Source organism: Blattabacterium cuenoti, assembly GCF_014252095.1.
Taxonomy (GTDB): Bacteria; Bacteroidota; Bacteroidia; order Flavobacteriales; family Blattabacteriaceae; genus Blattabacterium; species Blattabacterium cuenoti_F.
Genome location: NZ_CP059210.1, coordinates 141,115 through 224,268, shown reverse-complemented (window position 1 = coordinate 224,268; position 83,154 = coordinate 141,115). Strand labels below are relative to the sequence as shown.

The window sequence follows — 83,154 nt, the reverse complement described above, 5'->3', positions numbered from 1 at the left end:
GGAAAAAAAAAATCTCCTTTTCTCCATGTTCTTAATTGTAAAGGAAATTGAATTTTATCTAAATCTATGAAGGATGTTTCTTTTATATTTTCATTTAAAATTTTTTTTGGATCCAAAAAAAATTTTAAATGAATGGGAAAAGATGTTTTTTTATGATCTTTTAGATTCGATATCATATATATTTCTTTTGAAGGATTTTGATTTTTTACCAAAATCCAATGATTTCTATTTTTGATAATTCTATATTTTTTTGAAAATAATTGTTTTCCAGATTGTGCATAAAGAAGGTTTTTTAAATCATCTATATTAGAAAATCCATATGGAAAAAATAATTTGAATAAATAAAAAGACAATGCTTGTAATTCCTTAATTTTTTTGCATTCAATTTTCCAAAAAAAAGGATTTTCTTTTTTTTCTAGAGTAATCTCTTTATTAATTTTTTTCACCTCACTCTCTATAACTGAATTTTCTTGATGAAGATATTTTATACTTTTTTTAAATCCTTTGTAGAAGGAATCTGAAAAAGTAGATGTTATTAGACGTATTTTATTTCTTAAATATTTTTTTTCTTGATTACTGTGATCTAATCTCCAATTAACTTTTCTCATTTTCGCATAGTGTAAAATTTCTCCTTTAGTAAAACTAGAAAGAGGACGAATAAATTTTCTATTTTCTCTAGGAATCCCTAATAATCCTTTTAGTCCGGTTCCTCTCATTATATTGATAAAAAAAGTTTCTACTGAATCATTTAAATGATGTCCTAATGCTATATGATCATAGGAATGTTTTTCTAATAAATCCTCAAACCAATCATATCTAAGTTTTCTAGCTGCCATTTGTATAGAAAACTTATTTTTTTTTGAAAAATTCAAAGTGTTAAATCTTTTTACGTGACATAAAATATGTTTTTTTACACAAAAATTCTTCACAAAATTTTCGTCTTCATTAGATTCTTTATCTCTAAGAGTAAAATTGCAATGAGCTACTCCTAATGTTAGGTTGGGGACAAGAAGTAATAAATTTAAAAGAACCATGCTATCTAATCCACCACTTACAGCTACACAAATTTTTTTCTTTTCTACTAAGGAAAAAGATTGCCTCATTTTATCTAAAAAAAAATGATCATATGAGAAATTATTCATAATTCTATTAAATGTTTTATAATTTCTTCAACTATTTTGTATTCAGATTTTTCATTGACCTCTATCTTTTTAGAAGATTTTTCGTAAAAAAAGATTCTTTTGGATAAATGCTGAATGATAAATTGAAATAATTCCTTCTTAGATAAATGAGCTATTAAAGGTCTAGTTTTTTTTTCTTGATATAATCTTTGATATAAAATATAACTCTGGGTTTTTAGATAAAAAGTTTTTGAAAATTTATTTAATAAATCCATATTATTATAATAACAAGGGGTCCCCCCACCAACAGAAAAAATATATTTTTGATGTGTTTTTAAAAATTTTTTAATCATTAAATGTTCTATTTCTCTAAAATGATTTTCTCCTTTTTTTTGAAAAATATTATAAATAGAATCTTTTTGTTCCTTTACAAGGAGAGCATCTAAATCATAGAAATCCAATTTTAATTCTCTAGATAAAATTTTTCCTATAGAAGTTTTTCCACTTCCCATATATCCGATTAGAGTAACTTTCATAAAAACATAAAATTTATTGTAGTATATTTGCTCACAAGAAATTATGAAGACCTGGTAGCTCAGCTGGTAGAGCATTACACTTTTAATGTAAGGGTCCTGGGTTCGAATCCCAGTCAGGTCATTTTTTCTATTTCTAATACAGTTGGGCAATGATCTGAATATGGAACTTCAGGTAATAGATAAGCTTTATTCATTTTATCTTTTAAAGATCTACTCACCATAGCATAATCAATTCTCCAACCTTTATTCTTCTTTTTTGCATGAGAATAATAACTCCACCAACTATAATGATTAGCCTCTTTAACATAGTTTCTAAAACTATCTATAAATCCTAAATTTAAAAAATCACTCATCCATTTTCTTTCTTCTGGTAAAAAACCGGAAATTTTTCTATTTCGTATAGGATCATGAATATCTATTTCATGATGACAAATATTATAATCTCCACAAATGACAAGATTTTTGAATTTTTTTTGAATTTTTTTTATATGAGAAAAAAAATTCTCCATAAAATAGAATTTAAAATTTAATCTGTTTCTTAGATGTTTTCCAGAAGGAATATAAAGACTTATCACTGATATTTTTTTTAAATCAATACGGAGAACTCTACCTTCTGTATCAATGGATTCTATTCCTATTCCATATTCTATGTGATAAGGTTTTTCTTTGCACAAAATCCCTACTCCACTATATCCTTTTTTTTTCGTTGAAGGAAACCAATAATGAAAATAACCAAGATGATCAAACAAACTTGTTTGAATTTGTTCTTTAGATGCCTTTATTTCTTGTAAACACAGAACATCTGGTTGAGAAGATTCAATCCAATGGAGTAATCCTTTATTGATACCAGATCTAATTCCATTAATATTATAACTAATAATTTTCATAGAAAAAAAAAGATTTTATTAATAATTAAAAGTAATCATCTAAATCATTTTCAAAATGATGAATCAATAGAGTTTCAAAAAGGTTAAAGAATATTCAAAATAGTTTTTTATATTTGCTGTAATGCATTAAATCTATAAAGATTACTAAAATAAAAAGCTTACAAGAAGTAAGCTTTTATTATTTTTTATATGGATAAACTTAAAATAGCTATTCAAAAATCAGGTCGTCTTTATGAAGACTCCATAAAGTTGCTTAAAGATTGCAGCATTGAAATTAATATTGGTATAGATAAATTAAAGACAACAGCTCTTAATTTCCCGTTGGAAATTCTTTTCCTACGAGATGATGATATTCCTCAATATTTAGAAGATGGAGTAGCGGATATAGGAATTGTAGGAAAAAATGTTCTTTTAGAGAAGAGAAAAAAAATAAAAATCAAAGAAACTTTGGGATTTGGAAAATGTAGACTTTCCATAGCAGTTCCTAAATCTATAATTTATAGTGATATAAATGATTTAAACGGAAAAAAAATTGCAACTAGTTATCCTTTTTTAGTTAAAGAATTTTTCGAAAAAAAATATATAAAAGCGGAAATTCACGAAATATCTGGAGCAGTAGAAATTGCTCCTGGAATAGGATTAGCAGATTGTATTTGTGATTTAGTGAGTAGTGGTTCTACACTTTTTATGAATGGATTAAAAGAAGTAGAAACAATCCTTCAATCTGAAGCTGTTTTAGCCTCTCATCTTCATTTGGGATCCCCACAAAACATTATCATGGATAAACTTCTATTTAGAATACGAGCTGTAAAAAAAGCTAAAAATAATAAATATATTCTTTTAAATGTCCCTAATGAACGATTAGAAAAAATAATATCTTATCTTCCAGGAATCAAAAGTCCAGCTATTCTTCCATTAGCAAATTCAGAATGTAGTTCTGTACATTCTGTAGTAAATGAAAATGATTTTTGGGGAATTGTAGAAAATTTAAAAGCGCTTGGAGCGCAAGATATATTAGTACTTCCCATAGAAAAAATTATACTTTAACAGATATTATTTATGGACATTCAAGTGTATATACATCCCCCATTTAAAACATGGAATTCTATTATAAAAAGATCTATACGAAATGTTTCTAGATTGAATGATCTTGTTTTTCCTATTATAAATAATGTGAAAATATACGGAGATATAGCCTTAAAAAGCTATACAAGAAAATATGATCATGTGAATTTAAAACATATTCAAATTTCGGAAGAAGAAATAACTGAATCCAGTAAAAAAATTTCAGATGGTTTGAAAAAATCTATTAAAGTAGCATATGAAAACATCCAATCTTTTCATAAAAAACAAATCCATAAGGAATCAAAAATAGAGGTCTCTCCAGGGGTTATTTGTTGGAGAAAATCTGTTCCTATAGAAAAAGTCGGTTTATATATCCCTGGAGGAACGGCCCCTTTAGTATCTACTGTGTTAATGCTAGGTGTTCCTAGTAATTTAGCTGGTTGCGAAGATATTATTTTGTGCTCTCCTCCAAATAAAAATGGAAAAATCCATCCAGCTATTTTATATACAGCTAAGTATATAGGAATAAAACGAATCTATAAAATAGGAGGAGCTCAAGCTATTGCAGCTATGGCATATGGAACTGAAAGTGTTTCTTCTGTTTATAAAATATTTGGTCCAGGAAATTCCTATGTTACACTAGCTAAACAAATTGTTGCAAAAACAGGAATAGTTTCTATAGATATGCCAGCTGGACCTTCAGAAGTTGTTATTTTAGCCGATGAAACAGCAAATCCAGAATATGTTGCTTCTGATTTGATTTCTCAATCAGAACATGATCCAGAAAGTTACATTCTTTTAATTACCATAAGTATATCCTGGATGGAAAAAATAAAAAAAGAATTAAAAAAACAATTAACTGGTTTTTCTACTAGACAAAATATTATGAAAAAATCTTTGGAAAGGTGCAAAATGGTTGTTCTTTCATCTTTAGATGAAAGCATTCATTTGATTAATCAAGTGGCTCCAGAACATTTAATCATTAATTGCCATAATGCTTCTTATTGGGGGGATAAAATAAAAAATGCTGGATCTGTATTTCTTGGAAATTATTCTCCAGTTAGTGTAGGAGATTATGCCTCTGGAACAAATCATGTGCTTCCTACTTATGGATATGCAAAATCTTATAGTGGAGTATCTGTAGATAGTTTTATCAAAAAAATAACTTTTCAAAAAATTACCAAAAAAGGATTACGTAGTTTATCAGAATGTATTGGAAGACTCTCTTTGACAGAAGGTTTAATAGCACATAAAAAATCTATTGATATTCGATTAAAAAATGAATGAAAAAACATCATGACTAGTAACCATTTTGATTTAAAATCTTTAATTAGAGAAAATATTCTGAATGTAGATCCTTACTTATCTGCTCGAGAAGAATACGATCAAGGAAAAAATTCCATTTTTTTAGATGCGAATGAAAACTCTTTTGGAGCTCCTTTATCTTTTTCTAATTCATATAATAGATATCCAGATCCATTACAGAAAGAATTAAAAAGAAAAATATCAGAGGTTAAAAATATTCCTTCATCTAAAATATTTTTGGGAAATGGAAGTGATGAAATTATTGATTTAATTTATCGTATTTTTTCTCGTCCAAAAGTAGATCATTCTATCATTTGTCCTCCTACTTATGGAATGTATGAAGTAAGTGGAAAAATTCATGGAGTAGATGTAGTGAAAGTTTTTTTAACTGAAGAAGAATATCAATTAAATTTGAAAAAAATAGAAAATAGAATTAATCGATATAGCAAAATAATTTTTATTTGTTCTCCGAATAATCCTACTGGAAATGATTTGAAAAAAAAAGATATTCAAAATATTATAAATAAATTTACAGGAATCGTCGTTTTGGATGAAGCTTATATAGATTTTTCAGATCAAAAATCTTTTTCTCTAGAAATAGAGAAATATCCGAATTTAATCGTTTTGCAAACGCTCTCTAAATCTTGGGGATTGGCTGGGTTAAGAATAGGAATAGCTATTACTTCTGAAAAGATTATTCAATGGATGAATAAAATTAAATCTCCCTATAATATTAGTAAAATTTCTCAAAAAATAGCTATTCAGGCACTTGATAATAAAGATCTATTTTTTTACTCTTTAAAAAATATTCTTTCAGAAAGAAAATATATGGAGAAGGCTCTAAATAAAATTTCCATTATACAAAAAGTTTATCCTAGTTCTTCCAATTTTTTACTAGTTAAAGTTCCTTTTTCATCAAAAAACCTTTATAAATATTTAATAGAAAAAAATATTGTAGTTAGAGATCGTTCAAAAATTATTTTTTGTAATGAATGTTTAAGAATCACAATAGGGACTCATGAAGAAAATGAGTATTTGATAAGTAAAATCAAAGAATACTCTGAAAATTTAAATATCTCAGGATAAAAAAAGGATAATGAAAAGAATATTATTTATTGATAGAGATGGAACCATCATCAAAGAATCCCCACCTACTTATCAAATTGATTCTCTGGAAAAGGTGAATTTTTACCCAAGGGTTATATTTTTTTTAACGAAAATAGCTTACGAATTAAATTATGATTTTGTGATGGTAACCAATCAAGATGGATTAGGAACGGATAAGTTTCCTGAAAAAAATTTTTGGCCTATACATAATCATATTCTAAAAATATTAAAGACGGAAGGGATTCATTTTTCTTCTGTTCATATAGATAGAACTGTTCCAGAAGAAAACTCTCCTACAAGAAAACCTGGAATAGGAATGCTTACTTCTTATTTTCATCCGGGTTACAATCTTGAAAAATCCTTTGTGATTGGAGATAGATTAACTGATGTTTTGCTAGCTAAAAATTTAGGATGTAAATCTATATGGATAAATCCTAATTTTTTTGTAGAAGAAAAAAACTTATCTATAGAAAAAAAATCCTTGAAAAAGATCATCGCATTAGAAACTGATAGTTGGGAAAGGATTTATGAATATTTAAAATATTCATCTTCTAAAAGAATTTTTCAACATAAACGAAAAACATTAGAAACAAACGTAAAAATAACTATTCAACTTTATGGAGAAGGAAAAGCGAAAATACAAACAGGATTAGGATTTTTAGATCATCTTTTGGAACAAATGGCTTTTCACAGTCTTATTGATCTAAATATTCATACAATAGGAGATCTTGAGGTGGACGAACATCATACCATTGAAGATACAGCAATTACTTTAGGAGAAATTTTTCATCAATCCATAGATAAAAGAGGAATAGAACGTTATGGTTTTTTTTCTCTTCCCATGGATGACAGTTTGGCTACAGTAGCATTAGATCTTGGAGGTAGAAGTCAATTAACTTGGAAGACGAAATTTATTCGAGAAAAAATAGGGGAAGTTCCTACGGAAATGTTTATTCATTTCTTTCAATCTTTTTCCTCTTCTGCAAGATGCAATCTTTATGTTCACGCTATTGGAAAAAATGATCATCATAAGATAGAATCCATTTTTAAAGCTTTTGCTAAAGCTCTTAAAATGGCGATAAAAAAAAATATTACCAATCAGCTGCCTAGTTCTAAAGGAATGTTGTAAAAATTTTTTAATGAAAAAATTATGAAAACAATTATTGTAAAATATCCTGCTGGAAATGTACAATCTGTTCTTTTTTCTTTGGAAAGAATAGGAGTAGAAGCTATTGTGACCGATTCTAAAAAATCTATTCAAAATGCGGAAAAAGTCATCCTACCTGGAGTAGGAGAAGCTAATTTTTCTATGAAATATTTGAGAGAAAAAAAATTAGATATTCTTCTATCTAAATTAGAACAACCTGTACTAGGAATATGTTTGGGAATGCAATTACTTTGCAAGTATTCAGAAGAAAGTAACACTACATGCATAGGGATTTTTGATTTATTTGTCAAAAAATTTCATTCAGAAAATAAAAATAATAAAATTCCTCAAATTGGTTGGAATACCATTCACAATCTCAAAGGACCTTTATTTGAAAAGATTCCAGATGGAAGTTATCAATATTTTGTTCATAGTTATTATGCTCCTTTAGGAAAGGATACTGTAGCTAAAACAGATTATATCATTCCATATAGTTCTGCAATACAAAAAAAAAACTTTTACGCCGTACAATTTCATCCAGAGAAATCTTCTTATATAGGACATAAAATATTGGAAAACTTTATTCGATTATAATAATATAAATTACTCATAGAATGCAGATTATAGCAGCTATAGATCTTATTGATGGACAATGTGTTCGTTTGATACAGGGAGACTATAAAAGAAAAAAAATTTATAATAAAGATCCGTTAGATGTGGCTTTTTTACTAGAAGATCATGGAATATCTAGATTACATCTAGTAGATTTAGATGGGGCAAAAAAAGGAAAAGTTATTCATTGGAAAATTTTGGAAAGGATAGCAAAATTTACACATTTAATTATTGATTTTGGAGGGGGGATTCATACAGATGAAGATGTACGCATTGTATTTGAAAATGGAGGTAGCATGGCTACAGTTGGGAGTATTGCGGTAAAAAATCCATTTCTTTTTAAAAAATGGATCCATATTTATGGAAGTGAAAAAATCCTTCTTGGAGTGGATGTTAGAGACAATAAGATAGCTGTTAATGGATGGACTAAATTGTATGAAATTCCTTTCTGGGATTTCTTAAAAGAAAAAAAAAGTCATGGGGCGAGAAAAATTTTTTGTACGGATATATATAAAGATGGAAACCTTTCAGGTCCTTCTTTTTCTTTATATGAGGAAATTCTTCAAAGATTTCCCGATATTGAATTTATTGCAAGTGGAGGAGTAAGGAATATAAAGGATCTAAAAAAATTAGACGATTTAGGCTGTTATGGAGTTATTATCGGAAAGGCTATATATGAAAATAAAATATCGTTATCAGAACTTGGAAATTGGAAGGAAGATAAATAAAATTATTTATGTTAGTTAAACGTATTATACCTTGTTTAGATATAAACAATGGGAGAACTGTAAAAGGAGTGAATTTTAAAAAACTAAAAGATGCTGGAGATCCCATAAAATTGGGTAGTTGGTACACGAAACAAGGTGCTGATGAATTAATTTTTTTGGATATCACAGCAACAAATGAAAAACGTAAGACTTTCTCCAGTTTAGTTAGAGAAATTTCTCGTCATATAAATATTCCTTTTACAGTAGGAGGAGGAATAAAGGAAGAAAAAGACGTTGAATTATTACTCAACGCAGGAGCGGATAAGATATCTATTAATACTGAAGCTTTTAAAAAACCAAAGATTTTAGAAATTCTTTCCAGAAGATTTGGAAGTCAATGTATAGTTTTAGCAATTGATGCAAAATATGAAGAAAATGAATGGAGGGTCTATTTAAATGGGGGAAGAGTTTCTACCAGGAAAAAAGCTTTAGATTGGGCTAAAGAAGGGGCTAATCTTGGAGCGGGAGAGATATTATTAACCTCTATGAATCATGACGGAACAAAAAACGGATTTGCTTTAGATATCACTAAAAAAATTTCTGAAAAACTTTCTATCCCTATTATAGCCTCAGGTGGTGCTGGGAAATTAGAAGATTTTTATCAAGTATTTAAAAGTGGAAAAGCGGATGCAGCTCTAGCGGCCAGTATTTTTCATTATAAAGAAATAGAAATTCCTGAGTTAAAATGTTATTTAAATTATCATAATATTCCCGTTAGAATTAACAAATAAATTAAAATTAAAAAATGAAGTATGTTCCAATCAAAAAAATAAATTTCAAAGACGATTTGATTCCTGTTATTATTCAAGATAACAAAACTAATAAAGTTTTAATGCTTGGTTACATGAATCAAGAGGCGTATAAAAAAAGTATTGAAGAAAAAAAAGTGACTTTTTATAGTAGGTCTAAAAAAAGACTGTGGACAAAAGGGGAAGTTAGTAAAAATTATCTTTTCATCAAAAATATATTGATTGATTGTGATAGAGATACATTATTGATTAAAGCAGAACCTACAGGTCCTATTTGCCATAAAGGAACGGATACCTGTTGGAAAGAAATGAATAAAACGAATTTTTTATTTCATTTGGAAAATATAATTTCTAATAGAGTCCATCAAAAAAATGAAAATTCTTATGTGGTTAAATTATTCAAAAAAGGTATTAATAAAATATCTCAAAAATTAGGAGAAGAAGCTGTTGAAATGATTATTGAATCTAAAGATGATAATCGAAGTCTTTTTTTGAATGAATCTGCGGATTTGTTATTTCATTATATTCTTCTTTTATATAATAAAGGGGTGACTATCCATAACGTGATAAATCTTTTAGAAAAAAGACATGAAAGTAAAAACTATTAACTATTAAGGAATATTTAATATTTTATGAATTTGAAGAGATATTTTCCATTTAGGATGATTTTTTATATAAGAAATTATTTTTGGAAGTATTTTAATGTTGTTTTTCCATTCAGGTTGTAAACATAATACACAATTGGATTTTTTAGCATAAAAAGCTTGTTCTTCGGCAAAAGAAAAATCGCTTTCGTTACAAATAATCATTTTTAATTCATTCATTTTTTTGTAATTTTCTTTCAAAGGACGTTTTTTCTTTTTAGGAGAAATGGTAATCCAATCTATATCTTTTTCATGAATAGGATAAGATCCAGAAGTTTCAACATGAATGCGATATCCTTTTTTTTTAAGAAGACTGGTTAAAGGAGTTAAATTCCACATCAGAGGTTCTCCACCAGTAATAACAATAGTTTTTACTTTCTCACTGATATTATTAATGATTTTAGGAACTGTTAAAAAATCCTTTTTTTCTATTTTCCAACTACTTTTTGTATCACACCAATCACATTGGATATTGCATCCTTCAAAACGAATAAAATAGGCGGCTATTCCAGAAAAAAAACCTTCTCCTTGTATAGAATAAAAGGTTTCTTTAACAGGAAAAGAAACGTGATTTATTTTTTTCATTATTTAATGCTGCTATTAAAGTGTTTTTGATAAGCATAATGCGTGTCATAGGGCCTACACCACCTGGAACAGGAGTTAGATAAGAAGCTTTTCCATAAACACTATTGAAATCAACATCTCCTTTTAAAAAAGATTTTTTTCCATTTCTTACTTTAGTTATCCCGACATCTATAACTATAGCTCCTTCTTTAATCATTTTACCTGTTAAAAAACCAGGACGCCCTACCGCCGTTATAATGATATCTGCTTGTTTTGTATAGTAATCTATATTTGGAGTATGACTATGAGTAAGTGTTACCGTGCTATTTCCAAGATATTTTTTTCTACTCATTAAAATACTTATAGGTCTTCCGACTATACGACTTCTTCCAATAACGACAGTATGTTTTCCAGATATTTCTATTTTATATCTCTCTAAAATAGTTAATATACCTAGTGCTGTTGCAGGAAAAAAAGCCTTCATATCCAAAGACATTTTTCCAAAGTTTTCTGGATGAAATCCATCTACATCTTTTATTGGATTAATAGACATGATTATTTTATCTGAATTGATATGTTTTTGAAGAGGTAATTGAACTATAAAACCATCTATTAACGGATTTTTATTCATTTTTTGAATTTCTTTTAATAATTCTTTTTCTGAACTATCATTTGGCAAATGGATTAATGAAGATTCTATTCCGATATTTTTGCATTCTTTTATTTTGCTGTTGACATAGGTTAAACTGGAAGGATTAGTTCCTAATAAAATGATTCCAAGATGAGGAAGTCTCTTTTTTTTATTTCGTATGCTTTTTTCTATTTCATCGGAAATTTCTTTTCTTATATCGAGAGCTAATTTATTTCCATTTAATAATTGAGTCATTTTCTATTTTCTATTTCTTTTGTTAATTGAAGAAAATCTTTTACAGATAATTGTTCTGCTCTTTTATTTAAGAATGGGAGGTTATAATAATTTGGTATTTCTTTAATAAAATATTGTAAAGCATTTTTTAATGTTTTCCTTCTTTGATTAAAAGCTATTTTTACACATTGAAATAAAAGATCCTTATTACAGAAAATTTTTCTTTCTTTTTTCTTTAAGGAAATTACGGCAGATTTTACATTTGGAATAGGAAAAAAAACATGTTTATTTACTGTAAACAGATATTTCACTTCATAAAATGTTTGTACGAGAACAGATAAAATTCCATAGGTTTTATTTCCTTCATGAGATGTGATACGTTCTGCTACTTCTTTTTGAAACATCCCAATACATTCTGGGATATATTGATTATATTTTAATATATGAAATAAAATTTGAGAAGAAATTCTATAAGGAAAATTTCCAATTATTGCGAAATTTGTTAGATTCATTTCTTCAGGATTCCATTGTAAAAAATCTTTATGTATGATTTGATTTTTAGAAACTGAAAAATTTTTTCTTAAAAACAGGATTAATTTTTTATCAATTTCTATTAAAAATAGTTTGTTCCATGGAGTTAATAAATAACGAGTCAATATTCCTAATCCTGGACCTATTTCAACTACAGTATTATAATTTTTATAAGAAAGATTCTTGACAATTTTCTTAGCTATATTTTTGTCTTTTAAAAAGTATTGATCAAATTTTTTATGAAAAAAAGATTCACGCATTATGCAAAGATAGAAAATATATTATTTGTATCTTGTGAAGACTTAGAAATACGATTTTAATTTTCTCTATGCTTCAAGTCTCTTTCATACGTAAAAACAGGGAAAAAATTTTATCAGGACTAGAAAAAAGAAAATTTGAAAAAAGAAACTTAATAGATGAGATCCTCATCTTAGATAATAGGAAGAAACAAATACAATATGAGATCAATAAAATCTCAGAGAATGAAAATAAAATTTCCAAAGAAATAAGCCATATTATAGGTGATAAAAATGGAAAAAAATTTCTAATAAAATCTTTAAAAGATGAATCTTCTTCTTTAAAAAAGAAAAAAAAAAATCTTCGTATTCAATTAAAAAATATTATTCAAAATTTAGAAAAAAAATTAGATCAAATTCCTAATATTCCTGATGAAATAGTAAAAAAGAATTTAGAAAAAGACGATTTTCTTTTTCAAGAAGCACCTCCTGATTCAATAAAAATTGAAAATGCTCTTCCTCATTGGGAGTTAGCAAAAAAATTTCAGTTATTTGATTTATATTTAGGAGCAAAAATATGTGGATCTGGATTTCCAGTATATATTGGAAGAGGCGCTAAACTGCAAAGAAGTTTAATTCAATATTTCTTAGATAAAAATATACAAGCTTCTTATAAGGAGTACAGTTTTCCTTATCTTATTAATGAAATATCAGGCTATTCTACAGGCCAAATTCCGGATAAAGAAGGTCAAATGTATTTTATAGAAAAAGATAATTTTTATCTTATTCCAACTGGAGAAATTCCTCTTATGAACTGTTATAGAAATAATCTATTAAATTATAGAGACTTACCTATAAAAGCCACTACGTATACATCTTGTTTTAGAAGAGAAGCTGGATCTTATGGATCTAAAGTACGAGGATTAAATAGACTGCATCAATTCGAAAAAGTAGAAGTTATTCAAATTACTACTTCTGATACTTCTTTTTATTATTTAGAGGAAATGATTTTACACGTTCAAAACATTTTGAAATCTTTAGAATTACCATTTCGTCTGATTCGTTTAATCGGAAAAGATTTAGGATTTGCTTCTGCAATAACTTATGATTTTGAAGTGTATTCTATGGCACAAAAAAAATGGTTAGAAGTTAGTTCAATTTCTAATTGTACTAATTTTCAATCTAATAGATTAAATCTTAGATACAAAAACATGACAGGAAAAATAGAATTATGTCATACTCTTAATGGAAGTGCTTTGGCTTTACCAAGGATTATGGCAGCTTTATTAGAAAATAATCAAACAGTCAATCAAATTAATATTCCTAAGGTCTTAGTTCCTTATACAGGATTTGATAATATTAAATAAAAAAATGAAAGTAACTGATCATATAGCTAAAGCTAAAAAGAGTTTATTTTCTTTTGAAATACTACCTCCTTTAAGAGGACATGACATCAAAGATATTTTTTCTACATTAGATCCTCTAATGGAATTTAATCCTCCTTTTATTGATGTCACATATCATCGTGAGGAATTTATTTATGTAGAAAAAGAAAATGGACTTTTACAAAGAAAAACTATTTCAAGACGTCCAGGAACTGTAGGAATTTGTGCGGCTATTATGAATAAATATGGAATAGATGCGGTTCCACACCTCATTTGTGGTGGATTCAATAGACAAATGACGGAAAATGCTTTAATAGATCTAAATTTTTTAGGAATAGACAATGTTTTAGTTCTTCGAGGAGATCCTTTAAAATCTGAAAAGAGTTTTTTTTCGAAAAAAAACGGTCATCAATATGCTGTAGAATTGGTTGAACAAGTTCAAAACTTGAACATGGGGAAGTACCTTGATAATACTTTCGAACAAAAAGATTCTCCATTATTTGATTTTTGTATTGGAATAGCTGGATATCCAGAAAAACATTTAGAAGCGCCAAATATGGAAAGTGATTTGTTTTTTTTAAAGAAAAAAGTGGAAGCAGGAGCTAATTATATTGTCACTCAAATGTTTTTTGATAATAAAAAATACTTTTCTTTTGTAAAAAAATGTAGATCAGAAGGAGTGGATGTACCTATCATACCTGGAATTAAACCAATTTCTTCTAAAAAACAGTTAAATAGTCTTCCTTCTCGTTTTTATTTAAATATTCCTCATGAATTAGTGAAAGAAATTGAAAAAGTAAAAGATAAAAAAATGGTTTCTCATATTGGAATTGAATGGGCGATCCAACAATCTAAAGAACTAAAAGATTCTGGAGTTGAAGTGATCCATTATTACACCATGGACAAACCAGAAAATATTTATCAGATAGTTCAAGCTGTGTATTAATTAGATAATGTAAAGGGTTTCTTTTATAGTCTTTATTATTTTTTCTTCATTTGGAAACCAAGCTTTAATTAAATTAGAAGAATAAGGTGCAGGAGTATCAAGTAGAGTAATTCTACTGATAGGCGCATCCAAGTAGTCAAACGCTTTTTTTTGTATAACATAAGAGACTTCAGAAGCTATTGAAGAAAAAGGCCAGGATTCCTCTAAAATCACTAAACGATTAGTTTTTTTCACAGAAAAAAGTATAGACTCATAATCTAACGGACGAATAGTCCGAATATCTATGACTTCTACACTGATGTTTTCTCGATCTAATTTATTGGCAATGTTTAAGGCCATTTTCATTATCTTTCCAAAAGAAACTAAACTAATATCTGTTCCTTCTTTTTTTACTTCAGCTTTTCCAATAGGAAGAATATATTCTTCTTCTGGAATCATCATTTTATCCCCATACATTTGTTCAGATTCCATAAAAATTACGGGATTGTTATCTCTTATAGCGGATTTTAAAAGTCCTTTAGCATCATATGGATTACATGGAATTACTACTTTTAATCCAGGACAACTAGCATACCAACTTTCAAAAGATTGAGAATGCGTAGCTCCTAATTGTCCAGCAGATCCAGTAGGACCTCTAAAAACAATAGGAATATTCCATTGCCCCCCACTCATATAACGGATTTTTGCCGCATTATTAATAATTTGGTCCATGGCGACTAAAGAGAAATTAAAAGTCATAAATTCAATAATAGGTCTGCATCCGTTCATGGCAGAACCTACTCCTATTCCAGAAAATCCTAATTCTGATATAGGTGTATCGATAACTCTTTTTGGGCCAAATTCTTCAAGCATTCCTTTGGAAGCTTTATAAGCTCCATTATATTGAGCCACTTCTTCTCCCATAAGGTAGACCGCCTTATCTCTTCTCATTTCTTCACTCATAGCTTCTGCTAGGACTTCACGAAAAGTTTTTTCTTTCATCATAATGTAAAAGTTCTCAACTGTTATAAAATAATAACGGAAAAGGAAGCCTAATCTAATATCTTCGCTTTTCCGTTTTTTAATTTGATATAATCAATCAATCAGTTCTTTTTTTCCTCTGTGTTAGTTAAATTATTTTTTTTTTGAAGGAAATCTTCTTGCATTTTTTGAAGAGCAAGTTGTTCATTTTTAGCCTCTGTTATAGATTTAGTTAGTTGACTCAAAAATAAATTTTTTTCTTTAAGTATTTTTAATCTTTCTTTTCCTAATTGTTTTTGATCTTCAAATTCTTTTCGAGCTTGTATGTGTTCTGCTGAACCATAAGGTTTAGATTTCATGACCGTTTTTTTTCTTTTCACTTCATTCAATAATCCTTTTTGTACCCCAACCATCTGATAGAAGTCATGATGATGAAACTCGCTTTCTTTTTCTAATCTTTCTATTTTTTCACCGATCTCTTTTATTCTTTTAGACAAATCTTCGGAATAAAAATGAGCAGTAGAAACCGAAGAAGAAGGTTTATCTCCATTAGAAGGAGGATCAGTAGGAATAAAATGAGGCTTCTGAGGAGTGGGTGCGGGGGGGGTCGGAGTTATTGGATTAGAGCTAGCAAAAGAAGGACCTGTAGGAGGAGGAATAAAAGGGGAATCTTCTGTTTTTTTTTTATTTACAGATTCATCAACAGAAGTGATCTCATCATTACAGGAGACGAGAAAAACTCCTAACGATAGAAAAATTGTTGGAATTAGAAATCTAATAGAAGTATTCATAATAAAAATTTTAAATAGTTGCATAGTTACAGTATACGATTAGGATTCTTGAATCTTAAATATATAAAAAAAATTATTACATCTAGCAACAATTTTTACAAAGAATTTTATATATTCCTATTTTTAAAATCCATAAAATTTACTTCCAAATTTAGTATATTTGGTGATATATATTTTTTCTATTCTATGGAACAACTTATCAGATTAGCTATACGTGGAATCTCCTTAAGTCAAATACAATCTGGAATATATGTTTTATTACTGGAAGAAGAATCTGGAAGAATAAAACTTCCTATTATCATAGAGAGTTTGCAGGCTCAATCTATTGCTTATGCTCTAGGAAAAAGAGATCCATCTAGATCTTTTACACATGATCTATTTATCACTTTTTCGAAAGCATTTCATATAAAGTTAAAAGCAGTTGTTATATATAAATTACTCAATGGAATATTTTTTTCTTATATCCTGTTTGAAGGAGAAAATAAAGAACATAAAATAGATTCCAAAACATCCGATGCGGTAGCTTTAGCTGTGCGATTTCAAGCTCCCATTTATACTACAAAAGAAATATTTGATAAGGCTGGAATTTATTTTGAAAATGGATTTCCTATCGAAAATAAAGAAAATGAGACCTCTTCAGAAGGAGGGATTGAAAATTCTGTTCAACTTTCTTTTAAAAAAGAAAACAGTCAAAAAGATTTAGAAAAAATGACAGAAAGAGATCTGAACGTTTTATTAAATCATGCAGTTGTAAATGAATGTTACGAACTGGCGGCCAGGATCAAAAAAGAACTAGATAGAAGAGAATAAATAATTAGTCTTTTCTTTCATATTGTATAAAACTGTAATTATATAAATGATGTTTATCTTTTTCATGAAAAAATTCATATTTTTTTTTCCACTTCCTAAGAGAAATTTTTGGAAATTTTGCATCTCCGTAAAATTTTTTGTGAATTACAGTTAATTCTATGATATGAGCTTTATCTATAGTAGAAGTATAGATTTCTTCTCCTCCTATCACAAATATTTTTTTATAATTTAAGTCATAAACTTGTTTCAAAGAAGAATAAACTTCAAAAGTTCCGCAAGGATTAGTCTTATTCGAGGAAAAAAAATGTATTTTATTTTTTTTTGTGAGTATAATATTTCTTCTTCCTGGAAGAATTTTCCCAATGGATTCAAAAGTTTTCCGACCCATCAGAATGGTTTCTCCAAAAGTCATATTTTTGAAACGTTTTAAATCATTTGGTAAATGCCACATTAATTGATTATTTTTTCCTATAAAGCCATTGCTAGAAATAGCAGAAATTAGTATAATTTTCATTTTTTTTTATATTTTTAAATTTATGGATATTCCAATTAAATATGATCCAAAATCTGTAGAAAAAAGAATCTATCATCATTGGATGAATGAAAATTACTTTTTTTCTTTACCGGGAAAGAAGGCCCCTTATACAATTTTGATGCCGCCTCCTAATATTACTGGAGTTCTTCATATTGGACATATTTTGAATAATACTATACAGGACATATTGATTAGATATGCAAGAATGAAAGGATACAATCCTTGTTGGATTCCTGGGATGGATCATGCTTCTATTGCCACAGAAGCAAAAGTAGTTCATCAATTAAAGGAAAAAGGATTGTCTAAAATTCTTATAGGAAGAGAGAAATTTTTATCACATGTTTCGGAATGGTCTGAAAAACATAAGAACATTATTTTAAATCAACTAAAAAAATTGGGGTGTTCTTGTGATTGGAACCGTGTTCAATTTACTATGAACAATAAATTATCCAAATCTGTTACAGAAGTTTTTATAGATTTATATAATCAGGGATATATATACAGGGGTTATCGTGTAGTAAATTGGGATCCAGAAGCTAAAACGACTATTTCGGATGAAGAAGTCTTCTATCGAGAACAAAAAGGAAAACTTTTTTATATAAAATATCCAATAGAAGGGGAAAAATATTTTGTGACTATTGCTACGACTCGTCCTGAAACCATGTTTGGGGATACAGCTATTTGTTTCCATCCAGATGACAATCGTTATTTTCATTTAAAGGGAAAATACGCAAGAATCCCAATAATCAATCGATTGATACCTATTATTCAAGATTCATACGTAGATCCATCTTTTGGATCAGGATGTTTAAAAATCACTCCAGCTCATGACATCAATGATAAAGCTATTGCTGATACATATCATTTAGAGATAATTGACATTTTCAATGAGGATGCAACTCTCAATGAAAAATGTCTTCATTATCAAGGAATGGATCGTTTTGAAGTGAGGAAAAATATAATCAAAGAGTTATCTAGCTTAGAAGTTTTGTCTAAGGTAGATAACTTTAATCAAAAAATTGGATTCTCAGAAAGAACAAAAACCGTAGTAGAACAAAAATTGTCTCTTCAATGGTTTCTAAAGATGAAAAAAATGTCTATTCCTGCTGTAGAAGCAGTTAAAAATGGAGAAATCCAATTTTATCCAAGTAAATTTAAAAAAATTTATTTTCAGTGGATGGATAAAATTCGTGATTGGAATATATCTAGACAATTGTGGTGGGGACATCGTATCCCAGTTTATTATTATGGAAATTCAAAAAATGATTTTGTAGTAGCAGAAAATTTGGAACAAGCCTTAATAAAAGCGAAAATTAAGAGTCATGATCCTCATTTAAAGGAAAATGAAATTAGACAAGAATCAGATGTTTTAGATACATGGTTTTCTTCCTGGATCTTACCTATGTCTGTTTTTGATGGAATTATTCATCCTCATAATCGAGAAATATCTTATTACTATCCTACTGAAGATTTAGTTACAGGTTCAGATATCTTGTTTTTTTGGGTTTCGCGTATGATTATGGCTGGTTTTTTTTTCAGAAAACAAAAACCATTTAAAAGGGTTTTTTTTACTGGAATAGTAAGAGATGATAAAAATCAGAAAATATCTAAATCTCTAAATAATTCTCCAAATCCTGTAGATTTAATTGAAAAATATGGAGCAGATGCTGTTCGTATGGGGATTATGCTAAGAGCTAGTGCAGGAAAAGATTTTCATTTTGAGGAAAATATCTGTTTACTAGGAAGAAATTTTTCTAATAAGATATGGAATGCTTTTCGTTTGATAAAAAGTTGGAAAATAGAAGAAAAAAATAAAGATTTTCCTGAAGCATCTAAAAAGGCTATTAGATGGTTTGAAAATCGTTTTTATCATGTTTTAGAAATTTTTGAAAAAAATTTTCATCAATATAAATTTGATGAATCATTGATGATTTTATATAAGTTAATTTGGAATGATTTTTGTTCTTGGTTTCTTGAAATTATTAAACCTGTTTTTGGAAAAGGGATATCGAAACCAGTCTATTCAAATACAATTAAGTGGTTTGAGAATGTGTTAAAACTATTACATCCATATATGCCTTTTCTTTCCGAAGAAATTTGGAGTCTTCTTCAAAAAAGAACAAGAGAAGAAGCTTTAATTATTTCTTCTTGGCCTAAAAAAAAATCCTATAATCAGAAAATTTTAGTTTCTTTTGAAAAGGCAGTTCAAATTATATCTCAAATACGTTCTATAAGAAATAAAATGAATATTCCTTATAAAAAAAGTTTAGTTTTCTTTTACATGAAAGAAGGAATAGAGAAAGAATACCATTCTATAATATTAAAATTAGCAAATTTATCTCAAATCATTCATGTTTTAAAAAAACCTAAAAAAGAACAATTTTTTTCCTTTTTTTTAGGAACGGATAAATATTTTCTTTATTTAGATAGAAAGTATTCTTCTAATAAAATAGATCTTATTCAAATTGAAAAAAAAATTCAATATTTTTATAATTTATTATCTATGATCCGGAAGAATTTATCCAACAATAAATATGTGAAATCTGTTCCAAAAGAAATCCTTTTAAAGGAAAAAAAGAAAGAAAGTGATACTTTGAAAAAAATAGTTCATCTTGAAGAATTCTTAAAAAGAAAAAATAAAAATTTAGATTAGATCACCAGTTTTCGCATGATCCACCACCTCCAAAATTTCCACCTTCTCCGAATCCGTCAAAACTATCTTCATTATCGGAAGATTTTTTTATAAGATTCGTAATATTCGTTAAAAATAATATATTTAATAATGATGTTGGGTCGATTACTTTTTTATATAAGAAAAAAAACATAATCAAAAAAACACTAATAGAAAAAGCCAAATTCCATTTGGAAAAATGATTTTTTTTGTTTTCCTTGTTTATATATTCATTTTTCATGGTTCTGAATATTTCTTTCAGACTGATATCTATAGCTTCATAGTATAGATTTTTTTTTAAAAGAGGTTTTATTTTTTGGATGAGTCGTCGAGTGGTAAAATCGGTCAAGTAGGGTTCTATTCCGTATCCATTTTGAATGGAGATTTTTTTATCGTTAATAGATAATAATATGATAATTCCATTGTTTTTATATTTTTTTCCAATATGCCATTTATTCCCCCATTTAGAAGCTAAAAAATTTGGATCTTCTCCATAAAGATCTGGAACAATAGAAATTAAAATTTCTGTAGAGGTTTTTTTTGAATATTGAATGAGTCTTTCATTTAATTTTTGTATTTGAGGGTGGGATAAAACTCCTGCATAGTCGTAAACGGGATATATTTTTTTTGGATTATCCGGAATATTTAATTGTCCTTGTACGAAATTTGTGAAAATTAGTAAAATGAGTAAAATTTTACTAATCTCTTTTAGAATTTTTTTCATCTAAAATTTTTTTTCCATTTTTTTTAATCCTGAAAATTTATAATAGGAGCTTTTTCTGATTCTATTTGAGATTTGAAATATCCTTTTTCTCTAAATTGAGGAAAAAAATTCGCGATGATAATTTTTGGAAATTTATTTCTATAAGTATTAAAATGATTGACTTGATCATTAAAACGGTTCCTTTCCACATTAATACGATTTTCTGTTCCTTCTAATTGATTTTGTAATTCTAAAAAATTTTGTGTTGATTTTAAATGAGGATAATTTTCTACAATTAATAATAATCTGCTAAGAGAACTTTGTAATCCTTCTTGCGCTCTTTGAAACTTGCTTATTTGATCTTGATTTAAATTATTGGGATTGATATTCATGGAAGTGGTTTTTGTTCTTGCTTCTATGACTTGATTCAGAGTGTTTTTTTCAAAATTAGCAGATCCTTTTACCGTTTTTACTAAGTTTGGAATTAAGTCTGCTCGTCTTTGATAAACGTTTTCCACTTGACTCCATTGTGTTTTTATCTTTTCATTCAATTTGACTAGTTGATTATATGTTTCAGTTATCCATAAACTGATTACAAATATTAAGATGAATATAGTGGAAATAATAATTAAAAAACTTTTTTTCATTTTATAATTTTAATTATACAAAATACAAATTTTTGAAATGAAGTTGAATTACCAGTAAATTTCTCGATGAGAGAAATAAAATAGACATTCTCTAACAGCATTTTGATTACTATCTGATCCATGAATCGCATTTTTTTCTAAAGAACTTGCATATAACTTTCGTATAGTCCCTTCAGCTGCATGAATGGGATTTGTATCTCCTATTAAAATTCTAAAATCTTCTACTGCATTTTCTTTTTCTAGAATAATAGAGACTATTGGTCCGGAAGACATAAAGTTCACTAAAGAATCGAAAAAAAGACTTTTTTTATGTTCTGCATAAAATTTTTTTGCAGATCTTTTAGAGAGATCCGTCATTTTAAGTGCCATAATATGAAATCCTGCATTGACTATATGAAACAAAATAGGCCCTATATATCCTTTTTCAACAGAATCAGGCTTTATGATAGCCAATGTGATTTTTCCCATCATGTGAGAGATCATTTTTTTTCTTTATTAAGCAATATATTAAAAATAAACTTTATTTTTTCTTTTATAAGAATCTGAAAACTGTATTTTCATAAAAAAAAAATTAGTATTTAATGAATACAAATAGTATAAAATATGGAATGGAGATAAATGATGGGAAAACCTCTTTCGATTTGTTTCGAAAAATGATTTTGACTGATTATAAATTAGCAAGAATCAGTCGTGAAACAAGTCTTTTAGGTCGTAAAGAAGTCTTAAATGGAAGAGCTAAATTCGGAATATTTGGAGATGGAAAAGAAATTCCTCAACTAGCTATGGCTAAAGTTTTTAAAAATGGTGACTTTAGATCTGGATATTATAGAGATCAAACTTTTATGATGGCTATTGGAGTTTTAAATGTAAGAAGTTTTTTTTCTCAATTATATGCGCATTCTGATTTAGAAGCAGAACCTGTTTCTTCTGGTAGAATGATGACTTCTCATTTTGGAACACGTCTTCTGAACAAAGATGGAAGTTGGAAAAACCTCATCACCCAAAAAAACTCTAGTGCAGATATTTCTTCTACAGCTGGACAAATGCCAAGACTATTAGGTCTGGCTCAAGCTTCTAAAATTTATAAGAAATTAAAAAATTTGAAGAAAACACATAAAATGTTTTCTCATAATGGAAATGAAGTCGCTTTTGGAACTATTGGAAATGCCAGCATTTCTGAAGGGTTGTTTTGGGAAACCGTGAATGCAGCTTCCGTATTACAAATACCTATTATCCTTTCTATTTGGGATGATGAGTATGGAATATCCGTTCCTAATAAGTATCAATTTTCAAAACGAAATATTAGCGATCTTTTATCAGGTTTTCAGAGAAATAAAGAAGAAAATGGGATAGAAATTCTTCGTGTAAATGGATCCAATTACATGGATCTTACAAAAACGTATGTTCAAGCAGATCAAATAGCTCGTCATGAACATATTCCAGTTATCATTCATGTGACGAATCTTACCCAACCACAAGGACATTCTACCTCTTCGTCACATGAACGATATAAATCTAAAGAGCGTTTAGAATGGGAAATGAAAAATGATGGAATCAAAAAATTTAGGGATTGGATTTTGAATTTTCAGTTTAAAACAGACACTGGCTTTTTTAAAAAGATTGCAAATGGAGATTCTATGAATAAAATAGATGTAGAAGCCAAAGAATATGTTCTTCAAGAACAAAGAAAAGCTTGGGAAGCGTTTCAAAAGCCTATTGAAAAAATAAAAAATGAAGCTATTCGGATTTTGCAAAAATTGCAATATGCATTTCCACGTAAGAAATGGATAAAAAATTCTGTCAAAGAATTGCTTACTATCAAACAGTTACATACGAAAAGATCCATTTTTAGTGTTGTCAGAAGATCTTTGTATCTTCTGTCGAAAGAAGAATCTTATCAGAAAGAATGTCTGATAAAATGGTTTAAAAAAAAATACCATGAAGAAAAAGAGAATTATTCTTCACATTTATATAGCATTTCTGAAAAAGCTTCCGTAAAAATTACCGAAGTTTTTCCTGTATATAATAAGAAAAATTGTTGTGAAGTAGACGGAAGAATCGTTTTAAGAGAGAATTTTGATAAGTTATTAGAATTATACCCAGATCTTTTAATCTTTGGAGAAGATGTCGGTAAAATTGGAGACGTAAATCAAGGATTAGAAGGTCTTCAAAAAAAATATGGAGAATCACGAGTTTTCGATACGGGAATACGTGAATCTACTATTCTTGGACAGGGAATTGGTCTTGCTTTGCGTGGACTTCGTCCTATAGTTGAAATTCAATATTTAGATTATATTCTGTATGCTTTGCAAATTATGAGTGATGATCTGGCTTGTTTGCAATACAGAACAAAAGGAGGGCAAAAATCTCCCGTTATTATTCGAACAAGAGGACATCGTTTAGAAGGAATATGGCATTCTGGTTCTCCTATGGGAGGTATCATCAATTATTTAAGAGGGATTTTTGTACTTGTTCCAAGAAATATGGTAAAAGCTGCAGGCTTTTATAATACTCTTCTAGCTGGAGATGATCCAGCTTTAGTGATTGAATGTCTAAATGGTTATAGAATAAAGGAAAAACTTCCGGAAAACTTAGGTTATTTTAGAACTCCTATTGGAATAGCAGAAGTGACTAAAATAGGAAAAGATATTACAATTGTTACTTATGGTTCTACATGGAGAATTGTCCATGAGGCCGCAGAAGAATTATCTAAAATAAATATTGATCCTGAAATCATTGATATTCAATCTCTATTGCCTTTTGATCTTCAAAAGAATATTGGAAAAAGCTTAAGAAAAACAAATAGATTATTAATTATAGATGAAGATGTTCCAGGAGGGGCTTCTGCTTATATACTCCAAAAAATATTAGAAGAACAAAACGGATACTATTATTTAGATAATCCTCCTATTACAATTACGGCTCAAGAGCATCGTCCTCCATATGGATCTGATGGAGATTATTTTTCAAAACCATCTGTTGAAAATATTGTAGAAAAAGTATTAAAAATTATGCAGGATAGTTAGAAAATTTATGATTATTAATATTTTTTTTAAAAAAAAATAAAATATTTATTATTCATTACCTTTGGTATCTTAATAAAGATAAAGTTTTTTTTACGTTATGAAAATAGAAAAAACCTTACATTCTAGGATAGATGAGATAGATTTTAACAATATTTCTTTTGGAAATCATTGTTCGGATCACATGTTTTGTTCAGAGTTTAGAAACGGAGAATGGAAGAATTCAATCATTAAACCATTCGAAAATATAAACCTTTCTCCAAAATCTCTTGTATTTCATTATGGACAGGCGGTTTTCGAAGGAATGAAAGCTTATAAAGATAAAAATGAAGAAATTTTTTTGTTTCGTCCAGAAGAAAATTTTAAAAGAATCAATAAATCTGCTACACGTTTAGAAATGCCACCTATTCCAGAATCCATATTTATGAATGGATTAAAAAGACTAATAAATATAGATCGAGATTGGGTCCCAAAACATTATGGACAATCTTTATATATTCGTCCTTTCTTAATTGCAATGGATGGAGTTTTATCTGCTAAACCATCTAAGGATTATTTATTTATGATTATATCTACCCCTGCAGATGCTTATTATGAATATCCATTAAAAATAAAAATAGAAGAAAAATATAGTCGTGCTGCATCAGGAGGAGTTGGATTTACTAAAGCTGCTGGAAACTATGCTTCTTCTTTTTATCCTACTAGATTAGCAAGAGAAGAAGGGTTCGATCAGATCTTATGGACGGATTCATCCACTCATACATGGATTGAAGAATTGGGAACAATGAATGTTTTTTTTTGGATAAAAGACAAACTCGTTACTCCACGAACTAATGAAAATATATTAAGTGGAATCACCTGTAAAAGTCTTCTTGTTTTAGCTAAGAAAGAAGGAATAGATATAGAAGAAAGAGATTTAAGTGTTTCAGAAATCATAGATGGATTAAAAAAAGGAGTCTTAAAAGAAGCTTTTGGTTGTGGAACAGCCGTAGTGGTGAATTATTTTCAAACTATTAGTTATCTAGGTGTAAATTTTTCTTTACCAGATCTTACAGATGAAAAAAGAATATCAATATTCTTGAAAAAGAAACTATTAGACATTCAGCATAACTTGTCGGAAGATCCTTTTGGATGGCGTTTAAAATTAAAAAGATTTCTGTAGTCTTATGAATGAGGTTTTTCCATCTATAGAGGAATCCATTCGAAAATCCATCTCTATTTTATACAGATTGGATCCTTGTCCCAGGTTGGATTTTCAATCTACTAAAAAAGAACATCTAGGAGATATTACTTTTGTTTTGTTTTCTTTGTCTAAAATATTAAAAAAACCTGTAGAAGAAATTGGAAAAAATATTGGAACTTACGTTAAGGATCAATTAAAAGGGTTGATTAGTTTTTCTATTGTTGGAGGTTTTTTAAATTTTATTTTCAAGGACAGGTATTATCTTTATCTTCTTATAAATATGTTAAATAAAAATTTTTATGATTTAAAATTGTCTGATAAAAATATCATGATTGAATATTCTTCTCCAAATGCAAATAAACCTCTTCATTTAGGTCATATTAGAAATAGTCTTATTGGTTATTCTTTATCAGAAATATTGAAAATGGTTGGAAATAAAATTACTAAGATACAGATAATTAATGATAGAGGAATACATATATGTAAATCTATGATGGCTTGGAAAGAATTAGGAAAAGGAGAAACCCCTGATGGGGTAGATATGAAAGGAGACCATTTCGTGGGAAAATATTATAATTTATTTGATAAAATTTATTGTGAAGAAGTTAAAAAATTTTCTAAAAAAAATAAAAATAATCAGAATGATATTCCAATTATAAAAAAAACTAGAAATCTATTAAAAAAATGGGAATCAGGAGATCATGAAACTAGAAATCTTTGGAAAAAAATGAATAAATGGGTTTATGATGGGTTCAAAGAAACTTATAAAAAATTAGGAATACTTTTTGACCAAGTAGAATATGAAAGTGATGTTTATGAAATTGGAAAAAATATCATAAAAGAGGGTTTTCAAAAAGGAATTTTTTTTCAAAAACAAGATGGGTCTATTTGGGTTGATTTAATTAAAGAAGGTTTTGATCAAAAACTTTTATTACGATCAGATGAAACTTCTGTATACATCACCCAAGACATAGGAACTGCTGTAGAGCGTTTTAGAAAGTATGATCATATAGATAAACTCATTTATATTGTAGGAAAAGAACAAGATTATCATTTTAAAGTACTTTTTACTATCCTGAAACGTTTAGGATACATATGGGTGAAAAAATTAACTCATCTTTCTTATGGAATGGTAGATTTACCAAGTGGTAGAATGAAATCAAGAAAAGGAAATATTATAGATGCTGATAGTCTGATCTCAGAAACGTCTTCTATTGTAAAAAAAAATTTTTTAAAAGATTTTTCCAAAGAAGAAAAGGAAAAATATGCAGAAATAATAGGATTAGGAGCTATAAAGTATCATTTTTTACAAGTCGATCCTAAGAAAAGGATTATTTTTTTTCCTGATAAATCTATAGATATCAAGGGAAAGACAGGTCCATATATCCAATATGCTTATTCGAGAATTCGTTCAATAGAACGAAAGTTTACTTTTTTTTATTCCTTAACTCATAAGGATTGGTCTAATGAAAAATTGGATATCCATGAAAAAAATATGATTAAAATTCTTCAAAAATATCCATTTATATTAAAAAAATCTGCAAGAGAATTGAATCCTTCTTTAGTTGCTAATTATATATATGAAGTAGCTAAAATATTTAACCATTTGTATCAAAATACAAGAGTAATAAACCCTTTAGATATAATTCATAGTAATATTTGTATGAATATCATTCATGTGACAGGGAACATTTTAAAATCTGGAATGAATTTATTAGGCATAAAAATGCTTGATCGTATGTAAAAAAAAAATAAACGTTTATGTTTGAACATTTACAAAAAAAATTGAATAAAGCTTTTCATATTTTAAAGGGAAATAGCAAAATAACTGAAATAAATATTGCAGAGACTATGAAAGAAATTCATAGAGCTCTTATTGATGCTGATGTTAATTACAAGATTGCTAAAATTTTTGTTCAAAAAGTTAAAGAAAAATCTTTAGGTAAAAAAGTATTAACTTCTTTAAATCCAAAACATTTAATTATCAAACTAGTATATGATGAGTTAGTCACCCTCATGGGAAAAAAGAATAGAAAAATAAATATTTCTAATAATCCTTCCATTATTTTAATTTGTGGGTTACAAGGAAGTGGAAAGACTTCTTTTTCTTCTAAGCTCGCTTTTTTTTTGTGTAGAAAAAAAAATAAAAATCCTTTATTAGTAGCTGCAGATACTTATCGTCCTGCAGCTATAGATCAACTGAAAATTATTGCAGATCAAGTTCATCTTCCTGTTTTCTTTTTAAAAGAAAATAAAAATGTCATCGAGATTATTGAGAAATCTCTTATTTATGCCTCTAAAAAAAAGTATAATGTAGTTATTATTGATACTGCAGGTCGATTAGCTATTGATAAAAAGATGATGGATGAAATTCAAAAAATTTATCAGTATTTTCACCCAGATGAAACTTTATTCGTGGTGGATTCCATGACTGGACAAGACGCTATAAATACGGCTCAAATTTTTTCTCGTATTCTAAATTTTGATGGGATCGTAATGACTAAATTAGATGGGGATAGTAGAGGAGGAGCAGCTATTACTATGTCTAGTGTCATTGGAAAGCCTATAAAATTTATTAGCAATGGAGAAAAAATAGAAGATATAGAAATTTTTTATCCAGAAAGAATAGCTAATAGGATTTTAGGAATGGGAGATATTGTTTCTTTAGTAGAAAAAGTTCAAGAACAATTTAATGAGGAAGAAACTCAAAAGATTTATAAAAAAATTTCAAAAAATCGTTTTAATTTTGAGGATCTTTTGAAGCAACTTCAACAAGTGAAAAAAATAGGAAGTATGAAGAATCTTATGTCCATGATTCCTGGCATGGATAAATTTTTTGAACATAAAAACGAAAAAAAAGATTCTTTCAAAGAAATAGAATCTATAATTCTATCTATGACTCCATATGAAAGAAATCATCCAAAAATACTTGATGATGTGAGAAGAAAAAAACGAATTTCGAAAGGTTCTGGAGTTTCCTTAAGAGAAATTGACCTTTTTTTAAAACAATTTTATAGCATAAGTAAAATGATGAAAACTATTCATCCTAATTCAGGATCCCAAATGATAAAAAATTTTATATCTAAAATGATGAATAAAGAAAATAGTATATAATCTTGGATTAATTTTAATAAAAATTTTCTTTTATTGAAAATATTTTTAATTTTGTTCGTTTGATATGAATAGTTTTTTCAAGACCCCAATGTGGATATACAGTTCTTGATGGAATTATATGTATATGTTTATGAATGAGTAAACTATGATGAAAGGTTTTTTAAATAGAGAAAGATTTTTAGGAATTTTAGAAAATATAAATATTTGGGATGTTATGGTGATTGGAGGGGGGGCTACAGGATTGGGAATCGCTTTGGATTCAGCTTCTAGAGGATATAAAACTCTTCTTTTAGAACAATCTGATTTTTCTAAAGGAACTTCTAGTCGTAGTACTAAATTAGTTCATGGAGGAATAAGATATTTGGCTCAAGGAAATATAAAATTAGTTTATGAAGCTTTACAGGAAAGAGGACATTTGTTGAAAAATGCTCCTCACTTGGTAAAAAAACAAAGATTTGTTATTCCTATTTTTAGTTGGAGGATGGGTTTTTTTTATTGGGCTGGTTTGAAATTTTATGAATGGTTAGCTGGTTCTCTTAGTTTTGGAAAATCTCAATTTTTATCTAGAAATGAAATACTGAAAATATTTCCTGAAATTCGACCGCATAGTTTGAAAGGGGGTATTTTATATTATGATGGACAGTTTGATGACGCACGTTTAGCTATTAATTTAGCCAAAACTTGTGTTCAGCAAGGAGGAGTCGTGTTGAATTATTTTCAAGTAAAAAATCTTATTAAAAAGATAGGAAAAATATCTGGAGTGATCGCTTATGATCTTGAAACTAAAAAAAAATATTCTATTTATTCAAAAACAGTTATTAATGCCACAGGGGTTTTTTCAGATTCTATTTCTAAAATGGATGAATCCACATGGCCTATTTTAATAAAACCTAGTCAAGGGACGCATATTGTTTTAAAAAAATCCTTCTTTAGCAGTTCAAATGCTATAGTCATTCCAAAAACTACGGATGGTAGAGTTCTTTTTAGTATTCCATGGTATGATCATGTTTTGATAGGAACTACAGATACTTTTTTGGATAAAAGTGATCTTGATCCTAAACCTTTAGAAGAAGAAATAGATTTTATTCTACAGACTTTTAAACAATATTTTGTAAATACACCAAAAAAAAAGGATATTTTAAGTGCTTTTTCAGGTTTACGTCCTCTTTTTTTTCCTCGTCGTTTTTCTTCTTCTACTCCCACTAAAGACATATCTAGATCTCATAAACTGATGATTAGTCCTTCTGGACTAGTAACTATCATAGGTGGAAAATGGACTACATATAGAAAAATGGCAGAAGAAACTGTCAATAAAGCCATTGAGATAGGAAAATTAAATAAAGTTCCTTCTATAACAAAAAATCTGAAAATTTATGGAGCTATTTCTTCATCTAAGAATTATAATTCTTATTGGAAAAAATATGGGGAGGATGAATTTTACATTCAAAAATTAATTGAGGAAAATCCTCTATGGGGAGAGCCATTAATATCTCAAGGTCCTTCTTATTTTTGTACTAAAGCAGAAGTTGTTTGGATGGTCCGTCATGAAATGGCTAGAACAATTGAAGATGTTTTAGCAAGAAGGTTTCGTTTATTATTTTTAAATGCTCAAAAAGCGATAGATATAGCACCAAGAGTAGCAGCATTAATGGCTAAAGAACTTCCTCGAGATAAAACATGGGAAAAATCACAGGTAGCTGCTTTCAAAGAGTTAGCTATGCAATATTATTATCCAGTTTAATTCAAAGAGAAGTTTAATACCATCATCATATGCTTATGAAAAAATATGTGCTATCATTAGATCAAGGAACTACCAGTTCTAGAGCTATTGTTTTTGATAGGGTTGGAAATATTATATCCGTAGCTCAAAGAGAATTTACACAAATTTATCCTTATCCTGGATGGGTAGAACATAATGCAGAAGAAATATGGTCTACACAAGCTTCAGTAGCTTTAGAGGCTATTTTAAAAGCAAATTTAGAAGGAAGCAATATTATTTCAATAGGAATTACTAACCAAAGAGAAACAACCGTGGTATGGGATAGAAAAACGGGAGAGCCGATTTATAATGCAATAGTTTGGCAAGACCGACGGACATCTAGTTATTGTGATCAGATGAAATGTGAAGGTTTGACTGAAATGATTCGAAAAAAAACCGGTCTTATTATAGATCCTTATTTTTCTGCTACTAAAATTAAATGGATATTAGAAAATGTTCCAGGAGCTAGGAAAAAAGCTAATTCTGGAAAATTAGCTTTTGGAACTATAGATTCATGGTTGATATGGAATTTAACCGGTAAAGAAATTCATGTAACGGATGTCACTAATGCATCTAGAACCATGCTTTTTAATATTCATACCCTTAGTTGGGATCAAGATTTAATCAAATTATTTGATATTCCAAAAACAATGCTTCCAGAAGTCAAGTCTTCTAGTGAAATTTTTGGTTATACAACGGGTCATGTTTTATCCCATCAAATTCCTATATCTGGAATTTCTGGAGATCAACAGGCCGCTCTATTTGGTCAAATGTGTACTAAAATTGGAATGGTTAAAAACACCTATGGAACAGGTTGTTTTATGTTAATGAATGTTGGAGAACATCCTGTTTTCTCTCGAAATAATTTAATAACTACTATTGCTTGGAAAATTAAAGATAAGGTTCAATATGCTTTAGAAGGAAGTGTATTTATTGCTGGAGCAGTTGTTCAATGGCTTAGAGATGGCTTAGGTTTACTTTTATCTTCAAGTGAAGCGGAAAAATTAGCCGCTTCAGTAGATAATACAGAAGGAATGTATATGGTTCCTGCATTTTCTGGTTTGGGAGCTCCTTACTGGGATCAAAAAGCTAGAGGAACTATTGTTGGAATTACTAGGGGGACTTCTTCTGCTCATTTTGTACGTGCGGCTTTGGAAAGTATTGCTTTTCAAAATATGGATGTTCTGAAAGCTATGGAAGCAGATTCTGGAATTTCTATAAAAGAACTTCGTGTAGATGGAGGAGCAACGGTTAATAAATTATTGATGCAATTTCAATCTGATATTTTAAATGTCAAAGTAGTGAAATCAAAAATATCTGAACTTACAGCAGCAGGTGCTGCTTATTTAGCTGGATTATCTGTTAATTACTGGACTAGTTTGGAGGATATTCAAGATAAATGGCAATTAGAACAGGTTTTTGAACCAAAAGGAATGTCAAGTCGTTGGGAACGAATTCAAGGTTGGAAAAAAGCAATAAAAACAACACGTTCTTGGTCTAGAAAATAAAGTTATTTAATTTAATTATAATGACAAAAATATCTGGAGAGATTATAGGAACTATGATTTTAGTTTTTTTAGGAAATGGAGTAGTGGCTAATGTTTTATTATCTAAAACAAAAGGACATGAAAATGGTGGATGGTTCACTATTACTATGGGATGGGCATTAGCTGTTTTTATGGGAATATTAGTTTCAGCTCCTTATAGTGGTGGTCATCTAAATCCTTCTGTTACAATAGGTCTTGCTATGATTGGAAGGTTTAAATGGAATCTTGTTCCTTTTTATATACTTTCTCAATTTATAGGAGCTATGTTAGGATCTTTATTGGTATGGATTTTATATAAAGATCATTTCTCAGAAACTAAAAATGAACAGGATAAATTATCTGTATTCACTACCAGTCCTGCTATAAAAAATTTATATTCTAATTTATTGAGTGAAGTATTAGCTACTTTTATTTTTATGTTTGTTACTTTCCACCTTATAGGATTAGGATATTTTGGAGCTTTTCCATCAGCTTTAATTATATTAGGAATTGGATTATCTTTAGGGGGAACCACGGGATATGCTATTAATCCTGCTCGTGATTTAGGTCCAAGAATTGTATATTCTATAATTTCTTTCTTTTCTGGTAGAAAAGAAAAGAATAACTGGGATTACGCTTTGATTCCTGTATTAGGACCTATTCTTGGTAGTGTAATGGCAGCTGCATTATATTTATCAATAAAATGAAAAAAACTCGTAACTTTTTTTTTTACAAAGTTATAGTTAACTTATTTGAGTTGTATAATGAATAAATATTCAGTTTCTAATCTGGATCACAGAAAAATAGGAAAAAAACTAAAGTTTTTTATATTTTCTGATAGAGTTGGAACGGGTTTGCCATTATGGTTACCTAGAGGAACAATTTTTAGAAGAAATTTAGAAGAATTTTTGACAGATATTCAGAAAAAATCAGGATATGAGATGATTATGACTCCACATATTGGACATAAAAAATTATATGTGAGAAGTGGACATTGGGACAAATATGGGAAAGACAGTTTTAAATCGATTCAAACTCCTCATTCAGAAGAAGAATTCCTATTAAAACCAATGAATTGTCCTCATCATTGTGAAGTTTATCGTTCTCAAGAATGGTCTTATCGTGATCTTCCTAAACGTTTTGCAGAATTTGGAACTGTTTATAGGTATGAACAAAGTGGAGAACTTCATGGTCTAACAAGAGTGAGATGTTTTACACAAGATGACGCTCATATTTTTTGTACGTATGATCAGCTATTGGAAGAATTTAAAAAAGTCATAAATTTAGTTTTCTACGTATTTCGTCGTTTAGGTTTTTTGGAATATACGATTAGAGTTTCATTGAGAGATCCAAAAAAAATTCATAATTATATTGGATCTGATGAAAATTGGAAAATGGCTGAAGAGGCTATACTACAAGCTGTTAAAGAAGAAAAAATAGATGCATCTCTTCATTATGGAGAAGCCGCTTTTTATGGTCCTAAATTAGATTTTCTTATCAAAGATTCTTTAAAAAGAAACTGGCAACTAGGAACTATTCAAATAGATTATAATTTGCCTGAAAGATTCGATTTATATTATAAGGGAAAAAATAACGAAAGACATCGTCCAGTTATGATCCACCGTGCCCCTTTTGGTTCTTTGGAACGTTTGATCGCTATTCTTATAGAACACACAAAAGGAAATCTTCCCTTTTGGTTGGTTCCTAATCAAGCCGTTATTCTTCCTATAAGTGATAAATATATAATTTATGCAAAAAAAATTTTAAATTTGATGTTAAATCATAAGATTCGTGTCTTTCTTGATGAAAGAAATGAGAAAATTGATAAGAAAATCAGGGATTCTGAAGAAAATAAAATTCCTTATATGATTATTTTGGGGGAAAAAGAAGAAGAAAATAAAATGATTTCATTACGACGTCATGGATTGGGTCATATAGGAAGATTTACTATTTCCAATGGAATAGATGCTATTTTTAAAGAAACTAATTAAATTTATAAAATTATCATAAAAAAGAAATTTTCTAGAGGGCATAAAAAAAAGAGGATATATCGTCCGTTACCACAAAAAAAAGAGAGACATCGCATTAATGCCCATATTTATTCTGATCAGGTTCGCTTAGTTGGTAATATAGTAGAAAACGGAATTTATTCTATTCAGGAAGCTCTTCAATTTGCTAGAGATAAGGAATTAGATTTAGTAGAAATTAATCCTAAAGTGGATCCTCCAGTATGCAAAATACTGGATTATAAAAAATTTCTTTATGAACAGAAGAAAAAAAAGAAGCAATTTAAAGCAAAACAAATTAAAGTAAATACTAAAGAAATTCGATTTGGTCCACAAATAGGGGATCATGATGGAAGAGTAAAAATAAAGAGTGCGGAAAAATTTTTAATGCGTGGGGATAAAGTAAAAGTTTTTGTTTTTTTTAAAGGTCGTTCCATAGTGTATAAAGATCAAGGAAAAATAAAATTGTTAAAATTTGCAGAAGAAATTGAAGAATATGGAAGAGTGGAAAAAATGCCTGTTATGGAAGGAAAAAGAATGTATATGATCTTAGCTCCAAAGAAGTTTTAGTATTATGCCTAAATTGAAAACAAAATCAGGATCAAAAAAAAGATTTAAAAAAACAGCTAATGGCAGTATAAAAAGAAAACAAGCATTTAAAAATCATCTTTTAACTAAAAAATCGAAAAAAAGAAAACGTCATCTTTCTAATTTTTCTTTATTGAAAAGTTCAGATAAAAAGAATATAAAAAAACAATTCTAACTTAGAAAAGTTATGCCAAGATCTACAAATGCGGTTTCTTCTAGACGAAAACGTAAAAAAATACTTAAATATGCAAAAGGATTTTATGGAGCAAGAAGTAAGGTTTATACCGTGGCTAAAAACGCTGTAGAGAAATCTTTTAGTTATGCTTTTTCAGGAAGAAAAAAAAAGAAAAGAGATTTAAAATCTCTTTGGATTCAACGTATAAACGCTGGAGCTCGTTTATATGGAATGTCTTATTCTGTATTTATGAAAAAACTATCTGATAAAAACATTAAACTTAACAGAAAATTTCTTTCCGATTTTTCTATGAATGATCCGGATACTTTTAAAAAAATAGTAGAAAATATCACTTCTTAGGGTTTTTATTTCTACCCAAAAGAGTCTTTAGTTTTTTTTCTATGAGTTTTTTCTTACTAGAAGAGAAATAATCTATAAAAAGTTTTCCTTCCATATGATCATACTCATGTTGAACCACTCGAGCACATATTCCTTTTAGAGTTTCTTTCTTTTTTTTCCAATTATGGTCATAGTATTCTATTGATACGTGAGACTTTCTTTTGACATATCCCATGATCCCAGGAATACTAAGACAGCCTTCATTAAATTCATATTCTTTTCCATGGATTTTTAATATTCTAGCGTTAATAAAAACTTCTTTATAATTCTCTATATCCTTTCCATTTTCTAATAAACAGGAAGTTTCTACTATAAAAATTCGTATATTCTTTCCTATTTGAGGAGCCGCCAATCCAATTCCTTTCACTTTGTGTATCGTGTCGAACATATTTTTGACTAATTCCTGTATTTTTTTTCTACAAGAGTAAATATCTATATCTATGCATTTTTTTCTTAGAATAGGATTTCCATAAACGACTATAGGTAATATCATAGATTAATTTTTTTTTCTTTTTTTGTAAGATAAGATTGTAAAATGATTGTTGCACTAATTTTGTTGATAAGTCCTTTTTGTCTTCTNCTATCATAGTATAAAAAGCCATTTTAGATGTAAAACGTTCATCTATTCGTTCTATTCTAATTTGAGGATTTTTTTTATGAAATTTAGAAATAAAATTCTGAATAGATTTTTCTATTAAAGCATTTTGGTTGTTTAAAGTTTTTGGTAATCCTATAACAATGTTTTTTATCGATTCTTCAGCTATAAGGATAGCTAAAAAACTCATTAAATTTTTAGTTGGAATAGCATTTAGTCCAAATGCAAATTTTTGTAAAGGGTCTGTTATAGATAAACCCGTTATTACTTTTCCATAATCTATTCCCAATATTCTTGTCATTCTTATTTTAAAAATATAACAAATATATACTTGTTATCTTATTTTATTTTTACTAATTTTGTTTTTGAAATATTTCTTGTAGGATTTTATGAAAATAGATCAGCTTAAATTAGAGATAGAAAGGGCTTGGAAAAATAAAACCGTATGGTCTACAGATAGTAATATAAATAAATTCGTGATTCATGTTATGGATCTTTTAGAAAAAGGATCTATAAGAGTTTCAGAGTTATTAAATGGAAAATGGAGGGTTCATGAATGGATAAAACAGGCTATAATCATGTATTTTTCCATTAAAAAGATGAATTTGATTGAATTAGGTCCATTAGAATTTTATGACAAAATTCCGATCAAGAATAAATTTAAAGAGAAAGGAATTCGGGTGGTCCCCCCTGCTGTAGCGCGTTATGGATCTTATATTTCTCATGGGGTAGTTCTTATGCCTTCTTACGTAAATATAGGAGCTTATATAGGAGAAAAAACGATGGTAGATACTTGGGCAACAGTAGGGAGTTGTGCTCAAGTCGGAAGTGGAGTGCATATCAGTGGTGGAGTTGGAATAGGAGGAGTTTTAGAACCTATACAAGCTTCTCCAGTGATTATTGAAGACGATGTTTTTATTGGATCTAGATGTATTTTAGTCGAAGGAGTTTGTATAGAGAGAGAAGCTGTGTTAGGAGCTAATGTAGTTTTAACCGCTACTACTAAAATATTTGATGTTACAAAAGAAAAACCTATGGAGAGGAGAGGTTACATTCCTAAATCTTCTGTAGTCATTCCTGGGGCTTTTCCAAAAAAATTTCCTTCAGGAATCTATCAGGTTCCATGTGCTCTTATTATAGGGAAAAGAAAAGATAGCACAAATAAAAAAACCTCTTTAAATGAAGCCTTGAGAACTCATAACATTGTTTTGTAATTTTTCATGTCTTTTTACGAAGAAATAGAAAAAAGTGTAAAAATATTAAAAAAAGGAAGAAGTTTATTATATCCTACAGATACTGTATGGGGTTTAGGTTGTGATGCATTTAATATAAAAGCTATAGAAAAAATATATAAAATAAAGAATAGAAGTTTTTCGAAATCTATGATTTTTTTAGTAGAAAGCATGGATCGTTTATGCGAATTAGTAGAAGATATCCCGTTTTTCGTAAAAAAAATACTTCAGGAAAATCATAGAAAAAAACCTATCACTATAGTATACGACAATCCTAGAAAAATAGTTTCTAAATTAAATCCAAAAGCTAAAGATAATACTTTAGCTATACGTTTAACGATGGATCCTTTTTGTTCTCGTTTAATTCAAAATCTAGATAGACCCATCATATCTACTTCTGCTAATTTATCAGGATTTCCTACTCCTAAATCATTTTGTGAAATCAGTCCTTCTATTTTAAATAAAATCGATTATGCGGTCAACTTCCGTAGAAAAGAGATATCTAGTTTTAGTAGTTCTTCTATACTAAAAATTGTTTCAAATAAAGTGAAAATATTACGTATGTAAACTTCCATGAAGTTATTTTCTGCTATTCATAGAAATATATTTCGTATTATTAGTCTTTCTGCTAAAAGAATACAACAAGATTGTTATGTAGTAGGAGGTTATGTTCGGGATTTTTTACTTGGTCAAAGAATCTATAAAGATTTGGATATTCTAACTATAGGAGAAGGGATTAGATTAGCCAAAGAAGTCTCTAAACACATTCACCCCACTCCTAGAATAAATATATTTAAACGTTTTGGGACCGCTATGTTAGAGTATAAAAATCAAAAAATAGAATTCGTAGGATCTAGAAAAGAATCATATTATTTATACAGTAGAAAACCGATCATAGAGATCGGGACCTTGCAAGATGATCAAAATAGGAGAGATTTTACAATTAATACTTTAGCCATTAGTTTGAACGAAAGAAATTACGGAGAATTAATCGATCCATTTGGAGGATTATCAGATTTAGAAAGAAAAACATTAAGAACTCCATTAAATTCAGATGTTACTTATTCTGATGATCCATTGCGAATGATGCGAGCTATTCGATTGGCTACTCAACTTCAATTTTTTATTGAAAAATCTTCATTTCAATCTATTCAAAGAAATAGAAAAAGAATAAATATTGTTTCTATGGAAAGAATTATAGAAGAATTCAATAAGATTCTTTTATCTAAAAAACCTTCTATCGGATTACTTTTATTGTATAAATCTGGATTATTATCAATTATATTACCGGAATTAACTTTATTGCAAGGAATAGAAGAAAAAAACGGATATAAGCATAAAGATAATTTTTATCATACTTTGCAAGTAGTAGATAATATTAGTCAAGAAGAAAGTAATTCTATTTGGTTAAAATGGGTAGCATTGCTTCATGATATAGGAAAGGCCTATACTAAAAAATTTTTACCAAAAATAGGTTGGTCTTTTCATGCACATGAATTAGTAGGATCTAAAATGGTTCCAAAAATATTTCAACGTTTGAAATTGCCAAAAGGAGAACCTATGAGATATGTAAAAAAAATGATACAAAATAGTTATAAACCTGTTGCGTTAATAGGAGATAACACTGGTGATTCCGCCATCCGTAGATTGTTATTTGACATGGGAAAAGATATTGAAGATTTAATCAAACTATGTATAGCGGATATTACTACGAAAAATTTAGAAAAAAAAAATCGATATATAAATAATTTATTTCTTCTCCTAGAAAGGATTAAAAAACTAGAAGAAAGAGATCGGATTCAAAACTGGAAATCTCCTATATCAGGAAACGATATCATGAATGCTTTTCATATCGCTCCCTGTAAAAAAATAGGAGTCATAAAAAATTTTATTAAGGAATCTATTTTTGAAGGAAGAATATCCAATGAATTTCATTCTGCTTATTTTCTTATGTTAAAAAAAGGAGAAGAATTAGGATTGAAAAAAAAATCATGAATTATATGTTATTTTCTTTCATTAACGAAAATGAGAAAAAAAAAATAGTATTAGTCCCACATACTAATCCAGATGGAGATGCTTTAGGTTCCTCTTTAGCACTTTTATTTTATTTGAGAAAACTTAAACATGATGTAGATTTAATATCTCCTACAGAATATTCTGAATTTTTTAAATGGCTTCCTGGAAGTGAGGAAATTCTTATTTTCTCTGAAAAGACTCAATTTTTGGTAAAAAAAAAGATTGTCGATTCAGATTACATTTTTTTTATAGATTTTAATAATTTATCAAGGATAAAGATCTTTCGGAAATTTTTTACAGATTCTCAAGCAAAAAAAATATTAATAGATCATCATCCATCCCCTTCTCCTTTTTATTTTGATTTTATGTTTTCAGATCCTACGGTTTCAGCTACTAGTATTTTAGTATTTAGATTGATATCTAATATGAAAAATTTGGATAAAATTGATAAAAATATAGCTACATGTTTATATGTTGGATTGATGACGGACACTGGTTTTTTTCGTTTTCCTTCTGTAACATCAGAAACTCATTTTATTGCAGGTCAATTAATAGAAAAGGGAATTGATATTGAAAAAATATATAATCATTTACAGGAAAGATATAGCGAAAATAAATTAAAACTTTTGTCTAAAGCTTTGGAAAAATTAAAAGTGATAAAAAAATATCGGACAGCTTATACAAGTATTAAGGCTTCTGATATAAATTATTATCCATATAATCATGGAGATACAGAGGGTATCATTAGCTATGGCTTATACATAAAAAACATAGTTTTTTCCGTTTTCTTTTTTGAGGAAAAAGAAAAATCTCCTATTAGAATTTCTTTTCGTTCCAGAGGAAATTTCGATGTTAATATTTTTGCTAGAAAACATTTTGGAGGAGGTGGACATAAAAATGCGGCAGGAGGACTTTTAGAAAAAAGTCTTTCAGACTCTATCGATTATTTTTTAAGTATTATTCCTAATTATCATAAACATCTTATATTTTCCATTTGATATTACATCCATAACTAGGTTTTGTAGTTAGAGATGTTTCTATTCCTTTTAAAAGTCCTTCTAATACTTTTCTTACATCGTATCCTGTAACGGGGATTCCATTTTCTGGTCTAGAATCATCTAATTGTCCATGATAACATAAATCTCCTACCCCGTTAAATATAAAAAATTCTGGAGTGCATTGAGCTCCATAATACTTAGCTACTTCTTGTTTTTCATCAAAAAAATAAGGAAAAGGATAACCTAATTGATGAGAGATTTTTTTCATATTTTCCGGAGAATCTTCTGGATATTTTTCTATATCATTAGAATTGATGGCTAAAAAGAAAACTCCTTTATGGAGATAATCATTAGCTAAACGGACCAATTCTGTATTAATATGTTTCACATATGGACAATGATTGCAAATAAACATAATTACAGTCGCCTTATCGGAAAAAAAATCTTGAAGAAATTTATTCTTTCCTGAAACCGTTTCTAATAATTCAAAATTTTTTATTTTTATTTTAATTTCATCAGAAGAATAAGTACGTACCATAATTATTTTCTATTATATAAGGTTATTTTTTCTTTTTTTTTGAACAAAAAACAAAAGATTTTTTCTTCTCTTCTTCAGCTAATTCCGCATCTATTAATATTCTTCCACTATGTTCATCTATTAAAAGTTTCTTACGTTGTATCAGTTCAGAATACTTCTGAGGAGTAATGGCAAGATAAGAACCTAATGGAGCTCCTCTTTGTACTGGAGCTACAGCTACTCCATTTTTCACTCCATTTCTTATTTTTTTGTAAGTTTTTAATAAATTATCATCTACTTTTTTAGAAAAAAAATTAGATTTTTCTAGTAGAATTTTTTCCTCTTTTTCATTCTCTAAAAGAATCTGATTTAATTCTTTTTTTTTATGAAAAAGATGTTCTTTTTTATGTTGAAAAATCTTTTCTTTTTTTTCTAATATTTCTTTATTTTTCTGAATGTTCAGATTGATTTCTTGAATTCTTTTTTTAGATAATTGAATTTCTAATTTTTGATAATCAATTTCTTGATCAAGAGAATATAATTCTTTGTTATTTTTTACATTATCCTTTTGTTTTTCGTATTTTTTTATCAAAATCTCTGAAGATTTAATCTCTTTATTCCTTTTATCCAGATTCTTTTTTAGAGAATGAATGTCTTCCTGAAGAAGCTCCAATTTTTTTTTCATTCTGTCTAGTTCTTCTTCAAAACTTATAAGTTCTATAGGGATATTTCTACGGAATTTTTGTATGTCATCTATACGAGAATCGATTAATTGAAGATTATATAATACCCGTAATTTATCTACTACGGTTCTTCCTAACACTTCTTGTTCTTGGATTTTATTTTCCATAATATTTTTCAATAAAAATATTGAACTGGATTTGTATGAATTTCTGATTCATAAATAGGTAGATGAATAAAATTTTTATCTAAAAAAGATTTTAATAAATTTTTCGTGTTTTTTTCCAATTCATAATGCCCTATATCTACAATCAAAATTTTTTTTTCTGATTTGAAAAAATCATGATATTTGAAATCTGAGGAGATGAAAACATCGGATTTTTCCTTTATAGCCTTTTCAATTCCAAAGCGACCTGAACCTGCTATCATCGTAACTTTTCGAATTTTTTTTCCTGTTAGTGGAGAATGTCTAATACAGGATAAATTCATCTTCTTTTTTAAAGAAGAAAGAAAATCATATTCATTCATCTCTTCTAATAAATATCCTATTCTTCCTATTCCTAGATAGGGATTGTGATTTTCAATATTATAAATCTCGTAAGCGACTTCTTCATAAGGATGATTTTGAAAAAGTGCATCTTTAATTAGATTCAATTTATGAGATGGAAAAACGACATTAATACAAGTTTCTTTTTCCATATGAAAACATCCTTTTTTTCCGAAAAAAGGTTTGGTTTTTTCATTTCCCATAAAACTCCCTAATCCATCAAAATTATAACTACAATGACTATAATTTGAAATGTTTCCAGCCCCAGCCTCAAATAAAGAATTTCTTACTTTTTCCGAATAATCAATTGGGACATAAGTGGTTAATTTTTTTATAAATCCTTTCTTTGGGAACAGGACTTTTTCTTTAGTTAATTGTAAAAGTTTAGAGATATAAGAATGAGTCCCCTTCCATATCGAATCTAAATTAGTGTGAATCACATAAATAGACACATTATTCTTTAATGCAGAAATCAAAACTCTTTCTGAATAAGAATCTCCAGTTAAGCTTTTAATGGGGTTAAAAATAATAGGATGAAAGGAGATTATAAGATTACATTTTTTCTTTAAAGACTCTGCAAAAACTTCTTCCGTGAGATCCAAGGTAATCAATATTTTTTTTACTTTTTGATCATATGAACCAACCATTAATCCTATATTGTCATAAGATTCTGCATATTCTACAGGAGCTATATCTTCCAATTTTTCAGCAATATCTCTTACTAAGACTTCCATAAAAAAAAACACAGAAAAAAACAAATTTATAAAAAAAATTGATTTTATTATCTTTGGAGGAAAGAATAGGAGAAAAATAGAATCCTTAAAAACTATCATGAGCTTAATTCAAAAAAAACCTAATTGGATAAGAGTGAGAATTCCAATAGGAAAAAATTATAAGAAGTTACAAAACTTAGTTTATTTACACAAATTAAATACGATATGTCAAAGTGGAAGTTGTCCTAATATAGGAGAATGTTGGGGGAAAGGAGTAGCTACTTTCATGATATTGGGAAATCTTTGTACAAGATCTTGTAAATTTTGTGGAGTAAAAACAGGACGTCCTGAAAAGGTAGATTGGGAAGAACCAGAAAAAGTAGCTAGATCTATTAAAATATTAGAAATTAAACATGCTGTTCTTACTTCTGTAAATAGAGATGATTTAAAGGATATGGGTTCTTCTATATGGGTAAAAACTATACAAATGACCAGATATCTGAATCCAGATATAACTATAGAAACTTTAATTCCTGATTTTCAAGGAAATAAAAAAATAATAAATAAAATTATAGATACCCATCCGGAAGTGATTTCTCATAACTTAGAAACCGTTTCTAGATTAACAAAAGAAATTCGTGTTCAAGCTAAATACGATAGAAGTCTTAAAGTTTTACAATATATCAAAGAAAAAAATAAAAATATTCGTACAAAAACGGGAATCATGTTGGGTCTTGGAGAAAAAGAAGAAGAAGTTTTAGAAACTCTGAAAGACATTAAAAATTCTCAAGTAGATATCCTAACTATAGGACAATATTTGCAACCTTCTTTAAAACACTTTCCAGTTCGTTTTTTTGTTGATCCAGATAAATTTCAAGAATTGAAAGAAATTGGATTAAAAATGGGATTTAAATATGTAGAAAGCGGACCATTAGTTCGTTCTTCTTATCATGCGGAAAAACATGTAAAATAAAAATTCCTTATTTAAGAATTCTTTCCAAAAGAATACTGAAATATGTTTTCATTCCATAATTTCTTTTCATGAAGAAAATTTTTAAGGTAAAATGAAACCGACTTATCATTTCCATGTCTAGAAAAAATGATAAGATGTTCCATCGGACGGGTAGTAGCTACATATAATAAATTAAGATTATCAAATCTTGTTTTGGAGAGATAATCCTCATAAATTTTTATGAGAGAAGAATCCTCTATATATTTTTTTAAACTCGGTTCTATATCTAAGTATAAAGTCTCCAATCCATGATATAAATGAGGACTGATATCTATCCAGGTTCCTTCCTTTCTTTTTGAAACTGCATTCCAATCTGCAAAAGGGAGAATCACCACAGGAAATTGCAAACCTTTAGACTTGTGAATAGTCATAATGCGAATAGCGTCTATTTTTTCAGAAAAAGTGATACTTTCTTTTTCTTTTTTGGATTCCCAATATTCTAAAAAATCTCCAATAGAATTTCCTACAATTCTCATAGATCTATGAATAAAATCTAAAAAAGAATAGATAGAAGCAGTATTGTATTGATTTAATAAACTCAATCCAGAAATTATATTTTCTGCTCTATTGTATAGAGATGGATTATCTAATAAATCATTGAAATTTAATTTTTTTAGAAAAAGATCTAATGGTAAAAAAACAGTTTCTATTAGGAAATCATGATCTTTTTTTTTAGTGAAAATTAATTTATTTTTCAATAGCAATAAAATTAAAGTAGCTTTCTTTTGGGAACAATAAGGTTTGAAAATCACATAAAAAAACTGGATAATAATTTCTATTTCTAAATGATTTTTTATGAGAAGAGAAACAGAAGTATTTACAAGAAATCCATCTTCCATAAGTTTTTCAGACAAAAAATTCCCTTCTTCGTTACTTCTAACCAAAATGGCTATATCTGATAATTTATACTTCTGTATAAATAATTTTTGAATTTTTTCTTTTATTTGATTATAAACATATTGTTGATAATTTTTTTTTTCTCTGCGAAAGAAATTCAATTCTACATATCCTCCAGGTTTTCTAAATATTTTTTGTTGAGATTTTTTATATATATCTTGGTAGATGGGGTCATGAAAAAATTTAGATGCTGATAGATAAAGGAAATTATTAAATTTTACAATTTCTTCAAAACTACGATAGTTGGTCTCTATGGAGACTACTTTTTTACGGTAATATTTAGAGGAATAATGAATAAGATGAAGAAAAGTCTTGGCATCTCCACCTCTCCAACCATATATAGATTGTTTAGGGTCTCCTACTATCATAGCTGAGCCATTTTCCGATAAAGCATTTTCAACTAGGATTCGAAGATTTTCCCATTGTAAAATGGAAATATCTTGAAATTCATCTATCAAATAATGTTTATATTGTATTCCCTTTTTTTCATAAATGTGTGGAAAAGGATCTTGAAAAATTCTTTCATAAAGAATTTGATTTAATTCAGCATTCAAAAGAATTTCTTTTTCTTCTTTTAAGGATTGATATTTTTTTTCTATTTCATGTATGATGGATAAAAGACTCAAGTTTTTTAAAAAAAATTTATCTAAGAGATAGGAGGAAATGTTTTTTTTATATAAAGAATTAGTTTTTTTATATAAAAAAAGTATTTCTTTTTTATTTTTTTCTATTAGATTTTTTTGATTGACATCTATGTTTTTTTTATAGAATGCCCCTAGTTGAATATTTTTTTCAAGACGTTTGTTATTAACAAATGGATTTAGAAAAATATCTCCCATACGGAATTTTTGAAAAAGTTTTGGTAAGTCTAAATAAAAGAAGGACTTTTTTTGAATAGAATTTTTTTTTAAAAATTCAAAAAATTTCTCTCCTTGTTTTTGACACATTTTTTCAAATTCTTGAGTTCTATTTAACAAAGTATTTTTTAATGTGATCCAATTATCTAAAGAATGCATTTTCATTTTTTTCATAGGAAAAAAACTATTCTCTTCTACTATAAGAAGGGCCAGTTTAAATATTTCTTTGCTGATGTCCCAATTTTTTCCTTCTTTTAATTTTTCCAAAGAAAATTGTACCAAAAGAGGCGACCACTTTCCTGAATCGGTTAATAGTTTATCTACAAGCTCCCACAAAAATTTTTTTGTATCCATTTCTAAATTTATCTTTTTCTTGTAAAGAATGGATCGAATGGTCCGGTAAGTGAATTTGTCTATAGTGCTTATGGAAAAAGAAGAAAAATCATCCAAAATTGCATATAAAATATTTTTAGAACGTTCGAAGAGTTGATCTTTTGTTAATTTCAAATTTTTTGTAAGATGATCGAATAAAAAATGATATTCCTTTCTAATTGTTTGATTAGAAAATTCTTTTATACATTGTAATATTCTTTTTTTTATTTCTTCAGAAGCTTTATTGGTAAAAGTTATAGCCAAAATACGTTTAAACTCTTCAGGATGAGGGCTTTTTAATAGAAGATAAAGGTAATTTTTTACTAAAAAAAAAGTCTTTCCAGAACCTGCTGAAGCGTTGTATATTTTTAATGTGGATGGAGCCAGCATAAAAAATTCATGAATGATCTTTCTAAAGATAAAATTAAAATCGTTAAATTTTGAAAAAAATATTTTTTTTTCCTTATGACAAAAAAGGTTCAAAAAGAAAAATATTTACTTACAAAAAATGTTTTCATAATCAACGGAAAAAAAGTTTATTTTTCTAATTTAGAAAACTATGTGAAACAAAAACCGAATAAAAAAATACTAAATCTTTTTCCTGTAAAATTGATTAGGAATAAAAAAGTGTTAAATCATTTATATTAAATGGGATTCCAAGAAATGAGTATTCTAAAATATGTCTAAATTTTCTTTACAAGGAAAATTAATTTTTCCATCCTCGTTTTATAGAAAAAAAACCAGACTTCCTATACGAACGAAAAAAATAAAAAAAACATTCGAAAAATATATAAAAATGGAAAGAGAAAATCTTCTTTTTGAAGATTATTTCATAAATTCTATTATTTATAATTAGGAAATGAATCAAACTCTTGATAAGAGAAAAAGAAACCCGTTTGTATTACGTAAAAATATAGAGATTTCTGGAAATATTTTATTCCCTTTAGAAAAAGATCACACCTTTGATGAATTTTTGAATTCACACCCCCTTTGCCTTTTTAGAAAAAAATTCTTTTTTTACATTTGTTTATCCTTAAATTAAATTAAAACAACACATGTCTAAAAAATTTCCTTATGGAGTAGCTACTGGTAGCCTAGTAGAAGAGATCTTCGAATATGCTAGAGAAAACATTTTTGCTATACCTGCTGTCAATGTTGTTGGATCTAATACCATGAATTCTGTAATGGAAACCGCTGGAGAAGTGAATTCTCCTGTAATCATTCAATTGTCCAATGGTGGCGCTATTTTTAATGCAGGAAAAGGATTAAGCAATGAAGGACAAAAAGCCGCTATCAAAGGAGCTATAGCTAGCGCTAAACATATTCATGAATTATCAGAATTTTATAAAGCTACGGTGATTCTTCATACAGATCATTGTTCTAAAAAAAACCTTCCATGGATAGACGGATTACTAAAAGCTAACGAAGAAAATTACAAACGTTTTGGAAAAACGTTATTCAGTTCACATATGTTAGATCTTTCTCAAGAATCTTTAGAAGAAAACATCGGAATTTGTGAAAAATACTTTGAGAGAATGAATAAAATTCAAATGACTATTGAAATAGAGCTTGGAGTAACAGGTGGAGAAGAAGATGGAGTAGATCATTCTAATTTAGAAAAGGATAAACTTTATACTCATCCTCAAGAAGTCGCTTATGCCTATGAAAGATTGATTAAAATAAGTAAAAAATTTATGATAGCTGCTTCCTTTGGAAATGTTCATGGAGTATACAAACCTGGGAATGTTGTTCTACGTCCGATCATATTAAAAGAAACTCAAGAATATATACAAAAAAAATTTCATACTAGAGAAAAACCAGTTTTTATGGTTTTTCATGGAGGTTCAGGATCTTCTATAAAAGAAATTCAAGAATCTATTAATTATGGAGTGATAAAAATGAATGTAGACACAGATTTACAATATGCCTTTACTTGTGGAGTCAGGGATTATATGAATAAAAATAAGAAATATTTAGAGAAACAAATAGGAAACCCACAAGGAACAAATATTCCAAATAAAAAATATTATGATCCTAGAGTATGGCTGAGGGAAGGAGAAAAATCTTTTAAGATGTCTCTAAAAAAATATTTTGAATTAATGAATAATATTAACACTTTATAAAACCATGGCGTGGTTTTTAAGAAAAAAAAAAAATATTATTACTCCTATAAAGGATAGAAAAGATTTTCCTAAAGGTCTTTGGTATAGGACTCCTAGTGGAAAAATCATAGATACAGACGAACTCAAAAAAAATGCCTATGTGAGTCTGGAAGATGGATATCATGTAAGAATTCACAGTCAAGAATATTTTGAAATTCTTTTTGATAAGGGAAATTTTTCAGAAATGAATGTTAAAATGATAAGTCAAGATCCTATAAAATGGATAGATTGCAAAAAATATACAGATAGAGTTAAAGAAGCAAGAAAAAAAACAAATTTGTATGATGCTATTAGAACAGGAGTAGGAAAAATGGAAGGGTTAGATATGGTAATCTCCTGTATGGATTTTTCCTTTATAGGAGGCTCGATGGGGTCCGTAGTGGGAGAAAAAATATCGAGAGCTATCAAATATTGTATTGAAAAAAAAATTCCATATGTATTGATATCCAAATCTGGAGGAGCAAGAATCATGGAATCTTCCTTTTCATTAATGCAAATGGCCAAGACCATAGCTAGATTAACCCAATTGCGAGATTCAAAGATTCCTTACATTTCTGTTCTGACAGATCCAACAACCGGAGGGGTTACCGCTTCTTATGCCTTACTTGGAGATATAAATATAGCGGAACCGGGAGCTTTAATTGGATTTGCTGGTCCTAGAGTTATTAAGGAAACTATAGGAAAAGATCTTCCAGAAGGATTTCAAACTGCAGAGTTTCTCTTAGAACATGGATTTATAGATATAATTTCTTCTAGGATTGAATTAAAAAAAAACATATATAATCTTGTTTCTATGATGATATAAAAAAACCGTTTATTCCCATTATTCCCATTCAATAGTCGCCGGAGGTTTAGAAGTAATGTCATATACTAAACGGTTAATTCCATCTACTTCATTAATAATTCTATTGGAAATTTTTTCTAAAAAATTGTAAGGTAAATGGGAAAAGGTAGCGGTCATAAAATCTTCCGTTTTTGTTACACGTAAAACAGCTACATATTCATAGGTTCTTTTATCTCCCATAACGCCTACAGATTTTACCGGTAATAATACCATAAAAGCTTGGCTTACGGATTCATAAAGATCTGAATTTTTTAATTCTTGTAAAAGAATACTTTCTGCTTTTTGAAGGATAGAGACTTTTTTCTTATTTACTTTTCCAAGAATACGAATACTTAATCCAGGGCCAGGAAATGGATGACGGTATAAAATTTCTTTTGGGATTCCTAATTTTTTTCCTAGATTTCTGACTTCATCTTTAAATAATTCTTTTAAAGGTTCAAGCAGCTTCAACTTCATGAAATCAGGTAAACCTCCTACATTGTGATGAGATTTAATAGAGAAATTTTTATGAAATGTAGAAGACTCTATCACATCTGAATAAATAGTTCCTTGTGCCAAAAATTCTACATTTTTAATTTTTTTTGATTCTTTTTGAAAGATAGAAATAAATTCTTTTCCTATAATTTTTCTTTTCATTTCAGGATCAATCACTCCATCTAAACTAGAGAAAAAACGTTCTTTTGCATTTATGATTTTAATAGAAAAATTCATTTTTTTACATATATGGGATATTTTTTCTTTTTCTTTTTCCAGAAGAAATCCCGTATCCACAAAAATACAATATAAAGAATCTCCAATAGCTTTTTGGATTATATAAGCGGCTACAAAAGAATCTACTCCACCTGAAAAACCTAGTATAACTTTTTTACTAGATACACGTTTTTTTATGTTTTCTACAGTTTTTTGGACAAAATTATTTATTTCCCAATTTGGATGACATTTGCATATATGAAGAATAAAATTTTTCAAGATTTGGATTCCAAATTCTGTATGATTCACTTCTGGATGAAATTGTAGAGCATAAATATCTTTATTTTTGTGAATTAAAGCTGCAATAGCACAAGAGTGAGTATGTCCGATTCCTTTTAATTCATTTGGAATATTTTTCACTTCATCAAAATGACTCATCCAAACACATGATTTTTTAGGAATTCCATGAAATAATTTATTTTTAGGACAATCTATAATAAAATTTGTTCTTCCATATTCTTTATACTTTGATTTTTCTATTTTTCCTCCAAAAAGAAAAGAAATAAGTTGCATCCCATAACAAATTCCAAGTATAGGAATATTTAATTGAAATAATTTTCTAGATATTAATGGAGGTTTTTCGTCATAAATAGAAAAAGGACTTCCTGATAAAAGAATTCCTTTTGGTTTTTTCAATACGATATTCGAAATAGGAATATTATAGGGATACAAAATAGCATAAACCCCTATTTCTCGAATTCTTCTAGCCATCATCTGGCTATATTGGGAACCAAAATCTAATATTAAAATAAAGTCTTTTTTCATAAGAATTTTTTTCTTATGACAAGGAAAGAAAATAAACTATAACCCGATGTCTTTTCTAAAATATAAGTTTTCAAAATGAACTTTTTTGACTTTATTATAAGCATTTTTTCTAGCTTCTTCCATAGAAAATCCTAGTCCTACCACATTTAAAACACGTCCTTTTGAAGTAATCCATTTTTCTTTTTCTTTTTTAGCTCCAGCGATATAAAAAGGTTCTTTTAAAGAGTTTAACCCCTCTATCACTCTTCCATCTTGGAATTTTCCAGGATAACCTTTTGAAGATAAAACAACACAACAAGAACATGATTTTTTCCAAGAAATAGATATATCTTTCTGAATAAGAATGGATTGGATAATGTGTATGAAATTACTATTCATTAATGGCAATAAAGTTTGAGTTTCAGGATCACCTAGACGAGTATTGTATTCTAATAAAAATACCCTATTTGAATGGATCATTAATCCAAAATAAATAAATCCAAAAAAAATTAATTTTTCTAAAAATAAACCTTCTAAAGTTGGTTTTAGTATATTTTCTTTGAAATCTATCCAAATATCCCTTGTCATATATGGATTAGGAGAAATTCCCCCCATTCCTCCTGTATTCTTTCCTGTTTCTTTCTCTCCAATCTTTTTGTAATCTTTTACGGATAAAAAAGGAATAATATCTTTTCCATTAAAGATAGACAATATAGAGGATTCTTTTCCTTGCAAAAGTTCTTCTATGATCACTTGATTTCCAGATTTTCCAAATTTTTTCTCTATCAGGATAGAATTCAAAGCTTTTTCCGCTTCTGTTTTATTATGTGTTAATAAGACTCCTTTTCCTTCGGCTAATCCTCTAGTTTTAATAGCTACGGAATAAGTTGTTTTATCTAAAAAATTCATAGCTTCTTGATAAGAAGAAAAAACTTTATATTTAGGAGTACGTACTCCATATTTTTTCATAAATGATTTAGAAAAAATTCTGTCTCCTTCTAATCTAGCGGAAAAATGAGGCGGTCCAATTATTTTTAATCCATCACTTTGAAATACGTCTACAATTCCATCCCATAGAAAAGTTTCAGAACCAACAATAGTGACATCGATAGCATTTTTTTTCGCAAAAGAACATAACTCTGATGTAGAATGAAAATTTTCTATATTTTTTCCTATTTGACTGGTTCCTCCATTTCCAGGATAAAAATAAATCTCCATGGGAGAAAAATCTTTTAAGATTTTTTTCCCAATAGCATGCTCACGACCTCCACTTCCAAGAATTAAAATTTTCATAATTTTTAATGTTTAAAATGTCTTTTCCCCGTAAAAGCCATAGCTATTCCATATTCATCACAGGCTTTGACAGATTCTTCATCACGTATAGAACCTCCTGGTTGAAGAATAGCCTTTATCACCCCAGAACGAGCTGCTTCATCTACTATATCACGAAAAGGAAAAAAAGCATCAGAAACAAGTACTAAATTTTCTTTTTCTTTGTTTTTTTCTAAAGCTCTTTCTATGGCTTGACGAGCTGCCCAAATTCGATTTGTTTGACCTCCAGAAATTCCTATAGTTTGTGTTCCTTTAGCAACAACAATTGCATTAGATTTTACATATTTTACTACTTTCTGAGCAAAAAATAAAGATTGTATTTCCTGATCGGAAAATTTATTTTTAGTGACAATTTTATAATCTGAATAAAAAAGATGATCTACTTCTTGCACTAAGATCCCTCCATCTATTTTTACATATTCTAGTCTATCAGAAATCGGTTCATCTATATTAATTATTCTCAGATTTTTTTTCATTTTTAGAAGATTTAATTCCTCTTTGTCATAGCTTGGAGACAAAATTACTTCTAAAAAAAGACTGTTTATTTTCTTTGCTAACTCTTTCGTGATGGGAACATTAATAGCCATAATTCCTCCAAAAGAAGAAATAGGATCAGAAGAATAAGTTTTTTGAAAAGCCTCCATAATATTTTTTCCTAATGCGACTCCACAAGGAGTGGAATGTTTCACTGTACAACAAGCTGGTTCAGAAAATTGAGATACCACTTTCCAAGCTATATCCATGTCTCTTAAATTATTAAAAGAAAGTTCTTTTCCGTGTAATTGATGAAAATTCCGCATGGATCCTCTATCAATCGTACTGACATAATAAGCCGCTTTTTGATGGGGGTTCTCTCCATAACGGAGATTCATTTTTTTTTCATAAGAGCAATGTAAATAAGTAGGGAAATTTTCTTCCGTAAGAAGATATTTAGAAATAGCAGAATCATAAGCAGAAGTGAGATTAAAAACTTTTCCAGCTAATTTTTTTCTCAAATTTAATGAAGGAAATCCATATTCTTCAATTTCCTTTTTTACTAGAAAAAAATCCTTTTTATCTGTAATAGGGGTTACATGAAAAAAATTTTTTGCTGCTGCGCGTAGCATAGATGGCCCTCCTATATCTATAAATTCCATTAGTGAATTATGATTATTTCCCTTGATGATGAGGGATTTTTGATACAATTTTTCAAAAAATGGATAAAAATTAACTAAGACAATATCAATGGGAAAAATTTTGTGAAAACGGATAGATTCCATATGTTTTTCCAGGGAACGATTTGCTAAAATTCCTGCATAAATATTAGGATGAATGGTTTTTATTCTTCCATCTAACATCTCAGAAAAAGAAATGATATCCGATATTTCTAAAAGATTAGATATTCCATGTTTTTTTAAATATTGAAAAGTCCCTCCCGTAGAAATAATTTGATATTCATTTTTATCTAAAAAACTGACAAAATCAAATAATTCTTCATTTTTTTCATAAACACTAATCAAAGCTCTTTTCATAATAATAATAAATCAATTTTGTATACTATCCAATAAATAAAAACAATAAGCTACAGATTCTTTAAAGATTGAATGAGAATCTCTTTTTCTATGAGAGATATTTTTGTGGATAAAGATATGGGAGTCTCTTGTGAAGAAATTTTACATGATTTTTTTAAAATTATGTTTCCTGAATCTATATCTTTTGTCACATAATGAACTGTAGCTCCTGATATCTTTTCTTGATTATTGAGAACTTTTTGATGGACTCTCATTCCGTACATTCCCTTTCCTCCATATTTAGGCAAAAGAGAAGGATGAATATTAATGATTTTTCCAGACCATTTTTCACAAAATTCTGCATCTAGAATAGAAAGAAAACCAGAAAGAATTATAAAATCTGGAAGATCTTTTATCAAAATATGGTCTATCTCTTTAGAGAGAGTTTTAGTCCTTTTTAAAGAAAAAGTTTGAATATTTTCTTTTTGTGCATATTGAATAGCTCTACAAGATCTATCAGAAATTACTAAACTTACTTTAAACTTGAAAAGTTCTCCATGAAAAATAGATTGTATAATCTGCCGCAGATTAGTTCCGTTTCCAGAAACTAAAACAGCTAGTTTTTTCATCATATATATAATTTTTTATTTCAAAAAAACTCTTTTATTTCCTTTAACTAGATGACCAAATACAAAAGGATTCTCTCCTAAAGCATATAATCTCTGCAAGAGGGAGTATTGATCTTGAACGGAGGCTATGATAATCATTCCTACTCCCATATTAAAAGTATCCCACATTTCCTGATCAGATAAAAACCCTTTTTCCTGAATATGATTGAAAACAGGTTGAACAGGTATTTTTTTCTTTTCTACTATAGCTGACAAATTATCCGGAAGTATACGAAATAAATTATCGGATATTCCTCCTCCTGTCACATGAGCTAATCCATGTATTAAAAACTCTTTTAGCAAAAGATGAATAGGATCATGATAAATTCTAGTTGGAATTAAAAGGATCTCATAAAATGGTTTTTCTTGAATCCTATGCATCAAAAAATCTTCTTTAGAAAAAATCTTTCTAATTAAAGAAAAACCATTGCTGTGAACCCCAGAAGAAGGAAGTCCAATTAAAATATCTCCTTCCTGGATAGTTTTTTTTCCATCTATAATATTTTCCTTATCTACTATTCCTACACAAAATCCAGCTATATCATAGTCTTGATCTTGATAAATTCCAGGCATCTCCGCAGTTTCTCCCCCAATAAGACATGTATTAGTTTTTTTACAAGAGACAGCTATTCCCTGTATTATTTTTTCTACAATATTAGAATCCAATTTTCCACAAGCTAAGTAATCTAAAAAAAACAAAGGTTTTGCCCCATGACATAATACATCATTAACGCACATAGCAAAACAATCTATCCCAATGAGATCATATTTTTTATAATCAATAGCTAAACGTAATTTAGTTCCTATTCCATCTGTCCCAGATACTAAAACAGGTTCTTTGTAAGTGCATAAAGATAGTTGATATAGTGCAGAAAAATAATCCAAGTTACTTAGAACCTTTTTGGTATAAGTTTTTTCTAAAATTAGACCAATTTTCCGTATGGTCCGATGACTTTCTTTCATGGTGAATTTATTACAAGAATTTATAATATACAATCATTTTTCTTTATGAATAGGATACTTTCCAGTAAAACACCCAAAACAGTAATTTTTACCTCCAAGAATATCAATTAAATTGCTCATGCTTAAAAATTCTAAACTATCTACATTTAAAATTTTAGCAATTTTCTCTTTATCAATATTATATGAAATGAGATCCTTTCTACTTGGAGTATCTACTCCTAAATAACATGGAGCTATAATAGGTGGAGAAGCACTTCTAAAATGAATTTTTTTAGCTCCTGCTTTTCTTAAAATATAAACTAATCTCCGACTAGTAGTTCCACGAACAATGGAATCATCAATAATGACAATCCGTTTCCCTCTGATTTCATTTAAGATAGAATTAAGTTTGAGATTGACCATTTTTTCACGCATCTCTTTTTTAGGGATAATAAAAGATCTACCTATATATTTATTTTTCACTAAAATTGGTTTAAAAGGGATTCCAGATGCTTTAGAGTATCCAATAGATGCTGGAACTCCAGAATCTGGAACTCCAATAACCACATCTGCTTCTACTGGATGTTGCTCATAAAGTTTTTCTCCGCTTTTTTCCCGTATTTCATAAACATTTATATTCTCAATTAAAGAATCAGGACGTGAAAAATAAATATATTCAAAGGAACAAATTCTGCGTTTGGGATATTTCTCTTTTTTCAAAAGAGAGAATCGAATGGATTTTGTATCTACAATAGCTATTTCTCCTGGAAACAGATCTCTTATGTAATAACCTTCTACAGAATCTATTCCGCAAGTTTCTGAACTAAATATATAAGTGTTTTCATTCAGCATTCCATAACATAAAGGACGGATTCCATTTGGATCTCTAAATGCCGCTATTTTATTATTCATAAGAACTATTACAGAATAAGCTCCTTGAATATCTATAGTAGTTTTTTGAATAGCTATTTCTAAGTTATTATCATATTCCGATAAATATTTTTGTATCAAACGTAAGATCACTTCTGAATCCGAATATTCGGATATAAAAGTAACCCCTTTTGATTCTAAATTTTTACGAATTTTTTGAGCATTTATTAAATTTCCATTATGAACTATGGAAATGGTACTTCTCCCGTAGGGATCTTCTCCAAAAAATGGTTGAATGTTTTTTTTGCTCTGTCCTCCTTCTGTAGAATAACGTGTATGTCCAATAGCCGCATTTCCATGATAATATTCAGAATTCGAAATTTTTCGAAAAGAATCTAAAACAAGACCTTCACTTTTATGGGATAAAATAAAACCATCTCGTAAAACGGAAAAACCACAAGCTTCTTGACCTCTGTGTTGCAAGGCAAATAAACCAAACTGAATCAAAGAAAATGTATCAATTTTTTGAGGAGAATAAATACCAAAAATCCCGCACTCCTCATGAAACTTATCAGAAGATTTTTTTTGATTGAAAATAGGGAATAATTTAGATATCATCTTTCTTCTTTAAAGAAGATCTTTGTCCAGTGAATGGATTAACCTACATTCAGCCTTTTTAAGATTTCTATATAGGCATCCAAGACCTTTTCAGAAAATCCACTTCTAAATATATCTTTATCAAACTTTTCCCTTGTTTTTTTATCCCAAAGACGACAAGTATCAGGACTGATTTCATCAGAAAGAAAAATTTGATTTTTTGAATCCTTTCCAAATTCTATTTTAAAATCTACCAAGATAATATTTTTATCTAAAAAAAATTTTTTGAGAATATTGTTAATATTTGAAGTTATACGATAAGTGATATTTAATTCTTCATAAGAAATTAAACCTAAAAGAACTGCATGGTGATCATTAATCAATGGATCTTTGAGATTATCATTTTTATAAAAAATTTCAAAAATAGTATTCAATGGAATAGTTCCTTCTTTGACTCCTAAACGTTTTGAAATACTTCCAGAAAGAATATTACGAACAACAAATTCTAATGGAATGATATCTACTTTATGGCACAATTGTTCCCTATTATTTATTCTCCGAATAAAATGAGTTTTTAGACCATAAGAATTAAGAAATTTAAAGATAAATGTGGTGATTTCATTATTCAAAATTCCTTTATCTTGTAAGAAATCTTTTTTTAATCCATCCAAAGCCGTTATGCTATCTTTATAATGAATAATGACTTCATGCGGGTTCTCTGTAGCATATATTTTTTTTGTTTTTCCTTCTAATAAAAGCTCTTTTTTAATTATTTTTCTCATAATCAGAAATATTTCTTCATTTCATTCACTAATCTTTCTCTCCTTTCCATTCTGAATTTTAGTAATAATTTTTTGATTTCGTTATATTTTATAGATAATATATGAATGGCTAATAAGGCAGCATTATAGGCATTATTGATTCCAACTGTAGCGACGGGAACATCCTTAGGCATTTGTATCATGGAAAAAAGAGCGTCTAGTCCTCCTAACAATCCATTATGAGAATGAATTGGAACTCCGATAACAGGTAAAATAGTTTTTGAAGAAATTATTCCTGGTAAATGAGCAGACAAACCAGCTCCAGCAATAATTAATTCCATTCCCTTTTTAGATTCAATTTTTTTTATTGTATTTGATAGTATATCGGGTAAACGATGTGCAGATATCACATAAGTTTGATTATTTATATTAAATTTATTTAATACTTCTTCCGCTATTTTCATAGTCGATTTATCGGATATACTTCCACAAAATATAGCCACTTTCATATTTATAATTTTTCTATTTTATAGAAAATATTGTACTGCATTTTTAAAAATGGAATGTTCATGAATATTCGGGATGTTTTTTAACAATCCATGATTATAACGCTCTGGATGAGTCATTCTTCCATAAATCTTTCCATTTTCACTTAATAGGCCTTCTACAGCTCCAATGGATCCATTAGGATTATAACCCCTTTCTAAGGTAGGAACCCCTTGTAAATCTACATATTGCGTAGCTATTTGATTTTTTTTGAATAAAATTTTAGTTATTTTTTCACTAGCATAAAATCTTCCTTCACTATGAGATATTGGAATAGTGTATATTTTATTTTTCATCCCATTTAACCATGGAGACTTGTCAGTAATGACTTTTATATGAACACATTGAGATACATGTTTTCCTATTTCATTATAGGTAAGTGTAGGAGAATTTGAATTCCGTAAGCCTATTTTTCCATCAGGTAACAATCCAGATTTTATGAGAGCTTGAAACCCGTTACAAATACCTAAAATCAATCCATCTTGATCAAGAAAGTATTGAACCGCGTCTTTGACGTATGGATTATGTAAAATAGACGTAATAAACTTCGCAGCACCATCAGGTTCATCTCCAGCGCTAAATCCCCCACAAAGCATAAATATTTGTACAGTTCTTATATATTTTTCCATTTTATCTATGGATTCTTCAATATCTTTATTTTTTAAGTTCTTAAATACAAAAGTTTTGATCATCGCACCTTCTTTTTTAAAAGCGTGAATAGATTCCCATTCACAATTTGTTCCAGGAAATATTGGAATAAATACACGTGGTGTTACTTTTTTTTTGGATTTCCATCTTAATGGAAAAATATCTTCTTTTCCATTTTCATAAAGATTGATTCTATGAGATGTTTTTCGATGATTGATCTGATTATTAGAAAAAATAGGAGTTAAAGTTTTTTCCCAATTTTCTACTGCCTCATTTATATCAATAAATATTCCATTAAAATTTAAGCTTTTAGAAGCTACAACTTCTCCTATTAAAATGAAATCTTCTGAAAGAGAAGAAGTGGATTCTATAATTAATGAACCTATGCTGATTTCAAATAAAGGATTTACAGAACGGATAACAACTCCTAAACGATTTCCAAAAGCCATTTTTGCTATAGATACAGAAATTCCTCCGTCTTTCACCGTTTTTACGGATACAATAGATCTGGAACAAATGCCTTCATAAACTTGATCATATGCCTTTTTCAAAGAATAAAAATCTGGCATTTCGTTTTTTAATGGTTTGTGATGATACAAATATATTTTATTCCCTATATTTTTCAATTCTGGAGATACAATATTTGAAAAGTCTTCTGTCGTCACTCCAAAAGCTATTAATGTTGGCGGAACGTGTAGGTTTTTATATGTTCCTGACATGCTATCTTTTCCTCCAATAGACGCTAAATTAAATGACCTTTGAGCATGATAAGCTCCTAATAAAGAAGAAAATGGCTTTCCCCAATCTTCTGGATTATTTCCTAATTTTTTGTAATATTCTTGAAAACTGAAATAGATATTTCTGTAAGAGCCTCCCATAGAAACAATTTTAGAAATACATTCTACTACAGCATATGCTCCTCCATGAAGAGGACTCCAAGTAGAAATTTCAGGATGAAAACCCCAAGTAGCTAAACTAACAGTCCTCGTATTTCCTTGTAAAACAGGTATCTTATGAACACTTCCTTCAGATGGAGTCATTTGATACTTCCCTCCAAAAGGCATCAATATAGTAGTCCCTCCTACAGTACTATCGAACATTTCTACTAAACTTTTTTGAGATGCAATATTTAATTGAGAAAGAGTTTTTAAGAAGATTTTTTTACTGAAAGGAATATTTTTTGATTTTTGAAAAGGAGAAATAGTAGTTGGAGAGGTAACATGAACCACCTGTTTTTTATTCAATCCTCCTGTATTTAGAAAAGAACTTTTCAAGTTCAAAAGTTCTTTTCGTTTATGAGAGAATATTATTCTATTATTATCAGTTATTATAGCAATAGGAACGGAGAGTATATTTTCTTCATGAGCTAATTTCATAAATTTTTTTACATCTGATGGATCTAATACAACGGCCATACGTTCTTGAGATTCTGAAAGAGCAATTTCTATTGCTTCTAAATCCGCATGTTTTATAGTAGGTATTTTATCTAAATGAAGAACTAAACTATTGCTCAATTCTCCAATAGCAACAGAAGCTCCTCCTGCTCCAAAATCATTGCACTTTTTAATTAAAGATATAACTTCTTTTTTTCGAAAAAATCTTTGAATTTTTCTTTTTATTATTGGGTTTCCTTTTTGAACCTGAATATTTTCAAATGAATTTTTTAATTCATATTCTTTAGAAGAGGCCGTAGCACCTCCCATTCCATCCCTTCCTGTTAATCCACCCATCAACAAAATAATGTCTCCCTTTTTTGGTTTTTCTTGTTTAACTCCATCAACTGCAACAGCACCAACTACCATTCCTACCTCCATTCTTTTAGCTCTATAACCTTCATGATAGATTTCTTGAATATGAGAAGTAGCCACCCCAACTTGATTTCCATAAGAACTATAACCATAAGCGGATTCATAGCATATTTTGTATTGCGGAATTTTTCCATACAATGTTTTTTTCTCAATAGGATTTGAAGCTCCACTTAATCTAATTGATTGATATACGACTCCACGACAAGATAAAGAATCCCGAATAGCACCTCCTATACAAGTAGAAGCGCCACTAAAAGGGTCAATTTCCGTAGGATGATTATGAGTTTCATTTTTAAATAAAAGATACCATTTTTCTTTTTTTTTACTATCTAGAATATCTACATCTACCATAATTATACAAGCATTATGTTCGTGAGAACATACATAGTTTTTTAATTTTCCTTTCTTAAAAAGAACTTTAGAAGGAAGATTAGATAGATCCATCAAATTTATAGGAAGTTCTGATCTTCCTATTGATTTCCTATCCCTTAAATACTCATTAAAAATATTCTGATATGTATCTTTAAATATTCCATCAAATGTTATGTCCACTAATGTAGTCAAAAAAGTAGTATGACGACAATGATCCGACCAATAGGTATCTAAAATCCTAAGTTCTCCTTCTGTAGGATCACGATTTTCTTTAGCAAAGTATTGCTGTATAAAAAACAAATCCTTTAGTTTAATAGAAAAACCCCACCTTTTATGAAAATTTTTCATTTCTTCATGATTAAAATGAATAAATTTATTGACCATTCTATGAGGATCTTTACCTATTCTTTTTTTTGATTTCTCAAAAAAAGTGAAATCCATTTCATGAAGATTCTTTTCTTTCCAAATATGGGGATTCATGCAATGTTTTTTAATCTTATGAAGATCCTTTTCTTTTTCTTTCTTTTTCATTCCGATCAATTCAATTAATTGACCCGTTTTTATAAAAACTGTAGATAGAGGATCTATAATTTTTATACATTGCATAGCCGCGTCTGCACGTGGATCATATTTTCCTGGTAAATATTCTATAGAAAAATATGGATTTTTTAAATGTATTTCTTTATGTAAAATATCCGTTACAGGATCAACAAAAATTTTATAGAGACTATCTATAAAAACTTCTTTTTTTATACGAAAAATATCATAAATATGATAAATAATCACTTGAGATAACGAAATCTCCATATTTTTCAATTCCTGATATAATTTTCTAGAATCAATATCAAAAGAAACTTTTTTTTGTATATAAATTCTGAAATTCATTAAAAATATAGAAATTTTCTAAACTTTTAAATCCATATTTGAATCAATCAAATGATAAAATCGATCTAAGATAGGATTGACCTTTTTCTCAATAAATTCTATAGATTGTTCTGACGAGAATCCAATAAAATTCTTCGGGTTAAACATTTGATTTATTTTTTCTTTGTTAATAGGTATTTTTTGATCATCTAAAATACGTTGTAAAAAATCATTTTTTTTTCCTTCTAACTTGATTTTAGAATTGGTCTTCATAGAATGAATTCTAATTCTTTCATGAATTTCTTGTCTATCTGCTCCATTTTTTACACTTTCTACAATAATAGATTCCGTCATTAAAAATGGAAGTTCTTGATCTATATGTTTTTCAATCATTTTAGGATATACCACTATATTTTCTAATATATTATTCCAAATTGTTAAAATAGCATCTGTAGCTAAGAAGGATTGAGCAATTACTAATCTTTTATTAGCTGAATCATCTAATGTTCTTTCCAACCATTGAGTAGCTGCAACCATAGCTGAACTATTTGATAGAGAAATCACATATTTTGCTAAAGAGGCTATCCGTTCACTACGCACTGGATTTCGTTTATATGCCATGGCACTAGATCCAATTTGCTCTTTTTCAAATGGTTCTTCCATTTCTTTTAAGTTTTGCAGTAAACGTAAATCATTGCTAAATTTATGAGAAGATTGAGAAATATTAGACAATAAATTTAATATTTGTGCATCTACTTTCCTATCATAAGTTTGACCTGTAACAGGAAAAACTTTTTCAAATCCAAATTGATTGGAGATTTCTTTTTCCAAATCTTTGACTTTTTGTATATCTCCATCAAATAATTCTTTGAAACTAGCGGATGTCCCTACTGTCCCCTTTACTCCTCTGAAATTCATATTTCTTAATCTAAATTCTAATTCTTCTACGTCCAATAATAAACTTTGCATCCACAAAGAAGAACGTTTTCCTACAGTAGTTAATTGAGCAGGTTGATAATGGGTAAAAGCTAAAGTAGGGGTGTCATGATATTCTAAGGTAAAATTCCTAAGTCGAAAGAGAACATTAACTAATTTCTTAAGAAGGATCTCTAATCCATCACGGATGAGAATCAGATCTGTATTGTCTACTAAAAAAGCACTTGTGGCTCCTAAATGAATAATAGGTTTAGCTAGAATTGCTTTTTCTCCAAAAGCATATAAATGTGCCATAACATCATGACGGAATTTTTTTTCATAAAAAAAAACTCTATTCCAATCAATATCATCTAAATGATTTTTTAAGTCATTTATTTGTTCATTACTAATGTTTAAACCTAATTTTTTTTGGCTTTCTGCTAAAGCTAACCAAAGTTTTCTCCAGGTGAGAAATTTTTTTTTTGGAGAAAAATTATACAACATTTCTTGACTACTGTATCGTTCTACCAAAGGATTTTTATATTCTTTCACAAAAATATTTTTTATTAATCGGTTTATTTCTAGCTAGGAAAATATTTTAAAAAAGGAAGATTTATCTTTGATTATATTTTGACTTCTTTCAGATCCCACAGAAATTAATAGAATATCCAAATTTAGATAACTTTCAATAAAATTAATATATTTTTTGCAATTTTTTGGTAATTCTTCATATTCATGAATTTGAGAAATATTTTGTTTCCAACCAGGAAAATCCATATAAATAGCTTCTACTTTTTCTTCAAACAATTCTATATTTGCTGGAAAATTTTGAAGAATATTTCCACGAATCCTGTATTTTACACAGACTTTGATAGTTTCTAATTGACTTAAAACATCTAATTTTGTAATGATTAAATAATTAATTCCGTTTATCATACAAGAATATTTTAGAGAGAACAAATCTAACCATCCACACCTTCTTGGTCTTTTTGTAGTGGCTCCATATTCTTTTCCTTTTTCTCTGATGAAATGACTCATATCTTTATTTTTAATTTCTGTAGGAAATGGTCCATATCCTACACGGGTACAATAAGCTTTTGCTATTCCGAGAAAATTTTTTAAGAAAGTGGGTGGCACCCCAGATCCTACACAAACTCCTCCTGTAGAAGTTGAAGAAGTGGTTACATATGGATATGTACCATAATTGATGTCTAGTAGCATAGCTTGAGCTCCCTCAAAAAGAATTTTTTTTTCTTCATGAAAAGCTCTATGAATTTCATGTACAGCGTCAATAATACGTGGATGAAGTTCTTTAGCATATTCCATATATTCTTCGTATATTTCTTCGAAAGAAATAGGGTTTCTTTTATATATTTTTGTTATAATCTGATTTTTATAATCAATGTTTTCCTTTAATTTCCTATAAAAAATTTTTTGATTTAAAAAATCTAAAACCCGTATACCCATACGGGCTATTTTATCTTCATAAGTAGGACCAATTCCACGATGTGTAGTTCCAATAGATTTATTTCCTAATGATTCTTCCTTGTATTTATCTAAAAGACGATGGTATGGCATAGTGAGATGTGCTCTTTTTGCCAAAAAAATTTGAGAGGTATTGATTCCTATTGATTCTATATCTTTTATTTCTTGAATTAAAGATCTAGGATCAATAACTACTCCAGGACCTATAATACATTTAACAGAAGGATAAACTACTCCAGAAGGAATTGAATGAAGAATAAAATAACGATTATTAATGTGAATAGAATGACCTGAATTATTTCCTCCTTGATAACGAATTACATAATTTGAATTTTTGGAAAAAAGATCTGTAATTTTTCCTTTTCCCTCGTCACCCCATTGGAGACCAACAAGAACATTTGAAGGCATGATATTTTTTTATAATTTGAGACTTTTAACAAAGTTAATTTTATAAATAGATAAAAACAAAAATCTTTCAACTCAATTTTCTATCATTTATCTTCTGTCAAAATCTCGTTTAAGATGTCTATAAGCTAATAATGTTGCTTTTCTACCTCGAGGGGTTCTTACTAAATATCCTTCTTGAATAAGAAAAGGTTCATAAACTTCTTCTATAGTATCAGGATTTTCATTGACAGCTGTTGCTATCGTATTTATTCCCACTGGGCCTCCTTTAAAATAATCTATAATAGATGTAAGGATTCTGTTATCCATTTCGTCTAATCCATATTTATCCACATTAAGTGCTTGTAATCCTAAATCACAAATATGAATATCTATGGTCCCGTTTCCTTTTATTTGAGCAAAATCACGAACTCTACGAAGTAGAGCATTAGCTATGCGTGGAGTTCCTCTACTTCGATTAGCAATTTCATAAGAGGCTTCTTCAGTTATTGAAATATTTAATGTTTTTGCTCTTCTAGCTACAATGTCCTTTAATAATTCTTTTCTGTAATAGGTTAACCGACTATTAATTCCAAATCTAGAACGCATAGGAGCTGTTAATAATCCAGATCTTGTGGTAGCTCCTATTAAAGTAAAAGGAGATAAATCAATTTGAACTGATCTGGCATTAGATCCAGAATTAATTATAATATCTATTTTATAATTTTCCATAGCAGAATATAAATATTCTTCCACTATAGGTGATAGACGATGAATTTCATCAATAAACAGAACATCATTTGACTTTAAATGAATGAGTAATCCTGCTAAATCCCCTGGTTTATCTAAAACAGATCCTGAAGTAACAGTGATTTTAACATCTAATTCATTGGCAACTATATGAGCTAGCGTAGTTTTTCCTAATCCTGGAGGTCCATGAAATAGGATATGATCCAAAGACTCTTTTCTTTTTTTAGCAGCTTGAATAAAAATTTTTAAATTATCTAATATATCCTTTTGTCCAACAAAATCTTGAAATTTTTTTGGATTCAAAGTTCTTTCTACAAGAGATGACACGATTTATAAAGTTTTTTTTAAAATGATTTCCAAAAAAACATGAACAATATGAAATTCCAAGATCTTAAAATATTTAAAATTGAATAATCTGTGAAATCGAATTTAATAGGAACCACAGAAACATATCCATTTTTTAAAGCCCATTCATCCGTATCTGATTCTTTATCAAAATTAATAAAATCTCCTACTAACCAATAATAAGCTCTTCCTTTTGGATTATAACGTTGATCAAAACTTTCTTTCCATTTAGCTTCTGCCTGTCTGCATATTTTAATCCCTCTAATTTCTTCTTTTCTCAATTTTGGAATATTCACATTGAGACTAAGGATTCCTTTTTTCATGGGATTCTGAAGAATTTTTTTTACAATTTTCCATACATATTTTTTGGATGGTTCAAAATCTGCATCCCAATCAAAATCTAAAAGAGAAAAACCAACTGATGGAATTCCTTCTATTCCAGCTTCTATTACCGCAGAAATTGTTCCAGAATACATGATATTTATGGAAGAATTTGATCCATGATTAATTCCAGATACACAGATATCCGGTTTTTTTGGAAGAATGTGATTGATTGCTAATTTCACACAGTCTACAGGAGTTCCTGAACATTCCCATTCTTTTTGGATTCCATTGTCAATCTTTACAGAATCACAATAAACAACTGTATCCATAGTTATAGCATGTCCTATTCCAGATTTAGGTTTATTTGGAGCGACCACATATACATCTCCTAAAGAATTCATCGTATGAACAAGAGTTCGAATTCCAGGAGCTATAATCCCATCATCATTTGTTACTAAAATAATTGGTTTGTTTTTCATTTTTTCATCTAGGATCTAGATATTTGTAATTTTATTATTTATTGTATTAGTATGATCGTAGATTCAATTAAAAATTTTAAGTATATAATAATTGGTTTTATTTTTACTTTTTTATTAAGTTTCTGTTCTCCAAAAGGAGAAGAAGAAACACATCGTATCATATTAAAAACTATATATCAAACGCTCTATTTTTTACATCCTAATCCTATTAAAATTAATAATGAATTTTCAAAAAAAGTATATAAGCAATATTTTTCAAATTTAGATTTTCAAAAACGTTTTTTCTTACAAAAAGATTTAGAAGATATTTCTTTTTATAGAGAAAAACTAGACGAATCTTGGATTCATGGAGATCCCACTTTTTTTAACATTATAATGAAATGTTTTTCTCAAAGAATAAAAGAAGTAGAGAATATCTGTTATAAGATTTTAAAAAAACCTTTTAATTTTCATAAAAAAGAAGTATATATTCCTGGAGAACAGAAAATTTATTATCCTAAAAATAAAAAAGAATGGATAGAAGAGTGGAGAAAGTATCTAAAATATTTGACTTTGATGGAAATAGTTTCTCCACAAGAAGGAAATATTTGGAAATCCACAAAAAAAAATGTCAGATGGATGAACCAGGAAAAAAAAGCAAGAAAAAAGGTAGAGGAACATATGCAAGAATATTTTAGAAAATTAAAAATGAAAAAAAAAACAGACTGGTTTTCCATGTACGTAAATACTATTACCTCGCAATATGATCCTCATACTAACTATTTTTCTCCTAAAGAAAAGGAAAATTTTGATTTTAATATATCTGGAAAAACAGAAGGAATTGGAGTTGAATTGCAAGATCATAAAGGTTATGCCACCATTGTAAAACTTCTTGTTGGTGGACCCGCATGGAAGAGTAAAAAAATAGAAGTAGGAGATAAAATTATTAGAGTGGCAAAAGATATAAATTCAGAATCCAAAAATATTATTGGAATGTTATTGGAAAATTCAATTCGTCTTATAAGAGGAAAAAAAGGAAGTAAAGTGAAATTAACAATTCAAAAAAAAGATGGTTCTATAAAAGAAGTCATCCTCATTAGGGATGTTATTGAAAAAAAAGAAATTTTTGCAAAAAGTGTCACAATATTGGATAATGAGAATAAGTATGGGTTGATATTCTTACCAGAATTTTATTTTAATCCTGAAAATAAAGACGGAAGAAATGCGGCTAAAGATATGAAAAAGATTATTCAAGAACTAAAAAAGGAAAAAATAAAAGGTTTGATTATAGATATCAGAAATAATGGAGGAGGATCATTAGAAACTGTTATAGAAATTGCTGGTTTCTTTTTGGGAAAAGTTCCTATAGTACAAGTAGGTATTTCTTCTGGAAGAAAGAAAATACTAAAAAATAACAATCATGAACTGCTTTGGAAAGGGCCGCTTGTTATTTTAGTTAATGAATTATCAGCATCCGCTTCAGAAATTCTTGCTGCGTCTATAGCCGATTATCAAAGAGGAATTATTGTTGGTGGCTATCAAACCTATGGAAAGGGGACAGTTCAAACCTTTTATCCCTTAAATAGATTTCTTTTTTCTAAAAAAGAATTGGGAGCCTTAAAATTCACTATGAATAAATTTTATCGTATCAATGGGAGTTCTACTCAATTAAAGGGGGTCAATCCAGATATAGTTATTCCAAATAATATTTCTTGCTTAGTTAAAGGAATGGAAAAGGACCAACCAAATTCTATGATGTGGGATCGGATTGATTCTATTTCTTACAAACCATGGAAAGGAAAAATAGATTTAGAAAAAATAAAGTGGAAAAGTATCAATCGTTTGAAAAAATATCAGGATATGATGACCATATATCAAACCATACAATTATTAGAAAAAAATTTTTTGAATAAAAAATATATTCCTCTAAATTGGAAAGATTTTTGGGATGAAAATTTAAAAATGCAAAAAATAAATGCAAATTTTCAATCATTAAAGAATTACTTGAATATATATGAATTACGAAATTATCCTCCTTCTTACCAAATCATCTCAAAACTTGACAAAGAATGGAAAAAAAATTTGTTGAACGATTTTCATATAGAAGAATGTATAAATATTTTACGAGATTTTAATGAAAATCCATTATTGGATGACTAACTTTTTCAACATCTGCAATCTCGTCTTTTTCTTTTAGGTTAATTAACCTTACCCCTTGGGTATCCCTTCCCATTACTCGTATATCTGATACAGAAATACGAATAATTATTCCGGATTTTTTAATGATCATTAGATCATCTTGATTCGTGACATGTTTTATAGAAATTAAACTACCTGTTTTTTGAGTGATATTTATTGTTTTGATTCCTTTCCCCCCACGATTGGTTATCCGATAATTTTTTAGATTAGTTCTTTTCCCAAATCCTTTTTCCGAAACAACTAATAAATATCCTTTTTCCTGTCCTTCTACACATACCATTCCAATTACAGTATCCTCTGATGAAATAGATAAATCAATTCCTCTTACTCCAGAAGAATTTCTTCCAGTAACACGAACTTTTTTTTCTGAAAAACGAATTATTTTTCCACTTCTTACAGCAATAAAAACATGACTATTTCCCTTGGTTAAGATGGCTTCTAATAAAGAATCTCCTTGACGAATCACAATAGCATTAATTCCATCTTTTCTAGGACGTGAGTAGTTTTCTAAAGAAGTTTTTTTAATAATTCCTTTTTGAGTAACCATCATCACGTAATGATTTTGTACATACTTTTTATTTTTTAAATCTCCAGTTAATATATAGGCATTTACTTTATCATCTGGTGGCAATTGAATCATATTTTGGATAGCTCTTCCTTTAGATATTTTTGATCTCTCTGGAATTTCATAAACTCTTAACCAAAAACATTTTCCTTTTTCTGTGAAAAAAAGCAAATATTGATGATTTGTAGCTATGAGAAGATGTTTGAAAAAATCAGACTCTCTAGCAGAAGCCCCCCGATTTCCTATCCCACCTCTTCCTTGACATTTGTATTCGGATAAAGAAGTTCTTTTAATATATCCTGCATGAGAAATAGTGAGAACGACCTGTTCATCTTCAATAAGATCTTCTATGTGCACTTCACTTCCCAAGTAATCTATTTCTGTTCTCCGTTGATCTTGATATTTATCTTGAATATCTAAAAGTTCTTGTTTGATAATTTTCATTCGTATAGAATGTTGTATTAACACATTTTTTAAATATGCTATTTTCTTTACTAATTCTTCATATTCTTTTTTTATTTTCTCTAACTCTAAAGAAGTCAGATTTTGTAAACGCATATCTAAAATAGATCTAGATTGATTTTCAGATAAATTAAACATTTGAATGAGTCTATTACAAGCCTCATGATGATCTTTGGATTCTTTAATTAATTCAATCATTTTATCTAAATGATCTAATATAGTTAGAAAACCTGTCAAAGTATGAACACGATCTTTACATTTATTCAATTCGTATTGAGTACGACGAATAATAACATCCTGTCGATGGTCAACAAAATGTTTGATAAGATCTTTAATATTTAGTTGAACCGGCTTTCCTTTAACTAAAGCAATGTTATTTACATTAAAATAAGTTTGCAAAGAGGTATATTTGAATAAATTATTCAATAATATATGAGGATTCGTATTCTGTTTAAGCAGATAGACTATACGTAACCCATTTCTATCAGATTCATCACGAATCTGATAAATCCCCTCCATTTTCCCTTCTCTCATTAATTCTACAGTTTTAGTAAGCATTTCTGCTTTATTTACTTGATAGGGAATTTCATCCACAATAATACATTGCCTTCCCTGAATTTCTTCCAAATGAACTTTAGCACGTAAGACGATACGTCCTCTTCCAGTATAAAAAGCTTTTTTCACTCCCTCATATCCATAAATAATTCCACCCGTAGGAAAATCAGGAGCTTTAATATATTCCATTATCTTTTCTACAGATATTTGATCATTCTCAATATAAGCGAAAATAGCTTGGATCGTTTCTTTTAAATTATGAGGAGGAATATTGGTCGCCATCCCAACAGCAATTCCAGAAGATCCATTAATCAAAAGATTCGGAATTCTTGTAGGTAAAACTGTAGGTTCTTCTATAGAATCATCAAAATTCAATTGCATATCTACTGTTTCTTTTTTGATGTCCAATAACATCTCTTCAGATATTTTTTTCATTCTCACTTCTGTATAACGCATTGCTGCAGGTGGATCTGCATCTAATGAACCAAAATTTCCTTGTCCATCTATCAATGGATAACGAAGAGTCCATTTTTGTGCCATACGAACCATTGTTTCATAAACAGAAATGTCTCCATGTGGATGATACTTTCCCAATACTTCTCCAACAATACGAGCCGATTTTTTATAAGGATTTTTCGAAAAAATTCCTAATTGATACATTCCATATAATACTCTTCTATGTACAGGTTTTAAACCATCTCTAGCATCAGGAAGAGCTCTGGATACAATAACCGACATAGAGTAATCTATGTAAGATGATTTCATTTCATCTTCAATATTAATAGGAATTAATTTTTCTCCTTCATTCATTTTATAAACATTATGGTATTCATCAAGATAAAATACATTTTTTTCTTAAATTTGTAAAAAACTTTCTTTGATTAAGGAATAAGGAACATGACAATTATACAAACAATTTCCTATTGTTTTTAATAAGGAAAATTGAATTTTATTTCTATCGTTTTTTTTATCATGTTCCATGATGGAGAATATTTTATTCATTTCTAAATCTGATAGATTTTGTATAGGATATAATTCAGAAAGAATGGATTTTATTTCTTGATAACTATTCATAGACAATCCATTTACTTTATATGATAACCATGATTCAGAGACCATTCCCATAGCTACAGCTACACCATGTATAAGTTTTCCTTTTTGATAATTCATAAAATAGCTTTCCAAAGCATGACCAATAGTATGTCCAAAATTCAGGATTTTTCTTAATCCTTTTTCTTTAGGGTCTTTTTCCACGATTTTATTTTTTATTAATATGGATTTATGAATTAAATCTCCCCATTGAGAATAAGATTTTCTATAATCATCCATGGTAGAGGATTTCATATTAATCCAAAATTTTTCATCTGCAATCAATCCATGTTTAAACATTTCAGCTTTTCCTGAAATAAATTCCTTTTCAGGAAGAGTTTTTAAAAAATGAGGATCAATAATTAAAAATTCTGGAGAATAAAAAGAACCTATTTCATTTTTAATGGATTCTAAATTAACTCCTGTTTTATCTCCTACAGATGCATCAACCATTCCTAATAACGTAGTAGGAATATTAATAAAACGAACTCCTCTTTTAAATACAGATGCTACAAATCCACCTATATCTGTAATGACTCCTCCTCCTAAATTAATAATTAAACTATTTCTATTAGCCTTAAAATTTTCTAGATTTTTCCATATTTGAATGCAGGTATAAATATTCTTTTCCTTTTCTCCTGGTTTAATTTGAATTATATTAGATTTTTCTAACAATTTTGCATGAGAAAGAAGGATAGGAAGACAATGAATATTGGTATAATGATCTACTAAAATAAATGTATTTCTTATCGATTCTACCTGATCAAGTAGATAATTTTCCAATATTTTATAGCCTTCTTCATTAAAATAAGAAATTTTTCTCTTATCAGACAACATACATGTGTTTTTTTATTTAACCAAATTAATCAATAAAATAAAATATTTTGGATAACCAAAAAATTAAAAAGAGGATAAAAACTATTATGAAAAATATATTTGGTCCCCATCCTAAAATATTAATAATTTTGAAAAAGTACTCCATAAAAATCAGATTAATATCTGTAAAAATAAATATTTTAGACCTATATTTTGAGAATATTCCTAAATAAAAAACGGAAATCTTTAACTTTGTTTTTATTGAAATACAATCATATTCGTTATTGAGAATGTCAGATATTTGGGATTTTTTTCAGCATTTATTCAATCCTAGATGGATTTTTTTCTATTTTGGAAATACCGCTTTATTTATTCTTTTGGCAATTGTTTTTGCAGAGACTGGTTTTTTTATTGGTTTTTTTTTACCAGGGGATTCTTTATTATTTACTGCCGGAATTTTCGGAAAAGATTTATGCAAAAATTTTTATAATGTCCCATTTTTTGTAATTATTTTAATTGTAGCAGGAGTAGCTATTCTTGGGAATATGCAAGGGTATTGGTTGGGGTATAAATCTGGAAATTTATTGTATAAAAAAAAAGATACCTTTCTTTTTAAGAAAAAACATCTCCTTATAGCCAAATTATTTTATAATAAATATAAAACTACAGCATTGATTATGAGTCGATTTCTTCCAATGTTTCGAACTTTTGCTCCCATTGTTGCAGGGGCAATTCGTGTTGATTTTAAAAAATTTATGATCTATAATATTATAGGAGCACTAGCTTGGACTTTTTCTATCATGTTAGCTGGACACTATCTAGACAGAAGGTTTCCAGAACTTAAAAATCACTTGGAATGGATTGTTTTACTCATTGTTTTAATAACCACATTTCCAGTGTTTCTGAAACTTAAAATCAGAAAAAAGAAAAAAGTTCTCATTTAAATTTATAAATTCATTTTTTTTCTTTTGAAAAAGAAGAATTCCTGTAGAAGATTCTTACATTGATTTTTCATTATTCCAGATAAAAATTTTGTTTTAGGATGCAATTTAATTCCCGTATATAAAAAACCTCTTTTATAAGAAAGAGCTCCACATACTACTCTTCCTATTTGAGAAAAAAACAAAGCTCCAGCACACATAATACAAGGTTCCATAGTCACATATAAAGTACATTCTTGTATATATTTCTTTTCTAGATAATCAGAAGCTAAGTTGATGACTAACATTTCTGCATGTGCAGTAATATCACTTAAAGTTTCAGTTAAGTTATGTGCTCTAGCTATAATTATATTTTCATATGTGATTGCAGCTCCTATAGGGACTTCATCTTTATGAAAAGCTATTAAAGCCTCTTCTAGAGCTATTTTCATAAAATCACAATCGTTCACTTGATTATTTCTTAACTTTTTTATCTTCTTTAGGGTTAGGGATCAGGTCTTTTTTTTCGTCTTGAGAGCTTTTTACAACATCATCAGTAGTAGAAATAATACGAGAAGTTTTTACTCTCGCTAGCAAAGTATTTAAAGGATGTAAAATATTATATTCCTTTTTCAATAGATCTTTCACCGTTATTCTATCTCCTATGTCTAAAGATTGAATATCCAATTTGATATATTTTGGAAAAGAAGAAGGAATCGCTTTGACTTTTAATTTTCTAATCGGAGAATAATATTCTCCTCCTTTGGAAACTCCAATAGGTCTTCCAAAAGTTTTTATAGGAATTTCCAATATTATAGGTTTACAATCTTCTATTTTGCAAAAATCAGCATGCAAAATTTTTTCACTAATAGGATCAAATTGAATTTCTTTTTTAACTGCTTTGATGTTTTTCTTTTCTCCTTCTATTTGAATAGAAACCCAATAAAATTCTTGTGTATATAGCAACTTTTTAAAAGTGTCTAAAGAAGTAGAAAATGGAATATTGATATTTTTTCCATATAAAATGCAAGGGACTTCTCCGGAAAGTCGAATGGTTTCAAGAACCTTTTTCCCTATATTTCTTTTTTTACCGGATATATTTACATATTGCATAATAATTAAATTATAAATTTATTACTAATAGATTCGTCATTATGAATCGATTGCATCACTTCTGCGAAAAGAGGAGCGCAAGATAATACTTTGATTTTTTCATTATTTTTCTTTAGAGGAATGGTATCCGTGACGACTAATTCTTCAAGAGAGGATTTTATTATTCTTTCATATGAATTTCCTGACAAAACGGGATGAGTAGCTATAGCACGTACACTTTTAGCTCCTTGTTTTTTAATTAGACTAGCTGCTTCTGTTAAAGTTCCTGCTGTATCTACCATATCATCTAGGAGAATGATATTTTTTTCTTTGACATTTCCAATAAGATTCATAAATTCTATTTCATTTGCCTTCTTTCTTTCTTTATAGCAGATAACCACATCTGTGCCTAAATATCCTGCATAACTTCTAGCTCTTTTTGCTCCTCCCATATCTGGAGAAGCTATGGTTAATTGATCCATGTTCAATTTTTTGATATAATCAATAAATATTCTAGATGCATATAAATGATCTACAGGAATATCAAAAAATCCCTGAATCTGATCTGCATGTAAATCCATGGTCATGACTCTATGAGCTCCTGCGGCTACCATTAAATTCGCTATAAGTTTTGCGGCTATAGGAGTTCTTGGTTTATCCTTATGATCTTGTCTACCCCATCCAAAATATGGAATAACAAGTGTAATGTTATGAGCGGAGGCCCTTCGTGCTGCATCACACATTAAAAGTAATTCCATCAAATTATCCACTGGAGGAAAAGTAGATCCAATCAAAAATACTCGTGATCCACGAACAGACTGTTCAAAAAAAGGGGAATATTCTCCATCACTAAATTCCAAAAAACAAACTTTTCCTAAAAAACTTCCATAATGATAAGCTATATTCTCTGATAGTTTTAATCCACTTTTTGTAGAAAAAAAGAGTACCTTTTGATTCATATGTTATGTTTTTTTTATGCAAAAATACTCAAGAAATAACTTTAGTTATGGAACAATATTTAGATCTTTTAAAAAATGTCTTAAAAAATGGAATAAAAAAAATGGATCGTACTGGGATAGGAACAAAAAGTTTATTTGGATCTCAAATGAGATTTGATTTAAAAAAAGGATTTCCTCTTTTAACTACAAAGAAATTAAGTATTCGTTCTATTATTTATGAGTTATTATGGTTTTTGAAAGGATATACCAATATCCAGTATCTAAAAGATAATAAAGTATCTATATGGAATGAATGGGCTAATGAAAACGGAGATCTAGGTCCAATATATGGATTACAATGGCGTAAATGGCCTACTTATGATGGTCGTTTTATTGATCAAATCACTCATCTTATAAAAGAAATAAAATCAAATCCTCATTCACGACGTTTGATCGTTTCTTCTTGGAATGTAGGAATGATTCAAGAAATGAGACTACCTCCCTGTCATTTACTTTTTCAATTTTATGTTTCAGAAAAAAAACAATTGTCTTTACAATTATATCAAAGAAGTGCAGATATTTTTCTTGGATTACCTTTTAATATTGCTTCTTATGCTTTATTACTTACCATGGTAGCTAAAACACTCAATTTTATAGCCAAGGAATTCATTCATACTATAGGGGATGCTCATATATATAATAACCATATAGAACAAGTTCAACTTCAAATACAACGTTCCCCTAAACCTTTACCAAAAATTCTTTTAAATCCCTCTATAAAAAATGTATTTAATTTTTCTTTCGAAGATTTTAAATTAATCAATTACAACCCTCATCCCCATATAAAAGGAGATGTCGCTGTTTAATTTAGAACTTTGTAATGATTCCTATTTATTGATTAACCAATTTTTAAATAGATCGTAATTGTTGGACATAGATATTTTTTTTTCACTTTTTTCTGAATTCAAAAGAACTTCTAATTTTTTAGGAATAAGAATTTCTTCTCGCAAAGAATATGGCATATGATCTAAAAATTTAATAGGATGAGCTGTTTCTAAAAAAACAGCTGTAGCTAAAGGATCTTTAACCTCTTTTAGGTATTGTCTAAGTCCTAAATAACCAATAGCTCCATGAGGATCTAACATATATTTATGTTCTTTCCATACCATTTCTATAATGGCTAAAGTTTCTTCATCTGTAAATTGATAAGAGGATAATTTTTTTCGTAATTTCACTATGCTTTCTTTATATAAATGCCATATACGAGAAAAATTACTTGGATGGGATATGTCCATGGCATTGGATATCGTTTTTTTTACTGGAAGAGGATGATATTTTTCCGTTTTTAAAAATCTAGGAATGGTGTCATTAATATTTGTGGATGCTATAAAATACTTGATAGGTAATCCCATTTTTTCAGCCATCATTCCTGCACAAATATTTCCAAAGTTTCCACTTGGAACTGAAAAAATCAATTTTCTATTTTCTTCTATTATTTGTCTATAAGCTAAAAAATAATAAAACATTTGAGGAAGCCATCTTGCTATGTTAATAGAATTAGCAGAAGTTAGTAGATATTTATCTCGTATTTTCTTGTCTAAAAAAGCTTTTTTAACTATGGATTGACAATCATCAAAATTTCCCTTTATTTCTATAGCTAGAATATTCCCCCCTAAACAAGTCATTTGCTTTTCCTGCAATAAGCTAACCCCTTTATAGGGATACAATATAATAACCTCTATTCCAGAAACATTATGAAATCCTTTAGCTACCGCACCTCCAGTATCTCCAGAAGTGGCTACTAAAACAGTCACTAATTTTCCTATTTTTTTGTAAAAATGACTTAAACATCCGGCCATAAATTGAGCTCCTACGTCTTTAAAGGCTAAAGTAGGTCCATGAAAAAGCTCTAATACGTATATATTGTCATGAATTCTTTGTAATGGAAAAGAAAAATTCAAAGTTTTCTGAATAATACGGAAGATAGATTCTTCAGAAATAGATTCTCCTATATAGGGTTGGATAATCTCCATCGCAAGAGTATATATATCATATTTTTGGATATTTTCCAGAAATTTTCGTTTTAGAATAGGAATATTTTCCGGAAAATATAATCCCCCATCTTTTGCTAAACCTCTTAAAACCGCTTTTTCAAAAGAAACGAGGTTTTTATGATCTTCTAAACTGTAATATAACATAAAAGAAAAATTTGATTTTTTTGAATGGATTGGATTCTTAAAGGATTTCAGAAAACTTTACTCCTTTTTGATTAATAGGAGAAGTATAAGTTTTATAATCTACTTTCAATGGAGAATAAACAAGATTCATCACTTCAGTAACTTTTTTTGCGATATCATTTCCTTTACTTAACATAAATACAGAAGGACCTGATCCAGATATCCCACCACCTAAAGCTCCTATTTCTTTACATCTTATTTTTAATTCGTAAAATGCAGGAATCAGCATAGCACGTATGGGTTCAACAATAAAATCTTCTAGAGATCTACTAATGAGTTCATAATTTTCTTGATATAATCCTGCTACTAATGCCCCGATATTTCCCCATTGTCGTATAGCATCTGTCATTAAGATTTTTTGTTTTAGTATTTCTCTAGCGTCCGAGGTTTTTATTTCAATTTGTGGATGAATTATGCTTACCCATAATTCATTTGGAGAATGCAATTTAGTAATGTCTAAAGGTTGATAACTTCTTACTAAAGTGACACCCCCCATAATAGCAGGAGCTACATTATCTGCATGAGCACTTCCACTGGCTATACGTTCTCCTTCCATAGCAAAACGGATCAATTGCATTCTATTAAACGGGTTTCCTAGTAATATATTAGCTCCATATACCACTCCAGCAGCACTAGCAGCACTAGAGCCGATCCCACTTCCTGGATGTATATTTTTAATTAATTCTATTTCAAAACCTATTTTTTTTTCTTTATAAAATCTTTGCTGATATTTTTTTAACAAAGCTTGTAAAGACACAAAAGCTACATTTTTTTTTTGATCCTTAGGTAAGGTGGTTCCATCTATTCGATTAATACGTATTCCAGGACTATTGGATTTGTATAAAAGAATTTCATCTACTGGAATATCTAAAGCTAATCCAATAACATCAAAACCGCAAGCTAAATTAGCTACAGTAGCTGGTGACAATATTTTAATCCTATTCATGATTTTTATTTAGTAGCTTTAATAATATCAGAAAATACTCCAGAAGCAGTTACTTCTGCTCCAGCTCCTGCTCCCCTTATAATCAAAGGTTGTTCAGCATAACGAAATGTATTATATAAAACCATATTATCTTTTCCTTCTAACTGATAAAAAGGATGGCTTTGTTTTACAGATTCTAAACCTACAAAAGCTCGACCATTTTCATAACGAGCAATAAAACGTAGACGTTTTTTTTCTTTTTCTGCTTCTTTTCTAATTTTAAAAAAGTAATCTCTATATTGATGTAATTCTTGATAAAAATTTTCAATAGAAATCACTTTTGAACAACTTTCAGGAAGAAAAGATTTTTGATGAATATCACTAATTTCTAATGGAGCGCCACATTCTCTTGCTAAAATAAGTATTTTTCGCATGACATCTAATCCGCTAAGATCAATACGAGGATCTGGTTCCGTATATCCTTGTAATTGAGCTTCTTTTACAACTTCTAAAAATGATTTTTCTCCTAAAAAATGATTAAAAATGAAATTTAAACTTCCAGATAATACAGCTTCTATTTTTTTTATTTTATCTCCACTGTTTATAAGATCGTTAAGAGTGCTAATCACTGGTAGACTTGCTCCTACATTAGTTTCGAATAAAAAGGGAGCTTGAAAATGTCTAGAAAGAGTTTTTAATCTTTTATAATGATCATAATCAGAAGAACAAGCTATTTTGTTACAAGTGATTACTCCAATTCCATTTTGCAAAAATTTTTCATAAGTCATAGCCATTTCTTCACTAGCTGTATTATCTACAAATAAACTATTTCTTAGATTAAATTTCCAGACTTCTTCCATGAAAGAATAGATATTCATTTTATGACCTTTTTCATTTAGATTATTTTTCCATTGAAGTAGATTTATTCCATTATCATCAAAATACATTTTTTTGCTATTAGCTAATCCAATTACTCTTACTTGAAGTTTTAACTCTTCAAGCAAGTAATTTTTTTGTTGATCAATTTGTTCAAGTAATTTACTCCCAACTTGACCTACTCCACAAATGAAGAGATTAATTTGTTTTGGAGGGCTTTCAAAAAAAGCTTCATGCAAGGTATTCAAAGCTTTTTTAAAATCTTCTTTTCGAATAACAGCAGATATATTTTTTTCAGTAGATCCTTGTGCAATAGCTCTAACATTAATACTATTTCTCCCTAAGGAAGCAAACATTTTCCCACTAGTTCCATGAAGGTTTTTCATATTGTCTCCGACTACAGCGATGATACAAAGGTCTTTTTCGATCGTTAATGGATCAATACGTCTTTGATGGATCTCTTGAGAAAATTCGCTATCTATTACAGCCTTTGCTTTAATTACATCCATTTCATGGATTCCGGTAGTTATAGAATGTTCTGAAGAACTTTGGGTAATAAAAATAACATTTATTTTTTCACGTGACAAAGCTTCAAATAATCGTTTTGAATAGCCTGGAATCCCTACCATCCCACTTCCTTCAAGAGTGAGTAAAGCCAAATTCTGAATTCCAGAAATTCCGGTAACTGGTTGACTAATATTAGTACTTTTGCTAAGATAAATTAAAGTTCCTGGGTCTACAGGAGAAAAAGTATTTTTAATTTGTATAGGAATATGTTTTTTCATAGCTGGTTGTATCGTAGGAGGATAAATAACTTTTGCCCCAAAATGCGATAGTTCCATAGCCTCTTCATAAGAAATCTCTTTAATAGGAAAAGCTTGATTCACGATTTTTGGATTTGCCGTCATCATTCCACTCACATCCGTCCATATTTCAAGTAAACTTGCAGATATAGCCGCTGCTAAAATAGCGGCTGTATAATCAGAACCTCCTCTTCCAAGAGTTGTGGTTTCATTTTCTAAAGTAGATCCTATAAAACCTGGTAAAACAATATATTCGGATGTTTTTTCCCTAAAAAACTGAATAATATGGTGATTGCTTGTGATAAAATCTACTTGTGCACATCCGAATTGAGAATCAGTGATAATCAATTCTCTGCTGTCTTTGCAAACCGCATCTAAACCAGTTTGTTTTAGTTTTTCCGCAATGAGAAAAGAAGAACTTAGTTCTCCAAAACTCATGATTTTATCTAAAGAACGTTTTGAGAGTTCTTTTACCTGAAAAATTCCGTCACATAAAATTTCTAAATCATTGATATTCTTTTTTATCCAACTAATTAAATGACTTTGATAAGTAATTGGAAATAACTCTCTGATAATATTAAGATGACGAATTTCTATTTCTTCTAAAATATTTTTATAAATATTTTTTCTTTCAGAAGCTAATTTTCCACATTGAATTAACTGATCGGTAATATTTCCTAATGCAGATACCACCATAGCATATCTTCCTTTTGGTTTCTTTTCTAATAAAGAACAAATACGTTTTATGGAATCAGAATGAGCCACGGAACTTCCCCCAAATTTTAAAACTTGCATTTTCTAATGAATTATTTATTAAAACAATTTTCCCCTGTTATTTCAAAGATGAAGACAAAAATAATGATAATTTGCAGAGAAGTGTCTTTTTCAGGTTTAAAAATCTTTCTACATGAAGATTATTTATGCTATCCTTTCTCTATAAAAAATTCTCCTGAATAATTTTCTGTGACTTTGAAAAGTTTTAATTGAAAAATTAAGCTTTTAGATTTCTTTTTTTTATTATCAAAGATACGAATCCTTTTGTGTTTTTTTTATCAAAAGTTTACACGAAAAAAACATCAATGTGATGAATAACGTGGAATTTTTTTTTCGATAAGAATATATTTAAATTTGTGTAACTGTTATTTATTGCAACGATAATTGAAACTATGCATTTAACTTCTTATGAAAAGGAAAAAATTCTTCTTCACATGGCTGGAGAACTGGCAAAAAAGCGTTTAGAAAGAGGATTAAAATTAAATTATCCTGAGTCTGTGGCATTAATTACTCATTATGTTATGGAAGGCGCACGTGATGGAAAAACAGTGAAAAAACTTATGTTGGAAGCGGGAAACCTTCTACATGATGATCAAGTGATGGATGGAGTATATGAAATGCTTAATAATGTTCAAGTAGAAGCAACTTTTCCTGATGGGACAAAACTAGTAACCATACACCGTCCTATTAAAAAAAGCATTAAGAAGAATTCCTCCAATAACAATATGATGATCCCAGGACAATATGATCTTCTCAAAGAGGAAATTTCTTTATTACCTGGGAGACATCGTATAGAAAGAGTAGTATCGAATGTTGGAACTCGTCCCATACAAATCGGGTCTCATTTTCATTTTTATGAAACCAATGCAGCACTTCATTTTGATAGAAATGGAACTAAGGGATACAGACTAGATATTCCTTCTGGAAGGTCTATTCGTTTTGAGCCAGGTGAAACAAAAAAAGTTTTTTTGGTAAAAATAGGTGGGAGTCAAAAAATTTATGGATTTTCCGGAAAAGAGAATACAAAAATATGAATATAAAAAAGTTAGATAGAGAATCTTATGCAAGTATGTATGGTCCCACTAAAGGGGATAAAGTCCGTTTGGGAGATACCTCTTTGTGGATTGAAATTGAGAAAGATTACACTATTTATGGAGATGAGTGTGTTTTCGGAGGAGGTAAAGTTATTCGAGATGGAATGGGCCAACATCCATTTGCTACTAGAAAAGAAGGAGTTCTGGATTTAGTTTTAACCAATGCTATTATCATTGATCATTGGGGAATTATAAAAGCAGATCTTGGAATCAAGAATGGAATCATTGTTGGAATAGGAAAAGCAGGGAATCCATATTTTATGGATGGGGTGACTTCAAATATGTATATTGGAGCGGGAACTGAAGTGATTTCTTCAGAAAACATGATCGTTACGGCTGGTAGTGTAGATAGTCATGTTCATTATATTTGTCCTCAATTATTTGAAGTTGCATTAGAAAATGGAACGACCACCATTATTGGTGGAGGATCAGGTCCTGCTACCGGAACTATAGCTACTAATTGTACTTCTGGAGTTTGGAATATTCAAAGAATGTTAAAAAGTACAGATCACGTTCCGATAAATTTTATCTTTCTTGCGAGTGGAAATAGTTCTCATCCTGAAGCTCTAATTGAACAGATAAAGGCTGGTGCCGGTGGATTAAAAATTCATGAGGATTGGGGAAGTACTCCATATGTGATAGATCAATGTTTAAATGTATCGGAAAAAACGGATGTCCAAGTAAATATTCATACGGATTCCTTAAATGAATCAGGTTATGTAGAAGATACTTTAAAAACATTTAAAAATAGAACTATTCATACCTATCATACAGAAGGTGCCGGTGGTGGGCATTCTCCTGATTTATTAAAAGTGATATCTCATACCAATATTTTACCGTCATCTACAAGTCCTACTATGCCTTATACTAACAATACTATTGATGAACATTTAGATATGTTAATGATATGTCATCATTTAGATTCCAATCTTCCAGAAGACATAGCTTTTGCTAAATCACGTATTAGATCTGAAACAATTAGTGCAGAAGGAGTATTACATGACATAGGAGCAATTAGTATGACTAGTTCAGATTCTCAAGCTATGGGAAGAATTGGAGAAGTCGTAAAACGGACTTGGCAAACGGCAGATAAAATGAAAAAAGAACGAGGATCTCTAAAAAATGATTCTCATCAAAATGATAATTTTAGAGTCAAAAGATATATTTCTAAATATACCATAAATCCTGCTATAACTCATGGAATTTCAGAATATGTTGGATCCATTTCTATTGGAAAAATGGCAGATTTAATCTTATGGAAACCCTCGTTTTTTGGAGTGAAACCTGAATTAGTTATAAAAAGCGGAATGGTTGCGTACGCTAGTATGGGAGATCCTAATGCGACTATTCCTACTCCACAACCATTTATGTATCGTAAAATGTTTGGTTATTTTGAACCAAAATTGAGCAGTATTTTTGTTTCATCACATGCTATCAACGATGGTTTTTTGGAAACAAATGAGATAAAAAAGAAAATTAAGATAGTCAAAGGATGTCGTTCTTTATCCAAAAAAGACATGATATTAAATGGAGAAACTCCAGATTTAGAGGTAGATCCAAAAAATTATAGCGTTTATATAGAAGGAAAAAAAATCACTTCCAAACCATCGGATTTTTTACCGCTTTCTCAACGATATTTTTTATTCTAAGAATAAGAATATGAGAATTAGTACCCAGAGCGGGATTTGAACCCGCATGATGTAAAATCATTGGATTTTGAGTCCAACGCGTCTGCCTATTCCGCCATCTGGGTTTTTTGATCATTTATAAAAATAGGATCTACTATGATTTTAGATTTTATTAAAAAATTTAATCCATCATTTTTGATGGTATATTTGTGATCATATAAATATACTACTCTTTTAATTTTAGATTGATAAATCAATTTGCTGCATTCTAGACATGGAAAATGTGTAATGTATAAAAAAGCGCCTTTACAAGAATACGAAGAAGTAG

General features: G+C 28.8%; 75 protein-coding genes, 2 tRNA genes and 1 pseudogene (1 of these 78 only partly in view). 37 read left to right on the top strand and 41 right to left on the bottom strand.

The window, feature by feature from the left end:
- Together tilS and H0H45_RS01045 are read right to left on the bottom strand one after the other, a co-directional pair.
- Positions 1-1,142, bottom strand: a 1,142-nt coding sequence (gene tilS, locus H0H45_RS01050) for a tRNA lysidine(34) synthetase TilS (RefSeq protein WP_185866864.1), incomplete at its 3' end; no start/stop codon positions are given.
- A complete protein-coding gene (locus H0H45_RS01045) occupies positions 1,139-1,657 on the bottom strand; it encodes a shikimate kinase (RefSeq protein WP_185866761.1) in 519 nt (172 codons plus the stop codon). The genes H0H45_RS01045 and tilS, both read right to left, overlap by 4 nt.
- A gap of 48 nt (positions 1,658-1,705) precedes the next feature.
- Here H0H45_RS01045 and H0H45_RS01040 point away from each other — a divergent pair.
- Positions 1,706-1,778 (top strand) — tRNA-Lys (locus tag H0H45_RS01040).
- Here H0H45_RS01040 and H0H45_RS01035 read toward each other — a convergent pair.
- Positions 1,771-2,544, bottom strand: coding sequence for an exodeoxyribonuclease III (locus H0H45_RS01035; RefSeq protein WP_185866760.1), 774 nt, complete (start codon positions 2,542-2,544; stop codon positions 1,771-1,773). The genes H0H45_RS01040 and H0H45_RS01035 overlap by 8 nt on opposite strands.
- Positions 2,545-2,733: 189 nt before the next feature.
- On the opposite strand from H0H45_RS01035, the gene hisG reads away from it, so the two are divergent.
- The 8 genes from hisG to hisIE are packed head-to-tail and all read left to right on the top strand — an operon-like array spanning position 2,734 to position 9,904.
- Positions 2,734-3,591, top strand: coding sequence for an ATP phosphoribosyltransferase (gene hisG / locus H0H45_RS01030; RefSeq protein WP_185866759.1), 858 nt, complete (start codon positions 2,734-2,736; stop codon positions 3,589-3,591).
- A gap of 12 nt (positions 3,592-3,603) precedes the next feature.
- Positions 3,604-4,896: a histidinol dehydrogenase gene (hisD, locus tag H0H45_RS01025; RefSeq protein ID WP_185866758.1), complete on the top strand. Its 1,293-nt coding sequence runs from the start codon at positions 3,604-3,606 to the stop codon at positions 4,894-4,896.
- Positions 4,897-4,905: 9 nt separating this feature from the next.
- On the top strand, positions 4,906-6,000 hold the full coding sequence (gene hisC, locus H0H45_RS01020; protein ID WP_185866757.1) for a histidinol-phosphate transaminase: 1,095 nt from the start codon (positions 4,906-4,908) through the stop codon (positions 5,998-6,000).
- 10 nt (positions 6,001-6,010) lie between these two features.
- On the top strand, positions 6,011-7,150 hold the full coding sequence (hisB, locus tag H0H45_RS01015) for a bifunctional histidinol-phosphatase/imidazoleglycerol-phosphate dehydratase HisB (RefSeq protein WP_185866756.1): 1,140 nt from the start codon (positions 6,011-6,013) through the stop codon (positions 7,148-7,150).
- 21 nt (positions 7,151-7,171) lie between these two features.
- Positions 7,172-7,762, top strand: a complete 591-nt coding sequence (gene hisH, locus H0H45_RS01010; protein WP_185866755.1) for an imidazole glycerol phosphate synthase subunit HisH — start codon at positions 7,172-7,174, stop codon at positions 7,760-7,762.
- A 20-nt stretch (positions 7,763-7,782) separates the two neighbouring features.
- Positions 7,783-8,508: a 1-(5-phosphoribosyl)-5-[(5-phosphoribosylamino)methylideneamino]imidazole-4-carboxamide isomerase gene (gene hisA, locus H0H45_RS01005; RefSeq protein ID WP_185866754.1), complete on the top strand. Its 726-nt coding sequence runs from the start codon at positions 7,783-7,785 to the stop codon at positions 8,506-8,508.
- 8 nt (positions 8,509-8,516) lie between these two features.
- Complete coding sequence (gene hisF, locus H0H45_RS01000) at positions 8,517-9,278, top strand: imidazole glycerol phosphate synthase subunit HisF (protein ID WP_185866753.1); 762 nt, start codon at positions 8,517-8,519, stop codon at positions 9,276-9,278.
- A gap of 14 nt (positions 9,279-9,292) precedes the next feature.
- Positions 9,293-9,904 (top strand): bifunctional phosphoribosyl-AMP cyclohydrolase/phosphoribosyl-ATP diphosphatase HisIE, encoded by a 612-nt coding sequence (gene hisIE / locus H0H45_RS00995; protein WP_185866752.1) that lies wholly within the window; start codon positions 9,293-9,295, stop codon positions 9,902-9,904.
- A gap of 3 nt (positions 9,905-9,907) precedes the next feature.
- Here the strand turns inward: hisIE and H0H45_RS00990 are convergent, their stop codons facing one another.
- Genes H0H45_RS00990 through rsmA form a run of 3 tightly spaced genes read right to left on the bottom strand, consistent with a single transcriptional unit; the run spans position 9,908 to position 12,160 of the window.
- Positions 9,908-10,525, bottom strand: coding sequence for a 7-carboxy-7-deazaguanine synthase QueE (locus H0H45_RS00990; RefSeq protein ID WP_185866751.1), 618 nt, complete (start codon positions 10,523-10,525; stop codon positions 9,908-9,910).
- Positions 10,491-11,390 (bottom strand): bifunctional 5,10-methylenetetrahydrofolate dehydrogenase/5,10-methenyltetrahydrofolate cyclohydrolase, encoded by a 900-nt coding sequence (locus tag H0H45_RS00985; protein ID WP_185866750.1) that lies wholly within the window; start codon positions 11,388-11,390, stop codon positions 10,491-10,493. Before H0H45_RS00985 ends, H0H45_RS00990 begins: the two co-directional genes overlap by 35 nt.
- The gene (gene rsmA, locus H0H45_RS00980) at positions 11,387-12,160 is read right to left on the bottom strand and encodes a 16S rRNA (adenine(1518)-N(6)/adenine(1519)-N(6))-dimethyltransferase RsmA (protein WP_185866749.1); all 774 of its coding nucleotides are present in this window, start codon (positions 12,158-12,160) and stop codon (positions 11,387-11,389) included. The genes H0H45_RS00985 and rsmA overlap by 4 nt, the downstream gene beginning before the upstream one ends.
- A 68-nt stretch (positions 12,161-12,228) precedes the next feature.
- Here rsmA and serS point away from each other — a divergent pair, with 68 nt between their 5' ends.
- Both serS and metF read left to right on the top strand, forming a co-directional pair.
- Positions 12,229-13,503, top strand: a complete 1,275-nt coding sequence (serS, locus tag H0H45_RS00975; RefSeq protein ID WP_185866748.1) for a serine--tRNA ligase — start codon at positions 12,229-12,231, stop codon at positions 13,501-13,503.
- A 4-nt stretch (positions 13,504-13,507) separates the two neighbouring features.
- On the top strand, positions 13,508-14,467 hold the full coding sequence (metF, locus tag H0H45_RS00970; protein WP_185866747.1) for a methylenetetrahydrofolate reductase [NAD(P)H]: 960 nt from the start codon (positions 13,508-13,510) through the stop codon (positions 14,465-14,467).
- Here metF and H0H45_RS00965 read toward each other — a convergent pair whose 3' ends face one another.
- Together H0H45_RS00965 and H0H45_RS00960 are read right to left on the bottom strand one after the other, a co-directional pair.
- A complete protein-coding gene (locus tag H0H45_RS00965) occupies positions 14,468-15,448 on the bottom strand; it encodes a pyruvate dehydrogenase complex E1 component subunit beta (RefSeq protein ID WP_185866863.1) in 981 nt (326 codons plus the stop codon).
- 101 nt (positions 15,449-15,549) lie between these two features.
- Positions 15,550-16,218: a hypothetical protein gene (locus H0H45_RS00960; RefSeq protein ID WP_185866746.1), complete on the bottom strand. Its 669-nt coding sequence runs from the start codon at positions 16,216-16,218 to the stop codon at positions 15,550-15,552.
- A gap of 186 nt (positions 16,219-16,404) precedes the next feature.
- On the opposite strand from H0H45_RS00960, the gene H0H45_RS00955 reads away from it, so the two are divergent.
- Entirely contained in the window at positions 16,405-17,028 is a 624-nt protein-coding gene (locus tag H0H45_RS00955; protein ID WP_185866745.1) for a bifunctional nuclease family protein, read from the top strand.
- Between the two features lie 4 nt (positions 17,029-17,032).
- Here the strand turns inward: H0H45_RS00955 and H0H45_RS00950 are convergent, their stop codons facing one another.
- The gene (locus tag H0H45_RS00950; protein ID WP_185866744.1) at positions 17,033-17,542 is read right to left on the bottom strand and encodes a dihydrofolate reductase; all 510 of its coding nucleotides are present in this window, start codon (positions 17,540-17,542) and stop codon (positions 17,033-17,035) included.
- A gap of 22 nt (positions 17,543-17,564) precedes the next feature.
- Between H0H45_RS00950 and H0H45_RS00945 the strand changes: the two genes are divergently transcribed.
- A complete protein-coding gene (locus H0H45_RS00945; RefSeq protein ID WP_185866743.1) occupies positions 17,565-20,216 on the top strand; it encodes a valine--tRNA ligase in 2,652 nt (883 codons plus the stop codon).
- A 1-nt stretch (position 20,217) separates the two neighbouring features.
- Here H0H45_RS00945 and H0H45_RS00940 read toward each other — a convergent pair whose 3' ends face one another.
- The 3 genes from H0H45_RS00940 to ndk are packed head-to-tail and all read right to left on the bottom strand — an operon-like array spanning position 20,218 to position 22,055.
- Positions 20,218-20,958 carry a TPM domain-containing protein gene (locus H0H45_RS00940; RefSeq protein WP_185866742.1) on the bottom strand — a complete coding sequence of 247 codons (741 nt, stop codon included), beginning with the start codon at positions 20,956-20,958 and terminating at the stop codon, positions 20,218-20,220.
- A 23-nt stretch (positions 20,959-20,981) separates the two neighbouring features.
- Positions 20,982-21,584: a LemA family protein gene (locus H0H45_RS00935; RefSeq protein ID WP_185866741.1), complete on the bottom strand. Its 603-nt coding sequence runs from the start codon at positions 21,582-21,584 to the stop codon at positions 20,982-20,984.
- Between the two features lie 48 nt (positions 21,585-21,632).
- The gene (gene ndk / locus H0H45_RS00930; protein WP_185866740.1) at positions 21,633-22,055 is read right to left on the bottom strand and encodes a nucleoside-diphosphate kinase; all 423 of its coding nucleotides are present in this window, start codon (positions 22,053-22,055) and stop codon (positions 21,633-21,635) included.
- A gap of 110 nt (positions 22,056-22,165) precedes the next feature.
- Here ndk and H0H45_RS00925 point away from each other — a divergent pair, with 110 nt between their 5' ends.
- From H0H45_RS00925 to rplT, 11 genes are all read left to right on the top strand, one after another.
- The gene (locus H0H45_RS00925; RefSeq protein WP_185866739.1) at positions 22,166-24,610 is read left to right on the top strand and encodes an alpha-ketoacid dehydrogenase subunit alpha/beta; all 2,445 of its coding nucleotides are present in this window, start codon (positions 22,166-22,168) and stop codon (positions 24,608-24,610) included.
- A 97-nt stretch (positions 24,611-24,707) separates the two neighbouring features.
- Positions 24,708-25,769: a branched-chain amino acid aminotransferase gene (locus tag H0H45_RS00920; RefSeq protein ID WP_185866738.1), complete on the top strand. Its 1,062-nt coding sequence runs from the start codon at positions 24,708-24,710 to the stop codon at positions 25,767-25,769.
- Positions 25,770-25,773: 4 nt separating this feature from the next.
- On the top strand, positions 25,774-27,534 hold the full coding sequence (gene argS / locus H0H45_RS00915) for an arginine--tRNA ligase (protein ID WP_185866737.1): 1,761 nt from the start codon (positions 25,774-25,776) through the stop codon (positions 27,532-27,534).
- A 17-nt stretch (positions 27,535-27,551) separates the two neighbouring features.
- Positions 27,552-28,904, top strand: coding sequence for a signal recognition particle protein (ffh, locus tag H0H45_RS00910; RefSeq protein ID WP_185866736.1), 1,353 nt, complete (start codon positions 27,552-27,554; stop codon positions 28,902-28,904).
- A 145-nt stretch (positions 28,905-29,049) separates the two neighbouring features.
- Entirely contained in the window at positions 29,050-30,645 is a 1,596-nt protein-coding gene (locus tag H0H45_RS00905; RefSeq protein ID WP_185866735.1) for a glycerol-3-phosphate dehydrogenase/oxidase, read from the top strand.
- A gap of 29 nt (positions 30,646-30,674) precedes the next feature.
- The gene (glpK, locus tag H0H45_RS00900; protein WP_185866734.1) at positions 30,675-32,171 is read left to right on the top strand and encodes a glycerol kinase GlpK; all 1,497 of its coding nucleotides are present in this window, start codon (positions 30,675-30,677) and stop codon (positions 32,169-32,171) included.
- A 20-nt stretch (positions 32,172-32,191) separates the two neighbouring features.
- A complete protein-coding gene (locus H0H45_RS00895; protein ID WP_185866733.1) occupies positions 32,192-32,896 on the top strand; it encodes an MIP/aquaporin family protein in 705 nt (234 codons plus the stop codon).
- A 57-nt stretch (positions 32,897-32,953) separates the two neighbouring features.
- Positions 32,954-34,180: a threonine--tRNA ligase gene (thrS, locus tag H0H45_RS00890; RefSeq protein ID WP_185866732.1), complete on the top strand. Its 1,227-nt coding sequence runs from the start codon at positions 32,954-32,956 to the stop codon at positions 34,178-34,180.
- A 54-nt stretch (positions 34,181-34,234) separates the two neighbouring features.
- Positions 34,235-34,765, top strand: coding sequence for a translation initiation factor IF-3 (infC, locus tag H0H45_RS00885; protein WP_238785254.1), 531 nt, complete (start codon positions 34,235-34,237; stop codon positions 34,763-34,765).
- Positions 34,766-34,769: 4 nt separating this feature from the next.
- Entirely contained in the window at positions 34,770-34,958 is a 189-nt protein-coding gene (rpmI, locus tag H0H45_RS00880; protein ID WP_185866731.1) for a 50S ribosomal protein L35, read from the top strand.
- 12 nt (positions 34,959-34,970) lie between these two features.
- A complete protein-coding gene (gene rplT, locus H0H45_RS00875; protein ID WP_185866730.1) occupies positions 34,971-35,318 on the top strand; it encodes a 50S ribosomal protein L20 in 348 nt (115 codons plus the stop codon).
- On the opposite strand, the gene def is transcribed toward rplT, so the two are convergent.
- Both def and ruvX read right to left on the bottom strand, forming a co-directional pair.
- Positions 35,308-35,850 (bottom strand): peptide deformylase, encoded by a 543-nt coding sequence (gene def, locus H0H45_RS00870; RefSeq protein WP_185866729.1) that lies wholly within the window; start codon positions 35,848-35,850, stop codon positions 35,308-35,310. The genes rplT and def overlap by 11 nt on opposite strands.
- Positions 35,847-36,253, bottom strand: a pseudogene (gene ruvX / locus H0H45_RS00865) (Holliday junction resolvase RuvX). Before ruvX ends, def begins: the two are co-directional and overlap by 4 nt.
- 88 nt (positions 36,254-36,341) lie before the next feature.
- Here ruvX and H0H45_RS00860 point away from each other — a divergent pair.
- Genes H0H45_RS00860 through H0H45_RS00845 form a run of 4 tightly spaced genes read left to right on the top strand, consistent with a single transcriptional unit; the run spans position 36,342 to position 40,198 of the window.
- On the top strand, positions 36,342-37,166 hold the full coding sequence (locus H0H45_RS00860; protein ID WP_185866728.1) for a 2,3,4,5-tetrahydropyridine-2,6-dicarboxylate N-succinyltransferase: 825 nt from the start codon (positions 36,342-36,344) through the stop codon (positions 37,164-37,166).
- Positions 37,167-37,172: 6 nt separating this feature from the next.
- Positions 37,173-37,751, top strand: a complete 579-nt coding sequence (locus tag H0H45_RS00855; protein WP_185866727.1) for an L-threonylcarbamoyladenylate synthase — start codon at positions 37,173-37,175, stop codon at positions 37,749-37,751.
- 6 nt (positions 37,752-37,757) lie between these two features.
- Positions 37,758-39,179 carry a CCA tRNA nucleotidyltransferase gene (locus H0H45_RS00850; protein ID WP_185866726.1) on the top strand — a complete coding sequence of 474 codons (1,422 nt, stop codon included), beginning with the start codon at positions 37,758-37,760 and terminating at the stop codon, positions 39,177-39,179.
- Between the two features lie 5 nt (positions 39,180-39,184).
- Positions 39,185-40,198: a DHH family phosphoesterase gene (locus tag H0H45_RS00845; protein ID WP_185866861.1), complete on the top strand. Its 1,014-nt coding sequence runs from the start codon at positions 39,185-39,187 to the stop codon at positions 40,196-40,198.
- On the opposite strand, the gene H0H45_RS00840 is transcribed toward H0H45_RS00845, so the two are convergent.
- Genes H0H45_RS00840 through H0H45_RS00830 form a run of 3 tightly spaced genes read right to left on the bottom strand, consistent with a single transcriptional unit; the run spans position 40,182 to position 42,677 of the window.
- Positions 40,182-40,736: a thioredoxin family protein gene (locus tag H0H45_RS00840; protein WP_185866725.1), complete on the bottom strand. Its 555-nt coding sequence runs from the start codon at positions 40,734-40,736 to the stop codon at positions 40,182-40,184. The genes H0H45_RS00845 and H0H45_RS00840 overlap by 17 nt on opposite strands.
- A 22-nt stretch (positions 40,737-40,758) precedes the next feature.
- Positions 40,759-41,565, bottom strand: a complete 807-nt coding sequence (locus tag H0H45_RS00835; protein WP_185866724.1) for a zinc ribbon domain-containing protein — start codon at positions 41,563-41,565, stop codon at positions 40,759-40,761.
- A gap of 8 nt (positions 41,566-41,573) precedes the next feature.
- Positions 41,574-42,677 carry a Nif3-like dinuclear metal center hexameric protein gene (locus H0H45_RS00830; RefSeq protein WP_185866723.1) on the bottom strand — a complete coding sequence of 368 codons (1,104 nt, stop codon included), beginning with the start codon at positions 42,675-42,677 and terminating at the stop codon, positions 41,574-41,576.
- A gap of 97 nt (positions 42,678-42,774) precedes the next feature.
- Between H0H45_RS00830 and lipA the strand changes: the two genes are divergently transcribed.
- On the top strand, positions 42,775-43,629 hold the full coding sequence (gene lipA / locus H0H45_RS00825) for a lipoyl synthase (RefSeq protein ID WP_238785235.1): 855 nt from the start codon (positions 42,775-42,777) through the stop codon (positions 43,627-43,629).
- An 11-nt stretch (positions 43,630-43,640) separates the two neighbouring features.
- On the opposite strand, the gene H0H45_RS00820 is transcribed toward lipA, so the two are convergent.
- Entirely contained in the window at positions 43,641-46,184 is a 2,544-nt protein-coding gene (locus H0H45_RS00820; RefSeq protein ID WP_185866722.1) for a UvrD-helicase domain-containing protein, read from the bottom strand.
- Between the two features lie 75 nt (positions 46,185-46,259).
- Here H0H45_RS00820 and H0H45_RS00815 point away from each other — a divergent pair, with 75 nt between their 5' ends.
- From H0H45_RS00815 to accD, 3 genes are all read left to right on the top strand, one after another.
- A complete protein-coding gene (locus H0H45_RS00815; protein ID WP_185866721.1) occupies positions 46,260-46,442 on the top strand; it encodes a hypothetical protein in 183 nt (60 codons plus the stop codon).
- Positions 46,443-46,849: 407 nt separating this feature from the next.
- Complete coding sequence (gene fbaA / locus H0H45_RS00810; protein ID WP_185866720.1) at positions 46,850-47,917, top strand: class II fructose-bisphosphate aldolase; 1,068 nt, start codon at positions 46,850-46,852, stop codon at positions 47,915-47,917.
- A 4-nt stretch (positions 47,918-47,921) separates the two neighbouring features.
- A complete protein-coding gene (gene accD, locus H0H45_RS00805; protein ID WP_185866719.1) occupies positions 47,922-48,761 on the top strand; it encodes an acetyl-CoA carboxylase, carboxyltransferase subunit beta in 840 nt (279 codons plus the stop codon).
- Positions 48,762-48,779: 18 nt separating this feature from the next.
- Here accD and guaA read toward each other — a convergent pair whose 3' ends face one another.
- The 13 genes from guaA to surE form a co-directional block, all read right to left on the bottom strand.
- Positions 48,780-50,315: a glutamine-hydrolyzing GMP synthase gene (gene guaA, locus H0H45_RS00800; protein WP_185866718.1), complete on the bottom strand. Its 1,536-nt coding sequence runs from the start codon at positions 50,313-50,315 to the stop codon at positions 48,780-48,782.
- A 36-nt stretch (positions 50,316-50,351) separates the two neighbouring features.
- Positions 50,352-51,587, bottom strand: coding sequence for a phosphoribosylamine--glycine ligase (gene purD / locus H0H45_RS00795; RefSeq protein WP_185866717.1), 1,236 nt, complete (start codon positions 51,585-51,587; stop codon positions 50,352-50,354).
- A gap of 5 nt (positions 51,588-51,592) precedes the next feature.
- On the bottom strand, positions 51,593-53,137 hold the full coding sequence (purH, locus tag H0H45_RS00790) for a bifunctional phosphoribosylaminoimidazolecarboxamide formyltransferase/IMP cyclohydrolase (RefSeq protein ID WP_185866716.1): 1,545 nt from the start codon (positions 53,135-53,137) through the stop codon (positions 51,593-51,595).
- Between the two features lie 50 nt (positions 53,138-53,187).
- Positions 53,188-53,745 carry a phosphoribosylglycinamide formyltransferase gene (gene purN / locus H0H45_RS00785; protein ID WP_185866859.1) on the bottom strand — a complete coding sequence of 186 codons (558 nt, stop codon included), beginning with the start codon at positions 53,743-53,745 and terminating at the stop codon, positions 53,188-53,190.
- Positions 53,746-53,760: 15 nt separating this feature from the next.
- Positions 53,761-54,747, bottom strand: coding sequence for a phosphoribosylformylglycinamidine cyclo-ligase (purM, locus tag H0H45_RS00780; protein ID WP_185866715.1), 987 nt, complete (start codon positions 54,745-54,747; stop codon positions 53,761-53,763).
- 33 nt (positions 54,748-54,780) lie between these two features.
- On the bottom strand, positions 54,781-56,214 hold the full coding sequence (gene purF / locus H0H45_RS00775; RefSeq protein WP_185866714.1) for an amidophosphoribosyltransferase: 1,434 nt from the start codon (positions 56,212-56,214) through the stop codon (positions 54,781-54,783).
- A gap of 38 nt (positions 56,215-56,252) precedes the next feature.
- Positions 56,253-56,975 carry a phosphoribosylaminoimidazolesuccinocarboxamide synthase gene (gene purC / locus H0H45_RS00770; RefSeq protein ID WP_317168687.1) on the bottom strand — a complete coding sequence of 241 codons (723 nt, stop codon included), beginning with the start codon at positions 56,973-56,975 and terminating at the stop codon, positions 56,253-56,255.
- A gap of 2 nt (positions 56,976-56,977) precedes the next feature.
- Positions 56,978-57,463, bottom strand: a complete 486-nt coding sequence (gene purE / locus H0H45_RS00765) for a 5-(carboxyamino)imidazole ribonucleotide mutase (RefSeq protein WP_185866713.1) — start codon at positions 57,461-57,463, stop codon at positions 56,978-56,980.
- A gap of 18 nt (positions 57,464-57,481) precedes the next feature.
- Positions 57,482-61,213, bottom strand: a complete 3,732-nt coding sequence (locus H0H45_RS00760) for a phosphoribosylformylglycinamidine synthase (RefSeq protein ID WP_185866712.1) — start codon at positions 61,211-61,213, stop codon at positions 57,482-57,484.
- Positions 61,214-61,231: 18 nt separating this feature from the next.
- Complete coding sequence (gene purB / locus H0H45_RS00755) at positions 61,232-62,659, bottom strand: adenylosuccinate lyase (protein WP_185866711.1); 1,428 nt, start codon at positions 62,657-62,659, stop codon at positions 61,232-61,234.
- A 33-nt stretch (positions 62,660-62,692) separates the two neighbouring features.
- Positions 62,693-64,000, bottom strand: a complete 1,308-nt coding sequence (locus H0H45_RS00750) for an adenylosuccinate synthase (protein ID WP_185866710.1) — start codon at positions 63,998-64,000, stop codon at positions 62,693-62,695.
- Between the two features lie 87 nt (positions 64,001-64,087).
- Positions 64,088-65,053, bottom strand: a complete 966-nt coding sequence (gene ruvB / locus H0H45_RS00745; RefSeq protein ID WP_185866709.1) for a Holliday junction branch migration DNA helicase RuvB — start codon at positions 65,051-65,053, stop codon at positions 64,088-64,090.
- A gap of 17 nt (positions 65,054-65,070) precedes the next feature.
- Positions 65,071-65,874 carry a 5'/3'-nucleotidase SurE gene (gene surE, locus H0H45_RS00740; RefSeq protein ID WP_185866708.1) on the bottom strand — a complete coding sequence of 268 codons (804 nt, stop codon included), beginning with the start codon at positions 65,872-65,874 and terminating at the stop codon, positions 65,071-65,073.
- 51 nt (positions 65,875-65,925) lie between these two features.
- On the opposite strand from surE, the gene H0H45_RS00735 reads away from it, so the two are divergent.
- Positions 65,926-68,013: a carboxy terminal-processing peptidase gene (locus tag H0H45_RS00735; protein WP_185866707.1), complete on the top strand. Its 2,088-nt coding sequence runs from the start codon at positions 65,926-65,928 to the stop codon at positions 68,011-68,013.
- Here H0H45_RS00735 and gyrA read toward each other — a convergent pair.
- Positions 67,985-70,444 carry a DNA gyrase subunit A gene (gene gyrA, locus H0H45_RS00730; protein ID WP_185866706.1) on the bottom strand — a complete coding sequence of 820 codons (2,460 nt, stop codon included), beginning with the start codon at positions 70,442-70,444 and terminating at the stop codon, positions 67,985-67,987. The two genes, H0H45_RS00735 and gyrA, sit on opposite strands and share 29 nt — an antisense overlap.
- A gap of 45 nt (positions 70,445-70,489) precedes the next feature.
- Positions 70,490-71,560 carry a 3-dehydroquinate synthase gene (aroB, locus tag H0H45_RS00725; protein ID WP_185866705.1) on the bottom strand — a complete coding sequence of 357 codons (1,071 nt, stop codon included), beginning with the start codon at positions 71,558-71,560 and terminating at the stop codon, positions 70,490-70,492.
- 269 nt (positions 71,561-71,829) lie between these two features.
- Here aroB and H0H45_RS00720 point away from each other — a divergent pair, with 269 nt between their 5' ends.
- Positions 71,830-72,483, top strand: coding sequence for a DedA family protein (locus tag H0H45_RS00720; RefSeq protein WP_185866704.1), 654 nt, complete (start codon positions 71,830-71,832; stop codon positions 72,481-72,483).
- A 2-nt stretch (positions 72,484-72,485) separates the two neighbouring features.
- Here H0H45_RS00720 and H0H45_RS00715 read toward each other — a convergent pair whose 3' ends face one another.
- Genes H0H45_RS00715 through H0H45_RS00705 form a run of 3 tightly spaced genes read right to left on the bottom strand, consistent with a single transcriptional unit; the run spans position 72,486 to position 74,510 of the window.
- On the bottom strand, positions 72,486-72,911 hold the full coding sequence (locus H0H45_RS00715) for a nucleoside deaminase (RefSeq protein ID WP_185866703.1): 426 nt from the start codon (positions 72,909-72,911) through the stop codon (positions 72,486-72,488).
- Between the two features lie 22 nt (positions 72,912-72,933).
- The gene (locus H0H45_RS00710; RefSeq protein WP_185866702.1) at positions 72,934-73,572 is read right to left on the bottom strand and encodes a 50S ribosomal protein L25; all 639 of its coding nucleotides are present in this window, start codon (positions 73,570-73,572) and stop codon (positions 72,934-72,936) included.
- A 5-nt stretch (positions 73,573-73,577) separates the two neighbouring features.
- Positions 73,578-74,510, bottom strand: a complete 933-nt coding sequence (locus tag H0H45_RS00705; protein ID WP_185866701.1) for a ribose-phosphate pyrophosphokinase — start codon at positions 74,508-74,510, stop codon at positions 73,578-73,580.
- A gap of 47 nt (positions 74,511-74,557) precedes the next feature.
- On the opposite strand from H0H45_RS00705, the gene H0H45_RS00700 reads away from it, so the two are divergent.
- A complete protein-coding gene (locus H0H45_RS00700; protein ID WP_185866857.1) occupies positions 74,558-75,355 on the top strand; it encodes a thymidylate synthase in 798 nt (265 codons plus the stop codon).
- Positions 75,356-75,376: 21 nt separating this feature from the next.
- On the opposite strand, the gene thrC is transcribed toward H0H45_RS00700, so the two are convergent.
- Genes thrC through thrA form a run of 3 tightly spaced genes read right to left on the bottom strand, consistent with a single transcriptional unit; the run spans position 75,377 to position 80,125 of the window.
- Positions 75,377-76,687: a threonine synthase gene (gene thrC / locus H0H45_RS00695; RefSeq protein ID WP_185866700.1), complete on the bottom strand. Its 1,311-nt coding sequence runs from the start codon at positions 76,685-76,687 to the stop codon at positions 75,377-75,379.
- Between the two features lie 37 nt (positions 76,688-76,724).
- Positions 76,725-77,672, bottom strand: a complete 948-nt coding sequence (locus H0H45_RS00690; protein ID WP_185866699.1) for a homoserine kinase — start codon at positions 77,670-77,672, stop codon at positions 76,725-76,727.
- Positions 77,673-77,677: 5 nt separating this feature from the next.
- Positions 77,678-80,125 carry a bifunctional aspartate kinase/homoserine dehydrogenase I gene (thrA, locus tag H0H45_RS00685; RefSeq protein WP_185866698.1) on the bottom strand — a complete coding sequence of 816 codons (2,448 nt, stop codon included), beginning with the start codon at positions 80,123-80,125 and terminating at the stop codon, positions 77,678-77,680.
- A gap of 371 nt (positions 80,126-80,496) precedes the next feature.
- Between thrA and H0H45_RS00680 the strand changes: the two genes are divergently transcribed.
- Complete coding sequence (locus H0H45_RS00680; RefSeq protein WP_185866697.1) at positions 80,497-81,138, top strand: urease subunit gamma; 642 nt, start codon at positions 80,497-80,499, stop codon at positions 81,136-81,138.
- A complete protein-coding gene (gene ureC / locus H0H45_RS00675) occupies positions 81,135-82,847 on the top strand; it encodes an urease subunit alpha (RefSeq protein WP_317168686.1) in 1,713 nt (570 codons plus the stop codon). Before H0H45_RS00680 ends, ureC begins: the two co-directional genes overlap by 4 nt.
- A 21-nt stretch (positions 82,848-82,868) precedes the next feature.
- Here the strand turns inward: ureC and H0H45_RS00670 are convergent.
- Together H0H45_RS00670 and H0H45_RS00665 are read right to left on the bottom strand one after the other, a co-directional pair.
- Positions 82,869-82,951, bottom strand: a tRNA-Leu gene (locus H0H45_RS00670).
- Positions 82,934-83,154 carry the 3' portion of a deoxycytidylate deaminase gene (locus H0H45_RS00665; RefSeq protein ID WP_185866696.1) on the bottom strand. Its footprint extends 238 nt past the window's final position, so the window shows 221 of its 459 coding nt (coding positions 239-459); its start codon lies off the right edge, out of view; the stop codon is at positions 82,934-82,936. The genes H0H45_RS00670 and H0H45_RS00665 overlap by 18 nt, the downstream gene beginning before the upstream one ends.

Bases quoted from the DNA above. Each gene is read 5' to 3' on its own strand.
- purD (WP_185866717.1), bottom strand. From the start codon at position 51,587: ATGAAAATTTTAATTCTTGGAAGTGGAGGTCGTGAGCATGCTATTGGG.
- ndk (WP_185866740.1), bottom strand. From the start codon at position 22,055: ATGATGGGAAAAATCACATTGGCTATCATAAAGCCTGATTCTGTTGAA.
- hisA (WP_185866754.1), top strand. From the start codon at position 7,783: ATGCAGATTATAGCAGCTATAGATCTTATTGATGGACAATGTGTTCGT.
- hisH (WP_185866755.1), top strand. From the start codon at position 7,172: ATGAAAACAATTATTGTAAAATATCCTGCTGGAAATGTACAATCTGTT.
- hisC (WP_185866757.1), top strand. From the start codon at position 4,906: ATGACTAGTAACCATTTTGATTTAAAATCTTTAATTAGAGAAAATATT.
- H0H45_RS00895 (WP_185866733.1), top strand. From the start codon at position 32,192: ATGACAAAAATATCTGGAGAGATTATAGGAACTATGATTTTAGTTTTT.
- H0H45_RS00815 (WP_185866721.1), top strand. From the start codon at position 46,260: ATGACAAAAAAGGTTCAAAAAGAAAAATATTTACTTACAAAAAATGTT.
- H0H45_RS00985 (WP_185866750.1), bottom strand. From the start codon at position 11,390: ATGACTCAATTATTAAATGGAAATAAATTAGCTCTCGATATAAGAAAA.
- def (WP_185866729.1), bottom strand. From the start codon at position 35,850: ATGATATTACCTATAGTCGTTTATGGAAATCCTATTCTAAGAAAAAAA.
- H0H45_RS00940 (WP_185866742.1), bottom strand. From the start codon at position 20,958: ATGAAAAAAATTCTAAAAGAGATTAGTAAAATTTTACTCATTTTACTA.
- guaA (WP_185866718.1), bottom strand. From the start codon at position 50,315: ATGAAAAAAGACTTTATTTTAATATTAGATTTTGGTTCCCAATATAGC.
- H0H45_RS00945 (WP_185866743.1), top strand. From the start codon at position 17,565: ATGGATATTCCAATTAAATATGATCCAAAATCTGTAGAAAAAAGAATC.
- thrS (WP_185866732.1), top strand. From the start codon at position 32,954: ATGAATAAATATTCAGTTTCTAATCTGGATCACAGAAAAATAGGAAAA.
- argS (WP_185866737.1), top strand. From the start codon at position 25,774: ATGAATGAGGTTTTTCCATCTATAGAGGAATCCATTCGAAAATCCATC.
- H0H45_RS00820 (WP_185866722.1), bottom strand. From the start codon at position 46,184: ATGCTGGCTCCATCCACATTAAAAATATACAACGCTTCAGCAGGTTCT.
- H0H45_RS00990 (WP_185866751.1), bottom strand. From the start codon at position 10,525: ATGAAAAAAATAAATCACGTTTCTTTTCCTGTTAAAGAAACCTTTTAT.
- hisD (WP_185866758.1), top strand. From the start codon at position 3,604: ATGGACATTCAAGTGTATATACATCCCCCATTTAAAACATGGAATTCT.
- glpK (WP_185866734.1), top strand. From the start codon at position 30,675: ATGCTTATGAAAAAATATGTGCTATCATTAGATCAAGGAACTACCAGT.
- aroB (WP_185866705.1), bottom strand. From the start codon at position 71,560: ATGTTGTCTGATAAGAGAAAAATTTCTTATTTTAATGAAGAAGGCTAT.
- fbaA (WP_185866720.1), top strand. From the start codon at position 46,850: ATGTCTAAAAAATTTCCTTATGGAGTAGCTACTGGTAGCCTAGTAGAA.
- H0H45_RS00860 (WP_185866728.1), top strand. From the start codon at position 36,342: ATGAAAATAGATCAGCTTAAATTAGAGATAGAAAGGGCTTGGAAAAAT.
- H0H45_RS00680 (WP_185866697.1), top strand. From the start codon at position 80,497: ATGCATTTAACTTCTTATGAAAAGGAAAAAATTCTTCTTCACATGGCT.
- H0H45_RS00760 (WP_185866712.1), bottom strand. From the start codon at position 61,213: ATGAATTTCAGAATTTATATACAAAAAAAAGTTTCTTTTGATATTGAT.
- H0H45_RS00965 (WP_185866863.1), bottom strand. From the start codon at position 15,448: ATGAAAGAAAAAACTTTTCGTGAAGTCCTAGCAGAAGCTATGAGTGAA.
- H0H45_RS00830 (WP_185866723.1), bottom strand. From the start codon at position 42,677: ATGGAAGTCTTAGTAAGAGATATTGCTGAAAAATTGGAAGATATAGCT.
- H0H45_RS00960 (WP_185866746.1), bottom strand. From the start codon at position 16,218: ATGAATACTTCTATTAGATTTCTAATTCCAACAATTTTTCTATCGTTA.
- ffh (WP_185866736.1), top strand. From the start codon at position 27,552: ATGTTTGAACATTTACAAAAAAAATTGAATAAAGCTTTTCATATTTTA.
- H0H45_RS00705 (WP_185866701.1), bottom strand. From the start codon at position 74,510: ATGAATCAAAAGGTACTCTTTTTTTCTACAAAAAGTGGATTAAAACTA.
- H0H45_RS00845 (WP_185866861.1), top strand. From the start codon at position 39,185: ATGTTATTTTCTTTCATTAACGAAAATGAGAAAAAAAAAATAGTATTA.
- H0H45_RS00920 (WP_185866738.1), top strand. From the start codon at position 24,708: ATGAAAATAGAAAAAACCTTACATTCTAGGATAGATGAGATAGATTTT.
- purC (WP_317168687.1), bottom strand. From the start codon at position 56,975: ATGAGAAAAATAATTAAAAAAGAGCTTTTATTAGAAGGAAAAACAAAA.
- hisG (WP_185866759.1), top strand. From the start codon at position 2,734: ATGGATAAACTTAAAATAGCTATTCAAAAATCAGGTCGTCTTTATGAA.
- purN (WP_185866859.1), bottom strand. From the start codon at position 53,745: ATGAAAAAACTAGCTGTTTTAGTTTCTGGAAACGGAACTAATCTGCGG.
- H0H45_RS00840 (WP_185866725.1), bottom strand. From the start codon at position 40,736: ATGGTACGTACTTATTCTTCTGATGAAATTAAAATAAAAATAAAAAAT.
- H0H45_RS00850 (WP_185866726.1), top strand. From the start codon at position 37,758: ATGAAGTTATTTTCTGCTATTCATAGAAATATATTTCGTATTATTAGT.
- rplT (WP_185866730.1), top strand. From the start codon at position 34,971: ATGCCAAGATCTACAAATGCGGTTTCTTCTAGACGAAAACGTAAAAAA.
- H0H45_RS00905 (WP_185866735.1), top strand. From the start codon at position 29,050: ATGATGAAAGGTTTTTTAAATAGAGAAAGATTTTTAGGAATTTTAGAA.
- H0H45_RS00690 (WP_185866699.1), bottom strand. From the start codon at position 77,672: ATGAATAGGATTAAAATATTGTCACCAGCTACTGTAGCTAATTTAGCT.
- metF (WP_185866747.1), top strand. From the start codon at position 13,508: ATGAAAGTAACTGATCATATAGCTAAAGCTAAAAAGAGTTTATTTTCT.
- thrA (WP_185866698.1), bottom strand. From the start codon at position 80,125: ATGCAAGTTTTAAAATTTGGGGGAAGTTCCGTGGCTCATTCTGATTCC.
- gyrA (WP_185866706.1), bottom strand. From the start codon at position 70,444: ATGAATGAAGGAGAAAAATTAATTCCTATTAATATTGAAGATGAAATG.
- rsmA (WP_185866749.1), bottom strand. From the start codon at position 12,160: ATGCGTGAATCTTTTTTTCATAAAAAATTTGATCAATACTTTTTAAAA.
- hisIE (WP_185866752.1), top strand. From the start codon at position 9,293: ATGAAGTATGTTCCAATCAAAAAAATAAATTTCAAAGACGATTTGATT.
- purF (WP_185866714.1), bottom strand. From the start codon at position 56,214: ATGATATCTAAATTATTCCCTATTTTCAATCAAAAAAAATCTTCTGAT.
- purM (WP_185866715.1), bottom strand. From the start codon at position 54,747: ATGAAAGAAAGTCATCGGACCATACGGAAAATTGGTCTAATTTTAGAA.
- hisB (WP_185866756.1), top strand. From the start codon at position 6,011: ATGAAAAGAATATTATTTATTGATAGAGATGGAACCATCATCAAAGAA.
- H0H45_RS00720 (WP_185866704.1), top strand. From the start codon at position 71,830: ATGTCAGATATTTGGGATTTTTTTCAGCATTTATTCAATCCTAGATGG.
- rpmI (WP_185866731.1), top strand. From the start codon at position 34,770: ATGCCTAAATTGAAAACAAAATCAGGATCAAAAAAAAGATTTAAAAAA.
- ureC (WP_317168686.1), top strand. From the start codon at position 81,135: ATGAATATAAAAAAGTTAGATAGAGAATCTTATGCAAGTATGTATGGT.
- H0H45_RS00715 (WP_185866703.1), bottom strand. From the start codon at position 72,911: ATGAAAATAGCTCTAGAAGAGGCTTTAATAGCTTTTCATAAAGATGAA.
- H0H45_RS00935 (WP_185866741.1), bottom strand. From the start codon at position 21,584: ATGAAAAAAAGTTTTTTAATTATTATTTCCACTATATTCATCTTAATA.
- H0H45_RS00835 (WP_185866724.1), bottom strand. From the start codon at position 41,565: ATGGAAAATAAAATCCAAGAACAAGAAGTGTTAGGAAGAACCGTAGTA.
- accD (WP_185866719.1), top strand. From the start codon at position 47,922: ATGGCGTGGTTTTTAAGAAAAAAAAAAAATATTATTACTCCTATAAAG.
- thrC (WP_185866700.1), bottom strand. From the start codon at position 76,687: ATGTTATATTACAGTTTAGAAGATCATAAAAACCTCGTTTCTTTTGAA.
- H0H45_RS01045 (WP_185866761.1), bottom strand. From the start codon at position 1,657: ATGAAAGTTACTCTAATCGGATATATGGGAAGTGGAAAAACTTCTATA.
- serS (WP_185866748.1), top strand. From the start codon at position 12,229: ATGCTTCAAGTCTCTTTCATACGTAAAAACAGGGAAAAAATTTTATCA.
- hisF (WP_185866753.1), top strand. From the start codon at position 8,517: ATGTTAGTTAAACGTATTATACCTTGTTTAGATATAAACAATGGGAGA.
- H0H45_RS00710 (WP_185866702.1), bottom strand. From the start codon at position 73,572: ATGCAATATGTAAATATATCCGGTAAAAAAAGAAATATAGGGAAAAAG.
- H0H45_RS00925 (WP_185866739.1), top strand. From the start codon at position 22,166: ATGAATACAAATAGTATAAAATATGGAATGGAGATAAATGATGGGAAA.
- H0H45_RS00855 (WP_185866727.1), top strand. From the start codon at position 37,173: ATGTCTTTTTACGAAGAAATAGAAAAAAGTGTAAAAATATTAAAAAAA.
- H0H45_RS00955 (WP_185866745.1), top strand. From the start codon at position 16,405: ATGGAACAACTTATCAGATTAGCTATACGTGGAATCTCCTTAAGTCAA.
- purH (WP_185866716.1), bottom strand. From the start codon at position 53,137: ATGAAAAGAGCTTTGATTAGTGTTTATGAAAAAAATGAAGAATTATTT.
- H0H45_RS00735 (WP_185866707.1), top strand. From the start codon at position 65,926: ATGATCGTAGATTCAATTAAAAATTTTAAGTATATAATAATTGGTTTT.
- H0H45_RS00750 (WP_185866710.1), bottom strand. From the start codon at position 64,000: ATGCCTTCAAATGTTCTTGTTGGTCTCCAATGGGGTGACGAGGGAAAA.
- purE (WP_185866713.1), bottom strand. From the start codon at position 57,463: ATGAAAGTGGCTATATTTTGTGGAAGTATATCCGATAAATCGACTATG.
- H0H45_RS01035 (WP_185866760.1), bottom strand. From the start codon at position 2,544: ATGAAAATTATTAGTTATAATATTAATGGAATTAGATCTGGTATCAAT.
- H0H45_RS00950 (WP_185866744.1), bottom strand. From the start codon at position 17,542: ATGAAAATTATACTAATTTCTGCTATTTCTAGCAATGGCTTTATAGGA.
- lipA (WP_238785235.1), top strand. From the start codon at position 42,775: ATGAGCTTAATTCAAAAAAAACCTAATTGGATAAGAGTGAGAATTCCA.
- H0H45_RS00700 (WP_185866857.1), top strand. From the start codon at position 74,558: ATGGAACAATATTTAGATCTTTTAAAAAATGTCTTAAAAAATGGAATA.
- surE (WP_185866708.1), bottom strand. From the start codon at position 65,874: ATGAAAAACAAACCAATTATTTTAGTAACAAATGATGATGGGATTATA.